This is a genomic window from Macrococcus carouselicus (assembly GCF_004359515.1).
Lineage (GTDB): Bacteria > Bacillota > Bacilli > Staphylococcales > Staphylococcaceae > Macrococcus > Macrococcus carouselicus.
In genome coordinates, this window is the sequence record NZ_SCWD01000002.1 from 286141 (window position 1) to 384137 (window position 97997).

Annotated in this window: 110 protein-coding genes, 1 tRNA gene, 1 rRNA gene, 3 pseudogenes and 1 riboswitch (1 of these 116 running past the window's edge); of the genes and pseudogenes, 86 read left to right on the top strand and 29 right to left on the bottom strand. The window is 43.8% G+C overall.

Annotated elements, in window-relative coordinates; translation table 11 throughout:
- Window positions 1-1009: the 5' portion of a branched-chain amino acid transport system II carrier protein gene (brnQ, locus tag ERX40_RS07600; protein WP_133417899.1), read on the bottom strand. 335 nt of this gene lie to the left of the window's left edge; only the first 1009 of its 1344 coding nucleotides appear in the window; its start codon is at window positions 1007-1009; its stop codon lies off the left edge, out of view.
- Between the two features lie 145 nt (window positions 1010-1154).
- Here brnQ and ERX40_RS07605 point away from each other — a divergent pair.
- Window positions 1155-2312: pseudogene (locus tag ERX40_RS07605) on the top strand (SulP family inorganic anion transporter); the annotation flags it as partial.
- 42 nt (window positions 2313-2354) lie between these two features.
- On the opposite strand, the gene ERX40_RS07610 reads toward ERX40_RS07605, so the two are convergent.
- On the bottom strand, window positions 2355-2654 hold the full coding sequence (locus ERX40_RS07610; protein WP_133417901.1) for an NAD(P)H-dependent oxidoreductase: 300 nt from the start codon (window positions 2652-2654) through the stop codon (window positions 2355-2357).
- A gap of 170 nt (window positions 2655-2824) precedes the next feature.
- Between ERX40_RS07610 and ERX40_RS07615 the strand changes: the two genes are divergently transcribed.
- The 3 genes from ERX40_RS07615 to ERX40_RS07625 all read left to right on the top strand — a co-directional run bounded on the left by ERX40_RS07615 (window position 2825) and on the right by ERX40_RS07625 (window position 6215).
- On the top strand, window positions 2825-3118 hold the full coding sequence (locus ERX40_RS07615) for a metal-sensing transcriptional repressor (RefSeq protein WP_133417902.1): 294 nt from the start codon (window positions 2825-2827) through the stop codon (window positions 3116-3118).
- A gap of 9 nt (window positions 3119-3127) precedes the next feature.
- Complete coding sequence (locus ERX40_RS07620) at window positions 3128-5509, top strand: heavy metal translocating P-type ATPase (protein ID WP_133417903.1); 2382 nt, start codon at window positions 3128-3130, stop codon at window positions 5507-5509.
- 82 nt (window positions 5510-5591) lie between these two features.
- Window positions 5592-6215 carry an LD-carboxypeptidase gene (locus ERX40_RS07625; protein ID WP_133417904.1) on the top strand — a complete coding sequence of 208 codons (624 nt, stop codon included), beginning with the start codon at window positions 5592-5594 and terminating at the stop codon, window positions 6213-6215.
- Between the two features lie 168 nt (window positions 6216-6383).
- Here the strand turns inward: ERX40_RS07625 and ERX40_RS07630 are convergent, their stop codons facing one another.
- From ERX40_RS07630 to ERX40_RS07640, 3 genes are read right to left on the bottom strand one after another with little or no spacing between them, the layout of a single operon-like run.
- Complete coding sequence (locus ERX40_RS07630) at window positions 6384-6650, bottom strand: hypothetical protein (RefSeq protein ID WP_133417905.1); 267 nt, start codon at window positions 6648-6650, stop codon at window positions 6384-6386.
- Window positions 6651-6664: 14 nt separating this feature from the next.
- Entirely contained in the window at window positions 6665-7285 is a 621-nt protein-coding gene (locus ERX40_RS07635) for a phospholipase A2 family protein (protein ID WP_133417906.1), read from the bottom strand.
- Window positions 7278-7697, bottom strand: coding sequence for a DUF6568 family protein (locus ERX40_RS07640; protein ID WP_133417907.1), 420 nt, complete (start codon window positions 7695-7697; stop codon window positions 7278-7280). The genes ERX40_RS07635 and ERX40_RS07640 overlap by 8 nt, the downstream gene beginning before the upstream one ends.
- A gap of 644 nt (window positions 7698-8341) precedes the next feature.
- Between ERX40_RS07640 and ERX40_RS07645 the strand changes: the two genes are divergently transcribed.
- The 6 genes and pseudogenes from ERX40_RS07645 (at window position 8342) to ERX40_RS07670 (ending at window position 12399) form a co-directional block, all read left to right on the top strand.
- Window positions 8342-8617: a hypothetical protein gene (locus tag ERX40_RS07645; protein ID WP_133417908.1), complete on the top strand. Its 276-nt coding sequence runs from the start codon at window positions 8342-8344 to the stop codon at window positions 8615-8617.
- A 9-nt stretch (window positions 8618-8626) separates the two neighbouring features.
- Window positions 8627-8833: pseudogene (locus ERX40_RS07650) on the top strand (LD-carboxypeptidase); the annotation flags it as partial.
- Window positions 8834-9089: 256 nt separating this feature from the next.
- Complete coding sequence (gene hypR, locus ERX40_RS07655) at window positions 9090-9524, top strand: redox-sensitive transcriptional regulator HypR (RefSeq protein ID WP_133417910.1); 435 nt, start codon at window positions 9090-9092, stop codon at window positions 9522-9524.
- The gene (gene merA / locus ERX40_RS07660; RefSeq protein WP_133417911.1) at window positions 9511-10836 is read left to right on the top strand and encodes a hypothiocyanous acid reductase MerA; all 1326 of its coding nucleotides are present in this window, start codon (window positions 9511-9513) and stop codon (window positions 10834-10836) included. The genes hypR and merA overlap by 14 nt, the downstream gene beginning before the upstream one ends.
- 27 nt (window positions 10837-10863) lie before the next feature.
- On the top strand, window positions 10864-11106 hold the full coding sequence (locus ERX40_RS07665) for a hypothetical protein (protein WP_165980711.1): 243 nt from the start codon (window positions 10864-10866) through the stop codon (window positions 11104-11106).
- A gap of 87 nt (window positions 11107-11193) precedes the next feature.
- Window positions 11194-12399, top strand: a complete 1206-nt coding sequence (locus ERX40_RS07670; protein ID WP_133417913.1) for an NADH:flavin oxidoreductase/NADH oxidase family protein — start codon at window positions 11194-11196, stop codon at window positions 12397-12399.
- Window positions 12400-12435: 36 nt separating this feature from the next.
- On the opposite strand, the gene ERX40_RS07675 is transcribed toward ERX40_RS07670, so the two are convergent.
- Complete coding sequence (locus tag ERX40_RS07675; RefSeq protein ID WP_133417914.1) at window positions 12436-12768, bottom strand: SdpI family protein; 333 nt, start codon at window positions 12766-12768, stop codon at window positions 12436-12438.
- Window positions 12765-13529, bottom strand: coding sequence for a gamma-glutamyl-gamma-aminobutyrate hydrolase family protein (locus tag ERX40_RS07680; protein ID WP_165980712.1), 765 nt, complete (start codon window positions 13527-13529; stop codon window positions 12765-12767). Before ERX40_RS07680 ends, ERX40_RS07675 begins: the two co-directional genes overlap by 4 nt.
- Window positions 13530-13641: 112 nt before the next feature.
- Between ERX40_RS07680 and ERX40_RS07685 the strand changes: the two genes are divergently transcribed.
- From ERX40_RS07685 to ERX40_RS07705, 5 genes are all read left to right on the top strand, one after another.
- Window positions 13642-14124: a peptide-methionine (S)-S-oxide reductase gene (locus ERX40_RS07685; protein ID WP_133417916.1), complete on the top strand. Its 483-nt coding sequence runs from the start codon at window positions 13642-13644 to the stop codon at window positions 14122-14124.
- Window positions 14121-14417 carry a DUF3784 domain-containing protein gene (locus tag ERX40_RS07690; protein WP_133417917.1) on the top strand — a complete coding sequence of 99 codons (297 nt, stop codon included), beginning with the start codon at window positions 14121-14123 and terminating at the stop codon, window positions 14415-14417. Before ERX40_RS07685 ends, ERX40_RS07690 begins: the two co-directional genes overlap by 4 nt.
- A 44-nt stretch (window positions 14418-14461) precedes the next feature.
- Window positions 14462-14532, top strand: a tRNA-Thr gene (locus ERX40_RS07695).
- Window positions 14533-14606: 74 nt separating this feature from the next.
- Window positions 14607-15008 carry an NUDIX hydrolase gene (locus tag ERX40_RS07700; protein ID WP_133417918.1) on the top strand — a complete coding sequence of 134 codons (402 nt, stop codon included), beginning with the start codon at window positions 14607-14609 and terminating at the stop codon, window positions 15006-15008.
- Window positions 14998-15423: a hypothetical protein gene (locus ERX40_RS07705; protein ID WP_133417919.1), complete on the top strand. Its 426-nt coding sequence runs from the start codon at window positions 14998-15000 to the stop codon at window positions 15421-15423. Before ERX40_RS07700 ends, ERX40_RS07705 begins: the two co-directional genes overlap by 11 nt.
- Before the next feature lie 117 nt (window positions 15424-15540).
- On the opposite strand, the gene ERX40_RS07710 is transcribed toward ERX40_RS07705, so the two are convergent.
- Window positions 15541-17178, bottom strand: a complete 1638-nt coding sequence (locus ERX40_RS07710) for an FAD-binding dehydrogenase (protein ID WP_133417920.1) — start codon at window positions 17176-17178, stop codon at window positions 15541-15543.
- A gap of 332 nt (window positions 17179-17510) precedes the next feature.
- On the opposite strand from ERX40_RS07710, the gene ERX40_RS07715 reads away from it, so the two are divergent.
- The 17 genes from ERX40_RS07715 to ERX40_RS07795 all read left to right on the top strand — a co-directional run bounded on the left by ERX40_RS07715 (window position 17511) and on the right by ERX40_RS07795 (window position 33558).
- Window positions 17511-18011 carry an LURP-one-related/scramblase family protein gene (locus ERX40_RS07715; RefSeq protein WP_133417921.1) on the top strand — a complete coding sequence of 167 codons (501 nt, stop codon included), beginning with the start codon at window positions 17511-17513 and terminating at the stop codon, window positions 18009-18011.
- A gap of 134 nt (window positions 18012-18145) precedes the next feature.
- Window positions 18146-18415: a 30S ribosomal protein S14 gene (gene rpsN / locus ERX40_RS07720; protein WP_133417922.1), complete on the top strand. Its 270-nt coding sequence runs from the start codon at window positions 18146-18148 to the stop codon at window positions 18413-18415.
- Window positions 18416-18519: 104 nt separating this feature from the next.
- Window positions 18520-18834, top strand: a complete 315-nt coding sequence (locus ERX40_RS07725) for a hypothetical protein (protein WP_133417923.1) — start codon at window positions 18520-18522, stop codon at window positions 18832-18834.
- A 71-nt stretch (window positions 18835-18905) separates the two neighbouring features.
- Window positions 18906-19082: riboswitch (Lysine riboswitch) on the top strand.
- 72 nt (window positions 19083-19154) lie between these two features.
- Entirely contained in the window at window positions 19155-20357 is a 1203-nt protein-coding gene (locus ERX40_RS07730) for an aspartate kinase (RefSeq protein ID WP_133417924.1), read from the top strand.
- 26 nt (window positions 20358-20383) lie between these two features.
- Window positions 20384-21373 carry an aspartate-semialdehyde dehydrogenase gene (locus tag ERX40_RS07735; RefSeq protein ID WP_133417925.1) on the top strand — a complete coding sequence of 330 codons (990 nt, stop codon included), beginning with the start codon at window positions 20384-20386 and terminating at the stop codon, window positions 21371-21373.
- Window positions 21370-22251, top strand: a complete 882-nt coding sequence (gene dapA / locus ERX40_RS07740) for a 4-hydroxy-tetrahydrodipicolinate synthase (protein ID WP_133417926.1) — start codon at window positions 21370-21372, stop codon at window positions 22249-22251. The genes ERX40_RS07735 and dapA overlap by 4 nt, the downstream gene beginning before the upstream one ends.
- Window positions 22248-22967: a 4-hydroxy-tetrahydrodipicolinate reductase gene (gene dapB, locus ERX40_RS07745; protein WP_133417927.1), complete on the top strand. Its 720-nt coding sequence runs from the start codon at window positions 22248-22250 to the stop codon at window positions 22965-22967. The genes dapA and dapB overlap by 4 nt, the downstream gene beginning before the upstream one ends.
- A 15-nt stretch (window positions 22968-22982) precedes the next feature.
- Window positions 22983-23699 carry a 2,3,4,5-tetrahydropyridine-2,6-dicarboxylate N-acetyltransferase gene (dapD, locus tag ERX40_RS07750; RefSeq protein WP_133417928.1) on the top strand — a complete coding sequence of 239 codons (717 nt, stop codon included), beginning with the start codon at window positions 22983-22985 and terminating at the stop codon, window positions 23697-23699.
- 16 nt (window positions 23700-23715) lie between these two features.
- Window positions 23716-24861: a M20 metallopeptidase family protein gene (locus ERX40_RS07755; RefSeq protein WP_133417929.1), complete on the top strand. Its 1146-nt coding sequence runs from the start codon at window positions 23716-23718 to the stop codon at window positions 24859-24861.
- Window positions 24858-25922: an alanine racemase gene (alr, locus tag ERX40_RS07760; RefSeq protein ID WP_133417930.1), complete on the top strand. Its 1065-nt coding sequence runs from the start codon at window positions 24858-24860 to the stop codon at window positions 25920-25922. The genes ERX40_RS07755 and alr overlap by 4 nt, the downstream gene beginning before the upstream one ends.
- A complete protein-coding gene (gene lysA, locus ERX40_RS07765) occupies window positions 25923-27185 on the top strand; it encodes a diaminopimelate decarboxylase (RefSeq protein WP_133417931.1) in 1263 nt (420 codons plus the stop codon).
- 12 nt (window positions 27186-27197) lie between these two features.
- Window positions 27198-28364, top strand: a complete 1167-nt coding sequence (locus ERX40_RS07770; RefSeq protein WP_133417932.1) for an aminotransferase class I/II-fold pyridoxal phosphate-dependent enzyme — start codon at window positions 27198-27200, stop codon at window positions 28362-28364.
- 166 nt (window positions 28365-28530) lie between these two features.
- A complete protein-coding gene (locus ERX40_RS07775) occupies window positions 28531-30609 on the top strand; it encodes an ATP-dependent Clp protease ATP-binding subunit (protein WP_133417933.1) in 2079 nt (692 codons plus the stop codon).
- Between the two features lie 106 nt (window positions 30610-30715).
- Window positions 30716-31144, top strand: a complete 429-nt coding sequence (locus tag ERX40_RS07780; protein WP_133417934.1) for a GNAT family N-acetyltransferase — start codon at window positions 30716-30718, stop codon at window positions 31142-31144.
- Window positions 31145-31212: 68 nt separating this feature from the next.
- On the top strand, window positions 31213-31593 hold the full coding sequence (locus ERX40_RS07785; RefSeq protein ID WP_133417935.1) for a MerR family transcriptional regulator: 381 nt from the start codon (window positions 31213-31215) through the stop codon (window positions 31591-31593).
- Between the two features lie 12 nt (window positions 31594-31605).
- Window positions 31606-32913 (top strand): hemolysin family protein, encoded by a 1308-nt coding sequence (locus tag ERX40_RS07790; RefSeq protein WP_133417936.1) that lies wholly within the window; start codon window positions 31606-31608, stop codon window positions 32911-32913.
- A gap of 90 nt (window positions 32914-33003) precedes the next feature.
- Window positions 33004-33558: a GNAT family N-acetyltransferase gene (locus tag ERX40_RS07795; protein WP_133417937.1), complete on the top strand. Its 555-nt coding sequence runs from the start codon at window positions 33004-33006 to the stop codon at window positions 33556-33558.
- A gap of 52 nt (window positions 33559-33610) precedes the next feature.
- On the opposite strand, the gene ERX40_RS07800 is transcribed toward ERX40_RS07795, so the two are convergent.
- Window positions 33611-34795 (bottom strand): MFS transporter, encoded by a 1185-nt coding sequence (locus ERX40_RS07800; RefSeq protein WP_133417938.1) that lies wholly within the window; start codon window positions 34793-34795, stop codon window positions 33611-33613.
- A gap of 254 nt (window positions 34796-35049) precedes the next feature.
- Here ERX40_RS07800 and ERX40_RS11290 point away from each other — a divergent pair, with 254 nt between their 5' ends.
- From ERX40_RS11290 to ERX40_RS07810, 3 genes are all read left to right on the top strand, one after another.
- Window positions 35050-35358, top strand: coding sequence for a hypothetical protein (locus ERX40_RS11290; RefSeq protein ID WP_165980713.1), 309 nt, complete (start codon window positions 35050-35052; stop codon window positions 35356-35358).
- Window positions 35359-35632: 274 nt separating this feature from the next.
- Complete coding sequence (locus ERX40_RS07805; protein ID WP_133417939.1) at window positions 35633-36472, top strand: DegV family protein; 840 nt, start codon at window positions 35633-35635, stop codon at window positions 36470-36472.
- Window positions 36473-36534: 62 nt separating this feature from the next.
- Window positions 36535-37200, top strand: a complete 666-nt coding sequence (locus ERX40_RS07810) for an NAD(P)H-dependent oxidoreductase (protein WP_133417940.1) — start codon at window positions 36535-36537, stop codon at window positions 37198-37200.
- 21 nt (window positions 37201-37221) lie between these two features.
- On the opposite strand, the gene ERX40_RS07815 is transcribed toward ERX40_RS07810, so the two are convergent.
- The 3 genes from ERX40_RS07815 to ERX40_RS07825 all read right to left on the bottom strand — a co-directional run bounded on the left by ERX40_RS07815 (window position 37222) and on the right by ERX40_RS07825 (window position 38855).
- Window positions 37222-37779: a GNAT family N-acetyltransferase gene (locus ERX40_RS07815; protein ID WP_165980714.1), complete on the bottom strand. Its 558-nt coding sequence runs from the start codon at window positions 37777-37779 to the stop codon at window positions 37222-37224.
- A 67-nt stretch (window positions 37780-37846) separates the two neighbouring features.
- On the bottom strand, window positions 37847-38404 hold the full coding sequence (locus tag ERX40_RS07820) for an NADPH-dependent FMN reductase (protein ID WP_133417942.1): 558 nt from the start codon (window positions 38402-38404) through the stop codon (window positions 37847-37849).
- Between the two features lie 16 nt (window positions 38405-38420).
- The gene (locus tag ERX40_RS07825) at window positions 38421-38855 is read right to left on the bottom strand and encodes a MarR family winged helix-turn-helix transcriptional regulator (RefSeq protein WP_133417943.1); all 435 of its coding nucleotides are present in this window, start codon (window positions 38853-38855) and stop codon (window positions 38421-38423) included.
- 137 nt (window positions 38856-38992) lie between these two features.
- On the opposite strand from ERX40_RS07825, the gene ERX40_RS07830 reads away from it, so the two are divergent.
- The 3 genes from ERX40_RS07830 (at window position 38993) to ERX40_RS07840 (ending at window position 42333) form a co-directional block, all read left to right on the top strand.
- Window positions 38993-40306 (top strand): sodium-dependent transporter, encoded by a 1314-nt coding sequence (locus tag ERX40_RS07830; RefSeq protein ID WP_133417944.1) that lies wholly within the window; start codon window positions 38993-38995, stop codon window positions 40304-40306.
- A 61-nt stretch (window positions 40307-40367) separates the two neighbouring features.
- Window positions 40368-40649, top strand: a complete 282-nt coding sequence (locus ERX40_RS07835; RefSeq protein ID WP_133417945.1) for a GNAT family N-acetyltransferase — start codon at window positions 40368-40370, stop codon at window positions 40647-40649.
- 70 nt (window positions 40650-40719) lie between these two features.
- Window positions 40720-42333 (top strand): MutS-related protein, encoded by a 1614-nt coding sequence (locus tag ERX40_RS07840; RefSeq protein WP_133417946.1) that lies wholly within the window; start codon window positions 40720-40722, stop codon window positions 42331-42333.
- Between the two features lie 45 nt (window positions 42334-42378).
- On the opposite strand, the gene ERX40_RS07845 is transcribed toward ERX40_RS07840, so the two are convergent.
- On the bottom strand, window positions 42379-42696 hold the full coding sequence (locus ERX40_RS07845) for a four-helix bundle copper-binding protein (RefSeq protein WP_481817015.1): 318 nt from the start codon (window positions 42694-42696) through the stop codon (window positions 42379-42381).
- Between the two features lie 128 nt (window positions 42697-42824).
- On the opposite strand from ERX40_RS07845, the gene ERX40_RS07850 reads away from it, so the two are divergent.
- From ERX40_RS07850 to ERX40_RS07895, 10 genes are all read left to right on the top strand, one after another.
- Window positions 42825-43196, top strand: a complete 372-nt coding sequence (locus ERX40_RS07850; RefSeq protein WP_133417947.1) for a GntR family transcriptional regulator — start codon at window positions 42825-42827, stop codon at window positions 43194-43196.
- Between the two features lie 2 nt (window positions 43197-43198).
- A complete protein-coding gene (locus ERX40_RS07855) occupies window positions 43199-44074 on the top strand; it encodes an ABC transporter ATP-binding protein (RefSeq protein WP_165980715.1) in 876 nt (291 codons plus the stop codon).
- Window positions 44067-44759 (top strand): hypothetical protein, encoded by a 693-nt coding sequence (locus ERX40_RS07860; protein WP_133417949.1) that lies wholly within the window; start codon window positions 44067-44069, stop codon window positions 44757-44759. Before ERX40_RS07855 ends, ERX40_RS07860 begins: the two co-directional genes overlap by 8 nt.
- Window positions 44760-44837: 78 nt before the next feature.
- Window positions 44838-45239, top strand: coding sequence for a hypothetical protein (locus ERX40_RS07865; protein WP_133417950.1), 402 nt, complete (start codon window positions 44838-44840; stop codon window positions 45237-45239).
- Entirely contained in the window at window positions 45220-45807 is a 588-nt protein-coding gene (locus ERX40_RS07870; protein ID WP_133417951.1) for a nucleotidyltransferase domain-containing protein, read from the top strand. The genes ERX40_RS07865 and ERX40_RS07870 overlap by 20 nt, the downstream gene beginning before the upstream one ends.
- A 22-nt stretch (window positions 45808-45829) precedes the next feature.
- Entirely contained in the window at window positions 45830-46324 is a 495-nt protein-coding gene (locus tag ERX40_RS07875; protein ID WP_133417952.1) for a kinase, read from the top strand.
- An 83-nt stretch (window positions 46325-46407) separates the two neighbouring features.
- Window positions 46408-47079 (top strand): response regulator transcription factor, encoded by a 672-nt coding sequence (locus ERX40_RS07880; protein ID WP_133417953.1) that lies wholly within the window; start codon window positions 46408-46410, stop codon window positions 47077-47079.
- Window positions 47076-47972, top strand: a complete 897-nt coding sequence (locus ERX40_RS07885) for a sensor histidine kinase (protein ID WP_133417954.1) — start codon at window positions 47076-47078, stop codon at window positions 47970-47972. Before ERX40_RS07880 ends, ERX40_RS07885 begins: the two co-directional genes overlap by 4 nt.
- 104 nt (window positions 47973-48076) lie before the next feature.
- Window positions 48077-48823: an ABC transporter ATP-binding protein gene (locus tag ERX40_RS07890; RefSeq protein ID WP_133417955.1), complete on the top strand. Its 747-nt coding sequence runs from the start codon at window positions 48077-48079 to the stop codon at window positions 48821-48823.
- A gap of 92 nt (window positions 48824-48915) precedes the next feature.
- Window positions 48916-50802, top strand: coding sequence for an FtsX-like permease family protein (locus ERX40_RS07895; RefSeq protein ID WP_243713002.1), 1887 nt, complete (start codon window positions 48916-48918; stop codon window positions 50800-50802).
- Window positions 50803-50860: 58 nt separating this feature from the next.
- Here ERX40_RS07895 and ERX40_RS07900 read toward each other — a convergent pair whose 3' ends face one another.
- Window positions 50861-51304 (bottom strand): MarR family winged helix-turn-helix transcriptional regulator, encoded by a 444-nt coding sequence (locus tag ERX40_RS07900; RefSeq protein WP_133417957.1) that lies wholly within the window; start codon window positions 51302-51304, stop codon window positions 50861-50863.
- A gap of 104 nt (window positions 51305-51408) precedes the next feature.
- Between ERX40_RS07900 and ERX40_RS07905 the strand changes: the two genes are divergently transcribed.
- The 4 genes from ERX40_RS07905 to ERX40_RS07920 all read left to right on the top strand — a co-directional run bounded on the left by ERX40_RS07905 (window position 51409) and on the right by ERX40_RS07920 (window position 56925).
- Window positions 51409-51837, top strand: coding sequence for an organic hydroperoxide resistance protein (locus ERX40_RS07905; RefSeq protein ID WP_133417958.1), 429 nt, complete (start codon window positions 51409-51411; stop codon window positions 51835-51837).
- Window positions 51838-52036: 199 nt separating this feature from the next.
- Window positions 52037-54628, top strand: coding sequence for a pyruvate, phosphate dikinase (ppdK, locus tag ERX40_RS07910; RefSeq protein ID WP_133417959.1), 2592 nt, complete (start codon window positions 52037-52039; stop codon window positions 54626-54628).
- A gap of 11 nt (window positions 54629-54639) precedes the next feature.
- Window positions 54640-55443, top strand: coding sequence for a pyruvate, water dikinase regulatory protein (locus ERX40_RS07915; protein ID WP_243713004.1), 804 nt, complete (start codon window positions 54640-54642; stop codon window positions 55441-55443).
- Between the two features lie 153 nt (window positions 55444-55596).
- Complete coding sequence (locus tag ERX40_RS07920; RefSeq protein ID WP_133417961.1) at window positions 55597-56925, top strand: APC family permease; 1329 nt, start codon at window positions 55597-55599, stop codon at window positions 56923-56925.
- 26 nt (window positions 56926-56951) lie between these two features.
- Here ERX40_RS07920 and ERX40_RS07925 read toward each other — a convergent pair whose 3' ends face one another.
- Entirely contained in the window at window positions 56952-58568 is a 1617-nt protein-coding gene (locus tag ERX40_RS07925) for an ABC transporter substrate-binding protein (RefSeq protein WP_165980716.1), read from the bottom strand.
- A gap of 92 nt (window positions 58569-58660) precedes the next feature.
- Here ERX40_RS07925 and ERX40_RS07930 point away from each other — a divergent pair, with 92 nt between their 5' ends.
- Window positions 58661-59896, top strand: a complete 1236-nt coding sequence (locus ERX40_RS07930; RefSeq protein ID WP_133417963.1) for an MFS transporter — start codon at window positions 58661-58663, stop codon at window positions 59894-59896.
- A complete protein-coding gene (locus ERX40_RS07935) occupies window positions 59896-60396 on the top strand; it encodes a GNAT family N-acetyltransferase (protein ID WP_243713006.1) in 501 nt (166 codons plus the stop codon). Before ERX40_RS07930 ends, ERX40_RS07935 begins: the two co-directional genes overlap by 1 nt.
- 81 nt (window positions 60397-60477) lie before the next feature.
- Here the strand turns inward: ERX40_RS07935 and ERX40_RS07940 are convergent, their stop codons facing one another.
- Entirely contained in the window at window positions 60478-61254 is a 777-nt protein-coding gene (locus ERX40_RS07940; RefSeq protein WP_133417965.1) for an LPXTG cell wall anchor domain-containing protein, read from the bottom strand.
- A gap of 196 nt (window positions 61255-61450) precedes the next feature.
- Between ERX40_RS07940 and ERX40_RS11605 the strand changes: the two are divergent.
- From ERX40_RS11605 to ERX40_RS07950, 3 genes and pseudogenes are all read left to right on the top strand, one after another.
- A pseudogene (locus tag ERX40_RS11605) lies at window positions 61451-61585 on the top strand (MerR family transcriptional regulator); the annotation flags it as partial.
- An 85-nt stretch (window positions 61586-61670) separates the two neighbouring features.
- Window positions 61671-62192, top strand: coding sequence for a GNAT family N-acetyltransferase (locus tag ERX40_RS07945; protein WP_133417966.1), 522 nt, complete (start codon window positions 61671-61673; stop codon window positions 62190-62192).
- Complete coding sequence (locus tag ERX40_RS07950) at window positions 62186-62830, top strand: endonuclease III domain-containing protein (protein WP_133417967.1); 645 nt, start codon at window positions 62186-62188, stop codon at window positions 62828-62830. Before ERX40_RS07945 ends, ERX40_RS07950 begins: the two co-directional genes overlap by 7 nt.
- Before the next feature lie 222 nt (window positions 62831-63052).
- Here ERX40_RS07950 and ERX40_RS07955 read toward each other — a convergent pair whose 3' ends face one another.
- On the bottom strand, window positions 63053-63505 hold the full coding sequence (locus ERX40_RS07955; protein ID WP_133417968.1) for a MarR family winged helix-turn-helix transcriptional regulator: 453 nt from the start codon (window positions 63503-63505) through the stop codon (window positions 63053-63055).
- Window positions 63506-63640: 135 nt separating this feature from the next.
- Here ERX40_RS07955 and ERX40_RS07960 point away from each other — a divergent pair, with 135 nt between their 5' ends.
- Window positions 63641-65281, top strand: a complete 1641-nt coding sequence (locus tag ERX40_RS07960) for an alpha-keto acid decarboxylase family protein (protein ID WP_133417969.1) — start codon at window positions 63641-63643, stop codon at window positions 65279-65281.
- 227 nt (window positions 65282-65508) lie between these two features.
- A complete protein-coding gene (lepB, locus tag ERX40_RS07965) occupies window positions 65509-66093 on the top strand; it encodes a signal peptidase I (RefSeq protein ID WP_133417970.1) in 585 nt (194 codons plus the stop codon).
- Window positions 66094-66119: 26 nt separating this feature from the next.
- On the opposite strand, the gene ERX40_RS07970 is transcribed toward lepB, so the two are convergent.
- From ERX40_RS07970 to ERX40_RS07980, 3 genes are read right to left on the bottom strand one after another with little or no spacing between them, the layout of a single operon-like run.
- The gene (locus tag ERX40_RS07970) at window positions 66120-67058 is read right to left on the bottom strand and encodes a DMT family transporter (RefSeq protein WP_133417971.1); all 939 of its coding nucleotides are present in this window, start codon (window positions 67056-67058) and stop codon (window positions 66120-66122) included.
- Window positions 67059-67096: 38 nt separating this feature from the next.
- The gene (locus ERX40_RS07975; RefSeq protein WP_133417972.1) at window positions 67097-67408 is read right to left on the bottom strand and encodes a hypothetical protein; all 312 of its coding nucleotides are present in this window, start codon (window positions 67406-67408) and stop codon (window positions 67097-67099) included.
- Window positions 67401-67592: a hypothetical protein gene (locus ERX40_RS07980; RefSeq protein WP_133417973.1), complete on the bottom strand. Its 192-nt coding sequence runs from the start codon at window positions 67590-67592 to the stop codon at window positions 67401-67403. The genes ERX40_RS07975 and ERX40_RS07980 overlap by 8 nt, the downstream gene beginning before the upstream one ends.
- Window positions 67593-68174: 582 nt before the next feature.
- Here ERX40_RS07980 and ERX40_RS07985 point away from each other — a divergent pair.
- From ERX40_RS07985 to ERX40_RS08000, 4 genes are all read left to right on the top strand, one after another.
- Window positions 68175-68498, top strand: a complete 324-nt coding sequence (locus tag ERX40_RS07985) for an ArsR/SmtB family transcription factor (RefSeq protein ID WP_133417974.1) — start codon at window positions 68175-68177, stop codon at window positions 68496-68498.
- Complete coding sequence (locus ERX40_RS07990; RefSeq protein ID WP_133417975.1) at window positions 68495-69787, top strand: arsenic transporter; 1293 nt, start codon at window positions 68495-68497, stop codon at window positions 69785-69787. The genes ERX40_RS07985 and ERX40_RS07990 overlap by 4 nt, the downstream gene beginning before the upstream one ends.
- Window positions 69788-69796: 9 nt before the next feature.
- Window positions 69797-70192, top strand: coding sequence for an arsenate reductase (thioredoxin) (gene arsC / locus ERX40_RS07995; protein ID WP_133417976.1), 396 nt, complete (start codon window positions 69797-69799; stop codon window positions 70190-70192).
- Between the two features lie 90 nt (window positions 70193-70282).
- On the top strand, window positions 70283-71410 hold the full coding sequence (locus tag ERX40_RS08000; RefSeq protein ID WP_133417977.1) for an MFS transporter: 1128 nt from the start codon (window positions 70283-70285) through the stop codon (window positions 71408-71410).
- 85 nt (window positions 71411-71495) lie between these two features.
- Here the strand turns inward: ERX40_RS08000 and ERX40_RS08005 are convergent, their stop codons facing one another.
- The 3 genes from ERX40_RS08005 to ERX40_RS08015 all read right to left on the bottom strand — a co-directional run bounded on the left by ERX40_RS08005 (window position 71496) and on the right by ERX40_RS08015 (window position 73712).
- Window positions 71496-71696, bottom strand: coding sequence for a cold-shock protein (locus tag ERX40_RS08005; protein WP_133417978.1), 201 nt, complete (start codon window positions 71694-71696; stop codon window positions 71496-71498).
- Between the two features lie 193 nt (window positions 71697-71889).
- The gene (locus tag ERX40_RS08010; RefSeq protein WP_133417979.1) at window positions 71890-72993 is read right to left on the bottom strand and encodes an ABC transporter permease; all 1104 of its coding nucleotides are present in this window, start codon (window positions 72991-72993) and stop codon (window positions 71890-71892) included.
- Entirely contained in the window at window positions 72990-73712 is a 723-nt protein-coding gene (locus ERX40_RS08015; RefSeq protein WP_133417980.1) for an ABC transporter ATP-binding protein, read from the bottom strand. Before ERX40_RS08015 ends, ERX40_RS08010 begins: the two co-directional genes overlap by 4 nt.
- Before the next feature lie 143 nt (window positions 73713-73855).
- Between ERX40_RS08015 and ERX40_RS11295 the strand changes: the two genes are divergently transcribed.
- The 4 genes from ERX40_RS11295 (at window position 73856) to ERX40_RS08030 (ending at window position 76066) form a co-directional block, all read left to right on the top strand.
- Window positions 73856-74017, top strand: a complete 162-nt coding sequence (locus ERX40_RS11295) for a hypothetical protein (protein ID WP_165980717.1) — start codon at window positions 73856-73858, stop codon at window positions 74015-74017.
- 39 nt (window positions 74018-74056) lie between these two features.
- Window positions 74057-74278 (top strand): copper chaperone CopZ, encoded by a 222-nt coding sequence (copZ, locus tag ERX40_RS08020; protein ID WP_133417981.1) that lies wholly within the window; start codon window positions 74057-74059, stop codon window positions 74276-74278.
- A 102-nt stretch (window positions 74279-74380) separates the two neighbouring features.
- The gene (locus ERX40_RS08025; protein WP_243713008.1) at window positions 74381-75616 is read left to right on the top strand and encodes an aminopeptidase; all 1236 of its coding nucleotides are present in this window, start codon (window positions 74381-74383) and stop codon (window positions 75614-75616) included.
- A 39-nt stretch (window positions 75617-75655) separates the two neighbouring features.
- The gene (locus ERX40_RS08030; RefSeq protein ID WP_133417982.1) at window positions 75656-76066 is read left to right on the top strand and encodes a hypothetical protein; all 411 of its coding nucleotides are present in this window, start codon (window positions 75656-75658) and stop codon (window positions 76064-76066) included.
- 24 nt (window positions 76067-76090) lie between these two features.
- On the opposite strand, the gene ERX40_RS08035 is transcribed toward ERX40_RS08030, so the two are convergent.
- Complete coding sequence (locus ERX40_RS08035; RefSeq protein WP_165980718.1) at window positions 76091-76618, bottom strand: DUF402 domain-containing protein; 528 nt, start codon at window positions 76616-76618, stop codon at window positions 76091-76093.
- 168 nt (window positions 76619-76786) lie between these two features.
- Here ERX40_RS08035 and chrA point away from each other — a divergent pair, with 168 nt between their 5' ends.
- From chrA to ERX40_RS08055, 4 genes are all read left to right on the top strand, one after another.
- Complete coding sequence (gene chrA, locus ERX40_RS08040) at window positions 76787-77935, top strand: chromate efflux transporter (RefSeq protein WP_133417984.1); 1149 nt, start codon at window positions 76787-76789, stop codon at window positions 77933-77935.
- Window positions 77936-78014: 79 nt separating this feature from the next.
- Complete coding sequence (locus ERX40_RS08045) at window positions 78015-78569, top strand: DNA-3-methyladenine glycosylase I (RefSeq protein WP_133417985.1); 555 nt, start codon at window positions 78015-78017, stop codon at window positions 78567-78569.
- On the top strand, window positions 78553-79581 hold the full coding sequence (locus tag ERX40_RS08050; RefSeq protein WP_133417986.1) for a S66 family peptidase: 1029 nt from the start codon (window positions 78553-78555) through the stop codon (window positions 79579-79581). Before ERX40_RS08045 ends, ERX40_RS08050 begins: the two co-directional genes overlap by 17 nt.
- Before the next feature lie 22 nt (window positions 79582-79603).
- Entirely contained in the window at window positions 79604-80353 is a 750-nt protein-coding gene (locus tag ERX40_RS08055; RefSeq protein WP_165980719.1) for a class I SAM-dependent methyltransferase, read from the top strand.
- 35 nt (window positions 80354-80388) lie between these two features.
- Here ERX40_RS08055 and ERX40_RS08060 read toward each other — a convergent pair whose 3' ends face one another.
- Window positions 80389-81516: an MFS transporter gene (locus ERX40_RS08060; RefSeq protein WP_133417988.1), complete on the bottom strand. Its 1128-nt coding sequence runs from the start codon at window positions 81514-81516 to the stop codon at window positions 80389-80391.
- 100 nt (window positions 81517-81616) lie between these two features.
- Here ERX40_RS08060 and ERX40_RS08065 point away from each other — a divergent pair, with 100 nt between their 5' ends.
- From ERX40_RS08065 to ERX40_RS08075, 3 genes are all read left to right on the top strand, one after another.
- Complete coding sequence (locus ERX40_RS08065) at window positions 81617-82225, top strand: tetratricopeptide repeat protein (protein WP_133417989.1); 609 nt, start codon at window positions 81617-81619, stop codon at window positions 82223-82225.
- Between the two features lie 86 nt (window positions 82226-82311).
- The gene (locus ERX40_RS08070) at window positions 82312-83787 is read left to right on the top strand and encodes a BCCT family transporter (RefSeq protein WP_133417990.1); all 1476 of its coding nucleotides are present in this window, start codon (window positions 82312-82314) and stop codon (window positions 83785-83787) included.
- A 146-nt stretch (window positions 83788-83933) separates the two neighbouring features.
- Window positions 83934-85280: a YjiH family protein gene (locus ERX40_RS08075; RefSeq protein WP_133417991.1), complete on the top strand. Its 1347-nt coding sequence runs from the start codon at window positions 83934-83936 to the stop codon at window positions 85278-85280.
- A 121-nt stretch (window positions 85281-85401) separates the two neighbouring features.
- On the opposite strand, the gene ERX40_RS08080 is transcribed toward ERX40_RS08075, so the two are convergent.
- The 3 genes from ERX40_RS08080 to ERX40_RS08090 are packed head-to-tail and all read right to left on the bottom strand — an operon-like array spanning window position 85402 to window position 86755.
- Window positions 85402-85719 (bottom strand): heme oxygenase, encoded by a 318-nt coding sequence (locus ERX40_RS08080; protein ID WP_133417992.1) that lies wholly within the window; start codon window positions 85717-85719, stop codon window positions 85402-85404.
- A gap of 12 nt (window positions 85720-85731) precedes the next feature.
- On the bottom strand, window positions 85732-86439 hold the full coding sequence (locus ERX40_RS08085; RefSeq protein ID WP_133417993.1) for an SDR family NAD(P)-dependent oxidoreductase: 708 nt from the start codon (window positions 86437-86439) through the stop codon (window positions 85732-85734).
- A gap of 55 nt (window positions 86440-86494) precedes the next feature.
- On the bottom strand, window positions 86495-86755 hold the full coding sequence (locus ERX40_RS08090; protein ID WP_133417994.1) for a SunI/YnzG family protein: 261 nt from the start codon (window positions 86753-86755) through the stop codon (window positions 86495-86497).
- A 166-nt stretch (window positions 86756-86921) separates the two neighbouring features.
- Here ERX40_RS08090 and ERX40_RS08095 point away from each other — a divergent pair, with 166 nt between their 5' ends.
- From ERX40_RS08095 to ERX40_RS08135, 9 genes are all read left to right on the top strand, one after another.
- Window positions 86922-87380 (top strand): hypothetical protein, encoded by a 459-nt coding sequence (locus tag ERX40_RS08095; RefSeq protein ID WP_133417995.1) that lies wholly within the window; start codon window positions 86922-86924, stop codon window positions 87378-87380.
- Window positions 87377-87841: a DNA alkylation repair protein gene (locus tag ERX40_RS08100; protein ID WP_133417996.1), complete on the top strand. Its 465-nt coding sequence runs from the start codon at window positions 87377-87379 to the stop codon at window positions 87839-87841. Before ERX40_RS08095 ends, ERX40_RS08100 begins: the two co-directional genes overlap by 4 nt.
- Window positions 87838-88341, top strand: a complete 504-nt coding sequence (locus tag ERX40_RS08105) for a metal-dependent hydrolase (protein WP_133417997.1) — start codon at window positions 87838-87840, stop codon at window positions 88339-88341. The genes ERX40_RS08100 and ERX40_RS08105 overlap by 4 nt, the downstream gene beginning before the upstream one ends.
- A gap of 30 nt (window positions 88342-88371) precedes the next feature.
- The gene (locus ERX40_RS08110) at window positions 88372-89559 is read left to right on the top strand and encodes a UTP--glucose-1-phosphate uridylyltransferase (RefSeq protein ID WP_133417998.1); all 1188 of its coding nucleotides are present in this window, start codon (window positions 88372-88374) and stop codon (window positions 89557-89559) included.
- Between the two features lie 8 nt (window positions 89560-89567).
- On the top strand, window positions 89568-89798 hold the full coding sequence (locus ERX40_RS08115) for a hypothetical protein (protein ID WP_133417999.1): 231 nt from the start codon (window positions 89568-89570) through the stop codon (window positions 89796-89798).
- 73 nt (window positions 89799-89871) lie between these two features.
- On the top strand, window positions 89872-90933 hold the full coding sequence (locus tag ERX40_RS08120; RefSeq protein WP_133418000.1) for an efflux RND transporter periplasmic adaptor subunit: 1062 nt from the start codon (window positions 89872-89874) through the stop codon (window positions 90931-90933).
- A gap of 100 nt (window positions 90934-91033) precedes the next feature.
- Entirely contained in the window at window positions 91034-91909 is an 876-nt protein-coding gene (gene ypfJ, locus ERX40_RS08125; RefSeq protein WP_133418001.1) for a KPN_02809 family neutral zinc metallopeptidase, read from the top strand.
- Window positions 91910-91973: 64 nt separating this feature from the next.
- Window positions 91974-93503 carry an amidohydrolase gene (locus ERX40_RS08130; protein ID WP_133418002.1) on the top strand — a complete coding sequence of 510 codons (1530 nt, stop codon included), beginning with the start codon at window positions 91974-91976 and terminating at the stop codon, window positions 93501-93503.
- 13 nt (window positions 93504-93516) lie between these two features.
- Entirely contained in the window at window positions 93517-93990 is a 474-nt protein-coding gene (locus tag ERX40_RS08135; protein ID WP_133418003.1) for a SepA family multidrug efflux transporter, read from the top strand.
- Between the two features lie 45 nt (window positions 93991-94035).
- Here ERX40_RS08135 and ERX40_RS08140 read toward each other — a convergent pair whose 3' ends face one another.
- Window positions 94036-95496 carry an alpha-amylase gene (locus ERX40_RS08140; protein WP_133418004.1) on the bottom strand — a complete coding sequence of 487 codons (1461 nt, stop codon included), beginning with the start codon at window positions 95494-95496 and terminating at the stop codon, window positions 94036-94038.
- 147 nt (window positions 95497-95643) lie between these two features.
- On the opposite strand from ERX40_RS08140, the gene ERX40_RS08145 reads away from it, so the two are divergent.
- The 3 genes from ERX40_RS08145 to ERX40_RS08155 form a co-directional block, all read left to right on the top strand.
- Window positions 95644-96690 (top strand): Mrp/NBP35 family ATP-binding protein, encoded by a 1047-nt coding sequence (locus ERX40_RS08145; protein WP_133418005.1) that lies wholly within the window; start codon window positions 95644-95646, stop codon window positions 96688-96690.
- A gap of 12 nt (window positions 96691-96702) precedes the next feature.
- Entirely contained in the window at window positions 96703-97389 is a 687-nt protein-coding gene (locus ERX40_RS08150) for a KinB-signaling pathway activation protein (protein ID WP_133418006.1), read from the top strand.
- A 381-nt stretch (window positions 97390-97770) separates the two neighbouring features.
- Window positions 97771-97997, top strand: a 16S ribosomal RNA gene (locus tag ERX40_RS08155); the annotation flags it as partial.

The window sequence follows — 97997 nt, forward strand, 5'->3', positions numbered from 1 at the left end:
AAAGAATAAAGCTGATGATAACGAAAATATAGACGAATGTCTTATAAGAGATTTTCGGTATGATGGTATGGAAATACGTGCTGACCGCAACAATCAGGCCGATTGCCGTTGTCAGACACGCAATCGTTACAGCAAGCCCCAGCAGAATGCGGCCGAAGCTGCCGAATCCGAGCTGTGAGATATAGGTCAGCAGGTAGACACCCATATTCCTGTCATGCTGCATGATATCAGCCATCCTACCGGCTGACAGGTTGATGTGATTACCGATGAAGGCGAGCGCCACATAAACCAGTGCCAGTAAGATACCGGCAAACACACCGGCAGCCGTGACTGATCTGAATAGTTCCTTTTTCTGGCATATCCCATTCATTTTAATGGTATTGACTATCAAGATAGAGAAGGTGATGGCACCCAGTGCATCCATCGTCAGATAACCTTCCGAGACTCCATTGGCAAAACTTGTCGCCAGGTCCGGAAACCTCTCTTTGTCACCTGTTGTCTGAGGATCGCTGCTGAGCAGGAAAAGACCCCTGACAATAATAGCAGTGATGATCAGTAGGAGTATCGGAGTGAGAACGGAGCCGATACGGTCAACCAGTTTATTCGGGTTGAGTGAGACATAAGTGACAATGAGAAAGTAAAGCAATGAGAAAATAGCGAGACTCACTGAACCCGGATGACTGATCATAGAACCGACTGTCAGTTCATACGCCGTGGTCCCTGTCCTCGGAATGGAGAACAGAGGGCCGATGACGATATATATGGTACTCAGTAATAATAGGGAATAGACCGGGCTGATTTCTTTCAGTGCACCTTCATACCCTCGTTTATCAATTGCACCGACAATTACACCGAGAAGCGGCATACCCACGCCGGTCAATACGAAGCCGACCATCACGGGCCAGAAGAAATGGCCGCTCTCCATCCCGAGTTTCGGCGGGAAGATCAGATTGCCTGCTCCGAAGAACATGGCGAATAACATAAAACCTATACTTAATTGTCTTTTCATAAATGAGTCCTTTTTGAATAGAATAAAAGCCTATCAAATTATAACACTTTAAAGTGTGATTAACTAGGGGCGTTTTCCATATTTTAAGACTACCTAGAAGTCGTAAGAATGTTATACTCAAATCTGATGTTTTAAGGAGGAAATTATGACAGAAAAGATAAAACAAGAATGGCTGACTAACCCGTGGGCCAATGTATTAGCAGGAATCGTTGTCTCTCTGGCATTGATTCCAGAGGTGATTGCCTTCTCTGCTATCGCAGGCGTTGACCCGATGGTGGGCCTGTATGCATCGTTTGTTATTGCGCTCACCATCTCGTTTACAGGAGGCAGACCGGCGATGATTTCGGCGGCTGCGGGTGCTATCGCCCTGCTCGTATATCCGCTCGTAAGAGACTATGGTGTCAATTATTTGTTCGCTGCGACTATACTGATGGGTATCATACAGCTGATTCTCGGCTTTCTTAAAGTCGGCAAGTTGATGAAATACATTCCGAATACCGTGATGATCGGTTTTGTGGACGCGCTGTCGATTCTGATTTTTCATTCGCAGCTGCAGCACATTTTCGGTCACTCATGGCAAACTTACGTCTTTACGATTGTAACTATCCTGATTGTCTATCTGCTGCCGAAAGTCTTCACCGGAGTACCGGCTCCCTTGATAGCTGTCGTGCTGCTGACCTCTATCTCGGTAATGGCAGGTGCTGAAGTCAGAACGGTCGGCGACTTAGGGGAGATTACGGGAACATGGCCGCATTTCCTCATTCCGGACGTGCCATTTACATTTGAGACCTTCATGATTATATTGCCATATTCATTATCGATGGCAGTCGTCGGTCTGGTCGAAAGTCTGCTGACTGCACGTATTGTCGATGAGACGCTTGACTCTGACAGCGATAAGAATACAGAGACGCGTGGCCAGGGGATCGCGAATGTACTATCAGGGCTGTTCGGTGGTATCGGTGGCTGTGCCATGATCGGTCAGTCTGTAATGAACTTGAAGTCAGGCGGGACGTCCAGACTGTCTTCATTGTCAGCAGGCCTCTTTCTGATGTTCATGATTATTGTGCTCGGTGACTTCCTTGTACAGATACCGATGTCGATACTCGCCGGCATTATGGTCGTCGTCGCCTTCAGCACATTTGAGTTCAAGACCTTCAGATTGATGAAGCGAGCACCTAAGGCAGATGTGGCAGTAATTCTCCTGACGGTCATACTGGTCCTCCTGACACATAACCTGGCTGCAGGTGTAGTGGCAGGCAGTATCTTAAACCTTCTGCTGAAACGACGTATGTCTGAAGTGGAATAATAAGAAGTCTCTTTTGCAGCTATGCAAAAGAGGCTTCTCTTATAGAGGCTCGATAAAGTTGATGTGGTCCTGTGCGTTCTCGCGGATGACGTCTTCTGTCACATAAGCGACGCTGTACATCGCATGATACCAGATAGCTGTCGCTTTATCAGGCGTAATGAGTTCATCTAATGTAAAGGTGACACCGCCGTCCTTCTGATAATTATATTCTTTATCACCGATTGAAATGGCAAGGGCTATCTTTCTGCCTTTCATCCGATTGCCGGTGGGTCCGTAAGCCCAACCGGCCGTCAGTACAACGTCCAGCCATTCTTTGAGAAGTGCAGGGGGACAAGATATTCAGGATATACGATGATAAAGAGCATCTGAGAAGACGGATGATAATAAGCGGTCTTTTTAATTTGACTTATACCTCTATGGGGTATATTATATGAACGTGAAAATGAATGATTCCTTATATTTTTTAGTTGATCCAATAGCCCTTATAAGTATTGAAAGGTTGTGAAGGAATGGAACATCAGCATGCTGTAACACCGAGAAATGAAGAGGAAAAGGATAAGATGCTGAAGCGTCTGAAGCGGATTGAAGGTCAGGTCCGTGGTATCCAGAAGATGATTGAAGAGGACCGCTACTGTGTCGATATTCTGATTCAGATCAGCGCGATTGAATCCGCGCTTAAGCAGGTCGGTTTCTCAGTGACAGAGCGCCATATGAACCACTGTGTATCAGATGCTATCAGAAAAGGCGAGGGCGAGGAGTCAATCACTGAGCTGATGAAAGTCCTGCGTCAATTCGGAAAGTAGGTGAATGTTATGAATAAACAGGTGAACTTACCTATTGAAGGTATGACATGTGCGGCATGTTCCACACGAATTGAGAGAGTGCTTAATAAGATGGACGGGGTTGAAGCGAAGGTCAATTTAACGACTGAGCATGCGACTGTTGACTATGATGCAGACAAAGTATCGGTGCAGGATCTATCAGATAAAGTAGATAAATTAGGCTATAGTGTCCGCACAGTGCATAGCGCGTTCGATGTAATGGGCATGACATGCGCGGCTTGTTCCAGCCGGATCGAGAAAGTCCTGAATAAGCAGCCGGAGATCAGGTCAGCGACAGTGAACTTAACCACTGAGAGTGCGACGGTCGATTATTATCCGGGCAATATGGATGACCGGATGATCATCGAACGAATTCGTAAACTGGGCTACGATGCGAAGCTGAAAGCAGATGAAGAGGATAAAGCCGATGTGAAAGACAAGGAACTGAGAAAGAAAAGAAATAAACTGATTCTGTCAGCGCTGTTATCGCTGCCGTTACTGCTCACGATGCTGACTCATTTATTCGACATCCATCTGCCGCATCTCTTGATGAATGCATGGTTTCAGCTGGCGTTTGCATTGCCTGTCCAGTTCATTATCGGCTGGCAGTTTTACGAAGGTGCCTATAAGAATCTTCGGAGCGGCGGTGCCAATATGGACGTACTGGTCGCATTAGGTACAAGTGCCGCATTCTTTTATAGTCTATATGAGGCATTTAAGACAATCGGCCATCCTGACTATAGGCCTCATCTCTATTTTGAAACGAGTGCTGTGTTAATTACACTCATCCTGTTCGGTAAGTATCTTGAAGCTCGTGCGAAATCACAGACGACTCGTGCGCTGTCCTCACTGCTTAATCTGCAGGCGAAAGAAGCGAGAGTCATCCGGGATAACGATGAAGTCATGATCCCGATGGAAGAAGTGGCAGTCAGTGATGTACTCGTCGTCAAACCCGGTGAGAAAATTCCGGTGGATGGTCTCATCATTAAAGGGCATACATCAATCGATGAATCGATGCTGACAGGAGAATCTATCCCGGTTGAAAAGAATATTGGTGATGCTGTGACCGGCGCTACGATGAATCAGAATGGTCATATTACGATGAAAGCGACGAAAGTCGGTCGTGATACAGCGCTGCAGTCTATCATTAAAGTGGTGGAGCAGGCACAAGGTTCTAAAGCGCCGATTCAGCGCCTCGCTGATATCATTTCAGGTTATTTTGTACCGATTGTTATCGGTATCGCCCTCCTGACTTTTGCTGTATGGATGCTCTTAGTGACTCCTGGCGAAATTGAGCCTGCGCTGGTTGCGGCCATTGCTGTGCTGGTTATTGCCTGTCCGTGTGCACTTGGACTTGCAACGCCGACATCTATTATGGTCGGAACAGGTCGGGCAGCTGAACAGGGCATCCTGTTTAAAGGCGGGGAACATTTAGAGCGTACACATGAAATTAATACAGTTGTGCTCGATAAGACAGGAACTATCACTAGAGGACGACCAGAAGTCACTGACTTTACAGGCGATGCAGAGACATTGATGTATCTTGCTTCAAGTGAGAGGGCGTCAGGCCATCCGCTCGCTGCAGCGATTGTTGACTATGCGAAGGGACAGCAGGTTGAACTGCTGGATGCGCAGCGGTTCTCAGCTATACCCGGACATGGTATAACAACGGTAATCAATCAGCACAACATATTGATCGGTAACCGTAAACTGATGACAGATAATAGTATCGAAATTCAAGCATATACAGATGAAATGACTCGTTATGAGCACGAGGGTAAAACAGCCATGCTGGTTGCCGTTGATCAGCATATCCGCGGCATTGTTGCCGTACAGGATACCGTGAAAGAGTCAGCAGCTCGCGCTATTCAGGAGATGAAGCAGATGGGAATTGAAGTCATCATGCTGACAGGGGATAACGAACGCACGGCACAAGCAATTGCCCGGTCAGTCGGAATTGATGACGTCATCGCTCAAGTGTTACCTGAGGAAAAAGCGGATAAAATCAAACAGCTGCAGATAGCGGGACGCAAAGTAGCGATGGTCGGAGACGGGGTCAATGATGCGCCAGCACTCGCACTCGCAGACATCGGTATCGCAATCGGAACAGGGACTGAAGTGGCCATCGAAGCGGCAGATGTGACGATACTTGGCGGTGAGCTGACTCTGATTCCTGAAGCTGTCAAGCTGAGTCGTGCGACCATGCGCAATATCAAGCAGAACTTAGGCTTCGCCTTCGGTTATAACGCGCTCGGCATCCCGATAGCGGCGCTTGGTTTACTTGCACCGTGGATAGCGGGTGCCGCGATGGCGCTGTCTTCAGTCAGTGTCATTAGTAACGCCCTCAGACTGAAGAGAGTGAAGATCAAGTAGAGAGGGGAGGAAAGCCCCTCTTTTTTATAACTATCATTTCATCTTCATGTATAATATAGCAAACTGACAAGGGGGTAAGAGAATGATTAAACCAACAAGGCTTAAAGCAGGCGATACTGTCGCATTGGTATCAATATCCAGTGGTCTGGCTGGAGAGCCTGATCTTAAATGGCGCACTGAGCAGGGGATTAAGCGGCTGGAAGAGGTATTCGGACTGAAGGTAAAGGTTATGCCGCATGCCTTAAAAAACATCGATTATCTATATCAATATCCGGAGAAGCGAGCTGAAGACTTGCATGCTGCTTTGCTTGATGATGAGGTCAGGGGAATCATATGTGCGATTGGTGGCTATGAGTCAGTCCGTCTGCTTCCTTATATCGATTTTGATATTCTGCGGCAGCATCCTAAAGTATTTTCAGGCTATTCTGACAGCACTGTCCAGCATCTCATGTTCTATCAGTCTGGGGTTTCAACTAGTTATGGTCCGGCGCTACTGACAGATTTTGCAGAGAATATAGAGATGGATGACTATACGATTGAGCATATTAATAAAACGTGGTTTAGTGATGACGTCATCGGTGACATTCCACCTTCTCCTTATTTAAGACAGCACGGTCTGAAGTGGGAAAAGGAAAATCAGTTCACAGCTCGAGAGAAAGTAGCTAATGGAAACTATGAAACCATCAATGGAAGCGGTAAGGTGTGAATCGCCTACTTTCTTAGATTAACAATATCTATTCACATAGAAATTGTCCAACTAAGTGTAGACGATTCAAATCATATAACTACAAATAAGAAAATAAGCTAATCAACAATTTGATTAGCTTATACAAAGATAAGTGTGTATGGGGTTTATAATCCTAAATAAATTAATCTATGTTCCAAAGAATAGTGTACCGAAAAACATAACTATTCCAAAGCTTATTGTCACTAGAATATTCAAAATAATCATAGTTATTTTAAGACTTTTGTTATTTATAAATACACTAGCGATAATGCCGATAACTCCGATAATAGGTGTGAAAAAGATAGAAATATTTTGGTTATCGGGACTATAGAAAAATAAATTGGGAATCCATGCTGCTATACCGATAATCAATGTCAGTATAGAAATTATTAAAGGGATATTATTGTTCTTCATTTTTTATTTCACTCCTATTTAAAAGGATTACAAGGGGCATTGCTAAAGTAAGTTTTTACAGCTAACGCTGCAATTCTTTCTTTTATTTTCATAGAACCAAAGTATCTATTGATACCATTAATTAAATTTTTATCACATGAGCATGCAAAATAACCTTTTTTTCCATAACATAAATCATGACTTTTACAGAGTGAATCTAATTTATCTTTTGGTGTTCCACCACCGTGCCCCGGACCACACCAGTTACCCCATATAGGTAAACTGATACTTCTATTCTGAACTGTTGAAGTGTTAGAAGTAGCATTCTGCTCAGCAATAGTATTTTCTAAGTTCTTATTATTCTGGCTGATGTAGTTTATTTCTTCCCCTACAGCAAGTACGTCTGCTGAAGCATTCGCCTTTATTGCTGCATCCATGTCAAAATGCACGCCCGTATCATCATCTCTAGTTACAAATTGGTTGATGATCTGCTCCATATCGCTGAGGCTTGTATTAGTTACACTGGCAGTTTTTATCTTATTTTGCTTGATACCATTCTGGTTTGAATATGCATGGGCTGTTGAAAAAAAAGTGAGATTTGCTAAGACCATTAAAACCAAAGATACTACAAACCAGTGATAGAATTTTTTATTCATGATTCTTTTCCTCCATAAATTGAACGATTTTTTCTAATTTGCTATCACCTGTATAACGTTTTTCTGGATTTTCATTACTTATAATAATGGGTACGCTATCAATATTTAGTTTTGCAAATAATTTTTCTAATTTTTCTCTATCAGTTTTGTTTTTAATGGAATCGGTATTAAGCTCGTATCCCTTAAATTTTGTCTGTTGAATTGCTTTATAAAATAGTGGCTTTAGTACGACACAATAATCGCAGGAAGGCCTTCCTATAAAAATAAAAGCCTGCTCATCTTTTTGTGTCAAAACCTTTTCAAATTCCTTATAACTAGTAATTTTTTTTTGTTCACTATTTTTTAAATATAGAAATGATAGTGATATTAAGATAAGTAACGATAGTATCGAGATGAAAAAAGTTTTTTTCATTTTCGTAAATTAGAATAAATAGATTTAATGATCTAAATTCAATCCTTTCTCAAATAATATATTACTATTGCAGCTGCACGCATAGTATAGCATTACTTATTTGTAAAAAATTATAAATACTATTATTTTAAGGTAAATTTAAGGCTCTGTTCTGTCTATACAGAACAACATCATAAATCAGTTTTGTTTGAAATGAGGATATGATTATTTTTAGAGCAATTAGATAGGATAAATCTAATTGCAGACCATATTAAATAAAACGATTAAGATCATTACGATTCTGAGTGGTTTTTGTGCACACTTACCCGCAAAAGGTTTCTCGAATGTTCTCAGAGGCAATGAGCGAATCAAAATAATGTATTTTAAGGTAAACAGCCGGGAAAAATCACCCGACAGCTTTGATTGAACCTTTTCAAACCCGGTCGTGTTTGTCCGTGTGCAAATTTTTCACGTCATAGAATAGCATCAGAGTTTCACTACCAGATGAATCTGGTGTTCAACTAAAAAAAGCGTTCAAGGGATCACGTCGTTCAGCGAGCTGCCCTTGCACGCTTTTTCTTCTGATACTCTTTCTATTCTGTAAAAATTTAATCACACACGGAAAACACTCAAGACCGTGTTGTAGAAAAAAGGAGAAGATGAAAATGAAACAGAATAATTTATGGAAGTTATTATCGAAAAGTGGTCAGGAGGTCACAAAACATTTATCTATTCATGAAATACTGGATTTACATTTCATCAACAGTCATAAAAAACTGACGCCTAATGACAAGAAAAAACTACTGACAATCGCAGAGGATTTTATCGAATATAATCGACCGGATGAAATTGATAGAATAAAGTCACCGACAGACGTAAGTGATTTAATGATGCCAGAACTTAGAGGAAAATCACAAGAAGAACTTCATATGTTATGTTGACAGACCAGAAAGCCGCAGAATAATGTTTACTACGAGGAATATAAGACATCCTGGAGAAAGGTGATGAAGGAATTCGGATATAGCGATCTTCCCATCCTTTATAATGCGAGCTTCGGTCACAATGAACCGAAATGTATTTTACCTTACGGCGTGCAGGCTGAGATCGATACAGAAGCATTGACTTTCAAGCTACTGGAAGCTGCGGTAGAATCTTAAAACACGTCTCAATAATAATAAGCTCCCTATAAAGTAGACACTTAAAAAGTAAAACTTGATAGGGAGTTTTTTTATGCATACTTGGACTGATTTAAGAAAAAAGTTTCCAACTTTGCAACTTTCCGCACAAAATACTTTTTATGTGTTATAATGATAGGTTTTTATTTTTATATTATAGATAGATGAGCTTATTTCTTTAAAAGTACAACGCATATGTTTTAATGTAACTATAATAGTTTCTTTTGGAGGGATGAATATGAATCTTGAGTTTAATACAGCTATTCATATTCTCTGTTTCCTGGCCAGACATTCAGATGAACAGTTCACCAGTAATGAGCTGGCGGAGAAGGTATGTGTCAATCCTGTGCAGCTGAGACGAGTGACCAGCAAGCTGAAAGAAGCGGGTCATCTTGATGCTTCCAGAGGTAAGTACGGTGGTTATTATGCTAACAGTGAGACTTTGACGACCGCGCTTTCAGATCTTTTCGTGTTATTTGTTGAAGGGAAGACGAAAGGACGTTTGTTTACAGGTGATGAAAAAAGTGACTGTCTAATTTCACGGGAAATCAGTCATGTGCTGGCCGATTATGAACTGCAAGAATATGAGATGTTAAAACAGCATTATCACAATGTTAAAATTGCTGATGTGCTGAATCAAATATTAATGGAGGCATACGATGAAAAAATATGATTTAGTAGTCATTGGATTTGGTAAAGGCGGCAAAACAATCGCGAAGTTCGCTGCAGGACAAGGGAAATCAGTTGCAGTGATTGAGAAATCAAAGGCAATGTACGGCGGTACTTGTATCAATGTCGGCTGTGTTCCGTCTAAAGTACTCGTACATGACAGTATAGAAGGTGTTCAGTTCGACGACGGCTTGAAACGGAAACAGCAAGTTGTCGATGCGTTGAACAATAAGAATTATCATAACTTAAGCGATGACTCAGCTATCGAAGTGCTCGACTATACAGCACGCTTCAAGTCTAATGAAGAAGTGGAGCTTTATGACGAAGCAGGTGAAGTAGTCGAGATCATTACAGGTGACAATATCATTATCAATACAGGTGCAACGCCTGTCATCCCGGCTATTGAAGGCGTGAAAACATCACAGCATCTATACGATTCAACAGGCATTATGAACTTGAAAGAACAGCCGAAACGCCTGGTGATTATCGGTGGCGGCTATATCTCACTGGAATTCGCCTCTACATTTGCAAACTACGGAACAGAGGTGACAGTGCTTGAACATGGCAAGGCAATCATGCCTCGTGAAGATAAGAAAGTTGCAGCTGAAGTGGTGAGGATTCTTGAAGATAAAGGTGTTAAGTTCATCCTTGAGGCAGATACAACTGAGATCGCTGATCAGGATGGTTTCACGGTCGTCAAAACAACTCAAGGTTCATTTAAAGCTGATGCAGTGCTGCTGGCGGTCGGGCGTGAACCGAATACAGATCTGGGTCTTGAGCATACTGATATTGAACTGGGTGACAGAGGTGAAATCAAGACGGATGAATACCTCAGAACAACGGTTGACTCCATCTATGCGCTTGGTGACGTTAAAGGGGGTATGCAGTTCACGTATATCTCATTAGATGATTTCAGAATTGTCAAAGACCAGCTGTTCGGAGAAGGGAAGCGTTCAACAGAGAACCGGGGGGCAGTGCCTTACAGTGTCTTCATCGATCCACCATTGTCACGTGTCGGCCTGACTGCTGAAGAGGCGATCGACGAAGGCTATGATATTCTCGAAAATACATTGCCGGTCAATCAGATCCCACGACACAAAATCAATAATGACCCGCGCGGACTCTTCACAGCAGTGGTCGATAAGAAGACAGGCTATATACTCGGAGCAAGCCTCTTAGGTAAAGAGTCAGAAGAACTGATCAACCAGATTAAGCTTGCGATGGACTACAATATTTCTTACGAAGTGTTGCGTGATAATATTTATACACACCCAACGATGAGCGAATCATTCAATGATCTATTCAAAATGGCATAAGTAAAAAAGACAAATATATTCACTCCGATGAATATCGAAACGAATATGCCAGAACCAACAAAAGCGACACTTCAATATTCCGGTTCGAGAGCACTTGTCTGGGGAGCAGATTCTGATGTCACGCAAGCAGAAAATCTACTCAACTGTTGTCTCCGGCATATGGTGAAGTTCAAGAAAAAACAGATTGAGCAGAATAAATCAATGGATACTTATTTAAATGAAGCATTCTCAATGGCCGCAGAACACATTTATGAAGGTCCAATTGAATAATTCGACTGCATGCCGAAGAGGCATGCAGTTTTTCTATTTAATTCAAGAAGCTTATAATGGATGAAGATAGAATGAAGGAGTGTTTTTATGACGAAGCTATTATTTGAACCGCTTAAGCTGAAGAACGGAACAGTGATTAAGAATAGACTTTATAAAGGTGCGATGAGTGAGGCGATGGCTATAAATCATCGGCCGACTGATGAACTGATTCGCGTCTATCAGCGCTGGGCGCTGGGCGGCATCGGTATGTCTCTGACCGGCAACGTCATGGTGGACAGACGCTATCTAGGGGAACCGGGCAATGTTGTCATTGAAGATGACAGAGATATGGATGCACTGAAGCGCTGGGCACAGGCAGGCACTGAAAATGGCAGCCATATCTGGATGCAGATCAATCACCCGGGTAAACAAAGTCCGAAGTCATTGACGAAAGAACCTGTCGCGCCGAGTGCGGTGCCGATAACAGGAGCAGCAGGCAGTGGCTTTAATCCGCCCCGTGCTATGACAACTGAAGAAATCAAGGAAACAGTAGATCGCTTTATCACGACAGCGAGAATTGCGAAGGAAGCAGGTTTTACAGGTGTACAGATTCATGGTGCCCATGGCTACCTCGTCAGCCAGTTCCTGTCACCGCACGATAACCGTAGAACGGATGAGTATGGAGGAAGCTTGGAGAAGCGCATGCGCTTCCTGATAGAAATCTATCAGGGAATGCGTGAGGCGCTGGGCGAACATTTTCCGATTAGTCTGAAGATCAACTCAACCGACTTCAAAGAAGATAGCTTCACTGAAGAAGAATCCACAGCAGTCATCAAGAAGATGGCCGACCTCGGCATGGATCTGATTGAAATCTCTGGCGGGGATTATGAGAAACCGAAAATGATGGGAGACGGTGAAGTCTACTTCCTGGACTATGCAAAGAAAATCAGTCAGGAAGTGGATATGCCGATTGCAGTGATCGGCGGTTTCCGTAAGAAGGAGAGCATGGTAGAGGCCATTGAAGAGACGGACGTCTCAATGATCGGCATCGCGAGACCACTTGTCCTACGACCTGACTTACCGAATCGGCTGCAGAATGGCACATACAATAACATTGAACTGCCGCGTCTGAAAACAGGCATCAAAGCATTGGATGACAGCATCGGGGGTTTTGCAGGGCTTACCTATTACGAGCAGCAGATCAGTCGATTAGGTCGGGATCTACCGCCTGTAAAACATACAAATGCATGGTCCCCCCTCTTTCACTTAGTAAAAACACATGGACCTGCGGCATTATCGCCAAGAAGACGATAGAACGAATGAATGACACCTCAATTGTGAAGTGTCATTTTAAAGTTGGAAGTATTTGAGCGCGTGCTCTGTTTTAATGACCAAATAAACAATACCAAGTAGAAGGAGAGCAATCCCGCCGAAATCAGTCCATAGGTGATGACCATAAAGAATTTCAATAATGCTCAGCAGCACACCGATTATAATCAGAACGAGTGTAATCCGCAGCATTAATCGGTTGGCGTACGACTGGGCAAAATTCCAGTGAGCTTCGGATTGCATCGAACGTTTTGACCGATAACCTGCCAGCATATTAGGCTTGTCGTTGACTGCATGTCTAGAGAACAGGTAAACAAACAAAAAGATGAAGAGACTGGTGATGAGTAAGATCATTCCTTTACTTCCTTCTGCTTCTGTTCATCGATTTCTTCACCCATAGCGGCATAATGTTCTGCAGCGGCTTGAATGAAAGCTGCAATAATTTTTTTTGAAGGTTCGTGCTTATAATAGAGGGCTTCCGGATGGAACTGCAGACCGAACATGAAGGTATCATTTTGACTTTCAATTGCTTCAATCACACCATCCGGGGCAGTAGCTGAAATGATGAGGCCTTCACCGATTTCATCATTCGCCTGATGATGGACACTATTGATACGGAATTTAGTTTCCCCGACTATGTCATGCAGCTTCGTTCCTGATTTTACTTCAATAGAATGCTGAAGGAAATCTCTATCAGATTGCATTTTATGCTGGATTAGATCACCTTCTATTTCTGAATTGATATCCTGATACATAGAGCCGCCGTGAATGATGTTCAGTAGCTGGCTGCCGCGACAGATAGCCAGTATCGGTATAGCACGGTTTAAGGCATACTCAAGAACTTTGAGTTCATAAGCATCACGGCCACTTTCCACTCGGCCGAGCATAGGATGAGGTTCTTCGTCATAAGTAGCAGGGTCAATATCTGTACCGCCAGTCAGGTAAAGACCATCGATTCTATTGACCTGTTCCTTGATGGCTTCGTCTTCAGTCGTCTTAGCCAGAAGCATAGGAACGCCGCCTAAATCTGAGACAGCATCCACATATTCTTTAAGCGCATGAAGATTGCCGTTATTCAACACTTCTGATGTGATACCGATAATAGGTCTTTTCATATTCATACTCCTTCACACTTATTTAGTTCTTTCTACCCTGCCCGTAAGGCAATGACACATTTCATTTAGAATGACAGATTCTGTATGATAAAATAAGGAGAGGGGTGAAGCGGTGGAGATCATTTATCTAGCAGGTGGCTGTTTATGGGGTGTACAGGCATTTATCAAAACAATTCCAGGAGTGATTAAAACAGAAGCAGGACGTGCAAATGGTCTAAGCCATACGCTAGATGGCAATTATGATGGCTATGCTGAATGTGTAAAAACGACATTTGATCCAGAAAAGCTAAATGTACAGGATTTAATCGATCATCTGTTTATGATTATTAATCCGTATAGTGTGAATCGGCAAGGCAATGACATAGGTAAGAAATACCGTACAGGCATCTACAGTAACGATGAACAGCATCTACATGAAGCAGAAAAATATATAGCAGCGAGAACAGACCGAGACCGTATAGCCGTTGAAGTGAAGCCGCTGATTAATTATGTGCCAAGCGCTGAGGAACATCAGGATCATCTGGATAAATATCCTGATCATTACTGTCATATTCCATATGAACTGATGACAAAATATAAGGAGAAGGAGATATGAATGTACTGGTTATACTGTTCTTGATTCTCGGCATCGTGATGCTGACGGGAAAGGGCAGTTTTCTCGTGGCAGGTTATAACACGATGTCAGAAGAAAAGAAAAAACGCTATAATGAAAAGCGCATTACACAGGCGGTAGGCGTAGTGGCATTACTGGCAAGCGGTTATATATATGTGATGGAAAATATGAAGGTATCAGAAGGATTATTGAATATCATTTTTATAGTTATGACACTGCTGATTGTCGTATTGATCAATGTTCATCCTTATTTTAAGAACTCTAGTGAAAAATAGGGTTGAAATTTTAAGTGATTATATTTAGACTAGTATATAGTCGCGCCTCCATAGTTAAGTGGCATAACGTATCAATGGTAATGATGAATCCTCAGTTCGATTCTGGGTGGAGGCATAGTGCACCGAAGTCTGATCAGACTTCGGTTTTTTTATGGGTTAGATATAATTGAAGTGAAGGGATGGATTCTGATGGCAGATATTAATTGCGCGGCGCTTGTTTATATAGAAGATAGCAAATTACTACTTGTAAAAGTAAGAGAACTCGAGAAATATTATTTACCTGGTGGTAAGATTGAAGCAGGTGAGGAGCCCATTGATACAGCGATTCGTGAAGTTCATGAAGAGTTAAATGTAGAGCTGGATAAGAAACAGGTTCATTATCTAGGTCGTGTTGAAGGTCCGGCCTATCCTCAGGATGCGACTGTCTCCCTGGAATGCTTTACTTATGAAGGATCACTGGAAGAAGCGGTCCGGCACAATGAGATCACGGGTATCCGATACTTTGATTTAGAACATAGTGATCTGATAGCGCCAGCTGTATTAGTGCTGATTGATAAACTGAATAGCAAGGCGCTTGTTTATGATAAGTGAGGATATATTACTTGAACAGCTGCCGGCTGAACTGCGGCAGTTAATCGTTGCTCGGGATATTGAAGCGATTGTCGGTTACTTTTTCGAGTATGATATCGAGGAAAGACGCATTGCGGATGCTTTGTCGCGCTATGCAATTGTGAAAGATGAAGGTCTTCTGCATAGTGCTGCTGCAGAAGTCTACATGCACTGTCTGCCTTATTTAGATGATGCCTTTCAGTTAGCTTTCTATCATCAATGGCGTGAGTTGGAATTGACTGAGTTTAACGATCAGGTTCTGTTAAGAAGTTTTCTGCAAAATAAAATTCATCCTGACTTTGAACTGATACCTGCAGCTTGTTATGAGTTTGTTGAAGATAAGTTGTTTAAATATGAAGGTAAAAATTTAAACGTAAGGAACAACAAAGACTGCTGATTATCTTACCAGCAGTCTTCTCTCTGTGAAGTGTCGCACTTTTGATGTAAAGTGCGATTTATGGTTCAGCTATTTTTAAGGTGAAAGGGTCGTGCTTTCAGTCGTTTTCGTGACACTTTACTTGCCGCATATCCCTCTGGCCGCCCGCAGTCCGCTGAAGATGCAGCCGCCGAGGAATGTGCCTTCAAGGGCACCGTACCCGTGAACACCGCCGCCGCCGAATCCTGCGACTTCTCCTGCCGCATAGAGTCCTTCGATCAGCTGTTCATCTTTACTGAATACCTGGCTGTTCAGGTCAGTCTGTATGCCACCGAGTGTCTTACGGCTGATGATATGCAGTTTGACTGCGATGAGTTTACGGCCGTCCAGAAACTTATGGGGTTTAGCAGTTCGTATCAGTTTATCACCAAGAAAATGTCTTGCGCCGTTGATGAAGGTGATCTGTGGATCTTTGCTGAAGGGATTGTCGACCTGTAAGTCACGTAGTTCGACCTGTTTTTTAATCTTTTCATAGTCCAGCAGATCATCACCTGCTAACTGGTTCATCTTACTGATCAGCTCTTCAAGATTATCCGCTTCGACAAAATCTGCACCATCTGTCCGGAATTTCTCGACGGGGCCGGTAGCATGAGAGGACAGGCGTTCTTTGAGAATCTGTTTATAGTCTTTGCCAGTCAGGTCAGGGTTCTGTTCTGAACCGGACAGGACAAATTCTTTCTTCATGATGTCTTCAGTCAGAACAAACCACGAGTAATCGTAGCCAGTCTTACAAATGGATTCCAGTGTATGGAGCGTATCAAATCCAGGATAGTCAGGTGCAGTGAATCTGTTGCCTTCTGCATCGAACCACAGCGATGAGGGTCCCGGAATAATACGAATGCCATGATTATTCCAGATCGGTGTATGATTCCTGATACCTTCAGTGTAATGCCACATGCGGTCTTTATTGACGAGTCGCACACCGGCGTCTTCACTGACCTTCAGCATCCTGCCGTCTGTTGAATCGGGGACGCCTTGGATCATATGTTCAGGTGCCTTTCCTAGACGGCCGGGCCAGTTCTGTTTGATGAGCTCATGGTTCGCGCCGATTCCGCCTGTCGTGATGATGAGTGTCTCGACATCCATATTGAATGTATCAATGACCGTGCGGGATGACGGCGCACCCCGTTCAACATCACTTGGTTCCAGGATGTTGCCGATTATCGCTTTGATTTGATGATGGTCAATCGTGATATCAGTAACCTGGTGACGGGGTAAAAATCTAAAGTCCTGATGAGCCAGGCAGTAACTGACGAACGGTTCTATCAAACCTGGTCCTGTGCCCCATGTGATATGGAACCGTGGCACTGAGTTGCCGTGACCTTCTGCATTTGAACCTCCGCGTTCGGCCCAGCCGAGGACAGGTGCAAACTTAATCCCCATCGATTTCAGATACTTCTCCTTCTCAAAGCAGGCGAAATGGATATAAGCCTCCGCCCATTTCTTCGCCCAGACATCTTCATCTTCCAGCCGGTCAAAGCGCGCTGTGCCTAGCCAGTCATTGAGTGCCAGTTCATAGGAATCCTTCACCCTGAATTTGCGCTGCAGTCCGGAATTCACTAAAAATAATCCGCCGAATGACCAGAATGCCTGGCCACCCATGGCCTGTTTCGGTTCCTGATCCAGCATCACCACTTGATGTCCTGCTTTTAATAACTCAGTAGCAGCCACCAATCCGCTGAGTCCTGCTCCGATAATCGTCACTGTTTTCTTCATGTCGTTCTCCCTTCTGAACACTTATATTCTAGCATAATGTGCATAACTTTCAGCATCTGAACCCAGTCGGTTTTTATATTTACGTATCATTAGATAGTCTAAAGTTCAGGAAGTCTTTATAATAGAATCAAAGTATGGGAAAAGGAGCAGATAAATGAAAGCTAACCTGTTGCTATCAATTACAATGATAGTCATCGCACTGATATATCTGGTACTCTCAATATTAATACCGAGTGATGTCCGCATCGGTTCATGCATTATCTGTACCGTGCTTGCGATTATATTTTATCTATTATATAGATTTGGATGATAGAATCATTTAGGAGGCTATTATGAAGCTTTATGCAAAACAGCAGGCTTTTTCATGGAATCAGAACTTCAATATTTTTGATGAGAATGGCGAAGTGGTATACATCGCCAAAGGAAAACCGGATATTTTCGGACGACGCAGAATCAGTCTGATGGATAGTCTTAATCATCATGAACTGGCTTTCCTGAAGCAGCAGGCATCCGCTTTCAATACAACGATGGAAGTATTCATGGACAAAGAGCATGTATTGTCCGTCCGTAAGAAGGCCCTGTCTTTCACTCCTGTCTTTCTGGTGGAAGGGGAGGACTGGATAGTGGAAGGATCGTTCTTCTCCTATGACTATACAATCAAGGACTCAATGGACCGGATCATTGCCCGCATCTCCAGGAAGATGCTGAGCTGGACCCATACGTTCGAGATAGATATTCAGGAGCCGACTGCTGAAGTGACCCATATACTGAGCGTAGTATTGACCATACAGCTGGAGCTGGACAGAGCATCCGCTGCCACCCTTATCGTCTGATCCAATGCTATATGGAGAGACTCAAAGTCTGAATTTGAAGCAGTCCTAACGGGGCTGCTTTTTAATTTGCATCACATTACTAATCATGTTATAGTTATAAAACGTAATTATTACGATTTAAAAAAGGAGTCAGCATGGCAAAAAAATCTAAGATCGCAAAAGAAAAAAAGAGACAGCAGTTAGTGGAACAGTACAGAGCGAAACGTGAGCAGTTAAAACGCGAAGGCAACTATGCGGAACTGGCGAAGCTACCACGAGATTCTTCACCTACACGACTGACAAGACGATGCGAAGTGACGGGCAGACCTAGAGGTGTCTACCGTAAATTTAAATTATCACGTATCGCATTCAGAGAACTTGCACACAAAGGCCAGATACCAGGCGTAAAAAAATCGAGCTGGTAATATTAAAAGTCAGATCCCGCTGGATCTGACTTTTTTTAATGAACGGCTGGAATACAATATCTGTTATAATTGTATGGAATAATATAGAAAGAGGGTGTGGAAAAATGCAGACACGTTGTTCACTTAAAACTTTCCAGTTTCGATTTGTAGCGATGCCGGGTGTTCTCACACTGGATTCTAAAAAAGAGCGACTGATCTTTGAATCTGAAGCAGTAGGTAATCTGGAAGGTATGACCGAAACGTTTGAAATCAGCAGAATTGAGAAGGTTCAACTATCAAAAGGCATATTTAAAGAGACGCTGGGTATTTACTACGAAGGAGACTGGTTCAAATGGACCCACTTCTTAGATGACCAGTATAAAGATATTTATCATTTTCTTAATAAAGATAAGACTAATTTCACGACTACTTCCCTTTAATCCATTAAACTATTGACAATTTTCTGTACATTCTGTCAAAGGTTATGTATAATAAAAAACAACAATTAAATAGAAAGAGATGAGGCGCATCGATCATCAGTAAGTAAAGTCTGGAATCTGCAAATACTTTACTGAAAGGGTGAGATGCCGAAATATAGTGATTCTTGCAGGGATGGCTATGTTGGATTATCGAGTTAACAGCTCATGGTCTGTCATTATTTTAAAAATAATGGAGTGCATCACTTGTAAATAGATAAAACAAGTTCATTCCAGCGATGAACTTGTTTTTTTGTTTTCCGGATGCCTGAGGAGGATTTTGTGTGACAAAGCGAAGTGTGATTAAATTTGGTGGAACATCTGTCGCTGACTTTACGAAGCTCAGAAATATTGCGAGCTATTTGAAGAAGCGGACGGAACAGGATGAACAGCTGGTCGTGGTTGTATCGGCCATGGGGAAGACAACTGATGAACTGCTGAAGAATGTGGAACTGCTGACTGCAAGGCCGAATGAACAGGATTTAGCGTTACTTCTGACAACTGGAGAACAGCAGACGATTTCCTATCTGTCAATCATCCTGAAAGAACTCGGTGTCCGGACCCAGGCGATGACTGGGTTTCAGGCAGGTATCCGGACGAAAGGGCATCATTTGAAAAGTAAGATACTCAATATAGATGAACAGAAATTTGAGCAGACATTTGACAGCTGCGATATTGTCGTTGTGGCAGGTTTTCAGGGCATGAATGAGCTGGGAGAGATTACGACACTCGGTCGAGGCGGCAGTGATACGACTGCTGTCGCAATTGCTTCAGCACTTGATGTTTCATGTGAAATCTATACCGATGTCGCCGGCGTCTACGGCACAGATCCTCGTATTTATCCGGCGAAGCGTCTGGATTATGTCAGCTATGAGGAAATGATGGAGATGAGTGCACTTGGTGCAGGTGTGCTTGAGACAAGAAGTGTGGAAATCGCAAAGAATTATCATATCCCGATTTACTTGGGGCAGACATTATCAGAAGAGAAGGGGACATGGATTATGGCACAGGAAGACATACTGGAGAAAAAAGCAGTCACCGGTGTAGCGCTCGACAAAGATATGGATTATGTCACCGTGAGCTATCCGATGAACGACAGCAACTTACTGAAAAAGCTGTTCGAGCTGCTGGAGAAAGAAGAAGTCAATATCGATATGATCTCGCAGATCGTCAATATGGAAGGCCTGCAGATTTCATTTACGATGAAGGATACCGACGCAAACCAGATCAACAAAATCTTCTCCGTGCTGCAGGAGGAGTATCCATCGATGAACTTCATCATTCACGAGGATTACGTGAAAGTTTCGGTGATCGGTTCCGGTATGCGTGATATGTCGGGGGTTGCAAGTAAGGTGTTTATGACACTGCTGACTAACGATATCCCGTTCTATCAGGTCACGACTTCAGAAATCAGCATCTCATACGTGGTCGACCAGAAGAACGGGCGAGAGGCAGTCGGAAAATTATGTGCAGTCTTTGAATTATAGCTCACAAATTTAAGGAGGAAGAATCAATGAAATTAGCGATTGCAGGGGCAACGGGTTTAGTCGGAACAAAAATGATGGAAGTTGTAGAACGCAGAAACATTCCTTTTGATGAGCTGACATTATTCTCATCAAAAAAATCAGCAGGACAGGCCATCACATTCAAGGGGCGGGATTACGAAGTGCAGGAACTGACAGAAGCGCGTGCGGCTGAGCATTATGATTATGTACTCATGAGTGCAGGTGGCAGCACGTCACTCAAGTTCTCGCCGATATTCGAAGCGGCCGGAGCAGTGGTCATTGATAACTCCAGTGCGTTCCGTATGCAGGAAGATATCGATCTGGTTGTACCGGAAGTGAATAAACCGAAGCTCGACCGTACGATTATCGCCAATCCGAACTGTTCGACCATTCAGTCCGTCGTACCACTCAAACCGCTCGCTGAAACATTCGGTCTGACACGTGTCGCTTATACGACTTACCAGGCAGTGTCAGGATCAGGTCTTGCAGGACTGAATGATTTAAGAGAAGGCGCTAAAGGTGAAGCACCAACGAATTATCCACATCCGATTCATAACAATGTGCTGCCGCATATCGATGTCTTCCAGGAAGACGGCTACACAAAAGAAGAAGTGAAGATGATTGATGAAACGAAAAAAATCCTGAATCTGCCTGACCTGCGTGTCACCGCGACATGTGTCCGTGTGCCGGTCGAAGACAGCCATAGTGTGGCCATCAATGTGACGCTGGCAAGACCTGCAACAGCTGAACAAGTGAGAGAGGCATTAAGTCAGCAGCAAGGTGTCGTCCTGATCGATGACGTGCAGAACAATGAGTACCCGTTAGCCATCAATGCGACGGGACGAGATGAGGTCTTTGTCGGTCGTATTCGTGAGGATGAATCGCTCGATAATACATTTCATATCTGGTGTACAGCAGATAACCTGCTGAAAGGGGCAGCTTTAAACGCTGTTCAGATTCTTGAAGCACTTCTTAAAGAGAGAGGGGAAGTATCATGACATTATTCACGGGAACAGCAGTAGCAATCACGACACCCTTTAAAGACGGGGCAGTGGATTATGGAACGTTTGAGCGTCATGTTGATTTTCTGATCAATAACGGTATGCAGTCCATCTTCGTCAACGGCACAACAGGTGAAGGTTCGACATTGAATGAAGACGAAAAACTGAAGCTCGTGGAATGTGCTGTAAAAATTTCTGACGGACGAGTACCGATTATTGTCGGTACAGGGACAAATAATACAGCGCTATCAATTGAACATTCGCTTAAAGTCAAAGAAGCAGGTGCTGATGCTATTATGCTGATTACACCTTATTACAACAAGACGAACCAGCGTGGGCTGATTGCTCACTTTACAGCGATTGCAGATGCAGTGGAGCTCCCGGTCGTTCTCTACAATGTCCCGTCCCGTACGAACCTGACCATTGAGCCGGGTACAGTTAAGACGCTTGCTGAGAATGATTATATCGTCGCACTGAAAGACGCAACAGGCGATATGCGTTATCTTGAACAGGTGAAAAGCTTAGTACCAGAGGGATTCGCTATCTATAGTGGCAACGATGATTCCATTATTCCGTTCTATGAGCGCGGCGGCGATGGGGTCATCTCAGTCGTGGCCAATGCAGTGCCCGCTGAATTCCAGACGATCTACGAGGCATATGCAACGAATCCGGAGGAAGCGCAGCGCTTATTCGATAAAGTCAGACCGCTGATTGATGCACTGGCTGTCGATGTCAATCCCATGCCGATCAAGGCGCTGGTCACTGAACTCGGGTTTGCAGACGGTGAAGTGAGACTGCCGCTTGTACCGCTGGAAGAAGCGGACAGCAAAGTGATTCATGAAGCCTACAAAGCTTATAGAGGTGAATCATCATGAAGATATTATTAGTCGGCTACGGTGCGATGAACGCGCGTGTTGCCCGTATCGCTGAAGAACGCGGCCACGAGATCACGGGTATTATCTCACAGTCGGATAAAACGTATCCTTATCCTTCAGTCAAAGTAGAGGATAACTGGCCTGTGGCAGATGTCATCATCGACTTTTCACATCCGGATTTATCGCTCCCTGTCATCAGTAAAGAACATGCTATTCCGCTGGTCACGGCGACTACAGGACGCAAAGAGGAAATCATGAGTGAACTGGAAGCGGCCAGTACAGTAAAACCTGTCTTCTTCAGTGCGAATATGAGTTACGGTGTGCATATTCTGACTGAGATCATCAAATATAGTGTACCGCTCCTCCAGAACTTCGATATCGAGCTGACAGAAAAGCATCATCGTAAGAAAGTCGATGCACCGAGCGGCACGCTCATCAAACTGTATGATGCCATCAAGGAACAGCGAGAACAGTCATATCCGGTATACGACCGGACCGCTAAAGAGAATTCTCGAACAGATGAGGAAATCGGCATCAACGTTGTACGCGGCGGCACAATTGTCGGTGAACACGAAGTGTTGTTTGCCGGACATGATGAGACGATTCAGATCATCCATCGTGCTCAGAGTAAGGATATATTTGCTAGCGGCAGCATCGACGTTGCAGAACAGCTGGTCACTAAAAAACCAGGCTACTATACATTCGATAACTTATAAAAAGGGGAGATCAATATGACATTACAATCAGCACAGGAAATTATCCAGTATATCAGTGACAGTGAAAAGAAAACACCCGTTAAAGTATACGTCAATGGGGACTTCAGCAGCCTTATTTTTCCACCAGCATTAAAAGTATTCGGCAGTGAATCATCTAAAACAATTTTCGGTGATCTGAAAGACTGGCAAGCCTTCTATAACGAACATCAGTCAGTCCTTACTGATGTCGAAGTCGAGTATGACCGCCGTAACTCAGCAATTCCTCTCATCGATCAGACGAAGATCAATGCGCGTATTGAACCGGGTGCCTTCATCCGTGAGCATGCAGAGATTCATGATGGAGCTGTTGTCATGATGGGCGCAACGATCAATATCGGTGCTGTTGTCGGTGCGGGCACGATGATTGATATGAATGCGACACTCGGCGGACGTGCAATGACAGGTAAGAATGTCCACGTCGGAGCCGGTGCGGTCCTTGCCGGTGTGATTGAACCACCAAGTGCTGATCCCGTTGTCGTTGAAGATGATGTGCTGATCGGAGCGAATGCAGTTGTATTAGAAGGGGTACGTATCGGTAGAGGCGCTGTGGTGGCAGCGGGCGCAATCGTGACGGAAGATGTACCGGCTGGTGCAGTCGTTGCAGGGATGCCGGCGCGCGTCATCAAGCAGGCACACGAAGTGGCAAGCTCCAAAATTGAGATCGTGCAGGCTTTAAGAAAGCTGAATGACTAACTAAGAGGTGAAGGTTATGGAATATGAATATCTGAAAGAGACAAGACGCTGGCTGCATCAGCATCCGGAACTCAGCATGCAGGAGTTTGAGACATCCGCATTTATCAAGCGGGAACTGGACGAGATCGGTGTCCCTTATGATACGCCGCTTGCGACAGGTGTTGTCGCTTATCTTGAAGGGACGTCAGACCGTGCGATTGCGTTCCGTGCTGATATCGATGCGCTGCCGATTCACGAGGAGAACAATGTTGACTATCGTTCTGCAGTCGATAATGTGATGCATGCCTGTGGACATGATGGTCATACGACGATGCTGCTGGCATTCGCCAGACGCGTCAAGGCACTTTACGATGCCGGTCAGTTGTCAGTCACTGTCTATTTCATCTTCCAGCCTTCAGAAGAGACGGAAGCAGGCGCAAATCAGCTGCTGAAATCCTATACCTTCAGCCGACAGCCGGCCTATATTTTCGGACTCCATATGATGCCGGATAACCCGGAAAATACGATTCTATCAAAACCGGGTCCCATAACGGCAAGTGCGACTGAATATCGTTTCTTCATTAAAGGATTGTCAGCGCATGTCGCGAATAAAGAGCAGGGCCATTCAGCAGGAGAGGCGCTCACATTTATATTGAACCAGTTGTCTCAGCTGCAACACTACCACCTGCCAGGACTCAGACAGAATATCATTCATATCGGCCGTTTCCATGCCGGTGAAGCCATCAATACGGTGCCATCGAACGGCTATCTGGAGGGGACCATCCGGACTTATCATGCAGATGACCTGTCCGTTATCAAAGAACAGATGACAAGGATTGCTGAAGCCGCTGCGACAGTGACGGGTTCAGCAGTGGAAGTGAAGTTCTCAGAAGGCTATCCTGCTACAATTAATGATGCGGATGCCTATGCATTGATGCAGGCGGCAAGCACGGATACTCATTTGACATGGATAGAGAAGAGTGAACCTTATTTATTCGGCGAGGACTTCGCCTTCTACAGCCAGGTTGCATCGACTGCTTTTGCGTTTCTCGGCTGCCGGAACGAGGAGCAGAATTATGTTACAGGTCTCCATACATCCACCTTTAACTTTGATGAACAGATGATGGCAGGCGGCGTTGATTTATTCAGTGCGATCTTAACGAGATTTGAGGTGGCACGATGACAGCGACATGGACACTGGATACACAGGTATTCAAAGACAATATTCAGCATGTGACGCATGGTCAGCCGGTGATGGCAGTCGTGAAGAATAATGCCTATCACTATGGGCTGGACTTTGCAGTAGAGGCATTTCTTTCAGCCGGTATCGATACATTCAGTACAACGGTCTTACACGAGGCCATACGCGTGCTTGAACTGGCGCCTCGCTCGACAGTCTTTCTGATGAATCCGTCCATGGAATTCGATGTTCTGAAAGAACATAATATTCATATGACCCTGCCATCGCTTGATTTCTACCTGGCTCATCAGGAAGAACTCGCGGGTATGAAGGTCCACCTGGAGTTTGAGAACCTGCTGCATCGTTCAGGCTTCAGGACATTCGATGAGATGAAGGAAGTCATCAGACTGAATACGGCACTGCCAGAAGGGAAACAGATGAAGATTACCGGCATCTGGACACATTTCGGTTATGCGGATGAATTTGATGTGCCGGATTACGATGCTGAAAAGTTAGCGTGGCTGACCGGCCTTGAAGAGATGCTCGAGGATTATCAGTTTGACTTTGTGCATGCTCAGAACAGTGCAAGTTTTGTCAGAGATGGACACTTTCATCAGCATACGCATGCAAGACTCGGTATTATCCTTTACGGCAGCAGACCTTATTCAAGTCTGGACGAATCTGTCACAACTCAGGCTTTGACCGTCAGCGCGCACGTCATTCAGATACGTGAGCTTAAAGCAGGAGAATCTGCCGGCTACAGTTTCGCTTATACAGCGGATCATGACGTAAAGATTGCAGTCATTGATATGGGTTACGGTGATGGCATACTTCGCACGCGGAGTCAGCACGACTGTCTGATCAACGGCAGACGTTTTCCGATCCGTGCACTGATGATGAGTCATCTCTTTGTTGAAGTGGATGACAGTGTTAAACAGGGCGATACGGTGATTCTATACAGCAATGATATCCGTATCGACGAACATACATTCAAAGGGGTCGGCGCCAATTCTGAACAGCTGAGTGCTTTGAATCATCATTCATTAAAAAAGGAGATTATTTAGATGACATTACAATATACAGATCATGAACTGACGATGCACGGCCATAAGCTGACTGATATCGCGAGGGAATATGGTACGCCACTCTTTGTCTATGATGAGACGATGATTCGCAAGCAATGCCACAGGTTTCAGCAGGCACTTAAAGCATCAGGACTGAACTATACGATTTCTTATGCGTCCAAAGCATTCTCAAGTGTACAGCTTTTTAACTTGATGGCAGAAGAACATATGGGACTTGATGTCGTCAGTGAAGGTGAGCTCTATACAGCGCTACAGTCCAATGTAGCACCGGATCGTATTCATTTCCACGGTAATAATAAGACGGACAGCGAAATCCTCTATGCCATTGAGTCAGGTGTGGAATACTTCGTTATCGACAGTCTGGACGAGATTGCACGTATCGACCGTTTAGCGACAAGACAGGTTAAAGCAGTGCTCCGCATCAATCCAGGTGTTGAAGCGCATACGCATGAGTTTATTCAGACAGGACAGGAAGACAGCAAGTTCGGCCTCAGCATCAAGAAAGGACTGGCCTTAGAAGGCGTCCGCCGAATAGAAGCGGCAGACCATATCGACTTTATGGGGGTGCATTTTCATATCGGGTCGCAGATATTTGAATCGACAGGCACAGTTGAGACAGTGAAGCTGGTGATTCAGTGGCTGAATGAGAATAATATCCATATTCAGGTGCTGAATATCGGTGGCGGCTTCAGTATCAAATATACAGATGATGATGTCAGCTACCCGATTGAAGAAGGGATCAAGACGATTACAGATGCCATTAAATCAGCGTGTCAGACGCATGATTATCCGGTGCCGGAGCTATCTCTTGAACCCGGACGATCAATCGTCGGTGAAGCAGGTATCACACTTTATGAAGTCGGCACTATTAAAGAAATTAAGGATACGAATTATTATGTCTCCATCGATGGCGGCATGAGTGACCATATCCGTACGGCCCTTTATGATGCGAAATATGAAGTGCGTCTCGTCAACCGTGAGGAACCGCATGACAAGATGATGACCATCGCCGGCAAACTCTGTGAGTCAGGTGATATCATCCGCCGTGATATTGAACTGCCGGCGAGCATTCAGCGTGGTGACTTACTGGCTGTCCTGTCAACTGGCGCTTATCACTACAGCATGAGCTCGAACTACAACCAGATGCTGAAGCCCGCTGTTGTCTTTGTGACTGAGGAGCAAGTACGTCCTGTCATCAAACGTCAGACGCTTGCACAGCTCATCCAGAATGACATCATCTAAGGAGGAGAGAGGATGACACCTCAATTTAATGAACGTGTGACTGCGCTGCAAGTACCGGGCACAAGACAGTTTGCCAATAAAGTGAGTACATACAGTAATGGTATCAACCTGACACTTGGCCAATCCGGATTTGATGCGCCGGACTTCATCAGACAGGCGATGACAGATGCAATAGACAGGGGTCAGTTACGCTATACGCATAACAAAGGACTGATAGAACTCCGTACGGCCATCACTGATTATACAGCTGCACGATTTAATGTGAATTATAATCCTGAGACAGAAGTACTGGTGACGAACGGTGGCTCAGAAGCGATCGACAGTATATTTAGAACGATTCTGAATGCAGGAGATGAAGTCATTATTCCGGCACCGGCATATGCGGGTTATGAACCTATCATCCATCTGCTGGGTGCCAGGACTGTCTTTGTAGATACGACAGAGACAAACTTCGTTCCGACAGCAGAACGAATAGCTGCAGCAATGACGCCACAGACGAAAGCCATTCTCTTCAATTATCCGACCAATCCAACCGGGACGACGCTGAGTACAGAAGCTATCCAGGAACTCGTGCAGTTGCTGAAAGATAAGGATATCTTCATCATTACGGATGAGATTTATTCAGAGAATGTTTATGAAGGACAGCACCATTCCTTCATTGAGTATGCAGAAGTACGCGATCAGCTCTTCTATATTAACGGCTTGTCGAAGTCACATGCGATTACAGGCGCACGAATCGGCTATGTGCTGGCACCTGAAGCGGCGATTGATGAGGTGACGAAAGTCCATCTCTATAACACAATCTGTGCTGCCACGCCATCACAATACGGCGCGCTCGCAGCTTTGACGCATCCAGACAGCAGACAGTTGATCAGTGATATGAATCATGCTTATATCGAGAGACGGGACTATCTATATGACAGACTCAGACAAATGGGACTGCCGGTAGAACTTCCAACTGGTGCATTTTACATCCTGCCTAATATCTCTGCCTATAACACAGATTCATTTCAGTTTGCGACAGACCTGCTGGAAGCAGAACAAGTAGCTGTCGTGCCTGGTGCTGCTTTCACTGCATACGGGGAAGGCTACATTCGACTGTCATTCGCGAGCACGATGGAAGAGATTGTAGAAGGCTGCAACCGTCTGGAGAGATTTCTGCATGTCTATCAGAAATAGCCTAAGTCTCCTTTTGAGGAGGCTATTTTTTATGTCAAAATAATAGTCAAAAAAGGTCAGTAAAATGTTTGACCTTTTTTGACCTTGGTTATATAATAAATATATCAAAGGTATTAAGTTACTTTTGATCGTAACAATACAACTGAATATTAGGAGGAATAAATTGATGAATAACTCATTTTTCAACAGCAATTTTGACGCAATTTTTGACTCTATGTTTAACGAATTAAATTCAAGTCACTACACGAACAAACGTTACTATATAAATGGACATGAAGTCACAGCTGAACAATTAGCAGCACTTAAACAGCAAGGCTATCAATTTAAAGAAGATCAGCAGCAAGCACCTGTACAAGGTAAACAATTAGCAACTGATGGTATTTTAGGTAAACTGGGTCGCAACTTAACTGAAGAAGCACGTCACGGTCAGCTTGATCCAGTGATCGGCCGTGATAAAGAAATTCAGGATACAGCGGAAGTGTTAAGCCGTCGTATTAAAAACAATCCAATCTTAGTCGGCGAGGCAGGGGTCGGTAAGACTGCCATTGTTGAAGGTCTCGCTCAGGAGATTGTGAAAGGCAATGTGCCTGCTTCAATTAAAGATAAAGAAATCTATTCACTTGATATCTCAGCACTGGAAGCCGGTACACAGTACCGCGGTGCATTTGAAGAGAACGTTCAGAAATTACTGGATGAAGTGAAATCACAGGGAAATATCGTTCTTTTCTTAGATGAAATCCATCAGATTATCGGTGCTGGTTCTACTGGTGGTGACTCAGGCAGTAAAGGTCTGTCAGATATCATTAAACCTGCGCTCAGCCGTGGTGAAATTTCTGTCATCGGTGCAACGACTCAGGATGAATATCGTAATACGATCTTAAAGGATGCAGCATTATCACGTCGATTTAACGAGGTCGTGGTCAACGAGCCATCTAAAGAAGATGCGTTTGAGATCTTAAAGGGCATCCGCGATAATTACGAGCAGCACCACAATGTGGAAATTCCGGACGAAGCACTCAAAGCGGCAATTGATTTATCTATCCAGTACATTCCGCAGCGTACTTTACCGGATAAAGCGATTGACTTAATGGATATCACAGCAGCTCACGTCTCTGCTGCGCATACAGCAGTGGATAAAGTGGAAGCTGAAAAAGAAATCGCTGCATTAACTGCAGAAAAAGACAAAGCGGTACAGAATGAGGAATATGAAAAAGCAGGCAATATTCAGGCTCAAATCAAAGAACTGAACAACAAAATATCAGCAGCACATGATGACAACAAAAACACAGTGACAGTGGACGAAGTCGCTGCAACAGTGGAACGCTTAACAGGTATTCCGGTCTCTAAAATGGATTCAGATGATCTGGAACGGCTGAAAAACATCCAGTCACGCTTAGAAGAAAAAATCATCGGTCAGGCTGATGCCGTGAAAGCTGTATCCCGTGCCATCAGACGTAACCGTGCAGGTTTCGATGAAGGCAACCGTCCAATCGGTAGCTTCTTATTCGTCGGTCCGACAGGTGTCGGTAAAACGGAACTGGCAAAACAGCTGGCCGTTGACTTGTTTGGCAACAAAGACTCACTCATCAGACTTGATATGAGTGAATACATGGATCAGACAGCCGTCTCTAAAATGATCGGTACTACAGCGGGTTATGTCGGTTATGACGATAACTCCAACACACTCACTGAACAAGTCAGACGTAATCCTTACTCAGTTATTCTCTTTGATGAAATCGAGAAAGCCAATCCACAGATTCTGACATTACTGCTGCAAGTACTGGATGACGGTAAACTGACAGATGGTCAAGGGAACATCGTCAACTTCAAGAATACGATTATCATCGCAACGTCTAATGCAGGTTTCGGTGATGGTCAGGAAGCGGACAGAGAGAACATTTTTGACGATCTCAAGCACTTCTTCCGTCCGGAATTTCTTAACCGCTTCAATTCGATTGTTGAATTCAGACACTTAAGTAAAGAGGACTTACAGGAGATTGTTGAACTGATGTTAGCAGATGTTCAGCGTACGCTTGATAAAAAAGAAATCACGATGAACATCACAGATGAAGCGAAAAAGTGGCTCATCGAACAGGGCTACGACGAAAAACTCGGTGCAAGACCATTACGTCGTGTCGTTGAACAGAATGTCCGTGATATGATCACTGATTATTATCTGGATTATCCGGAAATTAAAGAAGTGAACATCCATGTTAAAGATGAACAACTCGCCATCAATGTATAATGAAAGGACGGCTCAGATGAGCTGTCTTTTTTCAATAGTCAATCAGTAGTCATTTCTTATCAAAACATCTATAATGGACACCATAAACAGTAAGGAGAGTGAGCGCATGAAACTCAAAGTGAACAAACTGCAGGAACTTTCTTCCGAAGAAATATTGACGATTATTGAAGCGAGAATCAACACCTTTATTGTAGAACAAGGCGGACATTACGGAGATGTGGATCAGCATGACCGTACGTGCCTACATGTTTCATTAGAAGAAGACGGCCAACTTAAAGCGTATTCTCGTATCATTGAAGAACCTGACTACGTCAGATTTGGCCGGGTGCTTGTCCTGAAGGAATTTCGCAAGCAGAAATTAGGCCGAAAGCTCGTCGGTCTGACTCTTGAAGAGATTCAGAAACGTTACCCGGGCAAGACGATCAAGATTATTGCGCAAGCTTATTTGAAGGGGTTCTATGAATCATTTGGCTTCACTGCAACATCCGATGTCTATAATCATCATGAAATCCCACATATCGATATGGAACTTTAACAGTCTTTCAGCAGAAAGGCTGTTTTTTGAATTAATAAGCCATTATGCTATAATAAAACTATCACGTGATGGTTTGGAGGGATATTAATGGGAAGGACTTACTGAAAATCGGTGAACTGGCGAAGCAGGCTGGTGTAACCAATCGGACGATTGATTATTACACTAATATGGAGCTGCTGGATTTCGTGCGGACGTCATCTAATTACCGGCTGTATGATGTATCGATGATTGACCGTGTTCATCAGATCGAAAATCTGAAAGCCCAAGGTAAGCATCTCACTGAAATCCGCCAGATTTTCACACCTGAACGGTGCGATATACAGTCGCAGATTAAACAGCTTGAACAGGATATCAAGCGTATTGCACAGTCTGATAATCTTGAACAGATAAAACAGCTGGCAACAAAAGACTTAGCAGTGGTTAAGACACTGTTACTACTTTTACATTAACGGAGGATATTTTTGGAAACCACAATTAATTTAATAATTTTTACTATACTCATCGTCTTGACCGCATTCTTTGTCGCTACAGAGTTCGCTATCGTCAAAGTCAGGCACTCTAGATTGAGCCAGCTTGTAACAGAAGGGAAGCCGGGTTCACAGGCCGCACAGAAAGTGGTCAGCCAGCTCGATGAATACTTAAGTGCCTGTCAGCTCGGTATCACCATCACGGCCCTCGGTATCGGGATGGTCGGGGAGAAGACCTTTGAGTTCATCCTGCACCCGTTCTTTACAGCCTTAGGAATTCCGCACGGCTGGATTCATGGCTTTACCATCGCAGGTGCATTCGTCATTGCGACATTCCTGCACGTTGTCGTCGGTGAACTTGCACCGAAGACCATCGCGATCCAGAAAGCTGAAGCGGTGACGCTGCTGTTCAGTAAACCTATTATGTTCTTCTATAAAATTCTTTATCCATTCATCTGGATATTGAACGGCTCTGCACGGCTGCTGATCAGACTGTTAGGTATTAAACCAGTCAGTGAGCATGAAATGACACATAGTGAAGAAGAACTTCGTCTCTTATTATCTGACAGCTATCAGTCAGGAGAAATCGATATAGAAGAGCTGAATGTCATCAATAATGTCTTTGAATTTGATGATAAAGTTGCCCGGGAAATCATGACACCGCGTAATGAAATCATCGGTTTTGATGTAACGACTTCAATGGCAGAAGTATTGAAGTGTATGACGGAAGAACGCTATACAAGATATCCGGTCTATGAAGGCGATAAAGACCAGATCATCGGCTTTATCCATATGAAGGATTTCATCAAGTTCACTATGATGGATAAAGAAAGTGTCATGAACATGAAGATGACGGACTATATCAATCCGGTTATCCGTGATATAGAATCTGTTTCACTGAACAGTCTCCTTCAGAAAATGCGTCAGAAGCGCATCCATTTGGCCATTCTTATGGATGAGTACGGCGGCACAAGTGGACTCGTGACGATTGAAGATATCATCGAAGAATTAGTCGGTGAAATCCGTGACGAACATGACGAGGAAGAACCCGAACGGATTGTCAAAATCGCTGATCATCATTATAAAGTCCATTCAAGCGCGGCAATCAATGATATCGAGAAATTACTGGACATCACCATCGAACGCAATTCAATAGACACGATGGGCGGCTGGATGGCCCTGTTAACAGAAGAGTCAGATGAAGTCTTTTATGAAGGCTATATATTCCATGTCTTAGAAAGAGATGAGCACCAGATCAACTGGATAGAAATCTACGAATCACCGAGTGTAGTGACAGAATAACGTGAAAATCTCTCCTGATGAGGAGAGATTTTTTTATAGCAATTAAAATGGTAATATTTGAATTATAGAATGAACATTCAGGAGAATACGATGCAGATAAACGGATTTAAAGTAGAGCTACGACCCTTAGAAGAAAAATGGCTGAAAGATCTGTATTACTGGAAGTATGAAGAAAAACATCAGGAAGCGGATAAGTGGAATGGACCCTATATTCCGAAAGAGCACCTGAACTGGGATGACTTCTGTCAGCAGCAGCAAAATCAGTTTCTTTACTATGATGTCTATAGCCAGCTTATCATTACAGTGAAAGATAGATTTATCGGCACTGTCGGTTGTTACTGGGTGGACCAAAATACTGACTGGCTAGAGACGGGAATTGTCATTTATGACCCCGCATACTGGAACGGAGGATACGGCACAGAAGCCTATAAACTCTGGATTGATTACCTGTTTAACCAGACGAACTTACATCGTCTCGGCATGTCGACCTGGTCAGGTAATCAGCGCATGATGAAAGTGGCTGATCGAGTTGGAATGAAAGAGGAAGCAAGGATCAGACAAGCGAGGCAAGTAGGTGGTGAATATTATGACGCCATCAAGATGGGCATCCTGAGAAGCGAATGGGATAAAAATAACAACATATAAATATTAGAAATAAGCTCGATTTTCCGTTGTTCTGGAAGTCGAGCTTATTATATTACTTAAATAATTTTCTGTATTTCATACTAATTAAGAAACAGATGATGTAAGCACATGCAGCTATTAGAAACGCAGCGACCACTGAATAATCTGCTGTTATGCCTACTACATATGAGCTGACACAGAAGCATAGAGAATAGACCATGCCATTAAGCGTATAAAGTGCAGTCAGTGAATAGTCGTCCAGTCTCATCTGAAGCTGCGTATGCATAAGAGTCGCTCTCAACTCATCGCAGACACCAAAGATAAATGAAATAATGAACGCGAGGAGGAAACTCTTATTATAAACGAAAATGATGTTAAGGAGGGCCAGTATTAAAGGAATCGTTACAATATATAGACGAGTATGATTCAACAGTTTGTCATTGAACTTGGTGAGAAGGAGGCCTCCTACTAATACGCCTAGAAAAAAGAGAGCGTTGATCAAGCTGAACCATGAGACATTAGCTTGTAATCTTTCAGCCACGAATACAAGCAGGATGGCTGCAAGCCATACACTATGACCGATTGATTCAAATAAAGTAGTCTTATTTAAAAAATGGCTTTCCTTTAATGATTGATTAACTTTCATCATTCTGCTGAAGCTGCGGAAGATAGAAGTTTGATCCGTTTCCAAACCATCCTGCTGCAAGTGTAACCTATTTATTAAAGTGACTGATGCAATGTACAGAACGGTAGTTATGACGATCACCCATTCACTGCCAAGTAATAGCAAAATACCACCCAATGACCATGAGCCAATCTGCACCATACCGTTCATCATACTCATCTGAGCATTGGCATAACCGATATGTTCGGTATGCTCGGTTAATGGTATCAATGTCATCTTCAGTGGATTTGTAAAACCATCCAGGAAAGCATTGAGAAAGGCAAGTATATAGAGCAAATAGATTTGTTCTGTCAGCACCATGATAATCAGAATGACGATCATCAAAAAAGTTTTAACGGTTTGATTAAATAATAATATCTCTTTTTTAGACCATCTACTATATACGTAAGGTGCGAACCAGCCACTGGAAAATACAGCGGCAGTGATCGTGATAGGTATATAAACGGAGGCCTGAGCAGAATGTGTCTGACTATAGACATAGCCAATCAATGCAACAATGTAAAGGACATCGCCTATATTAGCGAATAGCTGACTAAAATAAAGGTATTTAAAATGAATAGATAGTTTTCTCATATCCTTCTCCAGATAACAGACTCATCTATCGTCGTACAAAGAGAAGTCTCCCCAGAGAAAAGCGGTTATTTAGTTTTAAACTAAGCTCAGATACTTTGTACGAAAAATAGAATCGTCTGAGTAATGTGATTAAAGAAGGTTTGACTACATATTTAAATCGCTCCCATATATCAGAGTAAGTTGTTACTAATGTATCATTTCACGATTTGGAAGTAAATTGTGTCATAGAGGAAGGATGAGTATAATATAAAAAAATGCAAAGTCAGTTGAATGAAGTGACCTGTACATTATTACAGTTACATGATTTATTCTTTCTTTCTGATGACTTTCATAAGAAGTTTATTCATCTGCTCTGGATGATGTGGCTATTCCAAAGGGCGAATTTAAGAAACATACTATCTATCATTCTATTCGTAACTAATCATGAACAGTTATTAAATGAGTGGATGCATCAGGAGAAATTTAAATTTATGCTGGAGCGAAATGGTTATATTGAAACTGAAGAGATTGGAGCAAACTGTGTGATCATTTTTTATGATGATCAATTTCAGCCTGGCTGTTAGATGATTGACGGCCAATATGCATTTAATAAAAGTGGTAAACTTTCTGGAATCCATGGCATGTGACTTCTTTTTAACAAATTAGAAAAGATTGGCAAGATTATAATGACATCGTCTTTAAAGGACCCTGATCATCAATAGATGAATTTTTTATTTTATAGTAACATTATGTAAGTCATTTTAGCCTGTGTGCATATTTGTCATATTATTGATCAATCATGTATTATTGAATAAAAGTAAAATATGCTATGATGTTATAAAATGAGGAGGTTTTACATTGGAAAAAATAGCTTTTATGACTGACTCGGCATCTGGCTTCGGCCTGACTGAACATCCGGATGTCTTCGTTGTACCGATGGGTGTCATCGTCAACGACCAGGAGTATGTGGATTACAGGGATATTCAGACACATGAGTTTTATGACTTACTAAAAGATTACGGAAACGGAGCAAAGACATTCCAGCCGTCCCCGCAGTCCTTTCATGATACGTATCAGAAGATAGTGGACAATGGCTATACTCATGTCATTGCTATCCATGCGACAAAAGAACTGACAGGGACTTACCAGAGTTCAGAGATGACAAGTCGTGAGTTTGACATAGAGTCTACGGTCATCAACTCCAATGTCGGTGACTATCCGCTGCGCCGTATGGTGGAAGAGGGTGTCCGGTTAAGTGAGGCGGGCGAATCCTACGCTGCTATCGTGACTAAGGTCAAGGAATATGCAGAGGAACCGAGCCTCATCATCTATCCGAAGAACTTGCAGCAGCTGAAAAACAGTGGCCGCGTCAGCCGGTCTCAAGGAATCATCGCAGGGCTTCTTAACATTCAGCTGATCATTGAATTTGAGGATGGTAAGCTCTATCCGATCGAGAAAATCCGCTCGAAAAAAAAGGCGCTGAACTTCATTCATAATAAAATTACGAAGGAAATCACTGAAGACAATCCGTCTAAAATAGGAGTCTCCTATGCGGGTGAACATGAGGAAGCGGATCTGATGGTAGAATGGCTGAAAGATCGTTTTCCCGATAAAACAATTGAAAAACATCCACTTGTCCATGTAGCAGGGGTACATACGGGTTACGGTACGATTGCAATCGGATGGATTAAGGCCTAAACATCTCTTCAGGAGGTGTTTTTTTGCGGTGAACAGGTATATAGAAGCAAGGAGGTTTTAGTGTGGATAAAGAAAAAGTGAAGCAACAGGTGCTAGACGCTTTCAAATTTCGTCGTGCTATCAAGTCCTATGATCCGGATAAAAAGATTGAGCAGGCTGATCTGGAATATATACTAGAAGCGGGTCGTCTTAGTCCGAGTTCAGTCGGTCTTGAGCCATGGCGATTTATTGTGCTGAACAATGAAGCAGTCAAGCAGCAGCTGCATGACATCAGCTGGGGCGCGAAAAAGCAGCTTGAGACGGCAAGTCATTTCATCCTCATTGCTGCGCGTGAACATGTACGATATGATGGTGATGCTTTTCATGAACTGACTGAGCGGATGAGTCTCAATCCTGAGCAGAGAGAAAAAGTGCTGACTATTTATAAAGATTTTCAGGAGAGTGATATGGAGATTGCTGACTCGGAGAAAGCATTGTTCGACTGGTCCAGTAAGCAGACCTATATTGCGCTCAGCAACATGATGACAGCAGCTGCAATGATCGGTATCGACTCTTGTCCGATAGAAGGATTCCAGTATCGTAACGTCAACCGGATTCTGCACGATGAAGGCATACTCCGTCCTGATGAAGGCATCTCTGTTATGATGTCTCTCGGGTACCGGGATCATGATCCAAAGCGATCCCAGAGTCGTAGAAATGCAGAAGAAGTCATTTCATATTTTAAATAAGAGCCGGCAAACTGCCGGCTCTTATTGATGGATAGAATAGACAGCCCTGTCAATCCAGTCAGTATCTTCCTGGATAAACTTCTGCCGGATGCATTCGAAACTAAGTCCTGCATTCTGAGCGGTTCTGATTGAGCGGCTATTGTCAGGCGTAATATGCGCTTCGATACGATGATAGTTCAGGTGCTGCAGCGCATATTGAACAGCAGCTGTGACAGCCTCGCTGCCGTAGCCCTTACCCCAGTAGCTGTTATTCAGCACATAACCGATCACCCCCCAGTTGAAATGATCACGTAGCAGGGTGGTGAACTCGACTTTGCCGATAGGTATGTGGTTTTCTTTCAGGAAGATAGCGAATATATACGACTCATCATCCGCAGCCAGCTGAATCAATGACTGAATGACTGGTTTGAAGGTGGTCAGGGTATAGCTTGAAACATCGATATCATCTGCATCAAATGCATTCTGCTTCGGCTTGCGCTGCGCGAATCCTTCTTTGAACGCCTCCAGATCATTTAACCTCAAGGGGCGGATGTAAAGTCTGTCTGTTTCGATATAAGTGTCCAGATAAGTGATTGTCACTGTCAGTGCTCCTCAAATATTTGCGCTCATTATAACAAAAAAAAGACCGGGATGCCCGGTCTGATGATTATCCGATAAACGCGATGAATTCTTTGACGAATGCTTCAACTTGCTCTTGTTGTTCAGATTCTAACTCTAATTGACCTGTTCCCCAGGCTGATCCTGGAATTTTGATGCCAAGGCCTTCATGGTCCATCGGTTTCATACGCGTGTAAGCGACTAATGTGTTTAAATTCTGACGTACGAATTTACCGTAAGTAGAGTTTGCTACACTTGCAACCGCAACAGGTTTGCTGTTGATGACAGTGATTTCTTCATTGTTACCTTGTTCTGCCGGACGAGATAACCAGTCAATTAAGTTTTTGAGACGTGCAGTGTATGAACCGTTGTACTCAGGAGATACAATCAGAAGTGCATCTGCTGCTTTCACTTGTGCACGGATATCTGTGATAGCCTGTTGGTTCGGATACTCATTGTTCTGACTCAGCAATGGCAGTGCTGAGTAGTCAAGAATTTCACCAGCTGCACCATTTTTTTCGAGTTCGCTTACTAATTGTGCTGCTAATTGACCATTGAATGAACCTTCGCGGTCTGAACCATTGATCACTAATACTTTTTTGGACATGATAAATCTCCTTTAATCAGTTTTTGTTTTTGAATTTTTTGAGGATAGTAATCAACTGACTGCGTTCTTCTGCAGACAGTACATCAAAAGCCTCGTCGATTTCTGAGCGATGAGCAGGGAGCACCTGTTCAAATTTCTTGCGACCTTCAGCTGTCAGGCTGATGACTGACTTTCGTTTATCATCAGGAGAGACGTTACGGCAGACAAGGCCAGCACGCTCCATATTCTTCAGAATGACTGTCATGTTGCCGGCAGTCCCTAGCACTTTCTCCATCAGACTGCAGATCGGCATTTCACCTTTACAGTAGAGGACATCAAGGACGCCGAACTGTGAAAGCGTGAGACCTGCTTCTCTGATACTCCTGCCGACATTCTTTTCGATAGTGCGGTTAGCCAGTTGGAAGACAATCATCGCATGGACAGCTGAATGACGTTCAACTGTAGTATCCATCATTCACCTCATAACTACTAACTAGTAGTAATGCTATTATGTTAATAATAGTTAGTAATATTGTCAAGAAGGTTGTTTAAAAAAATAAAGCATGCTACAATAACACTTCACAGCGTTAAAGTAAAGGAGTGTATCAATTGGCTAAAAATCAGAATTGGAATTCATCATTAGGATTTATCCTCGCAAGTGCCGGCTCTGCTATCGGTCTCGGTGCGATATGGAAGTTCCCCTACATCGCAGGTCAGTACGGAGGCGGCGCATTTCTGCTGGAATTTGTCTTATTTACTTTAATCATCGGTCTACCGCTGCTGATGACAGAATTCAGTATCGGTCAGACAGGCAGTACCTATTCAACGGCTATTTTTGGCAAACTGACAACCAATAAAATAACGAATGGTATCGGCTACCTAGGGAACATTACGGCCTTTATTCTCTACTCTTTCTATAGTGTTATCGGTGGCTGGATCATTATTTTCATCGGCTATTATCTCCTTAGAAGTGTCGGACTTGTCAAGGAAGATATTGGATTCTTTCCTTATATGACGGCTAGTCCGTGGCTCTCACTGCTCGGTCAGTTCCTCTTCATTGCAATGACTGGCCATATTGTGTCATCCGGGATAGAGAATGGGATAGAAAAAGCATCTAAAATGATGATGCCCCTGTTACTCTTACTGTTCTTGATCATTGTAGTACGGTCATTGACACTGGACGGTGCTATGGCAGGCGTCAAGTATTTCCTTGTACCACGATTTGAGGATTTATCCATCGAAGGAACATTATATGCGATGGGACAGTCATTCTTTGCATTGTCCCTCGGCACGACAGGCATGATTACCTATGCCTCGTATACGAAACAGGAGACAAATATCTTCAGCTCAGCGGGCTGGATCGTCATGATGAACTTACTTGTCTCCGTCCTGGCAGGACTCGCTATCTTTCCGGCAGCAAGTGCACTGGGTATTAAGGCAGAAGCAGGACCTGGTCTTCTCTTCATTGTCCTGCCGCAGCTATTCAGTAAACTGACGTTCGGGACAGGATTCTACATTCTCTTTCTCATTCTGTTCCTCTTTGCGGCTCTTACGTCATCTATTTCACTGCTGGAGCTTAATTTGTCTAATGTCATCAAGGGCCGTGAAAACAAACGGAGAAGCGCTGCGCTATGGCTCAGTCTCGCTGTCTTTATTGCCGGCATCCCTGCTGCATTATCGTTCGGCGTACTGAACAAAGTGAAATTCGGTGCGGGTACGATTTTTGATAATATGGACTTTATGGTGACCAACATCATGATGCCGCTGGGTGTCTTACTGACGACGCTTTTCGCGGGTTATGCGATGAAGCCGGAACAGCTGGAGCGTGTCATTCCGAAGGGCTTTCATTTCTGGTATGCTTTGATCCGCTATGTGCTCCCGGTCGTCATTATTATTGTCTTTATCTCCCAGCTGATAAGTTAGATGTTCAGGCGTACCGAAAAGAGGGTAGAGGAAATTATCACTATCAAAAGGAGAGATATAAATGAATCGTGTAAAACATGGCGATAAAATGTTCTACTTAGGAGATTCTCAAGACAAGCCTGATGCAATGATGACATATGTACCTAACGGCGATGACAAAATAGTCATTGATCATACAGAAGTTAATGAAGCATTAAGAGGACAAGGTGTCGGTCAGCAGTTAGTGGCAGCTGCAGTTGAATATGCGCGTGAAACTCATAAAAAGATTGTACCTGTCTGTTTATATGCAAAGAAAATCCTGGAAGAAAACAAGGATTATCAGGATGTACTGGCAGCTGAATAATCGGTTAGGCCCCTTCAGAAATGAAGGGGCTTTTTTACAAATTGAGCTATTTGTGAGAAGATGAGAAAAAATGGCAAGGGGATTAACGATGCTGCTTAATTATTTATGGATTACACTGGGATTTCTTATTCTCGGCATAGGGCTTATGATTTATGACAAGAGAAAACAGAATACTCGTATCAAAGGATTGTGGGATAGAAAGACTGCATTCAAGATTCAACAAGGCGATTATATCCGTTATGATGGCTATTATCTGAACTGTCGTCTGGAAGATGAAGGCATTGATGAGATTACATGGAATGATTTGAACATGATGACGGTCTTCAGGCAGCTGAACTATAACTTCACGACAGTAGGCGAGGAATATTTGTATGCTGCCTTAAGGAATGTCGGCACACTGCCAAAAGTAAACCGTGACTTGATGGAACGGATTCGGACAGACCGTGTGTTCAGGGAGAATCTATCAATGGCACTTGCTGACCTGGGAAAGAACGCTAACAGTAATCCTTCACAGTTTATTGATAAAACATTCTATAAAGAACGTTATAACAAGCTTTATATATTATTCAGTCTGCTGCCGCTCATGAGTCTGCTGTTATTTAATATATCTGTAACAGTGGGTTTGGTTGCCCTTTTTATGAGTATAGGGTTCAATATGATGCAGTCCTTTACCTTCACCTCCAAAAATGAGACCAATTATAGTGAATTGTTCTATGCGGTCCAGTTGATACGCAGTGCAGATCAACTGTCGAAGATTAGCCCTCACTATCCAGTTAAACAAGGCCGACTACGTAGTGTAGGACTGCTGAGTTATCTAATGCTGCATGATAAGCAGAATGACCAGAACTTCTTCTTGCAGATTCTGAATGCACTGAAGTCGGTCTTTAATGCTGACTATCATCTCTATTACTATGCTGTCAGCATTCTGAATCGTCATCATGAGACTTATGAGGCATGCTTCCACACTATTGGTCTGCATGATCTGAGTTATGCGACAGCACTATGGCGTGAGACACTCGTCTATTATACAGAGCCTGAAGCGGGGGAGACACTCGTCGTGAAGGATGGCTACCATCCGCTTCTCAGAGATTTTGTAGCCAACGATCTGGAGCTCAGCAGGAATGTGATTCTGACCGGCTCGAATGCTTCAGGTAAATCAACATTCATGAAGATGCTGGCGCTTAATATCGTCCTGTCAAAAGGACTGCAGACCGCTGCTGCTGAACGCTTCATTTTGCCTGCTGGGGATTTATACACTTCTATGAACCTGGAGGACAGTATTATGGCAGGAGACAGTTACTTCATCAGTGAGATAAAGTCACTGAAACGTATCCTGCAGCAGGCCGATCGTCCCGTCTATATTTTCATTGATGAGATTCTGAGAGGGACCAATACAAAAGAGCGGGTAGCGTCTGCTGAAGCGATACTGAGGTATCTGAACAGTCAGCCGGATGTCACACTGATAACCGCGACCCATGATATTGAGCTGACGGCTATGCTTGAGAATGAATTTGATTTCTACTATTTTTCTGAGACATTGACTGAGGATAACGATGTGACATTTGACTACAAGTTAAAGCGTGGTATCACAAAAACGTCCAATGCGATTGAACTGATGCGGATATACGACTATCCGGAGCGCATCTATCAAGGGGCAAGAGAGACGGTAAGACAGACGACCTAACATGAAAGAAGGACCGAAGCCAGAGGCTTCGGTCCTTCTTTCATGTTAGGCAACTTGGCGGCATGCTTCTGCGCACTTTGCACAAGCATCGGCACAGCGCTGGCAGTGGTCGTGGGCGTGCTGTCTGCATGCTTCTGCACATGCCTCGCAGATTTTGGCACATGCTTCCGCGATTTCTTTGACGACAGGTGAGTGACGGGACAACGCACCCTCTAAGTAACCGCAGATATCTGCGCATTCACGGTCAAGACGGATACATTTCTTCATCATGTTCACATCTTCTTCATTCAGACAAGCATCGAAACAATGATTACAAGCTGCCATACAGTCATGCAGTGCTTTAATCAGTTCTTGATTTGCCAATGTGACGTCCTCCCTTTATATCATTATTACACTATAAGTATAGCCATTTCATGAGAAGACTAAACAAATTGACATTATTGTACTCTTTGTATATATTGTATATATACAGTATAACAGCGGAGGTTTTTATGAATATACAGTTGAACCAGAAAAGTGACAAACCGATTTACGAACAACTGAAGTCTGAGATTATCCGTCTGATCATGTCCCGGGAATTAAGGGAGGGTGAGGCACTGCTCTCAATGCGTGCACTGGCGAAAGATCTCGGAATCAGTGTCATTACGACGAAGCGGGCGTATAAGGAGCTTGAAGATCTCGGCTATATCAATTCGGTGCCGGGTAAAGGCACATTTGTCGCAGAAGGGAATCAGACGATGATCCGTGAGCAGTCTTTAAAAACACTGGAGACTAAACTGCGAACAACGATTGAACTGGCAAGAGAACTGAATGTTGACCGAGCAGAATACAATGAGATTGTTGATCTCTTATGGGAGGAATGACTATGAATGCGATTGAAATTCGTGACCTGCGAGTCCAGCAGGGTCACTTTGATTTAGTCATCGATGCACTTGATATTCCTGAAGGCTATATCACGGGACTGATTGGTGAGAACGGTGCCGGTAAGACTAGTCTGATCTATCAGTTATTGAACTTGAGAACACCTGAAACGGGAACCATCCGTATGTTAGGCATGGATTATCGGACGGACCGCGCGAAAATATTAGCAGAAATAGGCATCGTCTTCAGTGAGAATCATTTTCCGGAATGGATGAGTCCGAAGAAACTGGAAGCTCTATTTAAGATGAATTATAGTGAGTGGCAGCATGAGACTTATATGCGTTACTTGAAACAGTTTGATATTCCTTACCATCAAAAGATAAAAACATTCTCGCAAGGCATGAAAGTGAAACTGAATCTGGCTGCTGCACTTAGTCACAATGCAAGGTTATTGATATTAGACGAACCAACATCAAATTTAGACCCGACATTCAGACTCGAACTGCTCCATATCTTTCAGGAACTGATGCTGGAAGAGACGAGAACTATTCTGTTTAGTACACATATTACATCAGACCTTGAAAATATTGCGGATTATATTGCGTTCATAGAAGCAGGACGATTAGCCGTTATGGACGAAAAGGAACAGCTGACGAGGAAATATCAGATTGTCAGAGGACGTGATGTCTTATTGGATGATGAACTAGATCAGTTATTAATCGGATCTGAAATACGTGACGGTAGCTTCGTTAGTATGACTGAAGCAGGAAGAACATTTGAAGAGTTATTTGGAAATAAAGTGAATGTCCGCAATATCACGATTGATGAGTTCATGTACTTCAGGAAGCAGGAGCGAAAAGGAGAGGGATTACATGTATAAACAACTCATACTAAGTCTTGCAGTTATTAAAGAGAAAGCAGCTTATCTCATTGTCATTCTGGCGTCACTGGTGTTCGCACTGATCAGCCGTCTGATGTCATCGCCTGTAGTTGAAGATAGTGAAGACACTATCATCATCATGTCGCTCAGTGAAACCTTGGCGATGATCACGTTCCTCATGCTGCTGACTCTGTTCTTGAACAAGCAGTATAATCTGACGAAATACAAGATGAGTGAATGGTACTATAGTCAGCCGGCCAGCATGAAGCAGGTTGTGCAGGGCGATATAGCATTAATCCTTATCGCGCATATAGCAAGCTATCTTTACTGGATTGTCTTCAACTTCCTTAATCAGACACCTGAGAAAAGTAATATCATGCTCATGGTCATTGCCGTCAGTCTCCTCGTGCACGGCCTATATTTAATCAGGCTCTACCAGAACGGGGGAGAAATCGATATGGTCATGTCCCTCCTGTACTTTCTCCCTGTGTTCATCGCTTTCTGCTTTCATGCGATGCTGATACGAAATGACTTGGATATGCAGCTACATCTGAGTGAATCAGCCGGCTGGCACTTCTATCTTTATCAGCTGCCTTATCTCACACTTGTCGGCACAGTGATAGCGATGATTGTGAGTTATATCGTGACAAGTAGAAGAATTAATCGTCAACATGATCTGGCTTAAGCTATCTCATCTGAGATGGCTTTTCTTTTGGATTTGAAACCTATACAATGGTAATAAATGTATGGGGAGGGTTGCTAAGTGAATAAGCGACAGGATATCAAGTTTATTGTGGTTTTCATACTGGTAATAGTAGCCATCAGCACGGAAAAAGATTTCTTAAAATGGCTGCTGATTACGGTGCTCTTCGCTTATCAATTTTGGAACTTAATGAAATTAACGTGTAAACGTCTTCATACTTTTCCAGCCGATGGAAATTTCTTGATTAATCGTAAGAAAGATATTTATCTATTGACATTAGAAAATATGGCTCTTTCATTTGCTTTCCTCATAGTAGGCTGTATGCTGATCTTATCATTAAAAATAATTTTCATTATAGGTGGAAGTATCGCAGTAATTCTGCTTGTTGTTGGAACAATTATAGAGTATTTATTGAAAGGTCGAAGCGATGTGTGGGAATGGGATGAAGAGAACAGACTTTAACAACTGGCAACCTTACTCAGTGACCGATATTAAAATATTATTAGAGCATGCAGAATTTCAGTGGGCATTTGCAGGAGGATGGGCGATTGATTTGTATATGGGTCAACAGACGCGTGTCCATGTAGATATGGATGTCGTCATTTTAAGTATTGACCAGAATAGATTGTTTGATTACTTAGAAGACTATACCATTTTCACAGCGAAAAATGGAATTCTTGAAAAATGGAATGGTCAGAAAATAGACGACAGTTACAGCTTGTGGGTGTGTAAAGACGAGTCATCTCCTTTTAAGTTTGAGGTTATGTTAATAGAGACGGAAAGAGAGAAATGGAAATATAAAAGAGATAAGAGAATCCAAGGCGATAGCGAAAGGCTGTTTGTGAGACTAGATAATGGTTTGTCTGTATTATCACCTGAAATACAATTGCTTTATAAATTAGATGCCAGTTCAATTCGAGACAAAGATTATACTGACTATGGGGCAATTGCCGGTTTTCTGACAGAAGCGCAAAAAGACTGGCTTTTTAAAAATTTGAAGTCGGAAATCGTAACTATTATTAAAGATTAATCGGGATGAGTGGAGGAGAAACATGACGCCAAGACTTATTATATTGAGGGGAAATTCAGCAAGTGGCAAGACTTCTACTGCTCAACTGTTACAAGAAGAGCTAGGTGAAGGCACGATGCTGGTGTCGCAAGATGTAGTGAGAAGACAGATGCTGCGAGTAAAAGATCAGGTTGGATCTATATCTACGGATTTACTAGAGACATTAGTTCATTTTGGTATGGAAAATTGTCAGTATGTTATTTTAGAGGGCATTCTCACTAATCGTAAGCACGGGGATATGTTAAGGGAACTGTACCAGAGATATAATCCAGAAGTCTACGTTTTTTATTTCGATATTTCTTTTGAAGAAACTTTGAAACGTCATCGATTTAAAAATGTGACATTTGGGGAAGATGAAATGAAAAGATGGTATCTTGAGAAAGATGTTTTGAGTATTGACAGCGAGAAACTGATTACAGATGAGTGGTCTCAAGAGGAAATAGTAGCAAGCATTATAAAAGAAGTTCGGTATAATTAGAGAATAGCTCGAGCTATTTTCTTATTTCAATATTAAAGATGTGCTCAAGCAACTATTACAACTAGGCAAGTGAGGGTGAGACTATGAATATACTGATAATAGAAGATGATTCTGTCATTGCGCATGCTTTAAAGAATGAACTGAGTCGTTGGCAGTTCAATCCGCTAATCATCCAGGATTTTAATAACATCTTGGATGAGTTTGAGACCTATGAACCTCATTTAGTGTTGATGGATATTAATCTCCCATCATTCAATGGCTATCATTGGTGTCAGCAGATCAGGCAGACTTCCAACGTGCCGATTATCTTTATTAGTTCACGCACTGATTCAATGGATCAGGTGATGGCGATGCAGATGGGCGCTGATGATTTCATCGAAAAGCCGTTCAATATGTCAGTGACGATTAGTAAGATTCAGGCCTTGCTGCGCCGCACTTATGATTTTATAGAGACAAAGAATGAACTGGGGGTAGCAGGATGCAAACTGGCGGTTGACGAGGCGAGAATGTATTACAGGAGTGAGCATATCAGTCTGACGCACACTGAACTCCAGATACTTGCTATGCTTTTCAAGCACAAAGGTCAGTTTGTCAGCCGGAATGCACTGATTGAAAAATGCTGGGAGTCAGAACATTTTATTGATGATAATACACTTGCCGTTAATATGACACGTCTCCGTAAAAAGTTACAGTCACTGGGTCTCAATGACTTTATTACGACGAAAAAGAATATCGGTTATGCGGTGGGCTTATGATAGGCCCGTTCCTGAAGAGCCGACGTCTTGAACTGATTTATTTTTTTAGTATTCTTATTTTGTTTCTCATTGTTTTCTTTTTATTTAATCTGACGATGGCAGCCTATTATTTAGCAACCTGTATTACAGTATTTGTCACTTTTATATATTTGTTCGTCAGATTCGTTTCTTACAAAGAAGAAGTTGCACTTAAAGAACAGAATGCGGAACTGCAAGAACAGCTGACACAGATGCGTAATGAGCAGATTGATTATCAGCATGAAATTGAATCTTATTTTCTATTATGGGTCCATCAGATGAAGACACCTATTACAGCAACAAAGCTGATACTTGAATCTCCTGACGATGATGTAGTCAGGAGGGTGCGGCATGAAATTCTGCAGATTGATAATTATACAAATTTAACACTCAGTTATTTGAAGCTGATGAATAACAGCACAGATATGGTATTTGCTCCAGTCAGGCTTGATGATTTAATTAAGCCGCTGATTAAACGATATTCGATTCAGTTCATCCATTATCAAACACGACTTCATTATGAACCTATTCAGTCTGAAGTGCTGACGGATGCAAAATGGATGAGCATTCTGATTGAACAGCTGCTTAATAATGCGCTGAAGTATGCACGTGGCAAGGATGTCTGGATTGAATACGACGAGAAGTCCAGCACGCTATCTGTCCGTGATAACGGGGTGGGCATCAGCGCAGGAGATCTGCCTAAAATATTTGATCGTGGTTTCTCGGGATTTAATGGCCGCCTCAGTGACAAATCAAGTGGTATCGGTCTATTTATCGCAGAGAATATTTCCAGGAAACTGAATCAGCAGATCACCGTTTCATCGGAGCTGGGGCAAGGAACGATATTCTCGGTACATTTAACTTCAACTGACTAACCTTACATTTTTGTAAGATAACCGGCTGTCTTTGTAAGAATAGATAAAGGCAGCCGGTTTTGTGCTGTTTTATGATAATGGTAATAACAGAAAGGGTGAGGGATATGTTAGAAATCAGAAATGTCCGGAAAGTATTTGGAAAAGGTGCCAATCAGACAATGGCCTTAAAAGACATGACATTTTCAGTAGAGGATGGAGAGTTTGTCGCAATCATGGGCGAATCAGGTTCAGGAAAATCCACACTACTGAATATTATAGCGACTTTCGATAAACCGACTGAAGGTACGGTGATTATCAACAACCAGAATGTCGGACAGCTTAAACAAAGCGCAGTTGCTAAGTTCCGTCGCGATGTCCTCGGCTTTGTCTTTCAGGATTTCAATGTCCTGCATACGATGACGAACCGTGATAACATTCTCCTGCCGCTGGTCTTATCAAATGTCAAACCTAGTCTAATGAACGATAGATTGAACCGCATCATTGAACCGCTCGGTATCAGTCAGCTGCTAGATAAGTATCCTTATCAGATATCGGGTGGGCAGCAACAGCGTATCGCCATTGCACGAGCACTCATTTCACAGCCGAGCCTGCTCCTTGCAGATGAGCCGACCGGGGCGCTTGATTCCAAAACTTCAGAAGATATCATGAACCTGTTCAGACAAATTAACAAAGAACAACAGACTATCCTGATGGTAACCCACTCGATTATTGACGCGGCCTATGCGGATAGAGTCCTGTTTATTAAAGATGGCATTCTGTATCACGAAATCTACAGAGGCCGTGATACAAGACCTGATTTTCAGAAGCGGATCTCAGATAGCATTGCAATGCTGAACGAAAGAGGTGAGTAGTCATGACCCTCAGTCTAATATGGAAACTGGTCATACGTAATTTCAGATCACTAAGCAAAATTATGCTGCCTTTTATTCTGGCGGCCAGTTTGATGTTTGGTCTGGAATATATTATGCTGTCGTTGATGAGCAATGACTATATACAGAAGAGACATAGAAATTTACCACAGTTAATTGGTTACGCTAATGTGCTGGCATCTATACTTACAGTTGTATTTGTCGTTTATGCCAATCGATTTGTAATGAAACAGAGGAAGAAGGAGTTTGCCCTTAATACTATATTAGGGATGGAGAAAAAACATCTAAGACTCATCCTGGCTTTTGAAGCGGTTATTCAATACGTCCTTATTTCATTGATTAGTATTACAGGCGGGTATTTATTCGGTAATTTAGTGTTTATGATACTGAATCGTCTGGTTGAAGGTACCGGTATCAAATTGATGGATTATCCATTTGATATGCGCGCTGCATCCATTATGTTAGGTCTGTTATTTTTATTGATGCTGCTTATCTTTATGATTAACAACGTTATTCTGACCTATAGTAATCCTCTACAACTTATGAAGAGTCAGAAAGCAGGAGAGAAGAAGCGAAGAAGATGGGTTATTATTACTTTGTTTGTCCTGGGTATTATTGGTTTAGGCACTGCCTACTATGTGGCTCTTACAACGGTAGGAGTTGTCAGTTCGTTGCAGAATACATTTTTCGCTGTTCTGCTCGTTACAATCAGTACGTATCTCTTATTTATGTCACTCATTATTTTAGTGCTGCAGTATCTGCAGAAAATCAGTTCTATCTATTATCGACCGCAAAATTTTATCTCTATTTCAGGACTGTTATCAAGAATGCGTGCGAATGCCGTGGGACTGGCGAGTATTGCCATACTTTGTACATTCCTGATAGTGACACTGGGTATGACACTTACAGCATATAGAGGAATAGAAACACAGATAGAAAGCGGTCAGAAGCAAGATTATGATATTTCATTGACACGAAAACAAGCAGAAAACCAGATGAAATATTTGAAAAGAGATATTAAACAGTATGCGAAAGTCGATTACTTCAGAGAAATGCATGGACTTTTTATTGGTATGTATAATCGAGGAGGTAATTTTGAACCGCTGGAAATGAAGCCCTCACAGAAAAATATCAAAAATTCATTTTACAGCGTTGTAACGACAGTACAAGGGCATAACTCTAATAATGGTGAACATTTAAAGTTAAAAGATAATGAAATTGCTACCAGTTCAAACGCTGATAGATTTTCTCACTTTAAAGAAATAACACTTGCTAATGAAAAATATGAAGTCATTAATATGGATAAGAATTATTTAGGTTCGTCAATAGCAATAGATGCTATGTATATTGTTGTAAAAGACGATGCTGAGTTAAATAGACTTGCTCAGTCATATAAAGATTTGGATTTAGAAACACGTGATTATGTTCCAGCAAGTATTAGTTATAGTTTATCTTTTAACGTTAAAGGTGATTCCTCTCATTTTGAAAAAATGATTCCTAAGATCGAGAAAAAATATGACATAGAAGTATCAAATAAAAAAGATATCTCTAAAGAAATGTACGAAGTGAACGGCGGCTTAATCTTTATTGGTATTGTTGTATCGATTATTTTGTTGGCCGGTATGTTCCTGATTCTCTACTACAAACAGATATCAGAAGGTTATGAAGATAAGGAGAACTATCAGATTATGAAGAAAGTCGGATTGCCAGAGTCATTGATCAAGACAAGTATCAACAAACAGATTTTCTGGATTTTTGCACTGCCGATTCTGACCGCGATTATTCATACCGCTTTTGCTTCGAAGATTATTTATCAGCTGATGGGTATACTTGGCATTCGTGATGTTTCACTCTTTTTAACCAGTTATCTCAGTGTTGCAGTGAGCATCATGTTAGTGTATGGTCTGATGTACTGGATTACGTCTAGAGCATATTTCGCTATCATCAATGAGGAACATTAAAAGCTAGTTCATCACTTGTCAACTTTATAGAAGGGACCGTGCATGTGCACGGTCCCTTCTATTTCTTGATGATTTCTTTCAGCTGCTGTTCAAGTTGCTGCGTCATCCTATGGGTTTCCTGTAGGAAATTCAGGTCAATATTTTGATCAGAGACGCAATGCTGGATTTTAGTGAAAATAATGGATTCGTGCTGACGTCCTTTTTCCGTCAGACATACGTACAGCTGGCGTTTATCGCTTTCTGAGGCGCGTCGCTCAATCCAGCCTGCATGCTCCATTCGCTTGAGGAGAGGGGTCAGGGTATTGCTTGCAAGATTGAGCTGGCTGCCGATTTCGTGTAAAGGCTGTTCATCTTTTTCCCATAGAATCATTAATACAAGATACTGGGGATAGGTCAGTTCAAATTCTGACAGTGCCTGATGATAGAACTTAATAAAAAGGCGGCTTGCATTATAAACAGAAAAGCAGAGTTGGTCAGCAAGTTGATTTGAATGTGATTTCATTTAGACTCCTTTCAGTCGCGTGCGATTGACTTAAAGATATTTAAGCAGTATAATCATTAATATAACTTAAATGATTTAATTAATATAGAGAAGGAGAGATAAGCATGGTCAGACCGTTATATGAAACAACTGTTATCAGTAAGGGCGGCAGAGATGGTAAGGTCTTCAGTGAAGATAATACATTCTATTTAGATATCGCGACACCGAAAGAAATGGGCGGCCAGGCAACGACTGAGTCTAATCCAGAACAGTTATTTGCGGCGGGCTACAGTGCTTGTTTTAATAATGCGCTGATTTTTATTCTGAAGAATGCGAAAGTAGAAGATGCAGAACCAGAAGTGAGAGTCACAGCATCATTGTTACCTGATAAAGCGGATGGAGGGGTCAAGTTAGCGGCTGCGCTTGAAGTGACCCTGCACAATATGTCGCAGGAAGAAGCAGAAGATTATGTAGATAAAGCGCATCATTACTGTCCTTATTCCAAAGCGCTGAAAAACTCTATCGATATTGAAATAGATGTCAATGCAATTTAATTTGACGAGACTGGAATAAGTTCCAGTCTCTTTTTTATGATCCGTCTGATAATCTGTCAGCGATTAAGTCAATTTATAATAGCCCATTCTTCGGAATGGGCTATTTTACATATTGTGATATTTATCGTTGTTATTTATTTTTTTATATGACATACTAATGTTAAAATAGTATAACACATTAAACAATGAGGTGAAATCAATGAGCAAGTTTATTTATGCGTTTGAAGAAGGTCAGCAGTCAATGAAGGATTTATTAGGCGGGAAGGGCGCGAACTTATCAGAGATGATGAGGCTCGGGCTTCCTGTTCCGAACGGTTTCACGATCACAACGGAAGCCTGTATCCAGTACCTCGATAACGGCGGGTTGTCTGATGAAGTGAAATCTGAGCTTGAAGAGCAGTTACAGGCGCTTTACAACAAGACAGGTAAAGAATTCTCAGCGGATTCTTTATTATTGGTATCAGTACGTAGTGGTGCGAAAATCTCAATGCCAGGGATGATGGATACGATTCTGAACTTAGGACTCAATGACGAGAACGTTGAAAAGCTTGCTAATAATACCAACGATGCACGTTTCGCTTATGACTGTTACCGTCGTCTCTTACAGATGTTCGGTCAAGTTGTATACGAAATTCCGATGCATGCATTCGAATCATATTTCAATGATTTCAAAAAACAGAAAGGTTATACGACAGATGCGGATATTCCGGCTGAAGATCTGAGGGAAATCTGTGAACGTTTCAAGGAAGTCTATATGGAAGAGGTCTACAAACCTTTCCCGCAGGATCCCCTTGAACAGTTGAATGCAGCGATTGAAGCGGTCTTCAAATCATGGAATAATGACCGTGCCCGTATCTACCGCGAACTCAATGACATTCCGCATGATATCGGTACAGCTGTCAATGTCCAGGAGATGGTCTTCGGGAACAGTGGTGAGAAGAGCGGGACAGGTGTGGCGTTCACCCGTAATCCTTCTACTGGTGAGAACAAATTATACGGTGAGTACTTGCTGAACGCGCAAGGCGAGGACGTTGTGGCGGGGATTCGCACGCCGAAAGAAATCGAGACGTTAAATACGCAGATGCCTGCTGTCTACCAGGCATTTGTAGATGTGACACATAAACTTGAAGCGCATTATCATGATATGCAGGACATCGAGTTCACGATTGAAGACGAGAAACTCTTTATCCTCCAGACGCGTAACGGTAAGCGTACAGCGAAAGCTGCGATGAAGATTGCGGTTGATATGGTGGAGGAAGGTGTTCTTTCCAAAGAAGAGGCAGTTTCTATGGTAGAAACTAAATCAATCGACCAGCTCCTTCACCCGGCATTTGATACACAGGCACTTGAAGAAGCAGAAGTGATTTCCCCTATCGGTCTGCCTGCAAGTCCCGGTGCAGCGACAGGTCAGATTGTCTTCTCGGCAGCTGACGCAAAATTGAAAGCTGAAGCAGGCGAGAAAGTCATCTTAGTGCGTCCGGAGACATCCCCGGAAGATATCGAAGGGATGATTGCCAGTGAAGCGATTGTGACGACGCACGGCGGTATGACTTCACACGCGGCAGTTGTTGCACGTGGGATGGGTAAATGCTGTGTGACAGGTTGTTCAGATCTGGATATCGATACCAAGAATAAGACAGTCAAGTTTCCGAACGGTGAACTCGCTGAGGGTGATATCATCTCAGTCGATGGTTCAACAGGACGCATCTACCACGGTGAAGTCAGCACAATGAATGCTGAGCACAGTGCCGAATTCGAACAGTTCATGGGTTGGACAGATGAAGTGGCACGTCTGAAAGTCCGTATGAATGCAGAGACGGAACAGGATATCACGGCAGGCTATGAGTTCGGGGCAGTCGGTATCGGTCTTGTCCGTACTGAGCATATGTTCTTCGGCGAGGAGCGTCTGATTCAGATGCGACGCTTTATCATCGCTTCCACTCACGACGAGCGCGTGGCAGCTCTTGATGAACTGAAGAAATACCAGGCAGAGGACTTCGAGAAAATCTTCCGTCTGTCAGGCGAGAGACCGACAATCGTGCGTCTGCTTGATCCACCGTTACATGAATTCGTGCCTAAAGAACAAGAAGAAATCGCAGCAGTGGCAGGTCAGCTGGGTTTATCAGTTGAAAAGTTAGAACGTCGTATTCTTGAATTACAGGAAGTGAATCCGATGCTCGGTCACCGTGGCTGCCGCTTAGCAATCACTTATCCTGAACTGTATGAGATGCAGGTAGAGGCGATGATGACAAGTGTGCAGCAACTGAAAGACGAAGGTATCAACTGCCAGCCTGAAATCATGATTCCGCTTGTCTCAACAATTGAAGAATTCAACCACTTAAAAGCCGTCATCGAGCGTAAAATCAATGAACTGAACATTACAGTGGATTACAAAATCGGTACTATGATTGAAACGCCGCGTGCCTGCCTCATCGCTGGCGACTTAGCGAAAGAATGTGACTTCTTCAGCTTCGGAACCAATGATTTAACACAGCTGACTTATGGTTTCTCACGTGATGACGCGGGTAAATTTATCAATGACTACATGAATGATGATATTCTCGCAATTGACCCGTTCCAGACTTTAGACGTTGACGGAATTGGGCGCTTAATCAAGATTGCTGTTGAACAGGCGAAGTCAGTTAAACCTGATATCAAGATTGGTGTCTGCGGTGAACTGGGTGGTGACCCGAAATCTATCAACTATTTCAACACGCTCGCGATCGACTATGTGTCATGTTCACCATACCGTGTACCGGGTGCACGTCTGGCAGCGGCTCAGAGTAAATAGGGGGCGGTTGCTTGGACGACTTAAAAATATATGTTATTTCCGATTCTATCGGAGAGACTGCGCAGCGTATGATACAGGCGACGCTGACGCAGTTTCCGACAATCGAGACGATTGAAATCAAGAAGTTCTCCTTTATCCATGACAAAGAGAGCCTGACGAATATCCTGAATCTGGCGAAGAAGAATAATGCCATCATTGTCACGACACTTGTTGACGAAGAGCTTAATGCGTTCGGTCAGACATTTGCTGAGCGTGAAGAGATTTCCTATATCGATTATATGACAGGACTTATTCATGTCATTCAGCGGCATACCGGTATGGACCCCCTTATGGAGCGAGGCGCTTTTCGCAAGCTGGATGAAAATTACTTCAAGCGTATCGAAGCGATGGAGTACTCGGTTAAATACGATGACGGTAAGAACTTCACGAATCTGCAGGAAGCAGATGCCGTCATAGTGGGTGTGTCACGTACATCTAAGACACCGCTCAGTATGTATCTGGCCAATAAAGGTTATAAGATCGCTAATATTCCGCTTGTACCGGAATCACCGATACCTGAAGAAGTGTATCGTCAGAAAGGTCTGCGTGTATTCGGGCTGACAGCGAGTCCTGACTATATTGCAAACATCCGTACAGAGCGCGTAAAAGTACTTGGACTGCGTCAGGAATCAAACTATAACAACTTAAAGCGCATCAAAGAAGAGCTGAGTTATGCGGAAGAAGTATTCCAGCGTCTGAATGCGACAGTAATCAATACAGAATACAAATCTATAGAAGAATCAGCTTTTTACATCGAAAAATATTTAGGCAAATAGCAAAAACGCACTTGAAATGTCAAGTGCGTTTTTAACATTTGTGAATGTTCATAAAAACGTTAAATATACACAATTTTATCTCACTTTAACGCTTTTATTTATTATATAATGTAATTGCTTTCAAGGATCAAAGTATAAAAGGAGAGAAAGAACATGTCAGAGAAAACAGAGTTAAAAAAGAGTATCGGCTTTTTTCCGGCGCTCGCGCTCGTTATGGGGACAGTCATCGGATCAGGTGTCTTCTTCAAAGTTTCAGCAGTTACTGAAACGACTGATTCGGTCGGTTTAACGTTCCTGGTCTGGATACTCGGTGGTATCATGACTATCTGTGGTGGTTTAACAGCCTCAGAACTTGCAGCCGCTATTCCCGAGACAGGGGGAATGACAAAATATCTTGAACGGACGTTTGGTGATTTCTGGGGCTTCTTATCAGGTTGGGCGCTTGCCTTCATCTACTTCCCGGCAAACGTCGCAGCACAAGCCATTATCTTTTCAACACAGTTGATCAACTTATTCCATTTAGACAAAGGCCTTCTGTTACCCATCGCATTCTTATCAGCTTTAACTGTATTTCTCATTAACTTGATGGGCTCAAAAGCTGGCGGTATGTTACAGTCAGTCACATTAGTGGTCAAATTAATCCCGCTTGTACTGATTATTGTCTTTGGCTTAATGCAGTCGGACAAAGTTGACTTCTCATTATTCCCTCCGATGGACAGTGGAAGCGGCAGCTTATTCTCAATCATCGGTACCGGCTTACTGGCAACAATGTTCGCTTATGATGGCTGGATGCACGTAGGTAACATTGCCGGGGAAATGAAAAACCCTAAAAAAGACTTACCTCTTGCAATCTCAGTAGGTATCGGACTTGTAATGGCTGTTTACTTATTAGTTAACGCAGCATTCATGCTGACATTACCTATCTCAGCACTTGCAGGTAATGAAAACGCAGCTGCTGATACAGCAATGAGATTATTCGGTGACCAAGGTGGTAAATTAATCACAATGGGTATCATGATTTCTATCTACGGTTCAATGAACGGTTACACCATGACTGGTATGCGTGTTCCTTACGCGATGGCGGAGAACAGAATGTTACCATTCAGCAATCAGTTCCTTAAGGTTTCAAAATCAGGTGCGCCATGGTTCAGTGGTCTGATTCTTTTCATCATCGCAATGGTAATGGTTACAATGGGTGCATTCGAAACCATCACCAACATGCTGGTCTTCGTTATATGGTTCTTCTACTGTATGACATTCTTGGCTGTGATGGTCCTCAGAAAGAAAGAACCAAACCTAGAACGTCCATACAGAGTGCCGCTTTACCCGGTCATTCCCCTTATCGCGTTATTATCCGGTCTCTTCGTATTAGGTAACACACTGTTTACTCAAACGGCACTTGCCTTAATCGGTATCGGTATCACATTACTCGGTGTGCCGATCTACTACTACAAAAAGAAACAGAACAATCGCTTCGCATAATCAATAAAAAGCGAGTCATCATTCACTCAATGATGACTCGCTTTTTTACTGGGTTTGCGCCAAATCTGATAAAAATCAATGAAGCCATATTGATTGACGGAGAGGCCCTCCAAGGTGCGGTCAAATGTCAGACTGACTGGTACAGTATAAAGAGGATAGAATATAGCATACTGATCCAGCTTGCGGTCCACCAGTCTGTTCAGCTGTCCCCATCGTTCATAAGGATAGCGCTGGTAGAGCTGACGTATACTTTCAAACCACTTGTAACCCCTCATCAATCGGTGAATACTGGAAGATGCGCCGAACAGAAACTGATAGTAGGCAAGTGATTCAGGAATATCCAGGTATTCTCCGAAGAAATAATAATCTCCTGACAGATCCGTTTTTCTATCAATTGAGACAGTAAACGGATGATTGATTAATTCAAAAGGAATATCGTAGCGATCGAATATAGCCTGAAAAGCCTCTCTACTGCTCTCCTTGATCTCAATGCAGTCAATTTTTACGGGGGCATCAAACGCTGGACGTGATAGTTCCTGAGATTCGATATATCGAGAATGGTTGAGTACTTTTGGTTTAACTGCTTCTATAAGTGCATAGTACTCTTCCTTAAGTATGAATTTCAGAAACTGTTTCTGATCAGCAGTCAGTTGGCTTTCTGGATTCTGGCACATATAGAAGAAACCGATATTCTTTGTCAGAGTGGTTGAGGGCTGTTGCGGATCACCGATAACCGGCTCTTTGATATCCGGAATATAGACCATCTCGATTTCATCGATAAATGCAGTTGAGTTATAGTAGCCTTCAAACCGCTTCAGAATGGTAGTATAGTGATTGTCGCGTTTAATGAAATAAGGGCCGGTACCGATATATCTGCCGTCTATTTCTTTGAAGATACTAAGCGATACCGAGCTGAGCAGGGCTAAAATCTGAGGGCAGCGACCGAAATAAATTGTGAGCGATAACTCATCGATAAGATGGATATCATTGACTTCATCAAGCATATCTTGTGTATGAGAATGCTGCATGGCATATTCCAGCGTATGTTTGACATCATTTGAAGTCAGATAGGAGCCGTCATGGAACCTGACATGTGGACGGAGATAAATATCGATTGAATGTTCATGGAGATCATAATGATGAGCCAGCTTGAAGGTAACATGATGGTCATCAGTCACTTTGAATAACGTGTCATACACACTCATAAGAACACTTGCATTTTTTGCTTCAAGCACCTCAAAAGGGCGAGTGGATAATAGACTGTGACGTTTCGTAATAGTCAGTCTGTCCTCATTTGCCGCTGTCTTGGTAAACCCAAGCAGCTTATTGGATTTTGTGATTAACTTCTGATGAGCTAGACTGCTCCAGGGCCATGACAGATAAGGTAAAGCTTCTTCGGAATAACCATGATTCAGTAACTTTTTGACCTGCTGATAATAGTCCTCCTCAATATCAGTATGCCAGTTGATAATGGAATACTGCCCCCGACCCTTCCCACTTCTGTAAGAAAGAATCCCTTCACTTTGCCAGCGTTTTAAGTTGCGGGATAATTGCTTTTGGCTGAGGCCGATCTGTTGAGCAAGTTGGCTTTGAGGAATAGGCTGATTTTTGAACTGGTATAGGCTGAGCAGATGTTTTTCCATATTCCCTCCCATAAGTGGACATATGAAAGGATGTGTCCATTTTTTATTTGTGATGTCTGTAATAAGCTTATTACAACAAGGAGGGACTGACAATGCGTATAAGAGATTTGCCGGTTAATATTCATGTGCGGTTATGGGGGTCATTTATCAGTAGAATTGCAGCAAGCGCCGTATTCCCTTTTATGGCATTATATCTGACGGAGGAAGTCAGCAGAACATTCGCAGGATTATTTTTATCTCTCACGGTGCTCTTTTCATTTATCATTAACATTATTGCGGGGTATATTTGTGACCGGCTTCCTCGGAAAAAATTACTGGTCTTTCTCTCATATATGGATGGCTTATTTCTGAGTTTGATGGCATGGACCGTTTATTTGAATCAGATTCATTTATTCTTAATTTTTTTTATGATGAGTCTTACGGCTACTACGTTAAAACGACCAGCGTTTAGAGCCCTTGTACAGGACTCTGCAACACCGGAAAACAGGAAGTTAATCTATCAGCTGGATTACTGGCTTGTCAATTTATCGATAGCATTAGGTGCTGCCATCGGTGGAGTTCTTTATCATGAGCATAAGGTTCTGTTATTTTTTATGCTAGGGGTTATCACGTTATTCATCGCAGTGATATATCACCTTATCATTGAAGAAACATACGTATTTATCAGAGAAAAAGCACACGCGAATGTCTTCAGGGATTTACTTCATTCATATGCAGAAGTATCAAAAAATAAACCATTCGTCATACTCGTATTGGGAGGTGTGTTCATTATGTGCGCAGAGCTTTCTACAAGCAGTTATGTGGCAGTCAGATTAGCAGAAACATTCCGTACCGAAGAAATCTTCGGATTCAAACTGACAGGTGTCAGAATGTTCTCAGCGATTAATATCATTAATACATTGACAGTGGTGAGCTGTACGTTCCTCGTCTCCAGAGTGGTCGCGAAGTTACCTTTGAAGCGAGTGATGACAATAGGATTTTTGATGTACGGAATAGGATATACTGTGCTGACTTCAGCCAATGTATGGTGGCTGATTGTAATAGCCATACTGATCGCAACACTCGGTGAATTAATCTATGCACCTATAAAAAATGCAGAGGAGCTTGATCTGATACCACCTGATAAAAGGGGCGCTTATGGTGCGTTCAGCAATCTTGGATTTAACGGGGCAGATCTATTAAGTAAGTCAGGTATTATATTAGGCGCTTATCTTAATCCACTGGCTATGAGTGGTGTAATGGCAGTTATTGTGACACTCGGGGCAGTCTGTATGCTTTACAGTCTCTTTGACAGAAATAATGATCTGGAGAAAGAGGGGGTGGTCTGATGGAATTCAGAAAACTGACAGAAGCAGATGAGACCGCTTTTATGGATTATTATAACGAGTGGCCGGTTCCGGATGAAATGGTGCCGTCAGCAACGAATTATAGCCGTTATAACCGCTTTGACGATTTCCTGAGCGGCCTGAACCAACGGGAATCAGGAGAGGACTGGGTGACCAATACGACGTTCTTCTACTTTGTAGGTGGTAGAATTGTCGGCGCCGGTAATATTAGACATTATCTGAATGAAGCGCTTCTTCAGACAGGAGGGCACGTAGGTTATGGTGTAAGACCTAGTGAGCGGAACAAAGGATATGCTTTAGCCATTCTGAGGACTTCACTGGAGTATCTGAAAACGTTGAATGTTGAGCGGGCTCTCGTTACATGCGATGAAGATAATCCTGCATCAGCCAAAGTTATCATCAAAGCAGGCGGTCGGGAAGGTGAGAGGTACAGGCAGGATGATGGAATGGAAGTTCGTCGGTTCTGGATTGAACTTAAATGATTAACTGCTCAACTTAGCTTAGCACCTGAGCAGCAACACAAATAAAGACCACTCTTTTGAGCGGTCTTCTGTTGTACTTCATTATTTCTGAACACGTTTTCTTGTAAAGAGCATCAGCAGTGCGCCTGCTATTAAGGTAAGACCCACAAATATAGCAGGATAGTTTGATTGTTCTTCGCCTGTATCTGGTAATTGCATTACTTCTGTTGTCGGCTGTTCAATTGTTTTTTGAACAGGCTCCTCTGTAGTGACTACTTGTACGGGTGTGTCTGTTGTAAGGATAGGGCTGTCAGTTTGAATTTGCTCCACTTTAAGTGGGTTTTCAGTAGTCGGTACTTCTGTCATATTTGAATGCTGTTCTGATAATTGCTCATTCATGATATCTGAAACCATTTTATTGAAATCATATTGTGTCAATGAACCATTGTCCTTCTGCTGTGCGAGTTCATTAACGCGTTGCTGACGATCTTGTGTCAGCCATGAAGTGTCAAAGCCGTGTGGCAAGGTGTCATTTAAATTAATCATGCCGTCAGGTGTCTTGCCATCATTATTATGATCTTCAATCTGCTCGTTCATGATAGCTGATACTTGTGCATTATAATCATCCTGTGACAATTGGCCGGAGTCTTTCATCTGCGTTAATTGATTGACCTTGTCTAGACGTACCGGCGTTAACCAAGATGGGTCAAAGTCCGTTGGATTGTCAGAGCTTAATACGATTTTTTCAGATGGCTGCTGGTATTCAGTCCCAGATGTGTTTTGATTCTGAGACGCATAGACACTAGGATAAGACGCGGTCAGTAGAATAGCAGCTGTTAAAGCTGTTTTGCTCATCAAAGAACCTGATATAATTTTCATGATATACCTTCCTTTTCCATTATTTATGATTCTATAATATTACAAATATTACTTTTTGTCTTGATTTGTAATAATATTTACAATTTTTTTACTTTATTTATATTCCATCAATAAAAGTGGTCTGTATCGAGAGCTGTATGCATGCTGAAGCAACGTTCCGGGCTCATAGAAAGTAGCCCGGAATAATGGCACCGTTAGCCGGGAATCCCATCGTAATCTAGGGGAGATGTCTATCGCTGATGAACGATTCAGTAAGTACTATAATGCTAGAACGTCTCAGGATTCAGTTGCACTGTTAAAAGTCATCATCGATAAGTGGACAGATGAATAATCTGACCGTTTTTTGTTTCTACATGGATTGACATGGGAAGAGAATAGAGTGATTAAGATGAACAGATCTGTGAAGGAGGGATATAATGGAGGCATTGATCAGGGAGATTGAAGTGAAGGATGTACAGGCGCTGCAGACAATCAGCAGAGAGACGTTCAGGGAGACGTTTGAGGCAGATAATAGTGAGACACATCTGATGAATCACTTAAAGGCAGCTTACAATACTCAGAAATTGACAGATGAACTGGAGAATCCGGACTCATTTTTCTACTTCGCAGAGACAAAAGAAGGTATAGCAGGTTACTTGAAGCTCAACATAAGGGATGCGCAGTCAGAGGATATGGGCAATCGTGCGCTTGAAGTCGAACGTATCTATATCCGTTCTGCCTTTCACCGACAGGGAATCGGTCAGGCTCTAATGAAAAAAGCTTACGAAGTGGCAGCCGCTAAAGAAAAGTCCAGAATCTGGCTCGGTGTCTGGGAACATAATGCTCAGGCGATCGCATTCTATAAGAAAGAAGGCTTTCAGAAGACAGGAGAACATGTCTTTATGATGGGTGATGACCCACAGACGGATTTTATATATGAGAAGGAGTTAGAATGCTGACTTCGAGGGAACTTTACGACCTGCTTTATGCAGAACTAGGTCCGCTCGGCTGGTGGCCTGCGGATAGTGAGATTGAGATGATGATCGGTGCAATCCTGGTGCAGAATACGAACTGGAATAATGTTGAGAAGTCTCTTCATAATATTCAGGAGAAAAACGACTTCGACGCGGAGAAGATTCTATCGCTGACTATAGAGGAGCTGCAGGAACTTATCAGACCCAGTGGCTTCTATCATAATAAATCAAAGGCACTGATGACTTTACTGGAATGGCTGAGCGACTATGATTTCAATTATAAGCGTATCGATGAATATTTCGGTGCAGCACTTCGTACAGAACTGCTGAAATTGCGTGGCATCGGACCGGAGACGGCAGATGTGCTCCTCGTCTATCTCTTTGAACGCGTTGAATTTATTCCGGACAGCTACACGAGACGACTGTATAAGCAGCTGGGTTATACTAACACTGAGAGCTACGACAAATTCAAGAAGGAAGTCCGAATAGATGACTTCACAAATGCTGAGGCTAAAGAGTTTCATGGTTTACTGGATGAATTTGGGAAAAGATTTCTTACGACGAAGACTCGGGACAGCGAACATTTCCTGCAGACATTCTTTACTGAGGAAAAAGACGGCTGAATATTCTGTTGCGGATTGACAAGACAGAGGTCTATACAGTGTCTTTTAAATAACAAATGGAAATGAAGGTTGCACCCCTGACATTAAGATTGCTGAGCATCCCGATACCCATATAGAAATACCGCTTGGAAAGCAGTTCTGGGGCGGGATGATGGGGGCTTTGACTGATCAATGCGGTGTGTACTGGATGTTCAACGGAAACTAAAGCGTAGCAGAGGCGAGTTAATCACTCTTTTTTTTGTCTTTAAAATGGCTGATGATCTCATATCCCGGTCTTTTTGCGGCGAATGCTTCAATCACAGCATGCCAGTCTGCTCCTTCCTCATCAAAGATGGTCTGAAAGAGTTCGAGTTGAGCCTTGTTCAGCTTGTCTATCAACGCTTTACCTTCAGTAGTCGCATAGAGCTGTTTCATTCGTCTGTCGTGTTCTGCCGGCCGTTCTTCTATCAGCTTTTTTGCTTTCAGCGTCTTCAATGTCTCATGAGAACCCTGCTTGGAGATTTCCATCAGCTGAAGTAAGTCCTTGACGGTAATACCCGGTAGTTTACTGATGAAGAACAAGAAACGGTGATGCTGGCGTTTCATATCATACTGCTCAATAATATCGTCAGCGGTCTTGATAAAAGTCTGGTATCCAAAATAAAAAAGCATTAAATCCTGATCATTCGTTTTCATGGTATCACCTCATTATTATTGCCTTCATTATAGAACAATTCAGAGGATATGACGAGTTTGATAGGTCAACTATATTGACTTAAATAACTGAGAAGACTATACTTAAGTTATTAATTGGAGAAAAGGATGATGAACATGAAAAGAAGAGTAGGTCAGTATTTGATCGATCAGATCAGTGTCTATGGTGTCGACAAAATATTCGGTGTACCTGGTGATTTCAATCTGACATTCCTTGATGATATCGTCAGCCACGACAAAGTCGAGTGGGTCGGCAATACGAATGAACTGAACGGCAGCTATGCAGCAGATGGCTACGCACGCATGAAGGGTCTTGGTGCACTCGTTACAACGTTCGGTGTCGGGGAACTGAGTGCCGTCAACGGAATTGCCGGTTCGTACGCTGAACGTGTACCCGTCATTGCCATCACAGGCGCACCGACGACAGTAGTGGAGCAGGCCGGTAAGTACATCCATCACTCATTAGGTGAAGGTCGGTTCAATGACTACCGTAAGATGTTTGAGCCGATTACTTGCGGGCAGGTTTATCTGACAAAGGAAAACGCAGCAGTTGAGATTCCGCGTATCATCGCGAAAGCGGTCAGATTCAAACGTCCAGTCCATATCCATATGCCGATTGACGTGGCGATGGCTGAGATTGAAGTGGACGAAGCGGAAGTGAAGCCGCTGATCACACAGGACGTCACGAGCTATATGACACAGGTGACAGAACGCCTTGAACAGTCAGAGCGTCCCGTCTTACTCGTCGGTCACGAAATTAATTCATTCAATCTGCACAGCGAACTTGAGGAATTCGTCAATCAAACCCGGATTCCAGTGGCCCAGTTATCACTGGGTAAAGGGGCGTTCAATGAAGAGAACCCTTATTATATCGGTATTTACGATGGTAAATTCGCCCATCAGCAGGTGAATGAATATGTGGACGGCAGCGACTGCATCATCAACTTAGGTGCTAAACTGACGGACTCAGCGACAGGCGGCTTCACTTATACATTCCATCTGAAAGACGTCATCTTCATGAATGACGGTGAGTTCAGATACAGAAATACATTCGATTCGGACGTCTCTATACGTGACTTGATGAACGGTCTTTTGACCATTGACTACAGAAACGAGTCAGAATTCCCGACATTCAGCCGCGAAGGTGCGACAGACTACGTATTGAATGATGAGCCACTGAAACAGGACAATTATTTCAAACTCATCACAGACTTCCTCGAAAAAGATGATATCCTGCTTGCAGAACAAGGGACATCATTCTTCGGGGCCTATGACTTGCCCCTGTACACGGGTAATAAATTCATCGGTCAGCCGTTATGGGGTTCAATCGGTTATACATTGCCTGCACTGCTCGGAACACAGCTGGCCGATAAAGAACGTCGTAACGTCCTGCTTATCGGCGACGGCTCATTTCAGTTGACAGCACAGGAATTATCAACCATGATCCGACATCAGCTGAAACCAGTCATCTTCCTGATCAATAATGACGGTTATACAGTAGAACGTCTGATCCATGGTGAAAAAGAAGTGTATAACGATATTCAGATGTGGGATTACACAGCATTACCAGCTACATTCGGTGGAAAAGATCATGTCATAACGCAGAAAGCATCTACAGCGAACGAACTGAAAAAAGCTATGAACGCCATCAACGACAATAAAGACAAAATGCACTTTGTTGAAGTAGTGATGGACATCATGGATGCACCAGAGAAATTAGAGCAGATCAGTAAAGCATTCGCAGCACAGAATAAATAAGAGATAAGCCTTCCTCAGAGAGGCCTGATGAGTATCAGGAAGTGAATATCTGTATGGAAAACAGGAAAATAGGTCGCCTATTTTCCTGTTTTCATTTTCAATGAGAAAATAAAATGATTAAATTCCAGTTAGGTCTCTAATATCATACTTTCAGAGTTGAACAGCAGGTTATGACGAGATTATTCCGAGTCGCCGTGGTAATATATAGAAAAACTGTGGGGGCACTTATGAATCAAGAAATTAAAGAATGGTTGCTTACGATTACTATCAGTGTGCTTGCTTTTCTCATCATCAAAACGTTTTTCTTTACTCAGTATCAAGTAAGTGGTGAATCGATGTCACCCACTTTCCATAATCAGGATCGTCTGGTCGTAAGCAAAATAGCGAAGACGATGGATACGATACAAAGAGGGGATGTCATTATCTTTCATGCGACAAAAGACAAGGACTATATCAAACGTCTGATTGGTATATCCGGTGATACGGTTGAGTATAGAAATGATGAACTGCTGATCAACGGCAAGAAAGTGACTGAGCATTATCTTGATGAGAATAAACGACACAAGAAAAATAAATACTTAACAGAGAATATCTCAGTGAAAGAACTTGTTCATTCAGATGGTGAGTCTGAAATTCCGGCCGGTCGTTATCTGGTGCTTGGAGATAATAGGGACAACAGCAGTGACAGTCGTTATGAACTGGGCCTGATCCATAAAAAGGATGTGGTAGGTGAGGTAATTGTTCGTCTGTTCCCGTTTGACCATATGCAGTATAACTTCTATCCAGAGACGTTTGATGTCATCAATGAATAAAGAGCGGCCGCGGCCACTCTTTTTCTCTACACCAATTTAATTAAGATGACACCTGTAATCATCAGCAGAAATCCCACAATCTGGATGAGGGTGACGGGTACTTTAGGAGTGCTGAACCAGCCAAACTGGTCGATGGCGATACTGCAGAACAGCTGACCGAACAGACAGGCAACGACTACAAGGCCGGTACCGAGGATAGGAACAAGGGCTGCCATCGTCAGCACGAAGAACGCACCTAAGATACCACCCAGGAAAATCCACTTTGGCTTACCCTGTCCGAATCCAAGCCGGATATTCTGCACATTGCGCAAGATGAAGGTGATGCCGATCAATAACAGAATGGTCCCGACAACAAATGAGATAAAGGCTGCATGGATAGGAGAGTCAAGTGCCTGGCCTAACTGACCGTTAATAGCAGATTGAGTCGCCATCATCATACCGGCCAGTATACCGAAGAGCTGATAAGGCAGCTTGCCGGCAGAGGTGGCGTCTGGCGCATGACCATGACGTTTCCGGAAGTAATCAGGCAGTACGATGACTGCGAGAATGCCACCGATGAGCAGCACGACACCGACCGCACGGATAACTGAAAAAGGAATCTCTGGTGAACCGAACAGACCGAAATGATCGATGGCCATACTCGCGAAAATCTGACCGAGAATCGGCAGAATCACTGTCTGTACACCGCCAAGTTTCGGGAAGAGCAGGATATTTCCCGTCAGACTGATAACGCCGAGCAGACCCCCTATCCAGAGCCACCAAGGTGAATCGGTGAATACGTCACGTGGAATCAGCACAGTATGCTTCGTAAACAGCGTCACGAAGAGTAGGAAAATCGTCCCTACTAAAAATGAGACGAAAGAAGCGACGAACGGCGAAAGAACATATGAACGCAGCCTCGAGTTAATGGCTGTCTGTATAGGAACACCGATACCAATAGCTAATGCAATCAACAAATAAAACACAGACAACACTCCTTTGAATAGATAAATCCATTATAGAACTATCTGTAAGGAAATTGTGAAGTTTCATTTTCTTTTTTTCGGTAGTCCTCTAAAGCGACCTTTTTAAGATTACGCAGGAAATCACTGACGATAGTTCTATTCTTCTTCTTTGGCGTCAGAAAAACCATCAGCCTGCCGAAGAAATTCTGACCTTCTGTCGTTGTCATATAGTAGACATGCGTATGAGTCGCATCAATCCTGGTGACCGAATACAGAACCTTCATCATGTAAGTATTTCTGAGACGGGCGACTGATTCGTAATGCATCGCAGCATGTGATTTGCTGTAAGCTGTCACCTCATTATCAAACACAAATGTCCCCCCTGTGCTCATCGTAGTACTGAAGATAACGGGAACCGACCCTATCGGGGGTTTCAAAAAGCGTTTCAATCTTATTAATCTTCGGATTGACCCGTTTAATCTGATCTACCTCAAACAAAACAGATACAATATGATACGGCGCGGGAATCGTGATTTCACCATCAATTTTAATCATTGGACACCTCGGTTATAGTGATAATTTCAATATAACAGAAGAGAGGATGCAGTAATCTTACAGTTACCTTAAAAATAAAAGGAGACCCAACATGAATTCATACTGGATTAACCTGCCTGCTGCGGATATTGACAAAATGATTCATTTCTACGAAGATCTTGGAATGACGAATTCTGTTGGTGGTGCTGCACGTGTTGCTTTTAAGTGAGGCAATCAAGTTCTGATGTTCTTTCAGAAGAAAGCGGTTGCTGAAAATTTCGGACGAGAGTTACACATAACGAAATGATTATCTCTTTTGATGATTCGACAAATAAAGAAGTGGATAAGCTAGCTGCAAGATTATTGAACTTGGCAGCAAGCTGTTAAACACACCGCATGAACGCATGGGGTACTACGGCATTATGTTTCAGGATCCGGATGGACATTTTTTTAATATGATTGTTATGTGATCGTATATTCTCAAAGTGCTGAAGGTATAAGAAAAACTGTGGGTCTTAATATTTTTTGTTTTAAATATAGACAGCCATCTATATTTAGTTTATTCTATTCATAGACATTTATCTATATGAAAGAAGTGAGGTTATGAACTACGAACAAATAGCTCAGATTTTCAAAATATTATCTGACAGAAATAGAGTGGAGATTGTGGATCTCCTGTCATGCGGCCCCTTGTGTGCCTGTGATATTCTCGAGCATTTCGATGTGACACAGCCGACGCTCAGTCATCATATGAAGCAGTTGGTGGCTGCAGGACTGATTGACTCATGGAAAGAGGGCAAGAAGGTCATGTATAAACTGAATTCTGGCATGACGTCTGAATGGCTGGCTTTAAATCAGCAGCTGTTCACCGCGAACGAACGCTGTATCTGTTATCCTGCCTCTACTAGCTGTGGTGAAGTGGAATGACGATTATAGCGATTCTTATCTTCTTACTGACACTGACGCTTGTCATCTGGCAGCCCAAAAATCTGTCGATCGGCTATTCGGCAGTCGGTGGTGCGATACTGGCCTTATTATTCGGTGTTGTTGATTTCACAGATGTCATCGATGTGACGAAGATTGTCTGGAATGCGACATTCACGTTCATCGCGGTCATTCTGATTTCTCTTATTCTGGATGAGATCGGCTTCTTCGAATGGGCGGCGCTTCATATGACGCGTCTTGCTAAAGGTAATTCGTTTCTGATGTTTGTCTATATCTGTATTCTTGGGGCACTAGTTGCCGCATTTTTCGCAAACGATGGTGCGGCGCTTATTCTGACGCCGATTGTGCTTGCAATGGTCCGTCACCTGAAGTTCAGTGAGAAGGTGGTCTTTCCGTTTATTATCGCATCAGGTTTTATCGCGGATACGACGAGTCTGCCGCTTGTCGTCAGCAACCTCGTGAATATCGTATCTGCTGATTATTTCAATATCGGTTTCGGGGAGTATGCGAAGATTATGTTCATTCCGAATCTCTTCAGTCTGATCGCCAGCATCACGGTGCTCTGGCTGTACTTCAGACGACATGTTCCTGAAACATATGACCAGTCCATGCTGCGTGAACCGAAGTCAGCGATTAAGGATGTACGACTGTTCAGGATATCCTGGATTGTTCTAGGATTACTGCTTGTCGGCTATTTAATCAGTGACCTTATTCATGTGCCGGTCTCAATCATCGCCGGCGTCATCGCACTGATCTTTATACTGCTCGCTCGCACGAGTCCCGCTGTCCAGACAGAGAAAGTCATTAAAGATGCACCGTGGGCCATCGTGTTCTTCTCTATCGGGATGTATGTAGTGGTTTACGGACTTAGAAATGTCGGCTTGACCAGTCTGCTGGCAGACGTCATCAATCAGTTCAGTGCGACCGGTTTATTCGGTTCAATAATGGGAATGGGCTTTATGGCAGCGTTTCTCTCATCGGTCATGAACAATATGCCGACGGTGCTGATTGATCTGATTGCCATCGATCAGTCTCAGGCTCAAGGTGTGATTCAGCAGGGGCTGACTTATGCGAATGTGATCGGCAGTGACTTAGGGCCGAAAATCACACCGATTGGTTCCCTGGCGACGTTACTCTGGCTTCATGTACTCAGTCAGAAAGGCGTCAAGATTTCCTGGGGCACTTACTTCAAGACAGGGATTATCATTACCATCCCGGTGCTGTTCTTTACGTTGCTTGGTCTCTACTTATCAATGATGATATTTAATTAGGAGGATATAATGAAGAAAACCATTTATTTCTTATGTACAGGTAACTCATGCCGCAGTCAGATTGCAGAAGGGTTCGGTAAAAAATACCTGCCGGACTGGAATGTCTATTCAGCAGGAATTGAAACACACGGTGTGAATCCAAAGGCGATTGAAGTGATGAAGGAAGTAGGTATCGATATCATCAACCACACATCAGACAAGATCGATCCGGAAATTCTGAACAATGCTGACCTGGTCGTGACACTCTGTGACCATGCGAAGGACGTCTGTCCGGTTACACCTCCGCACGTGCGTACTGAGCACTGGGGCTTTGAAGATCCTGCAGGACAGGACTGGTCAGTATTCCAGCGCGTGCGTGATGAAATTGGTGCACGTATTAAACTATTCAGTGAAACAGGAAGATAAATCAGAAATAAACCTGTCATTTAATGGCAGGTTTATTATTTTGGGTAGGGGTATAAGGAATAGTATTTTAATTAAAGGAGTTAATACGTTTTGAAAAAGAAAAACGAAATTGTTTTTACGGGAATTGTCTTCATTGCGATGGCTTACGGCATATCCCGCTTCAGTTATGGTCTGCTACTGCCCTATTTCGCAAAGGACCTTGAACTGACCAATCAGGTTTCAGGAATTATTTCGGCGGTATCCTATCTGACATACTGCCTCGGCCTGGTCTCAATGTTCACGCTGTTCAGAAATTACCAGCCAAGAGCGATATTGATGATATCAGGTGCTTTGTCCTTATATGGTCTCTATAATATGATGGTTGCTGAACATTTCCCGTTGTTCGGTTCCGGCGTCATTATACTCGGTTATTCGGCTGGTCTTGCGACTGCGCCGTTCGGTCAGATCATCAAAGAGAAAGTAACATATGGTTACCAGGACCGCAGCAATTCCTGGATCAATACAGGTATCGGACTGGGACTGATACTGGTAGGAATAATAGTGTGGGTAGTGGGAGATCGCTGGCGTATTGGCTATGCTGTCTTTCTTATTGTCAGTCTGATTATTATGTGGTTCAGCTATAAGAAGTTGCCTGAAGTTGATATGAGCCATCTGAATTACAAGACGGATCTCAAAAATATTTTCTACGGTAAGAAATTCATTATCTCGACCATTTTGCTCGGCATCGGTACATCGGCATACTGGACGTATTTCCAGTCCTATATCTTTCAGACGCAGTATATCCAGTTCACCAATCTATTCTGGATCATGTTAGGGGCGGGTGGCATGCTCGGCGGTTTTGCGGGGCATATGAACGAAAGACTAGGGATGACTAAGATACATATTCTTACAGCCATTCTGCTTGGTGTTTCCAATATCACGCTTGTACTCAGCGAGCACTTCCTGCTGATGATGTTGTCAGTCACATTATTCGGACTTGTTTACGTCTTTGCCATGGGGGTCTATGCATTCTGGTGTGCGAGATTATATGTGGAATATCCTGCGATGGGTATTATCGTGACCTTTGTCAGTCTCGCGGCGGGTCAGTTCATTGGCACATTCTTATCAGGATTTCTGCTTGAATCCTATGGTTATCAGACCCTCTTCTATATTTATGGCGCATTCAGTCTGATGACGATATTGTTCAAACCAATGGCAGAAGAGCTTGCTGATATATAATAAAAGAGACGGATAACCGAGTGTTATCCGCCTCCTTTATGTATAAAAAAAGACATCTCAATTTGAGATGTCTTCTATCATTAAATTATAATTTAACGATGTTAGCAGCTTGTGGTCCGCGTTGACCTTCTTCGATGTCGAATTCAACTGCCTGGCCTTCTTCTAATGATTTGTAGCCTTCACCTTGAATAGCACTGAAGTGAGCGAATACATCGTCGCCGCCTTCAACTGAGATGAAACCGAAACCTTTTTCTGCGTTAAACCATTTAACTGTACCTTGTGTCATGTGTCATGACCTCCAATAAATTATTACTAAATCAGAATCCTCTTTAAAAAGAAAAATTCACACGTTACAAAAGAATCAACAAACCACGATTACTTTTGTACCATGTGAATGTGTTACCTTTTTAACGTTCGATTTAATTTCTTTTATTATAGAACAGAAAGTTTGTTTTGTCCACCCATTCTTCCATATTTTATTACAAATTTCGATATTTTTTCAGTGCTACAATATTCAAAATGATGAAGAGTGCGGCGAAGAGGAATAAGACAATCAGCTCCAGTGTGACATCTCCGAGCGGCAGCCTTTTGTACATCACCGACTTCAGTGCATTTCCGGCGTAATAAAGCGGAGACATGTAGGTAAGCCACTGAATCCAGCGGGCCAGCGGGAAGAGGCCGGACAGGAAAATCTGCGGCACAATAACGATGGAAATGAACTGCATCATCTGAAATTCTGACCGGGCGAACGTAGAGAGCAGTAAGCCGAATGATAACGCCATAAATGCGATGACGATATTGATGATGATAACGCTGCCGACGGATTCAGACGGCCCGAGCTTTAGTACGTAGACCGCATAGAGGACGATGATGATAGTCTGAATGATGGCAAGCAGACCGAAGCCGAGTACGTAACCGAGTACAATCTCATGGCGACGGATCGGTGTTGTCAGCATGCGTTCTAAAGTTCCGGTCGTCCGTTCCTTCAGAAAGCCCATCCCTGCCGGCAGAAAGGCGAACATGAAGACAAAGAAGCCGATGAGGAGAGGCGCGAATGTATGGAAGAGTGTTGTGTGCTGATCACCATAAACATAATGTGTCGTGATATCTGTTTGCTTTGGTTCATCAAACTCAATTTTCCTGGTCGGACTGAACGGGAATTGATTAAGTGTTTCCGTTAAATCCCTGAACTTGGCCTTCATATCATCGATGACGGTAATCTGCGCTTTCTTCTGATAAGTCTGATTGACGACCAGTTCTAATTTCCTGGCGATTGAGATATTATCATTCAGAAGCGTGAGTGTGACTTTATCGCCTTTTTTCTCGGCGATGCCGTCCAGCCTTTCATCTGTCAGTAGTGACGCGTCCATCGAATCCAGTTCTGTCACTGCAATAGCCTGTGTCTCAATCGTATCGATGACTGAGGGCTCGAGGTTGACTGTGCCGAGTATCGCCGCAGGTTCCTCGCTGTCAAAGGCAAAATAAAATAGTGTCAGAATGAGTATAGGGGCCAGCAGGGCCAGTGTCCATTTATCGCGTAATTGTTCACTTAAAAGCCGCTGCGTTAAGCCTATGATTCTCATCGTCTTCCTCCCCGTCCGGCACGGATGAATACTTCATCGAAGGACTGCGCATCATCATCACGCAGCAAATCATGGGGAGTGCCTGTCGCGATAATCGTCCCTTCTTTAATCAGTGAAATAGCGTCACAGCGTTCAGCTTCATCCATGACGTGCGTTGTCATCAGAATCGTCTTGCCGGTTCTTTTCATGTCACGAAGTTCCTGCCAGATTGAAGCGCGTAGTTCCGGATCGATGCCGACAGTCGGTTCATCAAGTATCAGGATATCCGGCTCATGCAGCAGGGCGATGGCCAGTGATAACCTGCGCTTCATGCCACCTGAGTAGTTCCTGACTTTCTTTTTCAGATCGACTGTCAGATTGACGAGGTCCGCGGCATAACGAATCTGTGAATCTGCATGACTGTTCTTCATATTGAAGAGCTGGGCGAAAAATCTCAGATTCTCGTAACCTGTCAGTTCAGTATAAAGCGCATCGGCCTGTGCCATATAGCCGATATCGTTCAGCAGAGTTAAATGGGGTACCCGGATATCCTTGATATAGATGGATCCCGCTGACGGTGTCTCAAGTCCAGCCAGCATACGCATCAAAGTAGTCTTGCCGGAACCGGATGGACCGATAAAGCCGTGGATGGCGCCTGTTTGAATCACCAGATCAATATCATGCAGAACAAGCTGGTCATAGGATTTAGATAGATCATTTACGATGATCGCTTCAGTCATAGAAAGTCGCCTCCTATTAAATGCCGCATTCATTATAAAAGCGGTAATGATTACTAAATCTATTATAGACTTAACCCCATCATTTAGGGGGATGTAAGACGAAATATCACGAAGTCACTTTTGATGCTATACCACTGAGTTATATGATTGAGGTATCTGCTGATCAGAAGAAGCCTGAATTTGAATCTCGGAAAATACCTGCAAGTCGCTATCTGATCTTCGAGGCGGCAGATACCGATTCTCGAGCATTATCAGGTGATATTCAAGCCGGCTATCTATCAGAAATTTGGATACCCGTTGAGTAAAAGGGTATAATAGAAGAAATAATAAAAGGAGTGAGTTTAATGGCTAATCAGACATTAGATGTAAGAGGCATGACTTGTCAGCACTGTGTAAATGCAGTGGAAACAAGCGTGGGAGCGCTTGATGGTGTGGATAACGTCAATGTTGACCTCGATAACGGTAAAGTAAAAGTCGATTATGACGACAGCAAAGCGACAGTGGAGAATATCCGCGACGCGATCGAAGAACAGGGCTATGAAGTCATTCCGCAGCAGGATCAGTAAGAGTGACAGACAAGGAATGGATGAAGGTCCGTTCTTTTTTTTATACATTTCTTTACTATTTATTTCGGATTCCGATATAATGATAAAAAAGGAGTGAACACAATGATGAAAAAGTTTGAAGAACAAATCAATAAGTATGCACAGGTTATCGCTAAAGTAGGACTGAATGTCCAGGAAGGGGAGACAGTGGTCATCTCCTCGGATATCCGTGCGCTGGAGCTGGTCCGTGCCGTGACCGCTGAATGTTATGAGCTGGGCGCTAAACAGGTCATTACAGATCTGTCAGATACAGACCTGACTAAACTGCATATCAATCATCAGTCAACGGATACTCTGGAAGAGATTCTGCCCTATGTACAGGCTAAGCAGGATTACTATCTGAACGAGAAGGCGTCGATGCTCTATATCCATTCGACGTCACCTGAAGCACTGAAAGATGCAGACACAGAGAAACTGATGGCGGCAAACCGTGCTGGACGACAGGCGGCTGCTGCGCTCAGTGCGTCACGCATGCGCTACGATCAGAACTGGTGTATCATCGGTTATCCTTCACCAGAATGGGCTGCGCTTGTCTTTCCGGATTTACCGCAGGAAGAAGCGGAAGAAAAATTGATGGATTATATTCTGAAGACCGTGCGGGTCGATCAGGAGGACCCAGTGGCGGCCTGGGATGCGCATAGCAAATTCCTGAAATCACGCGCGAAGTGGCTGTCAGACTATAACTTTGACCGCCTGAAATATACAGCGCCTGGCACCGACCTTGAAATCGGCCTGATCGACGGTGCACGCTTTACAGGAGGCGGTCATAAGAACCGCAAAGGTCTGGATATCCGTGTCAATATGCCGACTGAAGAAGTTTTCACATCACCCGATTACCGCCGAGTGAACGGGACTGTCAGCAATACATTGCCGCTCAGCTATAACGGTCAGATTGTAGACCGCTTCAAGCTGACGTTCAAAAACGGTGTGGTCACTGATTTTGAAGCGGAACAAGGCTATGATGTTCTACGTGAGCTGCTGGAATCAGATGAAGGTGCCTGCAGACTCGGTGAAGCAGCCCTTGTGCCGGTCGATTCACCGATTTCTAATTCAGGCATTCTCTACTACAATACACTTTTTGATGAGAACGCATCATGCCATATCGCCATCGGTAAAGCTTATCCGGGACCCGTTCCTGGCGCAAATGAGATGACTGACGAGGAGCAGGATGCAATCGGACTTAACCATTCCCTGATTCACGTCGATTTTATGATCGGCAGCAAAGATCTCGATATCGACGGTATCACGCGTGATGGTGAAATCGTCCCTGTTTTCAGACAAGGGAACTGGGTAGAATAAATATGTTATACTAAGGAAAAATACCAGGAGGCCTTTGGAATGAATAAATGGGTTAAAATCGGAATCGGTGCTGGCGCGGGATACTTCGCTTACAGAACAGCCTGTATGTCGCTGAAGAAATATAATAGCGTGAACACGCTGATGAATGATCTGTTAGGTCATCGCAACTATCATGAAGTCAGAGAGTTGATTTTCAGCGTTCTCGATAGTTTCACAGCGGACAAGAAAATCGAAAGCAGGACAGAGGCGCCTCATGCTGAGAAAATCAATACAGAATCGGAACCAAGGGTGTCACCACAGGACGAGACGCTTACAGGGGCTGTAAAAGCCGTCTTCGATCTTCCGGTCGTGAGTGAACTGATTCCTGATAACAAGGATGTCAAGATGATTAAAGAAGTGATTGACGAAGCAGCAGAAGTCGAAAAACTGATTCGTGGCTGGTTCAAATAAAAATAGCAGCTGAAGTTGAAAAACTCAGCTGCTATTTTTCTGTCCGGAATATTTTTCGATTGAACTGAAATTACTGATGCCAAATGGAAAGACATCATCCGCTATATTATTCTTCAGCTCCTGCAGGGAGACGACCGCGAAATTAGTGAGCTGTATCGGATAATGATAGGTGCGGCTGTTGTCGATATAGACATCACTGTTCTTGATGAACCATTCTCCGGCGCTGCTCTTCACATAATCGATATCGATATCTGTATAGGTTATAAAGCCATCTTGATAAGTACAGGGCGTTGAAATATTGCAGAATGTGCTGACGGGTTCCATCCTGTCATTGATCGCAATGGAGACCGTATAACCGTGATACTTGGAGAAGAAATGAAGCGACGCGTACTCATAGACGATTTCTTTATTTTTGATATAGTGTTTCAGAACTGTGTTCTCTGGACATTTCACAAACCAGTAATGACTGGTCTCCTCGAGTAATTCACCTGAATATTCGATGTAAGGCACATTCGGATATTTGCAGGACTTGATAGTGATGGTGTTCGTCATGTGTTCACATCCTCTATGTCGTAGTCTCCTCATTATTATATACCTGAAAAATACGAGATGTATACGTTTTCACAAAATCTTAATAAAGCTGATAACTTTACGAACTTTTAATATTCTATTTGTTTTAATTCATAGTACGATTGAAGAAATACATAGTAGAGGTGACATATGAAACAATTGATAGAGATTTTCATGGTGGCGTTGAAGCTTGGGGTGACCTCTTTCGGCGGACCGACTGCCCATCTCGGTTATTTCAGAAATGAGTACGTAGAAAGGCGGAAGTGGCTGTCTGATAAGGTCTATCAGGATCTTGTAGCGCTCTGCCAGTTCCTGCCGGGACCGGCAAGCAGTCAGGTCGGTATGGCCATCGGTATGATGCGCGGTGGATTGCTGGGGGGCATAGCTGCCTTTCTAGGCTTTACTTTACCTTCAGTTCTGCTACTTATTCTGGCCGTTCGGCTCATGCCTGAATCCATCGACTGGATACAGGGGCTGAAACTTGTAGCGGTCGCTGTTGTGCTTCATGCCATTATCGGTATGGCGAAGAACAGCCTGAAGTCCTGGCAGACCTTGCTGATTGCCCTTGCCGCCCTTGCCGCCTCTCTATTTCTGCCGACTTCACTCACACAGATTCTGATTATGATCGCGTCAGGATTGACGGGTATGATGGTTTTCAGGAATAGCAGCATGCCATTCGGTGAATCACTGAAATTACCGATATCTAAGACAACGGGGTTAGTGAGTCTCGGTATTCTGGTGCTTCTCCTCATAGTTCTGCCTATTTTATCAGGCATCATCCACAATGACTGGCTCACCGCCTTTGATAAATTCTACCGGTCAGGTCTGCTCGTATTCGGCGGCGGACATGTCATACTGCCGCTCTTGGAACGCGAATTCGTGCCTTATTTTCTGGACGCTGATGATTTTATCGCAGGCTACGGTCTTGCACAGGCAGTCCCAGGACCGCTCTTTACATTTGCTTCCTATATCGGTGCTGTCATCAGCGGTGTGGGTGGCGGATTGTTTGCCATGATCGCTATTTTTCTGCCGGCATTTCTGCTGGTTACAGGCTGTCTGCCTTTCTGGCAGCAGCTCCGGGAAAAGCGTGAGATGAAGCAGGCCCTTATCGGTATCAATGCAGGTGTCATCGGCATTCTGACTGCCGCATGGATTCATCCGATTATCACTCATACAATAGCAGATGTGTGGGATATCCTGTTTGCGGTGCTGCTCTTCTGCGGGCTGCACTACTTCAAGCTCGCACCGTGGATGATAGTAGCAGCGGGTCTTGTCATCGGTATTTTCTTTTACAGATAAGAAACTATATGCAGGTTCAATTCTTTTCTCTATGTAAAAGTACTTTTTTCGTTATAATGGAGAGATAAGGAGTGAACGTATGAAACGACTGAGCTGGGCAGATAGTCATCCTTTGACGGCTGATTACTATGATAACGAATGGGGCAGACGGTCAGGAGAGCAGTACCTGTTTGAAATGCTTGTGCTTGAAAGCTTTCAGGCGGGCTTATCCTGGCTGACCGTTCTGAAAAAGCGCTCGGTGATTGCAGCGTCATTCGATCAGTTTGATATTGATAAGATTGCACACTATTCAGATGAAGATATTGAGCGCATCATGAAGACACCCGACATGATCCGACATCGTCTGAAGATCACGAGTACGATTCGGAATGCTCAAGTCTTCCGTGAAGTCCAGCAGTCGTTCGGCTCTTTTAAAGACTATCTCCTGTCATTTACAGCAGGGCAGACAGTCATCAAGGCTTACAGTCATGAATCTGACATTCCTGTTCAGAGTGAGTTGTCCAGGACAGTCAGTCAAGATATGAAAAAACGAGGGTTTAAATTTATAGGTCCTGTTATTATCTACACGTATTTGAGTGCAGTGGGTATCATACAGGACCTTATAGAAGAGGATGAGGATGATGAGGTATCCTGAACTGAAAGAACATAGTACGATCGGCATTACACCTGTTTCAAACGGCATATTTGCTTCTGCAGAAGAGATGTTTGAAGTTGCGTTTAATCGTATGGAAGAACGTGGATTCAAGCTGATCAAGAACAATGATATATGGGGGCAGGAAAAAGCGCGGGCGGCTACGGCAGAAGAGCGTGCAGAAGGTCTGATGGCGATGATGTTAGATGACGCTATTGATATCATCATGCCACCGTGGGGCGGACATCTGGCAGTTGAAGTGCTGGAGCATATTGATTTTGACCGGCTGCAGCTGAAATGGTTGACGGGCTACTCTGATATCTCTACATTGCTTCTTGCCATTACACTGCGTACCGGTATAGCGACAGCTCATATGGGTAACATCGTTGACTTACGCGGTGAGCGCATGGACAGCGTGACTGCACGCTGGATCGATGTACTGAAGACGAAGCAGGACGGGTCGGTCACTCAGCATTCCTCAGAGAAATATCAGGAGGAGTGGGATCATGAGCATCCGACAGAGATTGTCTTCAATCTGACAGGACAGACGAAATGGAAGGCGATCGATGCAGAAGCTGAACCGATGGCTGACGTTCATTTTGAAGGGCGCATTCTCGGCGGCTGTATTGATACGTTCCGTCATCTGATCGGTACGCCGTATGGAGACGTGCAGACTTTCAGGGAGAAGTATACCAATGGTGAAAAGGTCGTGTGGTATATCGATGACAGCGAGCTGGATACAGTGGATCTGAAACGTTCACTGATGCAGATGAAATATGCGGGTTGGTTCAAGGATACAGCAGGGATCTTATTCAGTCGTGTCGGTAAGCCGTCAGTCAAGGAGAATTATCTGTATAAGAATGTCTACGAAGACATGGCCCGTGAGCTCGGTGTTCCTGTTATATATGATGTCGATTTTGGTCATAAACCTCCGCAGATGACGATTATTAATGGAGCATATGGTATGATAGAACTATTGGAAGATAAAGGGCGACTGACGCAGTATTTTAAATAATCCCATGACGGGAGGAACATATGTGGATCATACAGAGATTTTTACAACTAAAGCTGCTCTCTATGAAAAAAGCAAACCATCCTATCCGGATGAATTACTCACTTTTCTGAAGCAGAAGTTCAATATAAAAGAAGATACATTGATTGCAGATATGGGAGCAGGGACAGGGAGATTCACAGAGAAGATTCTTGATCTCGGCTGCCGCGTTATCGCTGTTGAACCTAATCAGACGATGGCAGACCGGTTGCGGGATAGTCTGTTATGTGATCAGCTTGAAGTCAGTGAACGACCGGCGGAGCATACAGATATCGAGGAGAAATCAGTCGACCTGGTAGTGGCTGCACAAAGCTTTCACTGGTTCCACTGGCAGAATTTCAGAGAAGAGTGCCGCCGCATACTGAAACCTCATGGCCACGTCTGTCTGATCTGGAATATCAAAGACGAAGATGCAATGATCAACCGTCGCACGGACGATATCTGCAAGGTATATTGTCCTGACTATAAGGGTCAAAGCGAGGGTCCGACGAATGATCATTCATCTATCATACAGTTTTTTGACGGAGAGTTTGAACTGTATGAGGCACAGAATGACAGCTGTTATGATCAGCAGCGCTTTATTGAACGCTGTCTTTCCTCCAGTTACGCACTTGAGAAAGCTGATGATAATTATGACGCTTTTAAGACTGCACTGTATACCATCTTTGAGACGTTTGCTGTTGAAGGGAAGGTCATCGTTCCTCATACAACCCGCTGTTACTACGGTAAAATATAGAAAAAGGATATCGCAGCATGCTGCGATATCCTTTTTTAACGCTTGATGGAGTAAGCAATTATGATACAGAAGAAGGTCAGCACGGCGCCGATATAAGGGCTGTTGATCAGCGAGAAGTTTTCAAGCAGAATGCCGCCGAGCAGTGCCCCGAAACCGATACCTGCATTAAGAGCGGACATGTTCCATGCCATAATGCTGCTTGTATCCCCTTTGACCTGATTGATGATGCCCATCTGGATGGCAGGATTGGTGCTCCACTCTGAGAAGTTCCAGATCAGAATCACCAGCAGCAGGAGGACAAAGGACGACAGAACGAAGTTGAAGATCAGCAATGTTATCATGAAGGCTGTCAGACTGATCAGCAGCCATTTCCTGCTGCCGAAGCGGTCGGTCATCGCACCGCCGAAGCTTGTTCCTGCCATACTGCCGATCCCTGCCACAAAGAGTGCGATCGAGACATCGGTCAGATTATAGCCGTGATGAATCATAATAGGGCTGATATAAGTGAAGACAGCTGCATTGGCCGCAAGCAAGGTAAAGGTGATGGTGATATATTTGCCCGCTTCCGCCGGATAGAGCAGCTTGTTCTCTGCAGGACCACCTGCCTTACTCTTGATTCTGTTCGGCAGCTGAAACACCAGAAGTACAGCTGCCAGGAAACTGAAGACCACAATCAGCCAGAACGTTGCGCGCCAGCCGAGCATTTCGCCGAGCTTCGTTCCGATCGGCACCCCGAAGACATTGGCGCCGCTGAAACCGACATAGACAAGACCGAGCATCTTGCCGCGCATGTCCGGTCTGCTGAGGACGACGGTAAGTGCCAGTATCTTGATAACGATGAGGGAAGCGGCGGCAGAAGCGATGACACGGCCGACAACAATCAGCGTGAATGTCGTTCCAGCTGCGTTCAGTGCATTGCCTAGCATGAAAACAGCAAGACTGATGAGCAGGACAAATTTCGGATTGAAACGTTCAGTCAGTCTGACCAGAACGGGGCCTGATAGAGCGAAGGTCAGTGCATATATCGTGACGAGCTGGCCGGCGAGTGCAGGCGAGATATTCAGGTCAGCACTGATCAGGGTTAGGACCCCTGCCACAACCATTTCAACCATGCCGACAACAAAGATACTGAGAATAAAGGTGAATAGTTTAAAATAAGACATATTATTCCTCTTTCAATGATAGTTATCTCTGATTATAGCATGTACTTCATTAGACTTTAGCGGCTGCGCACTTTACAATGAACGCAAAGGGGGAATTTAAATGATCGAAGAGAAAATTGAAACCGCATTTGACGCTTTTGAAAATGGTGAAGTCCAGCAGGCCTATCGTTTATTTGACGAAATGAAAAGTGAACTGGAGACCGGTCATGATGATTACTCGACTTATCAGCATGCGTTAGGTTACTTGTATATCGCTGACCAGAAGTTTGATGAAGCGAGAGAGCATTACCTGGCTATGCTGGAGGATGCTGAAGCTGACGAACGACCAAGCATCCTGCATCAGCTCGGCACAGTGGAACAGCTGGACAGTGAGTTCAGTCAGGCAGAGGATTACTTCAGACAGGAAGCGGCTTGCTTAAGTGATGATGATCATGCGGCCATGGCGGCAAACTATTACGCACATGGCTATACGATGATGCTGAGCGGTGACTATAGGACTGCACTTCGTCTCCTGCAGCAGTCACTGGAAAAAGCGGACGACGATATAAGAGCACATGCGGAGCGCGCACTCGGTGAACTGTTTGCCGCACAGAATGATATGACCCAGGCACGCGATCATTTTACGGCTGCCAAGAAACACTTTCGTGCATCCGGAGATCATTTAGGCGCTGAAGAGATCGAGATGCTGGAATCTATTATCTTTGAATAACAGGAGAAGCTGCGGCTTCTCTTTTTTGATTATTTAAAGGGGATCAGGGAATATATAGGCGTTACAAAATGATTCTGGAGGTTTTTATGAAAAAATATACACCTGTTTTTATTATTTCCGCATTGATCTGCAGCCTGTTTGCTGCGTGGGGAGTCATGCTGCCCGCCGACATGAAGCAGGTGACACAGGATATGACATCTTTTATTACCACAAACTTCGGCTGGTATTATTTGATTACCATCGCGCTTATTCTTCTTTTCTGTGTCTATATCCTTGTTTCTCCGTTCGGCCATATCAAACTAGGGGCTGATGACGAGGCAGCAGAATTTTCACTGCCCTCCTGGTTTGCTATGCTCTTCAGTGCCGGCATGGGGATGGGCCTCGTCTTCTGGACGACAGCAGAACCCATCAGTCATGCCTTTAAAGCGACACCGGGCGCTGCACCCGGCTCGAAACAAGCGATAGATGAAGCTTTTCAATATGTCTTTTTCCACTGGGGTATTCATGCCTGGGCTGTATACGGTGTCGTGGCACTCGTACTGGCTTACTTCAGTTTCTATAAGGGATATCCGGGTTTAATCAGTGCTACTTTAGTACCGATATTCGGTAAGAACCGGATGGGTGGGCCTATCGGCAGGACAATCGATATTTTAGCGGTCATCGCCACGGTAATGGGGGTGGCTGCGACGCTTGGCTTCGGTACCGCTCAGATCAATGAAGGTCTTAACTATTTATTCAGGATTCCGACGAGCTTCTTCGTCCAGGCGATAATTCTGATTGTCTCGACTATTCTCTTTACATGGTCAGCATGGTCAGGTATCGACAAAGGCATCAAATCACTCAGCAATATCAATATGCTCCTCGGCTTCCTGCTCTTGATTCTATTATTTATTGTCGGGCCGACTATTTATATTCTGAATACATTTACGGATGCACTCGGTAACTATATCTCACACTTCCTTGATATGACATTACGTCTGGAGCCTCTTGAGGAAGGTAAACGGGCATGGATCAATAGCTGGACGATCTTCTACTGGGCATGGTGGATTGCCTGGGCGCCGTTTGTCGGCATATTCATTGCCCGTGTATCACGTGGACGGACCATCAAGGAATTCGTCATCGGCGTCTTGTTTGTACCGGCACTTGTCTGCTTCATCTTCTTTTCTGTATTCGGGGCATCAGCTATGCACCTGCAGATGAATGGCATCGATTTATCACAGTATCCGATTGAAACAACCACTTTTGCCATGCTTCAGCACTATCCGTTAGGCAAAATCATGAGTTTCATCACCTTGTTTGTCATCGCGTTGTTCTTCATCACATCCGCCGATTCAGCAACTTATGTGCTGGGCATGCTGAGCAGTGACGGTGATATCAATCCGACACCGCTCGTCAAAGTGACATGGAGTCTTCTGTTATCGGTGATCGCAGGTATTGTCATGTATGCGGGCGGTACCCAGGGGCTGCAGAATGTGCTGATCATCGCAGCACTGCCATTTTCAGTCGTGATCTTCCTGATGATGGCCTCTCTTATCAAAGCTCTGCGTAAGGACCATCTATAAAGTCATTGAAAACCGATAAAATGTTGTGTATAATTTTTCGTAAGCATGTATAAAAAATAACTATTTATTGACATATCTGCTTATAAGATAAAAATAATACATAACGTTTTATTTTTATGCAGTTTCAGTATTATTGGAGGATGACTATGGAAAAGCTAACACCACGGCAGCATAAAATAGGAATGTGGAAGTTTATACTGACTTCTTTATTAGGGGTCTTCCTTTTTATTACGCCGCTCAAAGTAAACGGCGAAACAACATTGCCTATCGCGCTTCTTGCCGGCTGGCTCAGAGATACATTAGGAAAGACGATGCCGACGCTGCTTGTGCTGATTATTGTTCTTTCGACCCTGCTGTCTTTATATTTTTCGATCACAAGAAATGCGAAGACCTCATTTCTGAAGAACCTGTTCCAGGTCAATAATATCTGGCTGGCCATAAGACTGATTGGAACCTGCTTCGCGCTTGCCATCTATTTCAATATGGACATTCCTTATGTGAATACAGATGCAACAGGAAAACTGATCTATAACGATCTGCTGCCGACGCTTGTCACGGTCTTTCTATTTGCCGGTTTATTCTTACCTCTGCTGATGGATTACGGCCTCTTCGAATTCATCGGACCGATGTTCTCACGAGTGATGCGACCCTTATTCACACTGCCGGGACGTTCAGCGGTAGAAAACCTGGCATCATTTGTAGGAGACGGCACAGTCGGCGTCATGATGGCATCAAAACAATATGACGAAGGGTTCTATACAAGACGGGAAGCGACCATCATTGCGACGAGTTTCTCAGTTGTATCGATCACTTTCGCCATTGTGATCGCAAAACAAGTCCACGTCATGAATCACTTTTTCTATTTTTATCTGACTGTCATTATGTCGTGTCTGATTGCAGCAGCCATCACACCTCGTATCTGGCCGCTGTCATCGGTACCTGATACTTATTCAGACGGTTCAGCAGAACGACTGACAGAAGATATCCCGAGCGGACACAACGCGATTACTTATGGTTTTGAGAATGCAGTACGGCGAGGTTACAGAGGACGTAACTTCAGCGACTTCCTCGGTCTCGGTTTCCGTACCGTCATGGATATGTGGTTTGCCGTCTTACCTGTCGTGATGGCGATCGGGACAACCGCGACTATGCTTGCTGAATTCACGCCGTTATTCAAGATACTCGGTGCACCTTTTGTGCCGATTTTGAATGTGATGCAGGTGCCCTATGCAGTAGAAGCCTCTCAGACTATTCTGATCGGATTCGCAGATATGTTCCTGCCAGCCATCCTGATTCAGGACGTGCCGAGTGAGATGACCCGCTTTGTCATCGGTGCACTCAGTATCTCTCAGCTGATTTATCTGTCAGAAGTCGGGGGTGTGATATTAGGATCTAAAATACCCGTCAGTCTGCCGAAACTGTTCGCGATTTTCCTGATCAGAACAGCGATTATTCTGCCGATCATCATCCTGATGGCACACTTTATCTATTAACCGAAAATGCACGCACTTCTGATGAGAGTCAGGAGTGCTTTTTATATGGTGAAGAGGAGTGGCCGTTGTAGCTAGAACACGCAAAAAAATCTCCAGCCTTTACCGGCTGGAGAAAGGATATCTATTTTTCAAGAGATGTTTCCAGTTTGCAGATAACCAGTTCAGATCCAAGCATCGGCGAGTCGCCCTTAGATTCACCTGATGGTCTCTGGTGCGCTTTCTTGAAGACATCTGACGTTTTCCAGGCTTCAAAATCCTCTAACGTCTCCCAGTAAGTGTTCACATGAAGCTCATCATATTCTTCGTTTCCCTGTACTGACCATGTCTCGATTTTCACAAAGCCTTTCAGTTCTTCGATGCCGCCCCCTTGCGTGAAGCGGGGCGCCATTTTCTCTGCAAAGCCTGGTTTCATTTTGATGCGGTTCGTTACGATAAACACATGAATTCCTCCTTATTTCTGAACGGGATTAGTGGCCCAGATCTGGTTTGTCTTAATGAATGTGCGACGGTTCAGTTTCAGCTGACTGACAATGACGTCAGCGATATCTTCCGGATGAATCATTGTTTCAGGATCGAGCGATGTTTCGCCGATTAAATCAGTCAGAACGGCTGACGGATTGATGGTGAATGTACGGATATTATGCTGACGCATTTCGCGCATCATGCCCTCAGTAAGGCCGGTGACCGCAAATTTGGTCGCTGAATAAGCAGCGGTCTGTGGTGACGAGTTGACAGCTGACATGGACGCGATGTTCACGACATCTCCTGATTGCCGGTCGATCATGTGCGGAATCACTTGCTGCATCATCTGGAACATGCCGAAGACATTGGTCTCGAACATCTCGCGTAAGTCTTCAAGTGATGTCTCCATAAACGATGCAGTCTTCATGATGCCTGCATTGTTGACCAGAATATCAATCTGGCCGAATGTCTCGATGGTATGCGCTACGGCTGCTTCAATATCTTCCGCCTGCTGCATATCACAGACGACAGCTGTCGCTTCTGTCTCCAGCAGTTCAATCGTCTCTTGCAGTGAATCGAAGTGGCGTCCCGTAATGGCGACTTTCACGCCTTCTGCAGCCAGTGCGATGGCCGTTGCACGACCGATGCCTCTTGAACCCCCTGTCACTAAAGCAACCTTGTCAGTTAAGTGTTCCATGTATGACCCTCCATTATGATAGAAAAAAGGCCGCACAGACATGCGACCGATTGAATTATTTATTTAATTCATCAAGGATTTTTTTATCGTTGTGTGTGTAGATGATATAATGTTTATCTTTAGTTTCTAAAAGAATACGATTTGTTTTACCGAATGTAGAACCGATACGTACGACATTTTCCTGATTTTCTTCAGTTGCAGCGTAGATGTTTGTATCTTCTTTGACACTGATGATATCTTCATTAGGAATTGTGATGTCTGCGACGCGCCATTTGATATTAACCTCTTTATCGTTCTTTGTCACTTGCATTGCCATTGATAAACACATCCTTTTCATGTTTGTATATCTATAATATAACGTTTTTTTAATACGCTTACAAATATTGCGGCTATCTGGCGGTAAAATAATCGTGATAATAAATTATTCCATTTTCCCGGATTAACAGTATAATATATGAATACTAATTGTAAGGAGAGAGAAGATGAAACAGCTAATGATCCTGATTCTTAGCTTAGCTCTTGCGCTTACAGCATGTCAGCAGGAAGAAGTCATAGAGGTCGACAGAAAACCTGAGATTGAAGTGAAGGTCAAGACGACCGAAACGACTGAAACAACGACCAGTGAAGAGACATTCGACACTGAAACTTATAATGCCGCGAGAGAATGTCTGTTAGCAGGCACCTGTCAGCGTTATACAGATACACCGGAATATAACCGGGCGTGGAATAATCTTGCGAAGGAAGGCTATCTCTGCCAGAACGGGCACTGTGTAGTACCTGATCAGTCATCGGAGCAGACGACGGAGACACCATCGACAGAGACACCGACATTAGAGGTGACGGAAGAAGCTTCCCGTGAACACAGTACGACAGAAGTGAGGTCACAGCCAATCAAACCGAGTGGACTGACAACAGAGATGCAGCCGGATGTGCAGCCATGATGGTTAATCTGGAGGAGATTAAAGTACTCTATGAGCCACTTGCCGATGAAGGGGATGCCCATATAATGAGCAGATATATGAAGAATCAGTTCTCGTTTTTCGGCATTAAAAAGAAGGGTTCAGCGTCTGTGAACCGTCAGCTGTTCAAGGAATTCGGACTGTCTGAAGGGTACGAACTGAATTGCCTTGTGCAGTCGCACTTTCAGGAGGATGAACGGAAATATCATTGCTGGTGGTATTCTCTCGATGACCTCAGTCCGAATAGGGCAGGCTTTATTGTCGGGCAGGGAAATGACGGAGAGCGCGCGCGCATGATAAAATGGGTGCATGCAGATAATTTCTGGCTGCAAAGAGCAGGACTCCTGCACCCGCTGAAGTTCAAGGAGAAGAGCACTGAACTTTCACCTCTCAGCAGCCGTGAAGCGTTGAAATGGCTGACAGCAAGGGGGGCGGACAGATGACGGGAAAAACACATTTGGCATTCGGTATTTTGCTGGGAACAAGTTACGCTCTTAAAACAACAACAGATCTTGGTGCGTCTATCGCAATGATTGCAACGACAGCAGGATTCAGTCTGCTGCCTGACATCTGTCATGCAGGAAGTAAAATCGGCCGTCACGTCAAGCTGCTGAGTCATATGATCAGCTTTTTCTTCGGTCATCGCACACTGACACACTCGTTCTTTTTTATGGGACTGGTGGCGGTGCTTCTCACAATGCTTAATATTGATTTCGTCTATATCGTCTGCGGACTGATTGGTATTGCGAGTCATATCATTCTGGATATGCTGACACCAAGAGGGGTCGCGCTTTTCTTTCCGCTTGGTGTCAAGGTGGCCTCTCCAATCAACTTTAAGACGGGAGGCGTGGTTGACTTGTCACTTGCAACGACATTCTCGTTTCTGACCGCCTATTTAATTTACGTGGAAATGTTTCACCGTACACTCAGTTGGATAAATTGATAATAAATAATGGCAATTAAAGGAGAAATTATGGCTACTTTGCAGGATTTAACAAAACACAATCAGACTGCGCTGGCAGATATGCTGACTATGATGTCTGAAGATGAGAAGAATCAACTGGCTCAGGATCTTGATAACCTCGACCTAGAAGAAATTGAGGCGTTATACCACGATGTCTATGTCAATCGTCACGTGGAGGCGCCGGCAGGGGAACTGACTGATGTGGCAGTTGAAGTGAAAGCAGCAATGGCCAAGGAGCGCCTCACTGAACTGGCACAGCTGGGTCAAACGGCGATTAAGGAAGGCAGATTTGCCGCTCTTCTGATGGCAGGGGGTCAAGGTACGCGTCTTGCGCATCCGGGACCAAAAGGGACATTCAGTTTTGATGATGTCAGTCTATTTGAACTGCAGGCAAGACAGCTGCTTAAAATCGCTGCCGAATGCAATACAGCCATCCCGTGGTATATCATGACGAGTGATATCAACCACGATGAAACCATTGCATTCTTTAAAGAACATCAGTTCTTCAATTATCCTGAGAAGGATATCACGTTCTTCAAACAACCTAATATCGTCGCTTTATCTCCGGCTGGTCAGCTGCTGCTGAATCCGAAAGGTCAGCTTCTGACTGCGCCGAACGGTAATGGGGGTATTTACGAGGCGCTCGCTGCGACGGGTCTCTATCAGGCGATGAAAAAACGTGGCGTGGAATTCATCTATCTTAATAATATCGATAATGTTCTCGTCAAAGTGCTTGATCCTGTGTTCTGCGGTCTCGCTGTGGAATCCGGCGCAGATGTCACGACGAAGACCATCAGACCGCTGAACGGCGAAAGCGTCGGCCGCGTGATTATGGTAGACGATAAGAAACAGGTGATGGAATACACTGAATTGCCTGAAGGACTTGAAAATCAGTTCAACAACGGTAACATCGGCATTCATATTTTCAGACGAGATTTTCTTGAGGAAGCATCGACTCAGGGCCTGCCTTATCACCTGGCGATTAAGAATCTGGAGCAGCTCGATGAGGATTTTGCCGTCGAGAAAAAAGAGACCCTTAAGTTCGAAAAGTTCTACTTTGATATCTTCCGCTATGCAGAGACATTTAAAACGCTGCAGGTTGACCGGGAATCTGAGTTCAGTCCGCTGAAGAATAAGGAAGGTAAGGACAGTATAACGACTGCAAGACAGTCGCTGATTGATAATCATATTATCTAGGAGGCACTATGTTACCCTATATCGGTTTTGGTGCACTGGCGCTGATCAACTTATACTTCGCTTATTATTATCTGCTGGCAGATGGTCGCGGTGAACTGTCATGGATGGGCATTCCGTCACTTGCCGTCTCCATTCTGTTCTTCTACATTCTATGGCGTTATCATCAGTCCGTGCAGCGTGAGAAAGTGAAGAACTTCAATGCACATATCAAATCGGATGATGACCGTCTGATCAAATGATTTACAAAACTTTAATCTCATCAGAGATTTAAACTGGTAGAATGAAAGTAAGACGAAATGAATGAGGGAAGACATGAAAAGAAAATGGCTCTGGCCCCTGTTACTGTCATTGCTGATTCTCGCAATTATAGCAGGCAGTGGCGTTTACATGACCTACAAGACCAATCAGGCGAAAAATACGATTTATGTGGACGACTATATCAAGCATCAGACAATCGAAATTAAAGGCAGAGTGGCGCAGCATCATGCAGTGTATTATCTGAAACCCGGCAATAAACAGCCGGTGAAACTGCACGTTAAAGAGGGAGAAACGGTATCGGCCGGCAATCCGCTCTTTACCTATACAGAAAGCAGTATGGCAGATGATCATACAGAACTGAGCCTCCAGCTCGACAATAAACGAGTGGAGAAAGAACAGATTGAAGGGCAGATTGCCGCATACGAGGAACGACTGCGTACGGCTGACCTTGAAGAGACCCCGACTATCCAGGCACAGATCAACTGGCTGGAATCGGAACAGACGAAAGCTGAGAATAATATCGGTATTCTCGAGCAGAAACAAAAAGAGATGGAAAGCAAAATCAGTGAACAGACTATCAAGGCGGGTGCTGCCGGCATTGTGCTTGATATCGATGACAATCAGCTTCAGACATTCACGGCGAACCGCCAGGATAAACCGATTATGACACTCAGTACGGGTGAACAGTACTTCGAAGGCTATGCAGACCGGACGGAAGTGGAGCTGTTAGCACCGGCCATGACATTCCAGACGACTGATGAAGAGATCAAGGGTGGACTCACTAAAGTGGCCCTGACACCGAGCAGTGTATTATCAAAAAAAGAGAAGCCTGAAAAGAGTTTTCTCATAGAAGGAAAGCTGAATCAGTTGGATGGTCTGTATGTGGGTGATGACCTGACTATTGAAGTTCATCCGTCAACGAAAGACCGCATCTGGTTGCCAAGGAAATACGTCAAAGAGGTAGAGAAAAACAAGAAGACACAGTACGTCGTGCAGAAAATCTATGGCAATGACAAGAAAGAGGAAGCTATCACCGTTGAACGTAAAGCAAAAGCCTATTATCTTGTCACAAAAGGGTTGTCAGCAATCGATAAATTAGAGGCCTTTGAGAAATAAGTCGTTAAAAGCGGCTTATTTTTTTATGATATGATATTTCAGCATTTTTATGGGTATTTAATAATTAAATTTATAATTAGACGAATGCGGAGGTACGCGTATGGATTGGCAAGGTAGACAGGGTAGTTCAAATGTACAGGATATAAGAGGCGGCGGTGGCGGTTTCCCTGGCGGCGGTATGGCTGCAGGTGGCGGTGGACTTGGTTGTCTAGGTATTATCGTTGCCATCATCTATATGATGATGGGCGGTAACCCGGGCGATATACTGGGCGGCGCTACAGGCCAGCAGCAACAGACACAGCAGCAATCATCAGAGACAAGTCAGAGCGTTGACGAACGCAAACAGTTCGCCTCTGTCGTACTGAAAGATACAGAAGATGTCTGGAACAGTATCTTTGAGAAGCATGGCCGAACTTATCACGAGCCGACACTTGTCCTGTTCTCCGATGGGGTCAATACAGCATGTGGTAGTGCAAGCTCATCTATGGGACCTTTCTACTGTCCGGGAGACCAGAAGCTATACATCGATCTTACCTTTATGGATCAGCTTGAACAGCAGTTCAATGCACCGGGTGACTTTGCAATGGCATATGTCATCGCCCATGAGGTCGGCCATCATGTTCAATATGAGCTGGGTATTTCGGATCGTGTCAATCAGCTGAGACAGCAATTAAGTGAAAGTGAATTCAATAAATATTCGGTCGCACTTGAACTGCAGGCTGACTACTTTGCTGGTGTCTATGCCCACTACGAACAAGAAGCGGGTGTCACAGATGAAGGCGACTTCGAAGAGGCGATCAAAGCCGCGCACGCAGTCGGTGACGATACACTGCAGAGAAATGCGACAGGCCGTGTCAATCCTGAAAGCTTCACGCATGGTACAAGTGAACAGCGTATGAAATGGTTCAAAAAAGGATTTGAATCAGGTGACATCAATGGCGGCGACACATTCAGTGCGTTAGGCCTGCAATTATAATTGCCTAGAGAAGAGGGGAGAAGATATACTGAAATAGGTATATCTTCTTTTTTGGAGGGCAGCTATGAAATTATTTTATAACGGCACGATTTATACAATGCAGCATGAGGGTCATCAGGTGCAGGCAGTATTAGTAGAGGGTAACCGCATCAAAAAACTGTACGACCACGTCCCTAAGGTGGCAGCGGAATATATTGATCTGGCGGGTGGCGTAATGTTTCCCGGCTTTGTGGATACACATATCCACCTTGTCGGGACAGGTATGGCAATCAGCAGCGTGAATTTCAAGGATGATGTCTCAGTTGATGTCGTCAAGGAGAAGCTTGCTGCTGCGGCGCGTGATTTGTCTCCTGATAACTGGCTCGTCTGTGAAGGCTATAATGACAATCAGCTGAACTACCGTCTGACCCGGGACGAAATCGATGCACTTACAGATTGCAAGGTCATTATCAAACGAGTCTGCAGGCATGCGGCAATCGTGAACAGCAGGGCACTTGATGCGCTTGAAATTGATGATGCCGTTCAAGATATGGACGGGGGGCATTTTGAGAAGGTGGGCGGCAGGCTGACTGGCTGGGTTCATGACCAGGCGATGGATTTATTTGTTAATGCGAGCCTGAGCGAGACGACTGACTCTCTTGCGCGACATATGAAGCGTGCAGCAGACGAGATGCACGCGGTCGGTCTGACGGGCATCCACACAGAGGATCTTGGTTATTACAACAGTCATGATAACGTCTTTCGTGCCTACGCAGATGTATTTGGACCGGATAAAGTCAGATTACGTCTGAATCTCCTCAGACATTACACTGTATTTGAGGCGCTGGACGGTTATCCGTTCAATGACTGGCTCAAATCTGATGCGATGAAGTTTTATGCGGATGGTGCATTAGGTGGCAGGACCGCTCTTTTCAGGCAGCCTTATCACGACGACCCGTCAACAAAGGGTCTCGCCATATTGACGCAGTCAGAACTGGAGGAGCAGGTCAGACTTGCCCGCCGCTATGATTCGACAGTCGCTGTTCATATAATCGGTGACAAGGCCTGCGAAATGGTGCTGGATGCGATTGAGAAATATCCGCCCGCGAAAGGTCGTGATCGGCTGATCCATGTGAGCTTTCTCGCACCGGATCTGATTGAACGTATGACGAAGCTGCCGGTCATCTGTGATGTGCAGCCGTTATTTGCCACGTCGGATTTCCCGTGGGCCATCGACAGGGTCGGGGAAGAGAGAAGTCAGTATGCATACGCCTGGAAATCCTTGCTTGAAGCGGGCATCATGATAGGCGGGGGATCTGATTCGCCGATTGAGAGCTTCAATCCGCTCAGGAGTATCGATGCGGCTGTTAATCGTCGGCCATTTAATGATGGCATACAGTACCATAAGGCACAGTGTCTGTCAGTATATGATGCCATCAGACTGTTCACGGTAAATGCGGCCGATATCGGCGGGCGACCTGATAATGGGTTGATCAAGGAAGGCTATCTTGCTGACTTCACGATCCTTGAAGAAAATCCGTTCAAGTCAGAGTCTATTCACAGCATTAACAATAAAATGACTGTTGTAGATGGAGAGATAGTGTTTGCAGAATAGAGGGAGGAGCAGGATGAAACGTTTTAAAATAGATCTCAATCAAATCATCACGCTCATCATCATCAGTGGTATCTTTCTATTGTCAGGTTTTATCTTTCTTGTGCTGATGTCATTCGGTTTATTTGGTCTCAGCCGCATACTGATTGCCCTGCATCTGGCGGAGTTCACCTATAATCAGAGTTTCGCTGACAATCTGTTTTACTACGGCTCTTATATTGCAGGAGGGTTCTTTCTGCTCAGATTCATCGAGTTCATCTTTGATAATCTGAAACGGCTTTACCCGGATAACCTGTATTTTCAGCCGCCGATTGTCCATGGCATCATTACTCTTGTGTCAACACTGGTCTTCTATCTTTTCATTCATCTCAACTATCAGTATATCAGGATTAACTTCCTGGTCATCCTGCTTATTATTTCGGTTCTCTATGCACTGACTGAAATCTTCTATCCGAATAGTGAAGACCTGAATCAGCAGGATAATGACTGACCGCAAAAAAGTGTCGTGAATTCAAAGGGATTCACGACACTTTTCTTATATATCTTTCTGACAGTAGACGGATACGCTGCCGGGATTAACCTTGAAGATGCCGTTACCTTCATCATCAATGATGACTTCTTCTTCGCGGACATTGTTGTAATCAAGCCAGACTTGGCCTCGTCTCTCTTTACCGACGAACATCTGTTTCTTTGCTTCTTCTGTGCTGCTGTTGATAATGACAGCGCAGCCTGAATTTTCAACTTCCTTCGCGCCGCGCCGTACCCAGCCGATGACATGTTCATGGTCGAAGTAATCATCCTGCAGTCCGTAGGCTTTATTTTTACGGATGAAAAGAAGCGTATCAATCATATCCTTCTTGCCGTCAATCGGTATCTCACCGCCAATACCGAAATAGTCACCGTAGAAGACGACAGGGAAACCGTCGTATCTCAGGAGTATCGCAGCATAAGCAATCGGTTTGAACCAGTCTTTGACGAATGATTCGAGCGCCTCGCCTGGCTGTGAGTCATGATTGTCGACGAACGTCACCGCGTTTAACGGGTTCTCCTGCACCAGCGTCTTATCGAATAGCTTCCGCAGGTCATAGCCCTGCCCTTTTTCTGAGGCTTCCTTGAAGTTATAATGGAGCTTCACATCAAACAAGTCGAGAGAGTAATCCGCATCCAAAAGGAAGTTCTCGTTAGTCTCAAGGTCCGGCAGCCAGAATTCTCCGACAAAATAAAAAGGACCGTCGACATGGTCACACATCGCTTTGACGAAATCACGGATGAAATAGGACTCGATGTGTTTGATGGCATCAAGACGCATGCCGTCGATATTCAGCTCATCAATCAGCCATTTGCCCCATTCAATCATTTCATTTCTGACATCAGGATGACGATAATCGATATTGGAGAACATCAGATAATCAAAGTTTCCTTTCTCATCATCAACAAATTCATTCCAGTCTTTATTTTCACCTAGAATTTTGTAAATACCGGTTTTTCCTGTTTTGTGGTCATAGTCAACGCCGTTGAAGTGAGTATAGTTCCAATTGAAATTGCTGTATTTATTATCACGGCCCGGAAAAGTGAATTTCGTGAATCCTTCGATATTAAAAGGTTCACTGATGACTTTCGTCCGGTTCTCAGCGTCTACTTCAACAACCTTGAAGACTTCTGTTTCGTCCGCGCCTGCCTTATGGTTCATGACAATATCAACATAAACTTTGATATCGTGATCATGACAGGCCTGAATGGCCGCCTGCAGTTCTTCTTTCGTGCCGTATTTTGTACGGACTTCACCCTTCTGATCAAACTCACCCAGATCATAGACATCATAGACGCTGTACCCGGGATTTGTGACGCTATCCGCTTTAGTGACGGGCGGAATCCAGACAGCATCAATTCCTCTTTCTTTTAGATGGGGTGCATCTTCTTTCAGACGGTTCCAGTGGTTGCCGTCTCCATTCGTATGCCACTCGAAATACTGCATGATCGTATGATTCTGTATCATTATCCATCATTCCTCTGCTCTAGTTATTCTGTGAATAATATTAGTATACCACCGTACGCAGAAAGTAAGACAAAAGAGACGAATAATACTGCGATTATTTCATTTTTTGTTATACTAGTGCTAATAGAAGAAGAAGGGGCGTTTAATTTGTTAACTAAAGAACTCATGATTGAACTAGTGGGACAGCTTAATGATCCAGTACTTGATATACCTTTGAAGGAGACGGGCGGCGTAAAAGAACTGACAGTCAAAGAAGAGAAAGAACATGTCAGTGTGAAGGTTGCCATCGCAAAACTCGGAGGACAGCCGCAGCTTGACCTGCAACAGCAGATCGTTGATACATTAAAAACGAACGGTGCAAAAACAGTCGGACTCCGGTTCGAGGAACTCGAATCTGAGAAGCTGGACCAGTACCGAGGAGAGGCGGCTTCACCGGTAGAACGCAAACTGGAAGATGTCCAGTTCATCTCTATCGCTTCAGGTAAAGGCGGTGTCGGTAAATCGACTGTATCAGTGAACCTTGCTGTGGCACTGGCCCGTCTCGGTAAGAGAGTCGGTCTGGTCGATGCAGATATCTACGGCTTCAGTGTGCCGGACATGATGGGCATCACAGAACGACCAGGTATCAATGGGCAGATGATTGTGCCGGTTGAGCGTTTCGGTGTCAAAGTCATTTCAATGGCTTTCTTTGTAGAAGAGAATGCACCTGTTATCTGGCGTGGTCCGATGCTCGGTAAGATGATCAACAATTTCTTTGAGGAAGTGGAGTGGGGCAGACTCGACTATATCCTGCTCGATCTACCACCTGGTACAGGAGATGTCGCGCTTGATGTGCATACGATTCTGCCGAAAAGCAAGGAAATCATCGTTACGACACCGCATCCGACAGCAGCTTTCGTCGCAGCTCGGGCCGGTGCCATGGCTCTGCAGACAGACCATGAGATTCTAGGTGTGGTTGAAAACATGTCTTATTTTGAAAGTCAGGAAACAGGCAACAAGGAGTACGTATTCGGTAAAGGCGGCGGCGAGAAACTCGCGCAGGAACTGCATACAGATTTACTCGGCCAGTTACCTCTTGCACAGCCTGAGTGGGATGAAGAGGATTTCGCCCCGTCCATTTACGGAGAAGACCATCAGCTCGGTCATATTTATCAGGCGATGGCAGAAAAAATCATCAGCAAAACTAATAGATAGTGAGGCAGCAATGTGACAATCAGAAATTTACTTAAGTTTTACGGCACTACACTGCTGATCGGACTGGTGACAACTGTTCTGGTCAGCCTCCTATTTGCCTATGACAAGCTGACCGTTTTCCTGGCCGAAGGCGATGTCGGTGATTTTTTTGCAGCGCTGGTCTGGTTTATGGGTTACGGGCTGCTTATCGCTTCGATCAGTCAGCTTGCCTATTTCAGTTATCTCTTTATTCATCAGCTGGGTCTTGGCATATTCCGCACCGCCTGGAAACCCATTCAAATTGTGATCACATTATTTGCATTCTTTGATCTGGTCTATTTCAGGTTTTTGCGCTTCGGCCAGCAGGAGGGTGACGTTGCAAGATTTATCTGGATACCCGTCCTGGTTCTGATCAGTGCGGTTTTCGTGAGTTATTATAAGAAGAAGATGACAGGAAGTAATGTTATTATCCCTGCCATGTTCTTTATGATTGTCATGACGACAGTGGAGCTGATTCCATTCCTGAAAGTGGAGGATACAACGTGGCTGTACTGTACAATTTTTCCGTTACTTCTATGTAATGCATTCCAGCTGCTGATGATGCCGAAATATAAAGAAGCATCGGCAGCAGAGAGAGCGGCAAGACGAGCAGCACGCGGGGAGACAGCGACTGCACCAGTCCGAAACCTCCAGGTGAAGTCTAAAAAGAAGAAACGCTGATTAATACTGTAAAAGAGTCCTTTTTGAAGAGGGCTCTTTTTCTTTGAAAAAATTAAACGAAAGTGTTGACAGTGCATATGTATCTTGTTATGATATTAAAGTCGCTGAAAACGACAGTTACTTGAAACGCTTTGAAAATTAAATACTTGCAAGTGTAAAATTAATGCTTGCAAAGTTATTGAAAAGCCTTTATAGTATATAAAGTAGTCTTCATTACTTGCCGAACGAAATGATAAATGGTATAGTAAATAGTGAATACTTAAAAATGAACATTGAAAACTGAATGACAATATGTCAACGTTAATTCCAATAATTTGAGCGAATCTGATTCGCTCGGAAAGAGTGATTGGCTCAACCAATCAGAGAGCTTTATCAAACACTTTTATGGAGAGTTTGATCCTGGCTCAGGATGAACGCTGGCGGCGTGCCTAATACATGCAAGTCGAGCGGACAGACAGGAGTGCTTGCACTCCTTGAAGTCAGCGGCGGACGGGTGAGTAACACGTGGGTAACCTACCTATAAGACTGGGATAACTTCGGGAAACCGGAGCTAATACCGGATAATATTTTCCACCTCATGGTGGAATAGTGAAAGACGGTTCTGCTGT

Excerpts from the sequence above, each read along its gene's own strand:
- ERX40_RS07615 (WP_133417902.1), top strand. The coding sequence starts at position 2,825 with ATGGAACATCAGCATGCTGTAACACCGAGAAATGAAGAGGAAAAGGAT.
- ERX40_RS07620 (WP_133417903.1), top strand. The coding sequence starts at position 3,128 with ATGAATAAACAGGTGAACTTACCTATTGAAGGTATGACATGTGCGGCA.
- ERX40_RS07625 (WP_133417904.1), top strand. The coding sequence starts at position 5,592 with ATGATTAAACCAACAAGGCTTAAAGCAGGCGATACTGTCGCATTGGTA.
- ERX40_RS07630 (WP_133417905.1), bottom strand. The coding sequence starts at position 6,650 with ATGAAGAACAATAATATCCCTTTAATAATTTCTATACTGACATTGATT.
- ERX40_RS07635 (WP_133417906.1), bottom strand. The coding sequence starts at position 7,285 with ATGAATAAAAAATTCTATCACTGGTTTGTAGTATCTTTGGTTTTAATG.
- ERX40_RS07640 (WP_133417907.1), bottom strand. The coding sequence starts at position 7,697 with ATGAAAAAAACTTTTTTCATCTCGATACTATCGTTACTTATCTTAATA.
- ERX40_RS07645 (WP_133417908.1), top strand. The coding sequence starts at position 8,342 with ATGAAACAGAATAATTTATGGAAGTTATTATCGAAAAGTGGTCAGGAG.
- hypR (WP_133417910.1), top strand. The coding sequence starts at position 9,090 with ATGAATCTTGAGTTTAATACAGCTATTCATATTCTCTGTTTCCTGGCC.
- merA (WP_133417911.1), top strand. The coding sequence starts at position 9,511 with ATGAAAAAATATGATTTAGTAGTCATTGGATTTGGTAAAGGCGGCAAA.
- ERX40_RS07665 (WP_165980711.1), top strand. The coding sequence starts at position 10,864 with ATGAATATCGAAACGAATATGCCAGAACCAACAAAAGCGACACTTCAA.
- ERX40_RS07670 (WP_133417913.1), top strand. The coding sequence starts at position 11,194 with ATGACGAAGCTATTATTTGAACCGCTTAAGCTGAAGAACGGAACAGTG.
- ERX40_RS07675 (WP_133417914.1), bottom strand. The coding sequence starts at position 12,768 with ATGATCTTACTCATCACCAGTCTCTTCATCTTTTTGTTTGTTTACCTG.
- ERX40_RS07680 (WP_165980712.1), bottom strand. The coding sequence starts at position 13,529 with ATGAAAAGACCTATTATCGGTATCACATCAGAAGTGTTGAATAACGGC.
- ERX40_RS07690 (WP_133417917.1), top strand. The coding sequence starts at position 14,121 with ATGAATGTACTGGTTATACTGTTCTTGATTCTCGGCATCGTGATGCTG.
- ERX40_RS07700 (WP_133417918.1), top strand. The coding sequence starts at position 14,607 with ATGGCAGATATTAATTGCGCGGCGCTTGTTTATATAGAAGATAGCAAA.
- ERX40_RS07705 (WP_133417919.1), top strand. The coding sequence starts at position 14,998 with ATGATAAGTGAGGATATATTACTTGAACAGCTGCCGGCTGAACTGCGG.
- ERX40_RS07710 (WP_133417920.1), bottom strand. The coding sequence starts at position 17,178 with ATGAAGAAAACAGTGACGATTATCGGAGCAGGACTCAGCGGATTGGTG.
- ERX40_RS07715 (WP_133417921.1), top strand. The coding sequence starts at position 17,511 with ATGAAGCTTTATGCAAAACAGCAGGCTTTTTCATGGAATCAGAACTTC.
- rpsN (WP_133417922.1), top strand. The coding sequence starts at position 18,146 with ATGGCAAAAAAATCTAAGATCGCAAAAGAAAAAAAGAGACAGCAGTTA.
- ERX40_RS07725 (WP_133417923.1), top strand. The coding sequence starts at position 18,520 with ATGCAGACACGTTGTTCACTTAAAACTTTCCAGTTTCGATTTGTAGCG.
- ERX40_RS07735 (WP_133417925.1), top strand. The coding sequence starts at position 20,384 with ATGAAATTAGCGATTGCAGGGGCAACGGGTTTAGTCGGAACAAAAATG.
- dapA (WP_133417926.1), top strand. The coding sequence starts at position 21,370 with ATGACATTATTCACGGGAACAGCAGTAGCAATCACGACACCCTTTAAA.
- dapB (WP_133417927.1), top strand. The coding sequence starts at position 22,248 with ATGAAGATATTATTAGTCGGCTACGGTGCGATGAACGCGCGTGTTGCC.
- dapD (WP_133417928.1), top strand. The coding sequence starts at position 22,983 with ATGACATTACAATCAGCACAGGAAATTATCCAGTATATCAGTGACAGT.
- ERX40_RS07755 (WP_133417929.1), top strand. The coding sequence starts at position 23,716 with ATGGAATATGAATATCTGAAAGAGACAAGACGCTGGCTGCATCAGCAT.
- alr (WP_133417930.1), top strand. The coding sequence starts at position 24,858 with ATGACAGCGACATGGACACTGGATACACAGGTATTCAAAGACAATATT.
- lysA (WP_133417931.1), top strand. The coding sequence starts at position 25,923 with ATGACATTACAATATACAGATCATGAACTGACGATGCACGGCCATAAG.
- ERX40_RS07770 (WP_133417932.1), top strand. The coding sequence starts at position 27,198 with ATGACACCTCAATTTAATGAACGTGTGACTGCGCTGCAAGTACCGGGC.
- ERX40_RS07775 (WP_133417933.1), top strand. The coding sequence starts at position 28,531 with ATGAATAACTCATTTTTCAACAGCAATTTTGACGCAATTTTTGACTCT.
- ERX40_RS07780 (WP_133417934.1), top strand. The coding sequence starts at position 30,716 with ATGAAACTCAAAGTGAACAAACTGCAGGAACTTTCTTCCGAAGAAATA.
- ERX40_RS07785 (WP_133417935.1), top strand. The coding sequence starts at position 31,213 with ATGGTTTGGAGGGATATTAATGGGAAGGACTTACTGAAAATCGGTGAA.
- ERX40_RS07795 (WP_133417937.1), top strand. The coding sequence starts at position 33,004 with ATGCAGATAAACGGATTTAAAGTAGAGCTACGACCCTTAGAAGAAAAA.
- ERX40_RS07800 (WP_133417938.1), bottom strand. The coding sequence starts at position 34,795 with ATGAGAAAACTATCTATTCATTTTAAATACCTTTATTTTAGTCAGCTA.
- ERX40_RS11290 (WP_165980713.1), top strand. The coding sequence starts at position 35,050 with ATGCAAAGTCAGTTGAATGAAGTGACCTGTACATTATTACAGTTACAT.
- ERX40_RS07820 (WP_133417942.1), bottom strand. The coding sequence starts at position 38,404 with ATGTCCAAAAAAGTATTAGTGATCAATGGTTCAGACCGCGAAGGTTCA.
- ERX40_RS07825 (WP_133417943.1), bottom strand. The coding sequence starts at position 38,855 with ATGGATACTACAGTTGAACGTCATTCAGCTGTCCATGCGATGATTGTC.
- ERX40_RS07835 (WP_133417945.1), top strand. The coding sequence starts at position 40,368 with ATGAATCGTGTAAAACATGGCGATAAAATGTTCTACTTAGGAGATTCT.
- ERX40_RS07840 (WP_133417946.1), top strand. The coding sequence starts at position 40,720 with ATGGCAAGGGGATTAACGATGCTGCTTAATTATTTATGGATTACACTG.
- ERX40_RS07850 (WP_133417947.1), top strand. The coding sequence starts at position 42,825 with ATGAATATACAGTTGAACCAGAAAAGTGACAAACCGATTTACGAACAA.
- ERX40_RS07855 (WP_165980715.1), top strand. The coding sequence starts at position 43,199 with ATGAATGCGATTGAAATTCGTGACCTGCGAGTCCAGCAGGGTCACTTT.
- ERX40_RS07860 (WP_133417949.1), top strand. The coding sequence starts at position 44,067 with ATGTATAAACAACTCATACTAAGTCTTGCAGTTATTAAAGAGAAAGCA.
- ERX40_RS07870 (WP_133417951.1), top strand. The coding sequence starts at position 45,220 with ATGAAGAGAACAGACTTTAACAACTGGCAACCTTACTCAGTGACCGAT.
- ERX40_RS07875 (WP_133417952.1), top strand. The coding sequence starts at position 45,830 with ATGACGCCAAGACTTATTATATTGAGGGGAAATTCAGCAAGTGGCAAG.
- ERX40_RS07880 (WP_133417953.1), top strand. The coding sequence starts at position 46,408 with ATGAATATACTGATAATAGAAGATGATTCTGTCATTGCGCATGCTTTA.
- ERX40_RS07885 (WP_133417954.1), top strand. The coding sequence starts at position 47,076 with ATGATAGGCCCGTTCCTGAAGAGCCGACGTCTTGAACTGATTTATTTT.
- ERX40_RS07890 (WP_133417955.1), top strand. The coding sequence starts at position 48,077 with ATGTTAGAAATCAGAAATGTCCGGAAAGTATTTGGAAAAGGTGCCAAT.
- ERX40_RS07895 (WP_243713002.1), top strand. The coding sequence starts at position 48,916 with ATGTTTGGTCTGGAATATATTATGCTGTCGTTGATGAGCAATGACTAT.
- ERX40_RS07900 (WP_133417957.1), bottom strand. The coding sequence starts at position 51,304 with ATGAAATCACATTCAAATCAACTTGCTGACCAACTCTGCTTTTCTGTT.
- ERX40_RS07905 (WP_133417958.1), top strand. The coding sequence starts at position 51,409 with ATGGTCAGACCGTTATATGAAACAACTGTTATCAGTAAGGGCGGCAGA.
- ppdK (WP_133417959.1), top strand. The coding sequence starts at position 52,037 with ATGAGCAAGTTTATTTATGCGTTTGAAGAAGGTCAGCAGTCAATGAAG.
- ERX40_RS07920 (WP_133417961.1), top strand. The coding sequence starts at position 55,597 with ATGTCAGAGAAAACAGAGTTAAAAAAGAGTATCGGCTTTTTTCCGGCG.
- ERX40_RS07925 (WP_165980716.1), bottom strand. The coding sequence starts at position 58,568 with ATGGAAAAACATCTGCTCAGCCTATACCAGTTCAAAAATCAGCCTATT.
- ERX40_RS07930 (WP_133417963.1), top strand. The coding sequence starts at position 58,661 with ATGCGTATAAGAGATTTGCCGGTTAATATTCATGTGCGGTTATGGGGG.
- ERX40_RS07935 (WP_243713006.1), top strand. The coding sequence starts at position 59,896 with ATGGAATTCAGAAAACTGACAGAAGCAGATGAGACCGCTTTTATGGAT.
- ERX40_RS07940 (WP_133417965.1), bottom strand. The coding sequence starts at position 61,254 with ATGAAAATTATATCAGGTTCTTTGATGAGCAAAACAGCTTTAACAGCT.
- ERX40_RS07945 (WP_133417966.1), top strand. The coding sequence starts at position 61,671 with ATGGAGGCATTGATCAGGGAGATTGAAGTGAAGGATGTACAGGCGCTG.
- ERX40_RS07950 (WP_133417967.1), top strand. The coding sequence starts at position 62,186 with ATGCTGACTTCGAGGGAACTTTACGACCTGCTTTATGCAGAACTAGGT.
- ERX40_RS07955 (WP_133417968.1), bottom strand. The coding sequence starts at position 63,505 with ATGAAAACGAATGATCAGGATTTAATGCTTTTTTATTTTGGATACCAG.
- ERX40_RS07960 (WP_133417969.1), top strand. The coding sequence starts at position 63,641 with ATGAAAAGAAGAGTAGGTCAGTATTTGATCGATCAGATCAGTGTCTAT.
- lepB (WP_133417970.1), top strand. The coding sequence starts at position 65,509 with ATGAATCAAGAAATTAAAGAATGGTTGCTTACGATTACTATCAGTGTG.
- ERX40_RS07980 (WP_133417973.1), bottom strand. The coding sequence starts at position 67,592 with ATGATTAAAATTGATGGTGAAATCACGATTCCCGCGCCGTATCATATT.
- ERX40_RS07985 (WP_133417974.1), top strand. The coding sequence starts at position 68,175 with ATGAACTACGAACAAATAGCTCAGATTTTCAAAATATTATCTGACAGA.
- ERX40_RS07990 (WP_133417975.1), top strand. The coding sequence starts at position 68,495 with ATGACGATTATAGCGATTCTTATCTTCTTACTGACACTGACGCTTGTC.
- arsC (WP_133417976.1), top strand. The coding sequence starts at position 69,797 with ATGAAGAAAACCATTTATTTCTTATGTACAGGTAACTCATGCCGCAGT.
- ERX40_RS08005 (WP_133417978.1), bottom strand. The coding sequence starts at position 71,696 with ATGACACAAGGTACAGTTAAATGGTTTAACGCAGAAAAAGGTTTCGGT.
- ERX40_RS08010 (WP_133417979.1), bottom strand. The coding sequence starts at position 72,993 with ATGAGAATCATAGGCTTAACGCAGCGGCTTTTAAGTGAACAATTACGC.
- ERX40_RS08015 (WP_133417980.1), bottom strand. The coding sequence starts at position 73,712 with ATGACTGAAGCGATCATCGTAAATGATCTATCTAAATCCTATGACCAG.
- ERX40_RS11295 (WP_165980717.1), top strand. The coding sequence starts at position 73,856 with ATGATTGAGGTATCTGCTGATCAGAAGAAGCCTGAATTTGAATCTCGG.
- copZ (WP_133417981.1), top strand. The coding sequence starts at position 74,057 with ATGGCTAATCAGACATTAGATGTAAGAGGCATGACTTGTCAGCACTGT.
- ERX40_RS08025 (WP_243713008.1), top strand. The coding sequence starts at position 74,381 with ATGATGAAAAAGTTTGAAGAACAAATCAATAAGTATGCACAGGTTATC.
- ERX40_RS08030 (WP_133417982.1), top strand. The coding sequence starts at position 75,656 with ATGAATAAATGGGTTAAAATCGGAATCGGTGCTGGCGCGGGATACTTC.
- ERX40_RS08035 (WP_165980718.1), bottom strand. The coding sequence starts at position 76,618 with ATGACGAACACCATCACTATCAAGTCCTGCAAATATCCGAATGTGCCT.
- chrA (WP_133417984.1), top strand. The coding sequence starts at position 76,787 with ATGAAACAATTGATAGAGATTTTCATGGTGGCGTTGAAGCTTGGGGTG.
- ERX40_RS08045 (WP_133417985.1), top strand. The coding sequence starts at position 78,015 with ATGAAACGACTGAGCTGGGCAGATAGTCATCCTTTGACGGCTGATTAC.
- ERX40_RS08050 (WP_133417986.1), top strand. The coding sequence starts at position 78,553 with ATGATGAGGTATCCTGAACTGAAAGAACATAGTACGATCGGCATTACA.
- ERX40_RS08060 (WP_133417988.1), bottom strand. The coding sequence starts at position 81,516 with ATGTCTTATTTTAAACTATTCACCTTTATTCTCAGTATCTTTGTTGTC.
- ERX40_RS08065 (WP_133417989.1), top strand. The coding sequence starts at position 81,617 with ATGATCGAAGAGAAAATTGAAACCGCATTTGACGCTTTTGAAAATGGT.
- ERX40_RS08070 (WP_133417990.1), top strand. The coding sequence starts at position 82,312 with ATGAAAAAATATACACCTGTTTTTATTATTTCCGCATTGATCTGCAGC.
- ERX40_RS08075 (WP_133417991.1), top strand. The coding sequence starts at position 83,934 with ATGGAAAAGCTAACACCACGGCAGCATAAAATAGGAATGTGGAAGTTT.
- ERX40_RS08085 (WP_133417993.1), bottom strand. The coding sequence starts at position 86,439 with ATGGAACACTTAACTGACAAGGTTGCTTTAGTGACAGGGGGTTCAAGA.
- ERX40_RS08090 (WP_133417994.1), bottom strand. The coding sequence starts at position 86,755 with ATGGCAATGCAAGTGACAAAGAACGATAAAGAGGTTAATATCAAATGG.
- ERX40_RS08095 (WP_133417995.1), top strand. The coding sequence starts at position 86,922 with ATGAAACAGCTAATGATCCTGATTCTTAGCTTAGCTCTTGCGCTTACA.
- ERX40_RS08100 (WP_133417996.1), top strand. The coding sequence starts at position 87,377 with ATGATGGTTAATCTGGAGGAGATTAAAGTACTCTATGAGCCACTTGCC.
- ERX40_RS08105 (WP_133417997.1), top strand. The coding sequence starts at position 87,838 with ATGACGGGAAAAACACATTTGGCATTCGGTATTTTGCTGGGAACAAGT.
- ERX40_RS08110 (WP_133417998.1), top strand. The coding sequence starts at position 88,372 with ATGGCTACTTTGCAGGATTTAACAAAACACAATCAGACTGCGCTGGCA.
- ERX40_RS08115 (WP_133417999.1), top strand. The coding sequence starts at position 89,568 with ATGTTACCCTATATCGGTTTTGGTGCACTGGCGCTGATCAACTTATAC.
- ERX40_RS08120 (WP_133418000.1), top strand. The coding sequence starts at position 89,872 with ATGAAAAGAAAATGGCTCTGGCCCCTGTTACTGTCATTGCTGATTCTC.
- ypfJ (WP_133418001.1), top strand. The coding sequence starts at position 91,034 with ATGGATTGGCAAGGTAGACAGGGTAGTTCAAATGTACAGGATATAAGA.
- ERX40_RS08130 (WP_133418002.1), top strand. The coding sequence starts at position 91,974 with ATGAAATTATTTTATAACGGCACGATTTATACAATGCAGCATGAGGGT.
- ERX40_RS08135 (WP_133418003.1), top strand. The coding sequence starts at position 93,517 with ATGAAACGTTTTAAAATAGATCTCAATCAAATCATCACGCTCATCATC.
- ERX40_RS08140 (WP_133418004.1), bottom strand. The coding sequence starts at position 95,496 with ATGATACAGAATCATACGATCATGCAGTATTTCGAGTGGCATACGAAT.